Raw genomic sequence first — 115343 nt, forward strand, 5'->3', positions numbered from 1 at the left:
AGAGCGTCAATCTCTGCTTGAGCAACTCAAACTGGCTTTCGACCGCCAGTTCGCAAAACGCTCGGAGGCGTTAAAGCCCTACGATGAATCTCAAGGTGACCTCTTCAACGAAGCGGAATGTGAAGCCGCTAAGGAAGAAGAGGTTGAGGTTACGACGACCACCACAACCACAACGAAGAAACGCGGTAAGCGTAAGCCTCTTCCAAAGACCTTACCTCGTGAAGTTATCGAACTTGATTTAGACGACCATGAAAAGCAGTGTGCATGCTGCAATCATGACCTGCATAAAATCGGTGAAGACAGCAGTGAAAAGCTGGAGTTTTCGCCAGCCGTACTCAAAGTGCTGGAATATGTTCGCCCTAAATATGCTTGCCGCCAGTGCGAGCAAACTGAAGACAGCAATCACATCGTTCAAAAGCCAGCACCGCAAAGCATTATCCCGAAGAGCTTTGCCACAGAAAGCTTGCTTGCCAACATCATTCTTGGCAAATACCAGTACGCGATGCCACTTTACCGCCAAGAGTCGCTGTTTACCCAGTCGGGAATCGAGCTATCACGAACCACTATGGCCAGATGGGTTATCCAAGTTAGTGAGAAGTTCAAACCACTCTATGCCGCTCTAAAAGAGCACCTACTTCAACAAGTGGTGTTCCAGGCGGATGAAACGCCACTCAATGTTCTCAAGGAAGAAAAACAGTGTTACATGTGGCTCTACTGCTCGGGCGCAGACTCGCCAGAAGCCGCACTCCCCAATGTGAAGAATATTGCCTTGTACGACTATCAAAACAGTCGCGCGAGGGCATGCCCTGTTGCCTTCTTGGGGGATTACAGTGGTTATCTACAAACCGATGGCTATGGTGCCTATGATGGTCTTTATCACGTCACCAATGTTGGCTGCATGGCACATGCACGGCGAAAGTTCATGGAGGCTAAGAAGCTTCAAGGTAAAGGTAAGTCAGGCAAAGCAGATAAAGCGCTGGCCAAAATCCAGAAGCTCTATGGGATAGAATCGCGCTTAAAAGGTGCGACTGTCGAAACACGAAAAGCAGAACGTCAACTGCATAGCAAACCGATACTGGACGAGTTGTACGAGTGGATGACATCTCAACAAGTGATAGCGTCTAGCCCGCTGGGTAAAGCGATAAAATACACGCTCGGCCAATGGCCGAAGGTGATCCGCTATATCGATGACGGTCACTTATCGATAGACAATAACCGCGCTGAACGCGCAATTAAACCGCTGGTCATTGGCAGAAAGAACTGGTTGTTCTCGAACACGCCAAATGGTGCTGATGCGAGTGCGATGCTTTACAGCATCGTCGAGACTGCGAAAGCCAACGGCCTTATCCTCTACGACTACATGGTCAAGTGCATGAAAGAGCTCGCGAAAGCTGAGCCCGATATCGATGCACTCCTACCTTGGAACCTCAAACACTAACAAATATCGCCCCGTGGGTTCATGGGGCGTTTACGTTGCAACATAAGGCACTTTTGGATAATCATTCGGATCATTAAATGAGATCCCTACTCCAACAATTGGAACATCAACCTGACTCACTAATGTCCGAATATTATCGTCATCCATATCAGCAATGATGCCATCACAAACCATAGAATCTAACTTCTTAGCACAATAAGTAAAGTCTTCTTCCATGAGTAAATCCCAATCACAGTGATATTTATCAAGGTAGTTACCGATCCCTTCTATCACTTGGCGGTCATACGCTTTATTTGCATTAAAAAGCAATGTTATTCGATAATTCTTGGGCATGTATGCAGTTATCTTCTTATTGTTCGGATAATTATTCATATACTAACACGACATATAATTCTCCAGTGTGACGTATTACTCAAATATAAAATCCATAAATAAGCCTACTAAAAAACATAATTGCGTCTTTTATTTAACCTGACAACATAGTTCAAGTATCGAGTAATTTCTTATAGGAAGTGAATATGTATTTAGGTATAGATCTAGGGACATCGAGTGTTAAAGTTATTGTTACTAATGAGTGTGGTGATATTTTAGCTAGCGCATCTTCACCATTAAACGTATCTCGACCTCACCCTTTATGGTCAGAACAAGAACCAACTGAATGGTTTTCTGCAACTACAAAAGCAGTTAGAGAAATTGCAAATATTCATGATTTAAGTTTGGTTAAAGCAATTGGACTTTCAGGACAAATGCATGGTGCCACACTATTAGATAAAAAAGGTAATTGCATTAGGCCTGCGATACTGTGGAATGATGGGCGGAGCCAATCAGAGTGCGAATTACTCGAGAAAGAAGTTCCAAATAGTCGTCAAATAACAGGCAATATCATGTGTAGTGGCATAGTGAATTTGGTCACTTAGTTAGAGGTGATATCATCACTTCATACGTTAACAGGTGACACTATGACAAATCGTACAAGACGACTATTCAGCGCAGAATTCAAGCTCGAGGCTTCACAGTTAGTGATTGATCAAAATTACTCAGTGGCAGAAGCCGCCCAAGCCATGAATGTGGGTAAATCCACGATGGATAAATGGGTTCGTCAGCTTAAACAAGAACGACAAGGCAAAACGCCAAAAGCTTCGCCTATGACCCCTGAGCAAATAGAAATTCGGGAATTAAAAAAGAAGTTAGCTCGTCTTGAAGAGCATAATGAAATATTAAAAAAAGCCACGGCTCTGTTGATGTCGGACTCACTGAACAATTCTTGATGATCAAGAAACTCAAGCAGAGCTATAGCGTAAAAACATTATGCGAAGTCTTCAATGTTCATCGAAGTAGTTATAACTATTGGCTAAAGCGTCCAACAGCGATTAGGGCGGAAACAGTCAAACTTCGCAGCTTAGTTAGTGAGGCCCACGCAGCAAGCAACGCCTCTGCGGGAGCGAGGACTATTGCAGATATAGTCACAAATCAGGGTTTAAAACTGAGCCGATACCGAGCAACAAAACTCATGAGAGAGCTTGGTTTAGTCAGTTGCCAACAGCCAAAGCATCGATACAGAAAGGCTTCTCAAGAACATGTTGAGGTTCCAAATCACTTGGGCCGACAGTTTGCTGTTACCGCCCCAAATGAAGTTTGGGTTGGTGATGTTACGTATATTTGGACAGGAAATCGCTGGATGTATTTAGCGGTTGTTATTGATCTTTTTGCCCGCAAAGTGATTGGTTGGTCGATGTCTTTATCACCTGATTCCAGTCTGACAGGCAAAGCTCTTTCAATGGCTTATGAGTCGCGTGGTAAGCCGAAAGGCGTCATGTTCCACAGCGATCAAGGTAGCCACTATACAAGTCGAAAGTACCGTCAATTACTGTGGCGTTTTAAGATAAAACAGAGTTTATCTCGCCGAGGAAATTGCTGGGATAATGCACCAATGGAGCGTTTCTTTAGAAGCTTAAAGACCGAATGGGTGCCAACAGTGGGTTATCGTAGTTTTGCTGAAGCTCAACAAGAGATCATCCGCTACATTATCGGGTATTACTGTCAACTCAGGCCGCATCAATATAATGGCGGCCTAACTCCCAACGAATCAGAACGATTATATTGGGAAAACTCTAAAACCGTGGCCAATTTTAGTTGACCACTACAATGATGCCTGGTTTTACAGCCCCTAAAGTCAAATGGGTACAACAAAATGAACCAGAGGTATTTGCACAAATAGACAAAGTTTTATTACCTAAAGACTACCTTCGCTTCTGTCTCACAGGAAATTTTGGAACGGATATGTCAGACGCTGCAGGTACAATGTGGCTTGACGTTGGAAAAAGACAGTGGAATCAAGAGCTATTAGCAGCTACCGGGTTAAATCTCTCCCACATGCCAAAACTGTATGAAGGTAATCAAATTACAGGGTATTTGAATGATAATTTAGCCCTAAAATGGGGAATGCATAACGTTCCAGTAGTAGCAGGTGGTGGCGATAATGCGGCTGGTGCTATTGGTGCTGGCATCATAAAGCCAGGCCAATCAATGTTGTCGCTCGGAACTTCTGGCGTTTATTTTGCTGTCAGCGATAGATTTACTATTAACCCAGAGTCTGCACTACATAGTTTTTGCCATGCATTACCAAATACATGGCATACGATGTCAGTGATTTTAAGTGCTGCATCATGTTTAGATTGGGTTGTAAAACTGGTTAATTATGAATCAGTATCTGAAATGCTAAATGATGTAGAAACTACTGCAAATCCAGAGTCAAATCTGCTATTTCTTCCCTATTTATCCGGAGAAAGAACCCCTCATAATGACCCACTTGCCTGTGGCGTATTTTACGGACTGAATCATAATACAACACGAAGCGATATGGCTCAGGCCGTTCTTCAAGGAGTTGGGTTTGCATTAGCAGATGGCTTAGATGCACTTCACGTTACGGGGCAGCAGCCCGATGAAATCACATTAATTGGTGGCGGTACTCAAAGTCATTATTGGCGTCAAATGTTATGTGATATTTTCGCAAAACCGCTTACGCTTCGTGAGGGAGGTAATGTGGGCCCCGCATTGGGCGCAGCAAGATTAGCTCAACTTGCTATTACCGATAATAAAACTCTCGAAGAGGTATGTCCAACTCCCCGCTTAATAGAAGTACACCAACCCAACATGATACGTCACCACCACTATTCAAAATTACGTGAGAAATTCACACAGCTTTATCAGGCAACAAAACACATACATTAAGTTTTATAATAAAACTTCATCTTCAAGGCTACTTAACCAGTAGCCTTTTTTAGTTATGGGTCTTCATCACAATAATAAAATAGCGTAATCCAATTACCGTTTATCGTAATTTATCCCATTGCCTCTAGGTATAAGAATGGTTTCACAACTATAACATTCCCCTACGGAGCACAAAGTATGAAACATCCTAATGTTTTACAAATAACCCTAGTGGTCGCACTTGGCGGTCTCCTCTTCGGTTATGATACTGCTGTCATTTCAGGAGCAACAGAATCTCTACAAACATTCTTTAACCTTAATCCAGCAGAACTTGGCTTTGCCGCTGCATCGGCACTAATAGGCTGTGTAATTGGTGCAATCGCCGCAGGTTATACCAGTACAAAATACGGACGCCGTGGTGCGTTACTTATTGCTGCATTATTATTCTTCATTTCGGCGTTAGGCTCAGCTATCCCAGACCAATATTGGACCTTTATTTTCTATCGCATTATTGGTGGTATTGGTGTGGGTATCGCTTCAATGGTTTCACCTATGTATATTGCTGAAATAGCACCGCCACAAAAACGGGGCGCGCTTGTATCATGTAATCAGTTTGCGATTATTTTTGGTATGTTAGTGGTATATTTTGTCAATTATGGTATTGCCTTAATGGGCTCTGAATCTTGGCTAAATGAGATGGGCTGGCGTTATATGTTTGGTTCAGAAATGATCCCTGCAGGTCTATTTTTCTGCTTATTATTTAGCGTTCCAGAAACACCTCGATGGCTTGCAATGCGCGGACGTGATGAACAAGCAAAAGAATTATTATCTAAAATTAGTAAAGGAAAAGACTTTGATAACCAATGGAAAGAGATAAAGGATTCATTGGTTGAAGTTGGTACCGCAAGTGTCACCTCTCGAAAAATTTTACCTATTTTAGTGATCGGAATAATGTTGAGCGTTTTACAACAAGTCACTGGTATTAATGTTTTTCTTTACTATGCTCCAGTAATTTTGAAAAGCTTTAGTTCATCAAGTACTGATCTAGCACTTCTCCAAACAATATTAGTTGGTGCGGTAAATCTTACCTTTACTGTTATTGCGATTATCACTGTTGATAAATACGGTCGAAAGCCACTCATGATGTTAGGATCTGGCTTGATGGCTGTTAGTATGATAGCGATCGGTACAGCTGCTTATTTGAACGCAATTGGTGGATACCTACTCTTCTTTGTTCTCACTTATATTGCTGCATTTGCATTATCGTTAGGTCCAGTTACTTGGGTACTTCTTTCTGAGATATTCCCGAATAATGTTCGTTCAAAAGCCTTGTCAATCGCCGTTTTTGCGCAATGGGTCGCTAACTATGCTGTATCTCAAACATTCCCAATGATGAATGATCAAAATAGTTGGCTATTTAAAGAATTTAACGGTGGTTTTCCATTCTGGTTCTATGGTGTTATGGGCTTAGTGACAATTTATTTTGTTCATCGCTTTGTTCCAGAAACAAAAGGAAAGTCGTTAGAAGAATTAGAAGAATTATGGGAAAAGCCTGATGAGTTAGAGACAGTCACTCACAATTAATTAATTTTTTACTATGTTTAAAAAATAGTTAACTAAAAATAAATTTGTTTCAAATAAGTATGATTATTTGCTAAAAAATGCCTGACTTGTCTCAGGCATTTTATTTATTACACTTCATCATTATCAGGTAGCAACTAAATGTATTAACAACAAAATTGCGCAAGTAAGAAACATTGAATCCACCGTTCTACTCTTATATTCAGCTTGAAATCCTCCTTTGATTTATTCCAAATAGGTATTTATATTTATATGAAAATCTATTAAGATTGTTCTCATAAAAGCCCACATATCTTACAAGGGTGACTAGAGCTCTTTTAGTCCGTAAGCGCTGACGTTATTGAGCGCGCTACAAATCATTTTATTAATGGTTCGATAGCGTGCGGAAAATCCCTATGCTATCGAATCTATAGGGAAAATTATGACTAATTTTAAATTAATACAAACAATGGAAAAAGGGGGGATTTTATAATGAATACTTCCCTTTCATCTAATCGATTAACAGGCCTTACGCTACTAATAGCTATTGCATTCTTTATGGAACAGCTTGATAGTACTATTGCAGTTACTGCAATCAACAATATTGCAAACGATTTATCTGTTCATTCAACTACGATAACGATGGCAATAGCTGTTTATATTATGACGCTTGCTATTTTCTTACCAATCGGTGGCTGGTCAGCTAAAAACTTTGGATGTAAAAACACTTTTTTATTTGCCATTATATTATTTACTATTGGTTCTTTTGGTTGTGGCTTTAGTAATAATATATATTTATTTCTTAGTTCTGAAGTAGTTCAAGGGATTGGTGCGGCCTTAATGGTACCTGTCGGTCGTCTATTTGTTATTCAAAATAGTAAAAAAAGCGAGCTTGCTAAGAGGATATCGATATTAGTTTGGCCAGGCTTAATTGCGCCAATATTTGGCCCATCGTTAGGTGCATACATCACAACTTATTACTCTTGGCACTGGATATTCTTTATTAATATTCCAATTGCAATTATTTTATTTTTCTTAGCTTGGTACTTTTTACCTACAGAAAATATTAATAAACAATCACGAATTAAGTTAGATTCTCTCGGCTTTTTACTATCATCGCTTATGCTGGTAATGGGTCTTGGTAGCTTAGACTGGCTGAGTAACTTTGGTATTAATCGCATAATACCTTGGGCGTTACTCACAAGTAGTATTATTTTTGGTACGCTATTAAACAATCATATTAGTAAATCTGAATCCCCTATCTTTTCCTTAGCCCCATGGAAAAATGATAAAAACTTTAAACACACATTAATTTCAGGAAGTATTTGTCGCGCAGCACTTAGTGGATTACCTATTTTAATCCCTTTATTCCTTCAATCTGAACTTGGACTTTCAATGATTGAATCCGGTAATATTATTTTAACGATGTTTGCTGGGAATCTTTTGATGAAAACATTTACAACCTCGATAATAACTAAATGCGGATTTAAAAAGCCACTTATCATATCATCATTAATAAGTACATTGTCAATTCTAGGATGTTGGTATGGTCAGCATAATATTTTGTTTATTTGTGTGATGCTATTTTTAATAGGTTGTATGAGATCATTACAGTTTAGTTTATACAACACACTAGCATTTTCAGAACTACCAAAACCATTTTTAAATTCAGCAAATGTATTAAATAATCTGTTTACTCAGATCTCATTCGCTATAGGAATCACCTTGGTTTCAATATTTATACGACTTGGAAGCAATAGTAATGTAGTATCATCATCTCATATATCAATATTGCCATTCTTGGGCTTTGCTTTGTTGGCATTATTACCATTAATGTTTTTATGCTTTATACATAAAGACTATGGTAATAGTGTTAGATAATAATTTTCAGTTCATATAACTTAAATACCTCAGCCTTATTAAGGACTTTTCATAAGGCTGAATTCATTTCAAAGTTAAAGTTATTATGAAAACATCTTCGACGCAAACATTCGCATAAGGAAACCATATTGATTGGCGTAGTGTAGATATTCTATATCACCATATCGAGTTTTCACCGAATGGCAAGATATAGAAAATTTAGTTTAATATGATTTATAAAAATACAAAATTAGATACTTATACTATTCAAAAGAGAGTAATTAAAATAATAACTACAAAGAGGATTGTTTTCCTTTTATGTTTTCCTTGTCAAAGCTCTAAAACCACACCATATAGTATGATTATATAATCTTACTATATTTGTTATCTATTCGGCAAAGGACACAAACGTAAAAATAGAAATATTATAAAAGACTATCATGCAGTCTTTTATAATAAAAAAGGCCAGTCTTAGACTTAATGCCGATCGTTTAAGGTACTTGAACGATCCTAAGATCGCGTGATAATCCCTACCAACTTTTGTTGGTAGGGATTTTTATATGTTATTTGATGAGTTAAACCAAGCGCATGAAACGATAGAAAATAGTAGTAACTATGAGTCTGTTGTCAATGCTATTGAGATGGAATGGATTGAACAGGCTCTTCATAATACTAACAAAGCAAGTATTCGGCGTCGCCGATTACCAGCTCAACAAGCCGTATGGCTCGTCATTTGGATGGGTTTGCAACGCAACAAATCTATCAAGGAAGTATGCAGCTCTCTAGACTTAGCTCTTCAACCTCAACCAGAGAATAGTTGGTCTAGAGTTGCGCCTAGTGTTCTCACGGACAGTCGACGTCGATTGGATGAGGCTCCCTTAGCCGCACTTTTTAAGACAGCTATTTCGGCATGGAAAGCCGATGCACTTCAGCTAAACAGCGTCCTAAAACTCAATGTTCTTGCTGTCGACGGTACGACTTTTCGATGTCCTGACTCAGAAGAAAATGCTGAATCATTTGGCTTCATTTCTAAGAGCTACAAACCTTACCCTCAGCTTCGATTAGTTGGACTGATGGCTGCTGAAACTCGCATGATGCTGGGCGCATCGTTTGATGCGTGCAATGTTGGTGAAGCGACATTAGCGCATCGCCTGCTAACAGATGTTCCCTGTAATTCACTAACCTTATTCGACCGTTGCTATTTCTCTGCAGATTTACTAATTAACTGGCAAAAAGCGGCAACTAACAGTCACTGGTTAACACCAATAAAGCGTAAGCTTCGTTATGAAGTTCTTGAGGAATACGCTCACAACGACATGCTCATCGAGATGCCAATATCGCCGCAGGCGAGAAAGAAGAACTCTGAGCTGCCTGACACCTGGCAAGCAAGGCTTATACTGTACAAAGATCCTGCGGGTGAAATTGAAGGTTTTATTACCTCTTTGGTAGACCCAAATCAATACCCACTCGAAGAGCTACTGCGTATCTACTGGCAGCGTTGGGAGATAGAAGAAGGCTTTGGTGAGATAAAACAAACTCAGTTGCAAAGCGAAGTTACCCTGAGGAGTCGGTTCCCATCTGGAGTAAAACAAGAACTCTGGGGGGTGTTGCTAGCATATAACTTAGTGCGACTAGAAATGGTACAGATAGCCGCAGATGCAGATGTGAAGCCGACTCGAGTGAGTTTTACGGCAGCAATTAACCTCATTGACAACCAGCTTAGGTGGTTAGCATTAAGTCCAGATGGAACACTCCCAGCGAAGCTCAAGCAAATGCGTGAGGCCGTGAGCCACTTTATTCTTCCAGATAAAAGAAAGGACCGAACGTTTCCACGTTCAGTCCTGTTTGTGCCATCCAAGTATCCGTTTAGGTATAAACGATGATGCTTATCCGAACGGCATTAAGTCTTAGACTGGCCTTTTTGTTTAATGCATATCACTATTTATAAATATAACGATTAACTACATTTTCTAATGTTTCTTGTTGACCAGAAATTGGTTTAGGTTGGAAATTATTTGTAATGGCTTTATCTGTTAATGCAGCTAATGATAAATTACCAGATAAAATTTCCTGACCCAATGGTTGGCTCCAGCCTTTATAGCGCTCAGCAACATGTTGAGAAAGTTTATCATCCTTAAGCAGGTCAGCTGCATTTAGTAATGATTTAGCCATTACATCCATTGCACCAATATGACCCGTGAACAAGTCTTTGTTATCAATAGATTGGCGACGTACATGCGCATCAAAATTAAGTCCACCAGTTGTAAAGCCACCAGCCTTTAGAATTTCATACATAACTAATGTATTTTCTTCAACACTTACTGGGAATTGATCAGTATCCCAGCCTAGTTGTGGGTCACCTCTGTTTGCATCAACAGAGCCAAAGAGACCTAGTGAAATGGCTGTTGCGATTTCATGATGGAAACTATGACCAGCTAAAGTTGCATGGTTCGCTTCAATGTTTACTTTAACTTCATTTTCCAAACCAAACTGCTTTAAAAATCCATACACAGTCGCAACATCATAATCATACTGATGTTTAGTTGGCTCTTGTGGTTTAGGTTCAATTAGAATTGCCCCTTTAAAGCCAATTTTATGCTTATGCTCTACAACCATTTGAAGCATACGCCCCAACTGTTGGCGCTCTTGGCGTAAATCAGTATTTAATAGTGTTTCATAACCTTCTCGACCACCCCATAAAACGTAGTTCTCTCCACCAAGTCGTTTAGTCGCTTCCATTGCGTGAGAAATTTGACTCGCTGCATACGCAAATACTTCTGGATTAGGGTTTGTCGCAGCACCACTCATATAACGAGGGTTTGAAAAAGCATTCGCTGTACCCCAAAGTAATTTCAAACCGGTTTCTTCTTGCTTCTGCTCAAGAATATCAACCATTTCAGAGAAATTATTACGGTACTCAAAAAGAGAGTTTCCTTCAGGCGCAACATCAGTATCATGAAAACAATAGTAAGGTACGCCAAGTTTAGAGAAAAATTCAAAAGCTGCATTTGCTTTTGCTTTTGCCATCTCTAATGGATTTGATGGTTGCTGCCAGCGGCGATCAAATGTTGGTGATCCAAAAACATCAGCACCAGGCCAACAAAAATTATGCCAATAACAAGCCGCAAATCGTAAATGCTCTTTCATCGTTTTACCAAGTACCACTTGATCTGGCTGGTAGAAACGAAAGGCTAATGGGTTGTCACTCTCTGGTCCTTCAAACTCAATTTTTGTAATACCTTGGAAATATTCAGTCATTGTTTTACGTCCTGATTTGTTTTTGAAAGTGAGACTATCTTGACTGATTTACCCTTATTCACTCAATTATGTTATTTCACACCATTATTCATGAATTTTGTATCTGTGTTCTTGCTCTCATATTTACTAATTATACAACTTGCTTAATTAAATAAATTTAAATACATCGTAAAAAAATCTATTATTTGTTATTTATTAATGATTTATCCAAAATTTCAATAAAGCATTTCACTTTTGCAGAGAGGTGCTTACGGGTAGGATATAACGCGTACACGTCCAGTTGAGGGGGTATATAATCATCAAATAATAACACTAACTCACCTGATTGTAGTTGTGTCTCAATATAAAATTCAGGTATACGGATAATACCCAATCCATTATTAACCAGTGCTAGTGACATTTCCGTATTATTGCTCGATACGCGTTGATGTACGTCGACAAGTGTTTTGTTACCTACTCTATCTCGGTATCCCCACACATTAAATTTTTTCAAATTAGAGTAACAAAAGCAGCTATGATCGGATAATTCTGAAGGGTGTTGAAGGTAGCCATAATCTTTTAAATACTGTTTTGATGCCACTGTGCAAATTCTGCTGCTATAAATACGCTTACAAATTAAACTCGAATCATCTAATTTAGCGGTAGCACGGATAACTAAATCATAACCATCGGCAATCACATCAATAGACTTATCACTCATATCTAGATCGAGCGTGGCTTCAGGGTATCGAGATAAATATGTTGTGAAAACATCAGCTAAATAATATTTGCCAAACCATACAGGGCAACTAACTTTTAGCGTTCCTTTGGGCTCAATAGTACTTTTTGTTATTTCCGCAACAGATTGTTCTGCATCATTAATAAGTTGAACACACTCTTGATAATAAGTCTTCCCTTCTGGAGTTAAAGCAATACTCCTTGTAGTACGATTAAGTAGTCGAACCCCTAAACGACTTTCAAGCTTGGCGATTTCTTTACTTACATAAGAACTAGAGTGTCCTGTGACTTCTGCTGCTGCACCAAAACCACCACATTTCACTACTTGAACAAAAACAGTGATACCATCAAATAATTTATTATTAGCCATATGGAATTTATCTAAACACTTTTAGCCTATTAATTACATCTAAACTCTAATATACACTCAGCACAAAGGTTAACAACGGCATGTTGTTAAAAATACTTTTGGATTTGAGGGTTTAAAAATGAAACTACTTGCTTTTTCGGCATCTAACAGCCAACACTCTATAAACCGTGCATTAGTGACTTATGCAGCATCACAATCTAATAGCGATGACGTAGAAGTTTTAGATCTTAATGATTTTGAAATGGCTATTTATAGTATCGATCGTGAAAATAATTCAGGTATTCCAGAACAAGCAAAACTATTATTCGACAAAATTGGTCAAGCAGACGCTATCTTAATTTCATTTGCAGAATATAACGGGTCATTTACATCGGCTTATAAGAATATTTTCGATTGGACCTCACGTATAGATCAGAAAGTATTCCAAAATAAACCTGTACTCATGCTAGCGACTTCTCCGGGCCCTGGTGGTGCTGCAAACGTATTAGATAGTGCTGTTACCTCTGCACCTTATTTTGCTGCCGAGGTTGTAGGATCATTATCTATACCTAGCTTCTATCAGAACTTTGATCTAGAAAAAAACAAATTCATGAATGATGATTTAAATGAGCGATTATTAGCACTAGTTAATAAATTAGAATGTTAACAGCTTACAAAAATCACGATTAATCGCTCTTATCAACTACATAATCAAATTATAAGGTTGCTGTATCTAATCGCTAAATATAGTAATCTTATTTTCGCATCTAATTTTTAGTTACCATCACACTTGAAGTTTTAATCATAAGGACGGCCCCTTTTTCAGCAGTCACTTCAGCATACACCGTACAGACCTCAATACTGGTGATAATCCCCTTTAGCTGATTTTTGCACTTAGTATGATTTTTCATCCACGGTTAATTAAATACTCACAAAGCTGAAAGCCCTTCATATAAATCCTTTTGTAGTGTAGAAAAACGATTAAAGAATACGGCAGATTTTGAGTAAATTATAATGCCACCCAAAATGCATAATAAAAACAGGTATTTATTCCTAGTGAAAATGTCGTAATTCGCTATTTTCTTCATAAAAACAAGCATTAACGGCAATATTAGTCACATTTAAACGTTTAAAACGTGAAATTCGTATAATTTTGTATCATGCTTAAAGAGTAATAGCGTTAAAGGAGTACGCTTATGAGCACAAGGTTATGTGAAACTGCCAGCCTAGAACTCGAAGTTCAAAGTGCTGTACAGCAAATCCTAACCACTATGGCATTGAATCAGTCATCTAACAGCCATAGTGCAAAGAAAAGTGCGTGTATCTTTCAAAATAAGATCACTTACACGCTCTATCTACTTCTACAATCATTTCAAGGGGAATCTCTCAATACCATTAGCAAGCAATGCTATTATGGGTCTAATGTCAGCTTTCAGGATTTAGATCAAATAAGTCAGAAACTAACTGAGGTTGTTCGTCAATCACAACACGACTTTGCTATTAGAGCGGCCAATAGGCGTGGAACACTTACCCATATCACTCAGAAAGAAACAACTGAATTGGTTGAAAATACATTTAATACTGAATGTGAAATGGTCATATCTGCTTTATCTATTCAACAAATCACATCACTCATTAACGCATTTACAACGCAAGAAGATATCGCCAAAAGTCTCGATCTTGTATTTAGTCGAGTAATCGTTAACCAAGATATTGATGAAGGTTTTCAACTATCAAAGCAAGCGACATATAAACTTGTTGAACAAGTTTCTCATTCGATTACTGGTGAACTATGCCAACTTATTTTGACGCAGCATATCAGCCAACAACATCAAGAGGATTTTGAACAATACTTACACACAGTAAAAACGCTTGCTGAGCATTTTGTCAGTCAATCTTATTTACTCAATACCCCTTTTCTAATAGATAAAACTGATTTCGACAATTTGGAATAACTATAAGTAGCAGGAATTAAGTTCCTGCTACTCGTTTTGTGAAATAATAACCATACTAAATTTCTAGGTATCACCCTAACTTTTCAAAATCATCTAACTCTTTAAAGCATATTTGTTTTTTATTGAATGATACAAATCCAACAAAACCTATTACAACACACATGATACAAACAGATAACCAACCATGATTAACATATAAAAAAGATGAAATTTTAGAACCAAAAATCCCACCTAATATAAATGAAGTCATATAACAACTTGCTGCCTGAGATTCATTCCCATTACAATTTTTATATATATTAGATTGATTATTAACGTGTATAAGCTGAATCATAGCATCAATTACGATTGAGCCAATAGCAAGAACAATTATATTATTTTGACTTTCATACAATATAACAAATGTTATAACTAATATAAGAAAAAGGGGTTTACCATTATATCTTATTTTTTTAATATACTATTTGAAAAAATAGAAACGGAAACTCCAGCTACGCCAGTTAAAGAGAACAAACCAATATAAATTTGATTTAATGAGAAGTTATCTGATAGATATATTGATATATTATTCCAAAAAGAAGAAAATACAGCCATTACCATAAATCCATATATACTATAAATTCTTACATTCTTATCTTTAAACAAAAAAGAAAAACTATTTACAACAATATTAATATATTTAAATCCTTCTTTACTGTTTCGTTTACACTCTTGTGGAAGTATTTTTTGAATTGCAAATAATGAAACGATCATCATTATAGATGAGAATAAATAAATACTTCTCCAGTTCCAAATTGAGGTAAATAAACTCGATAAAAAACGCGATGATAGAGCACCTAGCAATACACCTGACATTATTTTACCAATATACTTTATTCCAAAATCCACATGAGTACTAATATATGCGATAGTGATTGGAATAATACAAACACCAATACCGAGAAAAAATGAACAAATATAAATCTCATAAATATTAGTAGAAAAAAACAAGAACAGACAGGAAAGGGATAATATTAAAAATAATATACTAATTATATATTTCCTATCAAAAAAATCACCTAAAGGGGTTATAAATATGAGTGATAATACATTACCAGTTAAAGATATAGTATAAATCATAGATATCATATAATATGATATATGTAAATCATTCATAACGATAGGTACAATCGATTGAATATAATATATATTAGCAACGGTAAAGCCACATATTACAGATAATAAAAATGAGACCCATTTTTCTTTTGACACCAAAATATACCTCATTATTTTTAAATAAATGGCGAAATAAAACAAAAAAATATTAAATTTTGAATTTACAAAACTAATAAAATTTTATTTTATAAATATATTAATATCAAACAACTTTTAGTTATCACACTATGACTAAAAGTAATCTTACTAAAACAGTCGGTAATATCACCAAAACATAACTCACATTTATCAATATAAAAAAACAATATCAACACAAGCTTACAACAACTTGAAACCATAATTTAACCACCAAGCATTAAAAATCAATAAATTATTGTTTAAATTCACAAAAATATGAACGCATGTAGCTAGTTAGTAAATAGGAATAGTGTATGTTAAATTACTGTGAGAATCCCTCTGAGGTATATAATTTTAATTGTTTTTCAATTAGTATATATTTTTAAGAAATATCGTAAGATTAAAGAACAAGAATGATTTATAATATTGGTAGAGCATCTTTCTACCCTAAATTAAACTTAATTAAAATAGATAACAAAGAAATCACACTCGACTTCAATGAAAGCATAATTATCAATCACTTAATTGAAAATGCTAATAAATTTACAACAATAAATAAGATAAAACGTACTTGTCTTCCTGGTAATTGTAATACCGTTTACACTGTAAAAAAAACAATAAATAATATAAAAAAGCTAATTAATAGTTATAATAATAACACTGTTTTAATTTCTTTTTTTGGAATCGTTTATTTAAAGTCATCTGGTTCTGATTCAGGTGATGGAAGATTAGCAAAAAATTGTTGCTTGATTTTATCACTAATTTTTATGTTTTTTTCTCTTAGTTTTATTTATTATGCTCCAAAACGTGAGTATGTAGATAAGAGTATAGATATATATAAAATTAAATCTAATCATCATGTCATTAATATTTTTAATAATGTTCACAACAAAATTAACATGTCTTTTATAGAGCATCTCAAATCAATTAACGAAGATTTAAAGGTTTTTTATTTTGAAAGCTCTCAAGGTATTACATTTTCAATTATTAACAAAAACAAAAGTAAGAGTTATGTTATTAATAAGTCAGATGAAAAATTACTCTGCAAAGAATTAGATAGAGTATTGAAATCATGAAACGCTATTTTACACTCATGACAAGTTCATTTTTTTTATTAATAATTTCAATTGGTTATTATATAAACCTTAAAGATTTAACAAGTATGAATGGCTTCTGGCACTCGTATAAAATTCAGAAAAGTGAGAATACAAAACCAAACATAACCGAAAGAAATTTAAAAATAGAGAACTATTTATTTAAAAGTACAATAACAAATAAAGGAGGTAATGATAATCACATCATGGTTTATGAGTACAGTGGGAAGTTAAATTCTGCTGTTGATAATCATTACTATTTTTCGCCAAATCGATTTTCAATACATTTTTCATCAAGCAATTGGTATAGTAATGACCTGTCAGAGCTATATCGACGAATGCATAAAATTAATGATCCCCAAGTGGGAAGAGTAATCTATTATGACGATAATGCTAGTGTCATCGAACTGAAAAAGCAGCAATCTATTATCATTTATACTAGGCTTACTTGATGAAAAATTATTGAATAATCATTTAAATGATGAATAGTAAGAGATAACTAACCTTTCTCATGTTTACTATAAAATCAGAGATTTTTTAGCGATAGCTCAAGATGTATAACTATATAATTTTACTTATTACATACCAAACATTCCTAACTTATAAATGAATATTAGCTATTAAATACTAATCATTTCACAAATGCCTCCTAAAAAAGCAATGAATTTCAGATTAAAACATTAACTTTTAATCTGTTAGTACATACAAGGAGTACTCTTGACTAACAGTCAGTCTTTTAAGGCCAATAATAGGTTTTATATTTACTTTCCTCTAAGTTATATAATAAATTTAAAGGTAAACATTCAAACCATTGATAATAATTAAAATTCTGCTAACAATTAAAAATGATTGTTTTTAATTGTGTCAGAATATTGAAAAGAATTGTGCCTATGATATGATTTATTGCTCATTTTAACTAATACCATTCGGCAAAATACAAAGATGTAATGAAATACACTATTGGCAAAGCAACGTTTTATCCTAAATTAAATCTTATTCGAATAGATAACCGTGAAGTAACTCTTGATTTTAATGAAGTTAAAATTCTTCAATATCTACTAAAAAATAAAAACAAATTTATTAATGTTAATAAAATTAAAGGGAGATGTTACCTAGATAAAATGCACATTGAAGATGTCGTTAAAAAAAATATTAAAAAAATACAGAAGTTAATTAATAGTAACAAAAATGACGCCACAATTTTGCTATCTTTTAGTAATATTGTATATTTCAAGTATAGAGAGAACGACAGGTGTGATTATGGAATTTTTAAGAAACTTTTCGTTACTTTATCTGTTTTTTTAATTATCACTTCTGTTTATATATTATCTCATACTCCTAAGCGTGAATATATCGATAAAAATTTAGATATTTATAGCATCAATAATAATGGTCACACAATTAAGATAATTAATAATATTCATAATCATATTACTAGTAATATTTTAGCCCATTTAAAGAAAATAAATAGTCAAGATATCACTCTGTTTTATTTTGAAAATGAAAATGATGTTACTTTTTCTGTACTAAAAGATGAAAACGTTAGTATAAAGAGCCATGTTGTTAACAAATTATCATCAAAGCTTTTACTTTCAGAGTTGGATAGAGTGTTAAAATTGTGAATAAATACTACTTATTATTGATAACTTCATTTTTTATTTTTGCTTTCTCTGTAGGGCATTATATTAATTATAAATACTCCACTCTTATCGATGGCTTTTGGTCTGCCTACGAAATAAAAAAAAGCTTGGATAATAGCCCAGTTATTACTGAGAGAAATTTAAAAATTGATGGCTACTCATTCAAAAGTACAATCGTGAATAAGGGAGGAAATGACCACCATGTTATTGTGTATGAATATAGCGGAATGTTGAATCCTATAAATGAAACAAGTTACGACTTCATTTCAGACAATTTTACTTTGCAATTTCCCAAAAACACATGGAATAGGGATTTATTATCAGAGACCTACCATCGAAAAGAGCAAGCTCACGAACATGGGACTGGTAAAGTGCTCTATTACCATAATAAAACATGTGTTGTTGTTCACGAAAAACAACAGAAGATCGTTATTTACAATAGGCTTACCTAAACAAATTTTCTCCAATCGCTGACTGTAAGAGCTTATAGTTACTCATAAACTTTCAATTTTATGAAATTTGTACTAAAAATAAGATTACTTTATTTGAAAGTCATCTCAGAACCATGAAAAAAATAGCTTTAAATCATAACCTTACATAAAAATAATGTAATTTTTATGAGATAAGAAAATTCATGTGAGTATTTTCAACTTGTATTACAAAAAAAATCCTAGCAGTATTCACGGTCTCTCTTTGAGATTGGAAATATGTAATGACTGTAAAGTTAAAGAAATTTGATAAAAATGGAATTTTCATTTACCTGCATAATCATTACAATATTTTAATAAAATGTATTTTGAATCAACCGCAAGACAATTAAAACGCTACACTAAAACAGTTTGGGGAAAAACAATGAATCCTGAAGATAAACAATTTGCCGTTATTGGTCTTGGCAGATTTGGCATGTCACTTTGTCAAGAACTTAGCGAACGCGGTGCTCAAGTACTTGCTATCGATCTTGATGAAACCTGTGTGCGTAAAGCGGCTGATGTCGCAACTCAAGCTGTTGTTGCAGATTGTTCAAATGAAGCCACCATTTCTGAACTGAAATTGGATGATTATGATCTTGTTATGGTGGCAATAGGTGAAGATGTTAATGCCAGTATTCTTACCACCCTTCTTTTAAAAGAGGCTGGAGTAAAAACTGTGTGGGTAAAAGCAAAAGATATATCCCATAGCAAGATCTTATCAAAAATTGGAGCTGATAAGATCATACGCCCAGAACGCGATATGGGTATTCGTATAGCTCGCAATATGTTAGATAAACGAATTTTTGAGTTCTCTGAACTCGGCAGTGGTATTTCACTCGCTGAAGTAGTCGTTACGGCAAAAAATATGGGACGTAAAATTTCTGAACACCCATGTGGCTCTCATAGTGCAACCCAAATATTAGCACTAAAACGAGGTCCTGAAGTACGTAAAGATCCTGATCCAAGCACTGAATTACAAGTTGGTGATATTTTAATTATCACAGGCCCTGAAAAAATATTAAATGAGACTTTAAGAAAGCTATGAGTTTCATTCCAAACAGGGGCATGTATGTCCCTATCAAAACTGACAACCGTAAGAAAAGATGGTCTGAACCTAAGATCATCATTCTTAGTTTTTTAGCCATTTTAATACCAGCAGCAATCCTACTTACATTACCGGCATTTTCAGTTTCAGGGCTGAGTTTTGTTGATGCCCTATTTACTGCGACCTCTGCAATCAGTGTAACTGGTTTAGGTGTAGTTGATACAGGCTCACATTTTTCTATTAGTGGTAAAGTATTATTAATGCTACTCATGCAAATTGGCGGTTTAGGACAAATGACATTGTCTGCCGTTTTACTTTACATGTTTGGCTTGCGGTTAAGTCTTCGTCAACAAGCATTAACGAAAGAACAATTAGGACAAGATAAATTCACAAATATTCGCCGCCTTGTAAAACACATCATTATTTTTGTGCTTATTTGTGAATTGATCGGTATATTTTTTCTGTCGCTACGATGGGTACCTCAGATGGGTTGGGAGCAAGGTTTATTCTTTGCTGTTTTCCATTCAATTTCAGCCTTTAACAATGCTGGTTTTTCTTTATTCTCTGATAGCTTAACGCGTTATGTTGATGATCCACTCGTTATCATTACGATTTCATCACTATTCATATTGGGTGGTTTAGGCTTTACTGTTATCTCTGACATTAGACGAAATGCTCATCGAGGGTTCCACTTTTTATCTTTGCATTCAAAAATAATGATAATTGCAACCCCGATCCTATTATTTGTCGGTACCATAATGATTTGGCTTTTAGAGCACCATAATAGCCATACTTTAGGGCCACTTAATCAGTCAGGACAATGGCTAGCAGCCTTTTTCCAATCTGCTACGGCACGTACAGCCGGTTTCAACAGTATAGATATTAGTCAGTTTACTGAACCAACTATGTTAGTCATGATGTTATTAATGCTTGTAGGTGCAGGTTCAACATCTACAGGTGGTGGGATTAAGGTATCAACCTTTGTCGTAGCCGTTTTGGCAACATGGTCATTCTTAAAACAACGTGATCGTGTAGTGCTATTTAAGCGCACAATTTCAAACCAAACGGTGACAAAATCATTAGCTATCATTGTTGTTAGTGGCATTGTACTTACCATTGCAATGTTTGCCTTAATGATCACTGAAAAAGCGCCGTTCTATGAGGTAATGTTTGAAACCATTTCAGCATTTGCAACCGTAGGCGTTACTGCTGGTTTAACTGCAACCTTATCTGAACCCGGTAAATACATCATGATAGTAGTCATGATTATCGGTCGTTTAGGCCCACTAACCTTGGCATACATGTTAGCTCGTCCTAAACCAACCTTGCTTAGATACCCTGAAGACAACGTCGCTGCAGGCTAAATCTTTTAAAAGTATAAACAAATAAAGGCTTGTTCTTAAAAACTCATTAGAACAAGCCTTTTTCTTATTTACTCTATGTATCAAGCCTTATCCGCTTTACCAGCTGCATTAGCAAATTTTGCTAATTGCTTATCTAACCAAAAAGGCGATTTACCATTATCTTCGGCGCACTCCTTTCGACGAATTGCGTTACGCACCATCATCGCACCACACCATCGAATAGGTTCTGGCGGAAAACTACCTTTAGGCCCTGAAGTAAGACCACTTTGGCTCCACTCATTCTGCTGTTCGAGTACCAATGAAGATAATATTTGCCCACCAATCCAAGTTTGTGCCACTCCATTTCCCGAATAGCCTAAACCATAAACAATATCTTTATTGCCATCCAATTGACCGAAGAATGGTAAGCCCGTAGTTGAACGATCCGATGCGCCAGTCCATGTCGCAGCAAATTTTTCTTCTTTAAGGTTTGGAAAAAGCTTGTTAAATGATCGTCGTAACAGCTTGCTATAACGACTTGGTGAATCGAATACTTTTCTGATTTTATTACCATAGGAGAAATAATTTCCTCCTTTACCCAACATTAAACGCCCTTCGGACGTAGAGCGATAATAATGAACAAAGATACGTGAGTCGATAACGGTTTTACCATCTTTTAGCCCCATATCATTAAGCTTTTCAGGAATTGGCTGAGTAATCGCCATATCAGAGCTAACCAAAACAACATTTCGTTTAAATTGCGGAAATTGCTCAAGCATCCATGCATTTAACGCAAGTACAACTTTCTTGGTAAAAATATCGGCTTCTGGAGTCGTGATTGTAACTGGAACCTCTGTGCTGATATTTTCCATGGGGGTATTTTCATAAATCTTAATCCCCATGTTTTCAGCAACACGTTTAAGCCCACGCGCTAATAACGCAGGTTGTACGCTTGCAGCTGCTGGTGAATAAAACCCTTCACAATGTAGTTTAGAGCCAGCTTCTTGCTGTACCCTATCATGTTGCCACTCTTGCCAACTATTCACTTCATGTTTAGATAGTTGTTCAAGTACACCTTCCATAGCACCTTGCTGTGCTTTATTTGTTGCTGTATATAAAGTGCCATTAAGACGTAGGTCAGCATCAATATTATTTTCTTCACAAAAATCAGCGATTTCATAAACAGCACGTTCAGATGCCTGTACAAGTTTTACCGCTTCCTCTTCACCGTATAGTTTCTTCATAGAGGAATATTTAGTTGACCATGTCAGCATACACCCCCCATTTCGACCAGATGCACCACTACCACATAACCCTTTATCTATAATCACAATGTCGAGATTCGGCTGCTGTTTCTTTAGTTGAATAGCGGTCCATAATCCAGTGTAACCTCCTCCAACAATACATACATCCGTTTGAATATCGTGTTTAAGTGAAGTAACTGTATTATCTGATTTTTTCTTTAATGCTTCTGAAAACCAAAATGGTTGGAAATGACTACTATTATGCATACCCTACAACTTCCTTAATTGGTATATACCATTAAAGAAACAATAAAATATTTGTATGACGTTTTAATAACAATAAAGAATTGAAATATAAATTTAATATAATAAAAAGCCACGCTATAACGTGGCTTCTTGTTTAATTAAAATTATTTATTATTAACAATTTTAAACTTCGTTACTACTGCGCTGTGATCTGAAACCCAGGTAACAGGGTGATAATGCGTCACATAACTGTTAATTGGTTTTAATTTATATTTTAAATTTTTATTGTTACGATACATAATATGATCAATTCTACCACCTTTTTGCTTATCTTGTTGATAAAACCAAGAATACGTGTACCCAGGAATTTCTTTTACATTTGGATGAACTTCTCTATATGAATCTTTAAAATCCATATCATCCATTAACTTACTAGACATTAAAAATTTTTGTCCTGCATAGGTTCTGATAGTTTCAAATTCAGAGTCTTTAATAAACTCTCCACTCATTACTGTATTAAAATCACCAACAATAAGATCTGATGTTTTATCATCTTTATTTATAAATAATTTATCCACTACAACATTCAACACTTTTAATTTTGATTCTTTTTCTTCATTTTGAATGTTAGTCCATAATTCATTATTAAATGCTTGAGTAACAGCCGCATCCCAAGAGTTATAGTTTGCTGATGAACTAGGGTGTATCACACCTAAGCTATAATGGCGATTAAAATTTTTATCATGAAGCTTTAATGATAAAGTGCGCGAGTTAGTTGTATCAATTGATTCAATTTTAAATCGAGATACTACTCCTGGAGCATATTTGCTAAAATCATCATGCTCAACATAATACCATCCTAACTCTTCAGCAACTGCTTTAGCATTTAATCTACCTTCAGTTAATACAGCAACATCAGCTCCAGCGTTTTCAATTACTTCCGCGACATATTTAGAACCATATTTAGGAGCAGCATTTGTTCCTCGATCATCAATCCCCCAAATATTAAACTCCATAAGAGTTAAAGAGTTTTTTTGCATATGATATAATTTATTTCCGTCTTTACGAGTTGTAAATTCAAAAGTATCACTAACTTGATTGTCATAACTAACCCTCCAGTAATAGGTTGTATTCGATTCTAAACCTTTATGGACTTTAACATGCTTATCATCCGTATCCTTCTGAAATACAACATTTTTAAAGTTTTTATTTTTTGAAACTTCAATATGGTATGTAATGTTTTCAGGCTGTAGAGCCTCATGCGTAGACCAACTTAGAACTGGTTTTAATTCTACATTTTTGATTTGCCTTGAAGGTAATGGATGAAAAACAGGAGTTTCATTTGTTGAGCTTCTTAGATCATATTCTGATATGGCTTTTGCTTGATTTGAAGTAATATGACCATTAAATAATCTAAACTTACTTATTGATAATGAAACTTTGTTTTCTCCAGAACCTATTATTGTATATCCACCATTTTGGTAACTCACTTCGTTGCTATAGATTAACTTACCATCTAAATAAGCTTGTAAATTATTATCTGTACGGGTTATAATAATATTTTTCCATACATTATTTTCTACCCCTTGGTATATTATCTCTTTTTTAAACTCACCATTTTCTAAAATTAAATTATTATTTTTATCTATATATAATGTTCTAATTCCATTATATAGTTTTACTGATCCTTCTGAATCTTGATTATTTACCTTAAATCCAAATGAAACTGTAACCTTGCCAGGAATATCATGTGAATAAAATTTAACATAGTTCTTTTCAGGTAAAATAAAATTACCCTCTTTATCAAATGTTACACTTCCTTCACTGTCATCGTATTTGTATATACCAACATCCTGATACATGGTAATTTCATCATGAGTATTTTTTAAATTATTATTACCATCTTTTACTATTTTTACTAACTCTACTGGGTCACCATTTTTTGATACTGGATGTAGTTTACATATAATTTTTCCATTATTATTAGTAATAGATATTTTATGTTTATCGGTTAAAACAAATTTTTCACACTGAATAAATTCATTATTTGACTGATTATAAATGGATACATTACCAAAATCGTATTCCTTTAAAAATCTTTTAAACAAGGCGTAGTATCACTATAATTTTGTTTACTATGTGCTTTTATTCCGCCATATGTGCTGTCTGGTACTTGATTAATATATGGGATTAGTGTGTTGTTATCAGTATCATTATGAATATCAATTTCAAATGAATTTGCGTTAGCAGAACATAGTGCCCCTACGAATAAAGCTAAATATTTCATTATTCCTTCCTTTTTTGGTATATACCAAGTGATGGTAATAATGAAACATTACAATTTAACCTTATTTTTATTAAGGTAATCCGTCCTTTTCGTAATTACATTATCTTTAATTTAAAAAGGGATGCTAAATGCATCCCTTTTTATTTATTCATCATATTAAATTATTGTCTGCTATGGCTTTTCACCTTGTGCAAGACGAAGGTTAATATCAGCCACTACTCTAGGTAAATCTGCTATGGTATCAATTTGATAGTGGGCACCAGAATGACTAAACGCTTTCTGCGCTTTTTCACGTGCCGCATTTAAAGTGTCAGTATTGGCAGATTCAAATTGCTCTTGAGTTAGACCAGCCTCGTTACCAGATAATAATAAGGCTACAGTCCACATTCCTGCATTTAACCCTTCACTAATACCTGGTACTGAGTCATCCACTTTAATACAAGTTGAAACATCACCAAGTCCTAGTTCTAGCATGTTTTTTAGTGCCATAAAGGCTGCTGGACGACCACCGACAGCTAGGTCGTCTGTTGCGACAACACAGTCAGGTACAAAGCCATTAGCATTTAAAGCAGGTAGTAATGCGTCAAGAACTGCGCGAGGATAGCCAGTGCACGCACCTATTTTAATACCTTGCTCACGTAACATAGACACAACACTTTCTGTACTTGGAATTAAATCAGCATGCTCACCAACTTTTGCAATTTGTAATGGCATAAACGTTTCATAAATCGTATCAATGTCTGATTCTTCCATTTTACGACCAAACTGTGCGTACCAGCGCTCTGCAACTGCTGGTAATTCACCGACTGACTTAATGTGATCCCACTTCCCTAGCCCCATTGGTACACGGGCTTCTTGCAATGAAATATCAAAGTCAAAACCACGTCGAAATGCCTCTACAAAGATAGTGGTTGGTGCAAATGAACCAAAATCAACCACTGTTCCAGCTAAATCAAAAATTACACCCTTAATCTGTTTCATTTTCTATCCTTTTAATTTTTCACATCAATTTAGTTAATAATGACTTCACTAATAGCTTGTTCCACAATATCTAATGCACGGGCAAGATCTTTACGCTTGATAATCAGTGGGGGGCTTAATTGCAACACGTTACCTTGCGAGACTTTAAAACTAAGACCTAACTCTAAGCATCGGTATAGCACTTGTTCAGCGGCATCATGGGCACGGGTTTTAGTAAGGCGATTGGTGACAAGCTCAATCCCCCATAACAATCCTATACCTCTTATATCGCCAATGACGGAATAAGATTTTTTCATTTGAAATAAACGTTCAGATACATAATCTTGATCTTGCTTTACTTTAGCTAATAGCTTTTCAGATTCGATGACATCAATGGTCGCAAGCGCAGCGGCACAACCTATCGGACTTTTCTCATGGGTATAGTGACCCAATGAAATATCAGCAGCTTGGTTATATTTATCTTTAGTAATTAAAGCGGCAAATGGCACAACACCACCACCTAAACCTTTACCAATGCATAGAATATCAGGTTCTATTCCAAAAGCTTGATAGCTAAACCAGTGACCAGTTCTTCCCATACCATTTGGAATATCATCAATGATCAGCAAGACATTGTGTTTGTCACATATTTCACGTATACGTTGCCAGTAGGCTTTTGAAGGCACTTGCACATCAGTATTACGTATCCCTTCTGCGATAAACGCTCCAACACCACCCTCTTTTTCAATGACATATTCAAGGTAATCGGCGTATTGTAAATCGCTATTATCTTCACGTGGAAAAGCGCCACGATAGGTAATCGGTGGTGGAATACGCTCAACGCCAGCCATTAATGGCCCCATCCCCTGACGAAAACACGCTTCACCACCTACTGATATGGCATCTAAGGACGCGCCATGAAATGAATCCCACAACGAAATCACTTTCGCATTACCTGTAATAATACGGGCTAATTTTAGTGCCATACCAACCACAGATGTTCCACCTGGAGCAAACAGCACGCGCTCTAGTTCTCCACCAGCGATTTCTGTTAATTTCTTTGCACAATCTATCGCAGATTGATGAGTAAAACGGCGAGGAGCAAAAGGCAATTCAGTCAATTGTTGTTGAATTCTTTCCACCACTTTAGGATGGCCATAGCCCAGCTGGTGAACGTTATTGCCATGAAAGTCCATGTAACGTTTACCATTGATATCTTCGATATAAATACCGTCGGCCGCCGCTAACGCATTCATACAAGGTGTAGACATGGATTGATGTAAAAAGTACTGGCTGTCTTGTTCTAACATTGCTTCAGTTTGCGGTGAGTTTAAGTTTCGATACCACTGTTTTCGAGCCTCAGTAGTATTGGTATCGCCCTCACAACGAAGATGCAGGTTTTGTTCAGCATTAATACTCATTACGATATAGCCTTCTGCCAAAACATGGTTTGGGCAATTGCATCTAATAAACGGCTAATATCATCGTTATGAACGTCACCAATATTACCAATACGGAAACAATCAGCGTTTGAAACTTTCCCCGGATAAATAACAAAACCATAAGATTTCAACTGAGTATAAAACTCTTTAAAATCGTAATTTGGTGATGCTGGTGAGTAAAATGAAGTGATAATTGGTGAATGAAGAGATTGAGGTAGTAAACACGTGAACCCTAATGATTCCATGCCATCCACAAGCAAACGTTGATTCGATTGATAACGTTGATAACGTGCTTCAACACCACCTTCTTCTTCTAGCTCTAACATGGCTTGATAGAAAGCACGTACGGTATGCGTTGGAGAGGTAAAACGCCACTTACCATGGTTTTTCTCCATGCAATCCCATTGATCATATAGATCTAGCGATAATGATCGTGCTCGTCCTTGGCATTGTTTTAATTCTGAAGTTTTCGCAATAACAAAGCCAAACCCTGGCACGCCTTGAATACATTTATTGGCAGAACTAATCATAAAATCAACACCAAGTTCACCAATATCCATTGGAATACCACCAAAACTCGACATTGCATCTAAGATCATGATCTTATTACGCGATTTAATTAGATCACAAACCGCTTCAATCGGGTTCAACATACCTGTGGTGGTTTCACAATGCACCATAGCAACATGTGTTATATCTGTATCAGCATCCAACAAATTCGCAATATGCTCAAGATCTGGCTGTTCAACTTCACTTAACTCAATAACATGATGAGCGATGTTTAAGTACTCAGAAATTTGAGTAATACGCTTGCCATAAGCGCCATTATTAATGACTAATAATTTACCATCAGCAGGTATGGCTGTGCCGATTGTAGCTTCTACTGAGGCGCTCCCACTCCCTTGCATAAGTACTGATGTGTAGCCGTTATATTGTGTAGCCAATTCCACCAGTTTAGTGCGAATCACTTCAACAATATCCTTGTTGTAATCATCATCCCATGTACACCAATCTTTTAACATTGCCTCACGGACAGATGGTGTTGTTGTCAAAGGGCCAGGTGTTAACAGCAAGTATTGATTCGTCGAGTTTTCCATATTGAATTCCATTTGGACTATACCAGTTAAAAAACTATAACGAGTTAAAAACCAAGCTGTAAATGGTCAACCTAAAGAGTTAATAAAAGATTCATATTAGAAAACTCCTATCTCTGTTTAGTCATATAAGCCACATAAAACCGCCTTAAAATTGAAATAAAGTAATCATCCAAGCGTCATAAATCCCCCTTAGCATCGTAATGGCTCGGAACTGGTACATACCAAAATTACAACATTGAGTTAGATTTTATCAATCATGGAGATACAACAATGAAGAACCGTTGGATACTAGCCCCTCTTGCTGCTATTTCAGTACTTTCAGCTACACATGCTTTTGCCGCAGAGGAACTGACGGTATACAGTGCATTTGAAACCGATATGTTAGCGAAATTCAAAAATGGTTTTGAAAAAGCTAACCCAGATATCGAAATCAAATGGGTACGTGATTCAACAGGGATCATGACTGCAAAATTACTTGCTGAAAAAGACGCACCACGCGCTGATGTTGTTTGGGGCTTGGCTGGATCTTCAATGGCATTACTTAAAGAAAACGGGATCTTAAAACCGTATTCTCCAAAAGGTTTAGATCAAGTTCGTCCTTCTCTTATTGACCCGCAAGCAAATAAAGCATGGTTTGGTAACGATGCATTTTTTAACGCGGTTTGTTACAACGAAGTGGTTGGAAAGAAACTCGGTTTAACTAAACCTGAATCTTGGCAAGATTTACTAAAACCTGAATACAAAGGACATATTGCAATGCCTAACCCGGCTTCTTCGGGGACTGGTTACATGCAGGTTTCAGCATGGCTACAAACAATGGGTGATAAAGCTGGTTGGGAGTACATGGCAAACCTTGATAAAAATATCGATCATTACACTCACTCTGGCTCTAAGCCATGTGTTCAAGCGGCACAAGGTGAAGTGGCTATCGGTATATCTATGGCAATTCGTGGTGCAACATTAAAATCACAAGGTGCTCCTATCGATGTGATCATGCCTAAAGGTGGTGTTGGTTGGGAAGCGGAAGCTGTAGGCCTTGTTAATGCTAAATCTGATGCTGCAAAACGCTTAGTCGATTGGTCGATTTCAGCGGATGCAAACAAATTATACAACGAGTTCTATCCGGTCGTAGGTCGTAAAGCAGAGTCTAAACCTGTACCAAACTATCCTGATGTTGAAAAAGCGATGGTTAAAATGGACTTCTCAAAAATGGCATCATCTCGAAAAGATGTACTAAGAACATGGTCTGAAAAGTTTGATTCGAAATCTGAGCCAAAATCTTAATTAATCTAAGTTTAAAAAGCCGAACCTATCATAGGCTCGGCTTTTTAAGCGAATAACGCATTAATTTTAACTAATAGAGATTGAAGAAATATAGCAACTAATTATGCATTCTTTACAAAGCGTGCATTTTTCATGATCAACGACAGGCTTACTCTCAGCTAACCAAGTAATCGCTTGCTGCTGACAAGTGTCACTGCAACTTTCACAATATCCATAAATATTATCGCAAGTATTACTTATCACGATTTTTTCTTGAATCAGCTGAGGTTGTGTTCTGGCAAATCGGGTAAATAACTCTCGGCGACTATATTGCTTAGCTTCACGCATTAAAATAAATCTTGCAAGGAATTGCTTCAGCATCAAATTCTTCAGCAAGCACCTCAAGAAACTCTTGCCCTAATAATGCTAACTGATGGTAAGCGCCTTCTGGTGCCGCTTGTTCTAATAACGTTAAATAATGACTTGCCCATGGCAATATATGAACAGAGAGCAACTCTTTAACAGCTTCAAACTCTTTTGCATCTATCAAGCTTGAAACAACCATCAACATCAATCCAAATTGATCTTCTGGTTCATTATGACAAGCTTCAAATTCAATGTCATATTGCTTTAAAAAAGCACGAAAAGATAAAGTCGATTCACCAAACACAACAGACTCTCGATCTAAATAAACCGAGCCCCAAGGCGGTGCTTTCATTTCACCGACTCCGGTGAAGAGCTCATCGTGCCAAACAGCTAACACATCTGAATCAGTGTTTAAAAAGGCATTAGTTGTGACATCAAATTGTGTATACCCCGTATTTTCTAATGTAAGTACGGTTTTTACACCAGAAACGTCATATTGGCTTGGATGGTAATAAAATAACCCTCCAATAACACGACTAAATACTTTTATATTATTCAGATCAGCACTGCTATACATTACAACTCACAATTTGTTAATTCTACCGTCAGCATAACAATACTTTGTAATCATTTTATATATATTGACTCAAAACAATAAACGATCATTTCAAATAGGCATAATTGCGCTTCAAATAAGCAATGTCCCAAGGAAAAATCGTGTCTAACTTAAAAAAGTCATTGAGCATTACTCGACGTAATGTATTGAAAAGTGGCTCTTTATTAGCTGCGAGTGTTGGCGGAATGTCCCTACCATTCACCAGCGTAAAAGCACTAGCAAAAGAAACACCTACTCAGCCTAATGAAAAAATAATCTGGTCATCTTGTACTGTAAACTGTGGTTCTCGATGCCCCTTACGAATGCATGTTGTTGATGGTGAAATAAAATATGTTGAAACAGATAATACTGGCGACGACATTTTCAACCATTCACATCAAGTCAGAGCTTGTTTACGTGGACGTTCAATGCGCCAACGCGTGTATAATCCCGACCGCTTAAAATATCCATTAAAACGTATTGGTAAACGCGGTGAAGGTAAGTTCCAACGTATTAGCTGGGATGAAGCTTTTGATATTATTGGTAATAGTCTTAAACATACCATTAACGAGTATGGAAATGACGCTGTTTACCTAAATTACGGTACAGGTACCCTTGGTGGCACTGTTACTAAAAGTTGGGATCCTTCAAGTACGTTAATTGCTCGAATGATGAACCTATGTGGTGGTTACCTTAACCATTACGGTGATTATTCTGCCGCAAATATTGAACGTATGAGTGAATTCTTCTACGGCTCATTTGTTGATAACAACAGTATTGATGACGTTCAAAATGCCGACTTATGTATCATGTTTGGTAATAATCCAGCTGAAACACGTATGTCTGGTGGTGGTCAGGTTCATAGTTTCGTTGATGGACAAAAGATCAATCATACTCGCACTATTTGTATTGACCCTCGTTACACAGACACCGCAGGTGGTCGAGAAGATCAATGGATTCCGATTAAACATGGAACTGATACAGCATTGTGCGCTGCCATTGCTCATGTATTGATCACCGAAAACAAAGTCGACCAAGATTTCCTTGATAAATATTGTGTTGGTTATGATGCGAAAACCCTTCCAGCATCAGCACCTAAAAATGGTAGCTATAAAGATTATATCCTGGGTAATGGCAACGATAATACAGCTAAAACACCAGAGTGGGCTGCTCCTATTACAGGTATTCCAAGCGATATAATCATTAAATTAGCCCGTGAAATTGGCAATTCTAATCGTATTTATATTACTCAAGGTTGGGGTTTACAACGCTCTGCTAATGGTGAGCAAGCATGTAAAGCGATCATGATGTTATCTCTACTTAGGGGGCAAGTAGGCCTTCAAGGTGGTGGTACCGGTGCTCGTGAAGGAAACCATAGTTATCCTTTTGTTCGTTTTCCTAAAGTAGAGAACCCAATCAAAACAGCCATTCCAATGTTCCTTTGGACGGACGCTATTTTCCGTGCTGATGAAATGACAGATAAAACGGATGGGCTTTTAGGTGCTGAAAAGCTTAATAATCCAATTAAGTTTATTTGGAATTATGCGGGTAACTGTTTAATCAACCAGCATTCTGATATCAATCGTACCCATGACATCCTACAAGATGAAAAAGCGTGCGAGATGATTGTTGTTATCGATAATCACATGACATCATCTGCAAAATATGCCGATATTGTGCTGCCTGATTGTACAACCTCTGAACAATCTGACTTCTGTATGGATGGTGCAGCCGCATCAATGCCATACTTTATTTTCGCCAGCCAAGCGATTAAACCACGCTTTGAATGTAAACCTATTTACGACATCATGACGGGTGTAGCGAAGCGTATGGGTGTTGAAAAAGCCTTTACTGAAGGTCGTACGCAAGAAGAATGGTTACAATGGATGTATGCCGAAACCGTTAAACAAAACAACGATCCGCATCTTCCAGATTACGACACAATGCGTAAGCAAGGGATCTACAAAAAACAATTTGAACGTCCACATGTTCCTTATGAAGATTTCCGAGCAAACCCTGAAGCGAATCCATTGCCGACACCGTCAGGTAAAATTGAAATATATTCAGAGCAATTAGCGACCATTGCTAAAGAATGGGAATTAGACAGTGATGAGCATATTACGCCTATCCCTGAATACCATTCCACCTTTAATGGTTGGGATTCAAAAGATCGTAAAGAATACCCACTGCAACTTACTGGCTTCCACTATAAAGCTCGTGCCCACTCCACTTATGGCAACGTTGCTTTGTTAAAAGCAGCAGCACCACAAGAGCTATGGATGAACCCTATTGATGCACAAGTTCGCGGCATTAAAAATGGTGATCTTGTCAATGTGAGAAGCAAACAAGGTGAATTGAATGTTCGTGTGAAAGTAACACCGCGTATTATGCCGCATGTTACAGCACTAGGCGAAGGTGCTTGGTACTCTCCGAACAGTAAAGGTGTGGATCAAGCTGGTTCAATTAACGTATTGACCACCAGCCGACCTAGCCCACTGGCAAAGTCGAATCCATCTCATACCAACCTTGTTGAAGTTAAACTAGTGAAAAGCATGGGAGCTTCATAATGACACCTAAGAAACAATATGGCTTTTACATCGATTCCAGTAAGTGTACTGGTTGTAAAACCTGTCAGCTTTCATGTAAAGATAATAAAGATCTAGGTATAGACCGTAACTTCCGCCGTATTTATGAATATGTTGGTGGTAACTGGAGTGAAAATAACGGCGTTTTTCGCCAAGATGTTTTCTCTTACTATCTTTCAATTTCATGTAATCACTGTTCTGATCCTGCATGTACAAAAGTTTGCCCATCCGGTGCAATGCATAAGCGTGAAGAAGATGGTCTAGTTGTTGTTAACGAAGATGTCTGCATTGGTTGTAAATACTGTCATATGGCTTGTCCATACGGTGCACCACAATACAGTGAAGAAAAAGGTCACATGACGAAGTGTGACGGCTGTTTTGAACGTGTTGCTGAAGGGCTAATGCCTATTTGTGTTGATAGTTGTCCACTGCGTGCCATCGAATTTGGTGAGATTAGTGAACTGCGTAAAAAATATGGTAGTAACGCAAATTGTGCACCGTTACCAGATTCAAGCATTACGCACCCGAATTTGATCATTAAGTTAAATCCTAATGGTAAACCTGTTGGTGATACTAGCGGATTTTTACAAAACCCTAGAGAGGTTAAATCATGATTTATCCTGAATTACCCTTAGTCATCTTTACCGTTCTAGCACAGACAGCTGTTGGTAGTTATATCATCATGGCTTCACGTCTATCTGCGATGGGAGCAACATTTAAACAACGTCGCCCTCTTGTTCTGAGCATGTTTATCTTATGGGCATTTATGGCCGTTGGTTTTGCAGCTTCAACGATGCACTTGGGCAGCCCATTACGTGCATTCAATGCATTAAACCGTGTTGGACATTCAGGTCTTTCAAATGAGATTTTAACGGGAAGTCTATTTTTTGCTCTTGGTGGAATTTACTGGCTTGCCGATCTGTTTAAAGTCGCCAATGAGTCTATTTTAAAGCTTGCTCGTATTATTGTTTCAATTGCTGGTATTGACTTTATGGCAGCAATGGTGAAAGTTTATTTGATAAATACAGTGCCAGTTTGGAACAGTAGTTTTACTTATGTTGAATTTATTGGCACCGTATTAATGTCAGGAATACTATTAGCATATGTATTACTTAACTTCACAAACTCATCAAGCCGTGAGCTAAATGTAAAATTGGCCATCTTAGGCGTAATCATAATCGCTCTACACCTCATTGTTACAGCGTGGCAATTAGTTGATATAGCTGAAATAACGACATCAATTCAAACAGGTGCTAGCCATTTAGCAAATTATTCAGGCTCAATAATTACGCGTTTAACTTTATTGGTTATTGCGGCTGGATTATGGCTAACATCAGCCTTTAAAGCTTCACTTACAACCAAACTCGGTGTACTCGCATTTATCGTTATGTTTATTGCTGAGTTAATTGGCCGTGGTGTTTTTTACGGATTACATTTTACCGTCGGTCTTGTGTGATTCGTTGAATAAAACTCGATAATATTAAAGGGTGTTGATAGATTAAATAGGTATCTATTTGTAATCTGTCAGCATCCTTTTTTATATTTTTTGCAATAACATACTGACCTTTCCCTTATATTTCGTAAATATAAACTGTCTTATTTGCGTAAAACTTACGTCATTGAAGTGTAACTCTTGAAGACTAAATTTGGTATATACCAATTAGAATGAGTTATCACCATGAGTACATATCTCCAAATTGACAAGCTTTGTAAGCATTTTGGCCAATTCACTGCCTTAAAGAATATCTCCCTCACTATCAATAAGGGGGAATTTATTTGTTTTCTAGGTCCCTCTGGTTGCGGTAAGACAACTTTACTCCGTGCCATTGCTGGCATGGATATCGCGAGCTCAGGTCATATCATTCAAGATGGCAAAGACACGACTTTCCTTGCGCCTGAAAAACGTGATTTCGGTATAGTATTTCAATCTTATGCTCTATTCCCAAACCTAACGGTATCAGAAAATATTGCATTAGGCTTACGTAACCAAGGTAAATCTCACCAAGCAGCAAGTAACATTGTCACATATTGGTTAGAACTTATTGGATTGCCAGATTCTGGAGAAAAGTACCCAAGCCAATTATCGGGTGGTCAACAACAACGTATTGCACTGGCTCGCGCACTCGCCTTATCACCGGGGTTACTATTACTCGATGAACCTCTATCCGCATTAGATGCAAAAGTACGAACACACCTTCGTGATGAAATTTGCCAACTTCAACGTAAACTTGGTATTACCACAATCATGGTGACTCACGATCAAGAAGAAGCTCTATCAATGGCTGACAGAATTGTTGTCATGAATCACGGTGTCATTGAGCAAGTTGGTACACCTGAAGAAATCTATCAAAATCCCGCTTCACGCTTTGTCGCAGAGTTCGTTGGTAGCATGAACTTTATTGATGCATCTGTTGTGAGTGAAGATAAAATCCGAATTGGTGAAACGTTGTGACCTTCACCGAACGAACACCTTAATCGGGGGCAACGTATTGAATTAGGGCTGCGCCCAGAAGATATTCATTTCACCGAAAATAATCAACAATCAGCATCCTCGATCCCTGTTCAAGTTGAAGATTTAGAATTTCAAGGTACTTACGTTCGCGCAAATTGTCGAATGCAAGGCTATAACCCCGCTAAAAATATTAAAGTCGATGTACCAATTAGAGAGCTACGACGTCTTGCCATTAAGGAAGGTCATTTCCTCTTCGTGAATATCACTCAGCAATATACCCACATTTTTAAAGCTCAGTGATTTAACAATTTTAAAGGATTAATGATTATGGCTTCTCTACTTTCAGCTAAAACAATTCCAAATAGTCGTCATCAAATAACATCACTACCACTTAATGTGCGTTTGGCAATTTTAAAAAATGCTTTTACCAAGAACAACGTTATTATCGCGCTCATACTCATTTTACTTTTGGTAATGATGGGGATTTTTGTTATTGCTCCACTCTTTTCTATGCTTCAAAAGAGTATGCAAAACGACGCTGGACAATTTGTTGGTTTAGCCAACTTTGTGGAGTATTTTTCATATTCTTCAGTATGGCAATCAATCAGAAACACTCTCTTTATTGGTGTTACTGTAACTTCTCTCGTTGGTCTATTTGCTTTTTGTTACGCATATGCTTTAACCCGTAGTTGTATGCCACTCAAAGGACTATTTAGTATATTAGGTACAGCCCCAATCCTCGCACCTTCTCTGTTACCAGCACTCAGCTTAATCTATATATTAGGTAATCAAGGGATTGCTAAAGATCTTCTAATGGGGCACTCAGTTTATGGCCCTATCGGCATAACTATTGGTTTAACCTTCTGGTGTTTTCCTCATGCTTTGATGATCATCAAAACGTCTCTTCGTACCTCAGATGCAAGACTATACGAAGCAGCAAAAGCTCTTAATACTTCGCCATTAAAAACCTTTTTTATCGTTACGCTACCAGGAGCAAAATACGGCGTGATAAGTGCATTGATTGTGGTATTTACACTTGTTGTATGTGATTTCTCAGTACCTAAAGTTATCGGCGGTAGCTATAACATTCTGGCAACCGATATCTTTAAACAAGTAGTTGGCCAACAAAACTTTGCGATGGGTGCGGTAACCAGTGTTGCGTTACTGGTTCCAGCGATTCTTGCTTTTACGGCTGATCGTTGGGTACAGAAAAAACAAAAAGGGTTATTTGATTCTCGATCTATCGCTTATGTACCTCAAGCTAACTTTATCCGAGATGGGTTATGCTTTATTTTTTGTAGCGCTATTTGCTTGGTTATTATAGCGATTATTGGTATGGCGATTTACGGCTCACTCGTCACATTTTGGCCTTGGAATACCACCCTTAGCCTTCATAATTACAACTTTTCACAATTTAGTGCATCAGGTTGGGAGCCATATTTTAATTCGATTAAGTTAGGCGTGTGGGTTGCCGTTTTCGGAACAATAACCATTTTCATTGGTGCATACTGTATAGAAAAAGGGCGCTGCCTAGGCCCGCTTCGTCAATTACTACAGATGTTTGCAATTATTCCAATGGCAGTTCCAGGAATGGTACTTGGTTTAGGTTATATTTTCTTTTTCAATAATAGCGCGAATCCGCTAACTATTATTTACGGCACACTTACTATTCTGGTCATTAACACTGTAATGCATTATTACACCGTAGGTCATATGACCGCAGTTACTGCATTAAAACAATTACCAGCAGAGATCGAAGCTATCTCGGCATCATTAAAACTGCCACAATATAAAGCATTCTTTAAAGTTACTTTACCTGTGTGTGCTCCAGCAATTCTTGATATTTTTGTTTATTTGTTCGTGAATGCAATGACAACAACCTCTGCAATTATATTTTTATATTCAACAGATACTATGCCTGCGTCAGTTTCTGTACTGAATATGGATGAAGCAGGGCAAACAGGACCTGCCGCAGCAATGGCCGTGATGCTATTAATCACAACGGCAATGGTGAAAATAAGTTATATCGGCGTCGGTAAATTACTTGAAAGAACAACACAAGCATGGCGAAAACGCTAAATAATATAAGGGCAAGCGAACGCTTGCCCTCTTGTATATTAATACTTTTATTATTTTATTTTATATTCATATAATGCTGTTTAATGGATAGAAAAATTAAATTCGACGCTAGTAAAAAGAGAGTAATTTAGTGCAATATTTAAAGATCAAGGATGCTATCTTTGAACAAATTGAATCAGGTCAATTAGGACACAAGTTGCCATCAGAAAGAAAATTGGCAGAGTCATTTAGTACAACTCGTATTACCTTGAGAGAAGCACTTTCGCTACTAGAGTCGGAGGGAAAACTCTTTAGAGAGGATCGTCGTGGATGGTTTATATCACCACAACCATTAATTTACGATCCAACAAACACCACAGAGTTTCCTGCAATGGCGATGGCACAAGGTCGCACTCCCCGCTCGGAGTTACTCTCAGCAGAATTAGTCAAACCCAACAAGCTAGTAGCACAATTACTACACACTACCACTGAAGATGAGTTATATCGAATCAAGCGTTTACGCTTTCTCGATAATCGCCCTGTCGTTGTGGTAACCAACTACATTTTACCGTCATTCTTTCCAAACTTATTGGAAACCGATTTTACTCACTCTCTCAGTATTATTTACCGCGAGCAATTCAACCGTATATATTCAAAAACGCGCTATCGTGTGAGCACTACATCATTAACAGGCTCTACAGCGACAGCGCTACGTGCTACAGCAGGTAGCCCTGCTATGTTTGTAGAACGTTTAAATTATGACCAATATAATAATCTTATTGACTGTGACTTGGAATATTGGCGCCATGACGCAATATGTATCCAATCCCTTGCCACTTTAAAGAATACTTAGTGAACGATAGAAACTGCGTCTAACTTTTCTTTCAACTCTTGATCATATTCATCTAACCACGCATAACGTTCGCGGTACATTTTACGCTTTGGTCGTTTAATATCTTCCATTGCGCGGCGCTCTGTATGTAATGGTAATGAATAGAAGGTATCATTGTATTCTTCACCATTATGCTCTTGCCATAATTGATCATAGTTAAGGTTGATCGTTGACGCTTTTTTACCATAACGATTAGCGGTATATACATGTGCACTATTTTTAACTGCGTAAATATGCTCAATATTCATATTATTTGCAAATAAACGCAAGGTTTCAACCATAAATGACTTTGGTCGTAAACCATAAAAAGCTTTCGTAAATAAACGGCTAAATCCATTATCGTTAGAACCGCCTTGCATACAGCCAACATAAATATCGTTATCGATAACGGTAAATGCGATAGCATAATAACGGTGATTATTGCTATCTGTCAGTATTAACGCTAACTCACCCTCACGGCGATAAGTATTATCAAAACTTAGCTTTATCTGATAGGATTTTTCGTCAATATCAAAGCTATAAAGCTCTAATTCATCAGTATAAATAGTATGTCTAGCTGATTTCGAAAAATGGTTTTCCATCCAGTTATAATGTTTTTTTAAAACCTCAACAATTTGATTTTTAGAAAAACACGTAGCCAAATAGGGTTTTGTAAAGCGCATTAAAAATTCAGGTTGTTGCTCAATGACTTCTTTTCGCTGATCATTTGAAAAGAAATGAGCAAGTTCTTTATATTGGCGTGAATACACCATTGCCCTGAGCGCATATTTAGCGATAGACAATGTTTTACCGTGATTTTTATGCTTATATGCCTGTTTTGCAGAATTCAATATACTCATGTGATATCTTTGTCTTTTTTGTGTTAATTTTTCTTGAGTTTATACCAAATAAGAATGAAAAGATAAATATAGTGTTTTATTTTTTTGGATATTGAATTTTCTTCACTAACACGAAGATGGGAGGTAATATCTGTTGTTCAGAACGATAAACAGAGAAATATCATGGAAAGATTAATGCCATACCTTGCTAAATTCGCCTTTACTGTCTCTATGATTATGTTTGTAGTTGGCGGAGGTATGGCACTATATGCAATGTTTTATGGTTGATTAACGTTATAAACGCATACCACCATCAATTTCAAGAATACGCCCAGTGAAGTAGTCATTCTCAATAATATATTTCACTGTATGAGCAATATCTTCAGGTTCACCAACACGCTCTAACGGTGCTGATGCCTTCATATTTTCAATTACTTCGGGCTTCAATTGGTCTGCTAAAGGAGTATCGATCAAACCGGGAGCAATTGCAGCAACACGAATACCGTATTTTGCTAACTCTTTCGACCACCCCACAGCCATAGTTGCAATTGCAGCTTTTGACGCTGCGTAGTTAGTTTGGCCTAATGTGCCTGCTCTAGCGACACTTGAAATGTTAATAATAACGCCCTGAGATTCAGTTTTGATCATCTTTTCAGCCGCTTCTCGTCCACACAAAAATGAACCAGTAACATTAACATCCATCACTGTTTGAAATTGTTCTAGTGGCATTTTCGTTAGTACGTCATTATTTTCACAAACCAGTAAGCCATCATCAAGGATACCTGCATTATTAATTAAGACATTAATATGACCGAAATCTTCAATAATATGAGCAAATGCTTGAACAACTTCATCTTCGCTTGTTACGTCAGCCTCATAGATCATAGCTTTACTGTTTAGCATATGGCACTGATCTTGCGTTTGACGTAGCCCTGCTGAGTTGATATCAATTAAAGCCAATTCAGCGCCCATATGAGCTAGTGTTACAGCCATCATCTGGCCTAGACCTTGACTAGCACCGGTAATGACAACAACGCTATTCTCAATATTCATTTATTGCTCCTGAATTAAAACAAAAATTTTGACTCTGCTACTTTAACGTATGTTTAGCCATTACAACAATTCTATTCATAAAAACTAAGTTATTATAAATAGTTAGCTAATATCGACCTGATTAAGTGGATTTTCATGCTCAGACCAGATAGGTGTAAATATTTGCTCAATTACTTTTTTATCAACATCATCTACTGATGAATAAATCCAGTTAGGCATATAATCTTTATCAATCAAATGTGCACGGACACCTTCTTTGAACTCACCTAACAAACCACAATTGACAGAAAGACCCAATTCCATTTTTATACATTCTAGTAAAGATACATCTTTATAGTCTTGTATTTGTTTAAAGCAGATATGTGCGGTAATAGGGCTGCCTGCATTCATTGCCTTTTTTGCTGTCTCAATCCAGAGCCCCAAACCATCAATGGCATTAATTTGGTCGTAAATAGTGGGTAATGATTGGGCAAAACAAGCCGCCTGTATTTGTGCGAAGTATGGCAATAATTGATTTGCTGGTAGCACGGGGGGCTCTTCTACAGCACAGTTATTTAATACAGTTGAGATTACCTCTGATACCAATGACTGACTTTGTGTATCAGTCAATACTGTAGACCATGGGAAATGTTTTAACTGTTTGACTACATTATCATAAGCTCTATTTGGAACAATATGATCAACCATAGCTAAATCACGAGCATCACAAACGTTGACATGTGCGCCTGTTAATCCCAAAAACAAACCGATACCGGCAGGAAGTTGGTTTAAAAACCATGTCGCGCCAACATCAGGGTATAGGCCAATGGTTATTTCTGGCATAGCTAATACTGTATTCAGTAAAGCAACACGGTGGCTTGCGCCAATATATAACCCTAACCCTCCCCCCATGATAAAACCATGTCCCCACGCAATAACGGGTTTGTTATAGTGATGAATGAGCAAATTACAACTATATTCAACGGAGAAATATTCCGTTAAAAATGGCTTAGCTACGTGGCTTTCAATCTGATTTAAAGGTATTTTTGGTGGCTTATGTTGATGATTTAAAGCTGGATCACTTTCTATTGCATAATACATACTACGCACATCCCCACCCGCACAAAAAGCGCGATCACCCACCGATTTAAACATTACAGCAACAATGCTTTCATCTTCACGCCAAAGCTGTAAATACTGGTAAATCGTTTTATGCATATTTAACGTAAGTGCATTAAGCGATGATGGATTATCCAGCTCTAGTACACCAATACTATGTCCATCAGTACAACGGATATAGGAAACATTAACCATTCCTGTCATCACTTACTCCTTTAATTATTTCCAATCTTCAGCGTCATACTATTTAACATCAACTTCAATCGCAATTGCCAAAGCTTCCCCTCCACCAACACATACAGCAGCAACACCTTTTAGCGTTTTCGTTTTCGTTCCACTCAACATTTGTGCTTTTTGTCGTAATGCATGGGTTAATGTCACTACGACTCTTGTCCCTGTAGCGCCTATTGGGTGACCTAAAGCACAAGCTCCGCCGTTAACATTCACTTTGCCAGCATCAATACCCAACTCCTCTATCGCGACAATAGTCACCACAGCAAAAGCTTCGTTAATTTCCCACAAGTCGACATCATCAGTAGACCAATTAAGATCATCTAATAATTGGCTAATGGCATGAATAGGTGCAATTGTAAACTCATCAGGAGATCGACTATGACTAGCATAACCTTTAATTGATGCCAGTGGATATAAGCCTTGTCGTCGAACTTGCTCAGCTTCCATTAACACTATAGCTGCTGCACCGTCTCCAATAGCGCTTGATGAAGCCGCAGTGATCGTGCCATGCTCACCGTGTTGCGAAAATATAGGCGGGAGGTTTGGAATTTTCTTAGGATTCACTTCATTTGGATGCTGATCTTTTTCAACCGTCACTAATGCTTTTTTACTCTGGGCGGTAATAGGGACGATTTCAGCGTGAAATGCCTGACTATTATCCGCTTTGCGAGCTTTATTAACTGACCCAATAGCCCATTCATCCATTATTTCACGTGAAATGTCATACTTAGTCGCCGTTTGCTGACCATAAACGCCCATTAAATGCCCATCAAATGCGTCTTGTAGTCCATCTAGATATAAATGATCCAGTACCGCATTATGGCCTATGCGCATACCACTTCTGCTGTCTGTCAATAAATAGGGTGCATTGGTCATGCTCTCCATTCCTCCAGCTACAGCCGTTCTAATCGCCCCAGCTTTAATCATATCGCAAGCCAATAAAATTGATTTTAACCCAGAGCCACAAACTTTGTTTATCGTAGTGCAGGATACGGATACGGGAATTTTTGCCATCAAGGCTGCTTGTCTTGCAGGTGCTTGCCCAACACCTGCCGTTAATACACAGCCCATAAATACTTCATCAATTAATTGTGCAATGTGCTCATATTCCATCGCACTACTATGTTCTAGAGTCGTATCAGTTGGCTGAGCACGTTTAACATCTCGTAAAGCTGCTTCAATAACAATACTGCCAAGCTGAGATGCTGAGAAGTTTCGTAAGTCGCCTTGAAAACTCCCAATTGGCGTTCTTTTTGCAGCAACGATCAGAATATCCTTACTCATACCAATCACCTCTTTACGTCTATTTAGAAAACATTAACTTGCAGGAATATTAGGGGATTTCTTGACGCTTTTGTAAGCATAGCACTAACATTTACGTAAACGTTAAGAAACATTTGCTGGGATTTTAATACTCAAAATCACTGCTCTGCTTAACCGATAGGAAAAAATTTTTTACCTATCTAACGTTGCAGGAGACTCAATGTGATGACTTTCAAAATTAGCGAACTTGCAAACGAATTTAAAATAACACCACGCAGTATTCGCTTTTATGAAGATATAGGCTTGCTGTCACCTAAACGAAACGGCGTAAACCGTGTCTATGGACGGAGAGATAAAATTCGGCTCAGTTTAATACTTCGCGGTAAGCGTTTAGGCTTTTCTTTACAAGAAATCGGGGAACTCTTCAGTTTATACGATGACAATAAAAGTCATGCTCAGCTTCTTTCCATGATCAACATCATCGAACAAAAACAACGACAACTGACTAATCAGCGCGCTGATATTGATATCACTCTGATTGAACTTGAGCGTGCAAAAAAACGCTGCAAGCATACCCTTATAAAATCAGAACCATACAAAGACAAGTAGCTCAAACAAGTTCCGCAAAGGAGGCTTTACAATGCATAGCCAATACTCACCGCTCAACTTTGATTTAGGTGATACTGCCAATATGCTGCGCGAACAAGTTAACTTATATGCCGCTGAACATATTGCCCCTATCGCTAACGAAATAGATCAAGACAATCAATTTCCCCATTATCTCTGGCAATCATTGGGTCAAATGGGCTTGCTTGGCGTCACCATTGCTGAACAATACGGTGGGGCTAATATGGGCTATTTAGAGCATGTTATCGTGATGGAAGAGATTAGCCGCGCTTCAGCCTCAATAGGATTAAGCTACGGTGCCCATTCCAACTTATGTGCAAATCAAATTTTCAGAAATGGCAATGATGCTCAGAGAAAACAATACCTGCCGGCATTAATCACAGGAGAACACATTGGTGCACTTGCAATGAGTGAAGTCAATGCTGGGTCTGATGTTATGAGTATGCAGTTAAAAGCAGAAGATCACGGTGATCATTTTGTACTAAACGGCAATAAAATGTGGATCACTAACGGACCTGAAGCCAATACGCTTGTGGTTTATGCCCGCACCTCTGTCAACGCAATCACCGCCTTTATTATTGAATCACAATTTGATGGTTTTTCTACTGCGCAAAAGCTCAACAAATTAGGCATGCGCGGTTCAAATACTTGCGAGTTAGTTTTTATTAACTGCATAGTACCGAAGAAAAATGTATTGGGTGACGTCGACCACGGCGCAAAAGTCTTAATGAGTGGATTAGACTTCGAGCGCGTAGTACTTGCCGCAGGTCCGCTCGGTATAGCGCAATCATGCTTGGATGTCGTGATCCCTTACATCCATGAACGAAAACAATTTGGTAAAGCGATTGGTGAATTTGAACTCATCCAAGCCAAAATTGCAGACATGTATACCCAACTCAATGCTGCTCGCAGTTATGTTTACACCGTAGCAAAAGCCTGTGACCGCGGTGAAGTCACCCGTAAAGATGCAGCTGGAGTCATTTTGCTAAGTGCTGAATTAGCCACGAAAATGGCGTTAGAAACGATTCAAATACTAGGTGGTAATGGCTATATCAATGATTACCCTGCCGGACGTTTATTACGAGATGCCAAACTCTATGAAATTGGTGCAGGAACTTCAGAGATAAGACGTATGCTTATTGGTCGTGAATTATTCTCAGAATCAGCTCGCTAAGGAGTAAGCCATGACTCAACTTACCTCAAAAGTAGATACAACCAGCCAATGGTTCAAAAACAATAATCATGAGATGCAATTGTTGGTTGACGACTTAAACACCCATTTAGAAATAATCCACCAAGGTGGCGGAGAAACGGCATTAGCACATCAAAAAAAACAAGGTAAACAACCAGTAAGACAAAGAATTGATCAGTTACTTGATAAACACAGTCCATGGTTAGAAATAGCACCTTTTGCAGCACTAAATGTTTATAGCGAAGCCGTACCTTGTGCTGGCATTATTGCTGGTATCGGCTATATCCACCAGCATGCATGTATGATTATTGCCAATGATCCTTCAGTTAAAGGCGGAACATATTTCCCACTAACGGTGAAAAAACACCTTCGAGCCCAAGAAATCGCAGAAAAATGTCATCTACCCTGTATTTATATTGTTGATTCTGGCGGTGCTAACCTACCACACCAAGCCGAAGTCTTTGCCGATAAAGATCATTTTGGTCGTATCTTTTTCAACCAAGCTCAAATGTCAGCGAAAGGGATCCCTCAAATAGCCGTTGTTATGGGGCTTTGCACTGCAGGTGGCGCATACATTCCAGCCATGGCTGATGTATCTATCATGGTAAAAGATCAGGCAACGATCTATTTAGCTGGCCCCCCTTTAGTAAAAGCAGCAACAGGTGAAGAAGTAACAGCACAAGAATTAGGCGGTGCCGACGTCCATTGTAAAAAATCAGGTCTCGCTGATTATTATGCCAATGATGAATCACATGCATTGCATCTTGCTCGTGATGCTATTTGTAGTTGCAATATATCAAGTACTAACACTCATCATGATTCCACTGCTTCCCCACCTAAATACAGCATGGATGACATCTACGGCATAGTGGGTACCAATATCCGTATTCCATTTGATATTAGAGAACTCATCGCACGTCTAGTCGATAACTCTGAATTTGACGAATTTAAAGCCATGTATGGCAATACCCTCGTTTGTGGCTTTGGAGCCATTGAAGGCAACCCTGTTGGTATTATTGCTAATAATGGCATTCTATTTTCAGAATCGGCACAAAAAGGCGCTCATTTTATTGAGCTATGTTGTAAACGGAAAATCCCTCTCTTGTTTTTACAAAACATAACCGGATTTATGGTTGGCAAACGCGTTGAAGCTGAAGGTATTGCAAAACATGGCGCAAAAATGGTGATGGCTGTTGCCTGTGCTAATGTGCCGAAATTTACCGTCATCATCGGAGGCTCTTACGGTGCAGGGAATTATGGCATGTGTGGAAGAGCTTATGATCCAACCCTATTATGGATGTGGCCTAATGCGCGTATATCCGTTATGGGTGGTGAGCAAGCCGCTGAAGTCTTATCACAAATCACACAAGCTATCCGCCAGCGAGAAAATAAACCTTGGACAGAGCAAGACGAACAACAAATCAAACAGCCTATTTTAGAACTCTATGACAAACAAGGTCATCCCTACTACGCCAGTGCGCGACTGTGGGATGACGGCATTATTGATCCTAAATCTACACGTATTGTATTAGCTCAGGCGCTTTCAATTACACAGCATGTACCAATAAAAGATACCCGATTTGGTATTTTCCGCATGTAACGCTTTAGGTCACATTATGAAAACACAACCAAATATCTTAGTTTCTATTTCATCTAATAACATCGCGACCATTACATTAAACCGTGTCGATAAATCGAATGCTTTTAATGCTGATATTATCGGTGATCTACTCACCGCCCTTAATCAACTTAAAACAAACCAACAGATACGCGGTCTGCTACTTGAAGCCAATGGAAAACACTTTTCATCTGGTGCCGATCTGCATTGGATGAAAAGCATGGCTTTAGAAACAGAACAAAATAACCAACAAGATGCATCTCAACTGGCTGAACTTCTAAATCAACTCAACCACTTTCCTGTTCCCACCATTGCCGTCGTTCAAGGTGCTGCTTTTGGCGGCGCATTAGGGTTAATTTGCTGCTGTGATATTGCTATTGCAAGTATCAACGCGAAATTCTGTTTAAGCGAAGTAAAGTTAGGGTTAGTGCCTGCGACAATTGCACCTTATGTTTGTCGTGCTATTGGTATCCGCCAAGCAAAACGTTTTATGTTAACCGCAGAAATAATCACTGTAGAACAAGCACTCAAATTTGGCTTAATTCATCATATGTCCGATGATATTCAGCAAAAAAAACAAGTAATAATTCAGCAAATCTTATCCAATAGCCCTGCAGCCCTAGCAACAGTCAAAACCTTATGTCATCAATGTGAAGTCGCAACGATTGATCAAAATTTAATTCGTTATACCAGTGAATTAATCACCCGTGTTCGATGCTCACCACAAGCACAAGAAGGCATACAAGCTTTTTTCGATAAAGTCCCACCAAACTGGAGTAAAGCCGATGACATTAACGAATAAGCTTCAATTATCGCTACCCGATGCTATTACAGTCTTTGAAGTTGGCCCCCGTGATGGATTACAAAACGAACCTCACCTTTCAACATTAGGTGGTAAAGCAACAGCGCTTAAAATAGCGCTGATTAATGAACTGGGTCAGACAGGGTTAACACATATCGAATCAGGAGCGTTTGTTTCGCCAAAGATGATCCCAACAATGGCTGATTCAGATATTGTATTTTCGCACATTCAGCGTCATCCCAATATATTCTACTCAGCTCTTACTCCTAATCTACAAGGTCTAGAAGCGGCCATTAACGTTAATGCCAATGAAGTCGCTATATTTACATCCTGCTCTGAAACCTTCACTCAAAAAAATATACATGCCAGTATCGATGAAAGCCTTCAACGGTTTGAATCTGTTATTGCGATAGCCCATCAACACTTAATACCTGTACGTGCGTATTTGTCCTGTGTGATAGATTGTCCGTACGAAGGAAAAACACTACCACAGCAAGTCGCAGAAATTGCAAAGACTCTCATCGACATGGGCTGCTATCAAGTATCACTGGGGGATACGATAGGAACAGGAACGCCACTACGAGTTGCTAATATGTTGGAATATGTAAATAAGCACATTCAATCAAAGGCTATCGCCGTCCATTTCCATGATAGTTACGGACAAGCATTAGCAAATATTTATCAAGCAATACAAATGGGAATAACAACAATAGATAGTAGCATTGCTGGGTTAGGTGGTTGCCCATACGCACCAGGTTCAAGTGGTAATGTAGCAACAGAAGATGTTATTTACTTATGCCAAGGACTGAACATCAAAACCGGTATAGATTTAGAAAAACTCACCTTGATTAGTCAAAAATTTTGCCAACAATTGGGGATACGCCCACAGTCTAAAGTTGCATTAGCTATGGCGCATCGCCCATAAACCTTATTCTGCGTCTCTACGAACTCGTTCTTCAGATTCAAGCTCGTTTACAGCATCCCATAACTGTTGTTCACGGATACGTTGACGCTCTAAGTTAGCATTAATACCATCCACAATTTGCTTATCTAATGGGCCTAAATAGTTATCAGCACAATCATGAAAGATACTTCGAAACTCTTCCATCGTTGGTAAGCGATTATTATGTTCTTCAAAGTTATCAAAAATATCATGAACTTTAACTGACATATCCCGCTTCATGCTTTCTATCTCTGAACTATCCATATACTCCCTCGAGTGCACTTAGTTTCACATGATTGGTAACAGAAATATCTAAAACCGTCATTAAGTTCTAGAACAAACCATTAATATTTACACTTTATGTCACAAAAACTTTGTGACTATCAGCCACAATGTTCAAAATCGATTGATAAATACTGTGTATCAATAATATCCTAGCTATGAGGACGTAATCATAAAATTTACTAACAGTATAGTTTGATTACACATCATTAAGATGATGGTTTAGTGATGAATATATAACAACTTAGACAACTAAATTTTGTTAGCACACGATTATCGCAATTTAAGTGCCTCTATTCTCAGTAAAAATAACATCTGAATTCTGATGTTTTTTTAGATCTTTAGTGTCGAATTCAGAAAGGAAGTTTGAAGAAATTGAAACCGTTAGCCTCATTTAAAAATCGCTATAAACAGCTTTGTTTACCGGTTTTTTTATTCTCAATAATACCCAATATTAGTCACGCTGAATCCGTTGCCAATACGAATACAGATCCGGATAATCAATCAAGCATCGCAGATTGGGTTGACGACTCACACCGCTCACTCACCGACACTGTTCATGATATTGGTGAGTACCTTGACGAAAGCTTAGCTAAAGACGATGACGAAGGTTCACTCACCAACCGAAGCTATTTACGTATTCGTAATCGCATGGCCTACTCATACCGCGGCAAACTTGATAATGACTTCAAAGTTTATTTTAAGCTTGATCTACCTCATGTGAAACGAGACTGGAAACTGATCATTGATTCAGAGCCCGGAGACTTCGATAGCCTTGAAAACAAGCAACGTGGTATTGCCACAGGCAACAAAACTACATCTGGCGATACCGTTGGTGCATTTCGCCTTCAGGATACCCACTTTGGCAACTGGAATTCTGATTTTGATATAGGTATTAAATTAAAGCTTCCGCTTGATCCTTTCACTAAAATGCGATTTACACGCGTTGATCCTATTAGTGAAAACTGGACAACCCAACTTGAACAGCAAGTCTTTTATTACCACTCAAAAGGGTTAGGTTATCTGAGTGCACTCAGTGGATATTACGCAATAAACCCTGAACACTCGAAAATATTTAAAACCACGACGAGTGCACAGTACTTAAAAGAAGACGATAAATGGGAACTGTTGCAGCAATTTGAATTATTCCATCGCTACGACGATAAAAACCTATTCGAATACTCAACAGGGATCAGTGCCGATACTGGAGAAAATAAAGAAGTCACAAATTATTGGGTATCTGCAACGTGGAATAAACGTATTTACAAACATTGGCTATATTTAGGTGTTCGTCCGCAGCTAGAATTTCCTCGAGAATACAACTATCACGCAAATCCTGGCGTTATGATTGAGTTGGAAATGTTCTTCTCTAAAAACAGAAAAATTGATCGTTTAGGCCGATACATTCCCAAGCCAACCCAACCAGAGCCACAAGACTAATATGGTATGGCTATAACGATGAAGCATAAACATTGCTTCATCGTTACCATCAAACTATGAACAACGGCACAAAACCTTATCACCGCACTTCACTCTCTTCACTAACTAGAATAATTTAAAAACTAGGCAACAATTTCGCTTAGGAGTACCATATGTTTCATTTAAAGAAAGTGATCTTCTCTGTATTGTTCCATTTCTATCAGTTTTTTAGGCTTAGTTATCCGCTATGGCTAATGATTTCATCTCTTGGTGTCAGCCTAGGATTAATATTACTCCTTTCTGGCGACAATCATTTTCAACAAGGTATTAGTGCTATAACCAGTTTCAGTCTCATTTGTATGTATCTGATAGTGCTGAAACACTTCTATTCCAAATTATTAAACTGGAGTGATACTCGCTCTTCGAAAGATATCATTGTATCGCTTAAGTAATAATTAATTTAGTTTATCGTTTAAAATATTCACAATATCAGTCACCATGGCATTGATTACGGTTTGATTAAGGATATCGCTATAATATACCCAAAAGGAATTATAAAAATTTTGCTTGTAGCTTTGTAAATCACAGCAAAATTAAACATATAACTGAGTATATTATGAATAAATATTTACCACTCATTGGCTTAACTTTATTAATTTCAGGTTGCGCGACACAAACTGTACCGCAACCTGAACCACAAGTGATCACAAAAATCGTAAAACAAGATACGGTGCCAGCGGAAAAAAAAGGATTTGACGATGGTTGCAAAAATGCTGTGGAAGCGCAGTTTTTACCATCCAAATATATAGTAAATAGCTACGACACTGTAAATAAAGAGGCATACCTAAAAGGCTGGAAAAAAGGTTATAAGCAGTGTGTCATTGGTTTAGGTCCAGTCAGAATTAACAGTTCTATGCCTGCGGGTCAAACAAAGTAATATTTGCATTCACAGGGGCTATCTTTAATTAGCCCCTTGCATTAAAAGAGTTAAATCAATCACGGTATAACAATTGCTTGTTCTTCTATTCGTTGAACTAAGCCCACAGGTAATTTTAATGCTTCAGCCAATGCGTCGAGATAAGCACGCTCTAAGAAATGATCGACATCAATAGCCAATAATGTAACTAAATAAACCTCAGATGCTTGCTCTAAACCACTCACTTGCGCTGCAATTACTTGAGGATCTAACGGTGCATTTAGCCAGCGAACAATCACCGTTTCAATATCATGGGTGATCCCATTTTCAATCATCCATTGTGCTATCGCTGTTTTTTCTTGCTCGTCAATATGACCATCAGCTTTTGCTGCAAAAATCATTGCTTGAACTAATAAGTCTTGGTTTGTTCTTAGCTGAGAATTTTGGTTAATCGCTGGCTGCGAGTCCATTGCCGTATTTGAAGCATGTGATGACTCTTGCGACCACTTTTTATAAGCCTGATAAGCAACAGTTCCAATCACAGCTGTACCACCAATTAAGGCTGCTTTACCACCATATTTCTTTGCTAATTTACGGCTTTTTTTATTACCTAATAATGCACCAACTACCCCACCAGCCGTCGCTCCTTTTAATAAATCAGAGGTGCTTGAGCTCGATGTGGTTTTTCCCTTATCCATATAATTACTAGCTTGATTTATTAGCTGATCGAATAAACCTTTCATCGTCATTCTCCATAAAAAAGCCATATATTAATACTATGGAAAAAGTGATTAATTATACAGCTTTAAAGCGTAAATCAATGTAAATTGACCACTTTATTCACACCGGCAATTTATTAGAAGCGACCAATAGATATAATCAATAACATTTTTATATCTCTAAATAATCACAAAAACGCTCTAGAATAAGATCCTTAATATAAATTCAGGCTGATTCTATATATACATTAAACGGTATAAAGAACTTTAATAATATGCCAACCAAATTTAGTTTTTACAGGTTCTGGAATTAATCCACGTAAGTTATTATTTTTCTTTTTTAACGCTTCACTGGTACTGATTGCTTTACCTGAAAAGACCGCTTTATCAAACTGCGGTACCATTGCACCTTTACGAAACTCACCAAGATCTCCCCCTTTTTTACCTGAAGGGCACGTTGAGTGTTTCTTAGCAAGCTCTTGAAATTTAGCCCCCTTTTTCAGCTGCTCCAGAATATCATCAGCCAATTCTTTGTGTTTCACTAAAATATGAAGTGCGTGTGCGCTAGAAGCCATGGTGAGTTACCTATTTCATTACTTTTTATTGCGCAATTTTGCGATAAATGCCGTAAACTAGCAAGCTATTCAATAAATTTGAATAAAATATAAACACACCATTAATGCAGTATTAGTTCAACTATAACGGGATCATAACTTTCGAATAAAACCGCAATAATTTAAAGACTTATGGTCATAATAAACGTTATTATAGCCGCTCATTCACTTTCCATTCATGGTTGTTACGTTACAATTATAAATATGAAAATACGTCCTAGATATTTATATATAGTCGGGCTTCTCGGATCGTTGACTTTCGGTGCGTTAGCTGCGCCGGTAACCCACGATAAAGAGCATCACGATGATGTAATGACAGCTGTAGAAAAAGGATTAATCAAGCCTTATTCAGCCCTTCAACATAAAGTCTCTCAACAGTTATCAGCACGTATAATTAAAGTAGAGCTCAACGAAGATAGTGGTGAGTGGATCTATGAACTAAAGCTTATTGATACTAAAAACAATATAATAAAAGTTGAATATCAAGCTCAATCTTTACAAATGTTAAATATTAAAGGACGACATTTATAAAATGTCATCAGGGCTCCAAAATGAAAATTCTTGTTGTAGAAGACGAAGTAACTTTAGGCGAACAAATTATCGCTGGTTTAGAACACAGCGGTTGGGTAGCAGAACTTTCTTGTGATGGTATTGATGCCCTCTATCGTGCAACATCAGAACCCTGGGATGCTATTGTTTTAGATTTGGGTCTTCCTAAACTTGATGGTATTACCGTGTTAAAAGGTATTCGTGAAGAAAATGTAAACTGCCCTGTCGTTATTTTAAGTGCACGTAATGAACTCACACAACGTGTCGACGGTTTAAATGCTGGTGCTGATGATTATCTAACCAAACCTTTTCAAATGGTGGAATTAGTCGCTCGTGTTAGAGCTCAACTTCGTCGTTCAACAGGTAATGCCTCTCCTGTTATTCAAGCAGGTAATTTAAGCCTTGATACGCGTACTTCCAAGGTAACTTGGGAAGGTCAAATCATTGATCTTACAGCACTTGAATTCAAAGTATTATCTTATCTTATGCATAACACTGACAAGGTTATTTCACGCACAGAATTAGTTGAACATATCTATAAACAAGATTTTGATCGTGATTCAAATACAATTGAAGTATTCATTGGTCGTATTCGACGAAAAATTGGCAATGATGTAATAAAAACAGTTCGCGGTCTTGGATATCGGATTAATGCGAGTTAATAAACGAAAAAAAGGCCAGCCGAGTATTCGTAATCGCCTATTAAGCGCAGCTGCAATATGGCTACTAGCGATCACACTAACGGCTGGTTATCTTGTACCTAGCTTTATTAAAAGCTATCTCATTGACCAAGAAAAGACCCAGCTTTATTTATACCTTGATCAAATTACGGCGCTCGTCGATATTGATGAGCATGGTCGTGTATTTCTTGATGGTCGATTATCAAACCCACGATTTAACTCCCCTTATAGCGGTTTGTATTGGTCACTCAACCTCAACAACCAACATTTACGTTCACGCTCGTTATGGGACACCACCATTTCAGGGAGCAATGAAGATGGTTTTGAAGGTCCTAATAAACAATCCTTAATCGTGGTTAAACGTAAATTCTTACTGCCTGATAGTGATTATCCAGTAGAACTCTCTGTTGCCATCAATCAGGATCGATTACTCAAAACCTTGCAACAACTAACACGAGGTTTATGGTTAATTCTAACCATTATGGCTATTGGTATTCTCACACTTACCACGCTACAAGTCAGCTGGTCACTGTGGCCTCTACGTAAATTGCGTCGTAATTTAAAGCTAGTGCGAGAAGGACATTCTACAGAGCTAACAGGATTATATCCTGTTGAGATACAACCCGTTATTGATGACCTAAATGCCTTACTCTTCCACTATCAAGAGCTATTATTGCGTGCACGTAATCATTCAGGGAATTTATCTCACGCACTTAAAACACCCATCGCTATTTTGAATAATGAAGTCGCGTTACTCGATGAACCAACAAAAGACAAACTAGTACCAGCTCTCCAACAGTTACAACAGCACATCGATTATCATTTAGGGCGTGCTCGCATGGCTGGCGCTGTTAATATTTTAGCTGCAAAAACTGCTGTTTCTAGTCGAGTGGATGCGATCTCCCTAGCAATGGATAAAGTCTATGCAAATCGAAAGCTGATCTTAGTTAACGAGCTTGATAGCAATGTGATGGTTGCAGTAGAGAGTAGTGATCTTGATGAAATGATCGGTAATTTAATCGAAAACAGCTATAAATGGGCTAACTCTTTGATTCGCGTTTACCAAGAATCCAGCCAATCTGGTCAAATTACTCTTGTCATAGAAGATGACGGTATTGGTATTGCAGAAGAAAAATGTAAACAAGTACTTAACCGTGGAGTACGACTCGATGAAAGTACACCTGGAACAGGGCTTGGATTAAACATTGTGAATGAACTAGCGCATAGTTATCGTGGTGATTTAATTTTAAGCAAAAGCCAGCGCGGCGGTTTGAAAGCAAGCCTCATTTTACCTATACCTAGAAAATGAAAAAACCCTGCTAGTTACTGGCAGGGTTAAACACACTCATATCGCAAAATCACAAATTGACCCACCAAATCATTCAACAAGATTGATGATAGATTATAAATCTCGCATTAAGATTTCATAATCTTCTTGCGCCGATTCAATAAGGTGTTCGAGCTCTTTCGCGTCTTGGTTTCTAAGATCTAGTTGCCAATTGACTTTTGATTCATCTCGGCAGACTAATAATGTTTTTGTTCCGGTCTTACTAAACCATAATTGTGAGAATTCAGCCTCTTGCTCTGCATTATCCTCAAGAATATTAACGCGCAATTGACCTGTTGGGATTACGCTAATATGAGCATGCCGCTGATTTTTACCTAGTAAGGTAAAATCTCGTTGTTCCACTAACATCACATCATCCTCCTAGTGTGGCCGTACTCAGAACCTCTTCAATAACTGCACAATAAATAATCAACTTTTTAAGTGTAGATGCTTTACAAAAAATATTTTATAAGAATCCAATATTAATATAATTGTCACATAATCCGTTTTAAACATTGTACCATCATATACTTAGTAACAAGAATCTACGACTATAGAAACCAAAGAGTACACAGTGATATAGTAAATAAAACAGAATAGGAAGCTGATAATAAATGATAGATTTTCGTTCAGATACGGTAACTCGCCCTTCTCCCTCAATGCGTCAAGCTATGGCCCATGCAGTTGTTGGTGACGATGTTTATAGTGACGATCCAACCGTTAATGATTTAGAGCTTTTTGCAGCTGAACGCCATGGATTTGAAGCTGCACTTTTTTGTAGTTCTGGCACTCAAGCTAATTTACTGGCATTAATGGCGCATTGTGAGCGTGGAGATGAATATTTATGTGGTCAACAGGCACATAATTATAAATTCGAAGGCGGTGGTGCAGCTGTATTAGGTTCGATCCAACCTCAACCGATAGAAAATACCGCTGACGGCACACTTCCCTTTGAAAAATTGACGGCCGCAATTAAACCTGACGATCCTCATTTTGCCAGGACAACACTTTTAAGCCTCGAGAACACAATCAATGGTAAAGTGTTACCGCTAACCTACCTTCAACAAGCGCGTAAATTTGTTGATCAGCATAACCTAAAACTTCACCTTGATGGTGCGCGTGTTTATAACGCAGCCACCGCACTCAATGTCGATATCACAGAAATTGTTAAATACTTTGATTCTTTCACCATTTGTTTATCAAAAGGTTTAGGTGCACCAATTGGGTCGCTATTACTTGGTGATAAAGCACTAATAGCCAGAGCGCGTCGATGGCGTAAGGTTCTTGGTGGCGGCATGCGCCAAGCAGGAATCATTGCAGCTGCTGGTAAAATTGCACTGACTGAAAATACAGGCCGTTTAGTTGATGACCATTCCAATGCTAAGTACTTAGCTGAACAATTAAATACAGTGAATGGTTTTGAAGTAAACACGAGTCACGTACAAACAAATATCTTATTCGCAAAAGTCGATAGCAAAATAGATCAAACCCAATTAGCGACAACATTAAAAGCACAAAATATTTTGGTCTCAACAGGAAACCCATTGCGATTTGTCACTCATTTAGACATTACAAAAGACGATATTGATTTTTTCATAACCGCATTAAAAGCCGCAGTCTGATCTTTCATATCTCCCCCACACAATATTGCAATGTGATCTTGTGTGGGCTTTCCTTCTTTATCTTTATATTGCCTTTATCAAAAACCTTTTTACAAATAACGATTATCTTTGCGGGATATATTTTTCGATACTCAATTTTTACATGATTTTTTGATACCTGCCTCACTTTCTTTAACTTGAACCTTTGCAACCCTATTCCTACTCATTTAGCTTATGTAAACATTAATGATAATTAGTTTCATTATCATGTGGTTTTATATTTGCAGGGAGAGCATCATGGAACAAGCGTTTCATTCAGATCCAATACTGAAAGTACGTGATCTCGAAGTCACCTACATTACAGACAATGGCGACTTTAAAGCCGTAAAATCAGTGAGTTTTGATATCGGTAAAAGTGAAATATTCGGCTTGGCGGGTGAGTCGGGCTGTGGTAAAAGTACTATCGCTTTTGCTATTAATCGCTTACATAAACCGCCTGCACTCATCACAAAAGGAAGTATTGAATACGACGGTACAAACCTTATCGCATTGACTGAACAACAAATGGGGGTTATTCGCTGGAAAGACATTGCGATGGTATTCCAAAGTGCAATGAACTCCCTAAATCCCGTACTCCCTATTCAAGAACAATTTGCTGACGTAATGCGCCACCACCTTGGTTATACCAATGACCAAGCGAAAGAGCGGGCAGAAAAGCTGCTAGATCTGGTTAATATTCCTCGCGAGCGTTTATCTGAATACCCTCACCAATTTAGTGGTGGTATGCGTCAAAGACTCGTTATTGCGATAGCGCTATGTCTCAAAACAAAACTTATCGTTATGGACGAACCAACTACGGCGCTTGATGTTGTTGTTCAACGTGAGATTTTGCAGCAAATTTATCAACTACGTAAAGAATTCGATTTCTCTGTTTTATTTATTACTCATGATCTTGCCCTTATGAGTCAACTTTGCGATCGCATTGCTGTTATGCGATACGGTGAAATTGTTGAAGTCAATCAAGCACGTGAAATACGTAACAACCCTCAACACCCATATACCCAAAAATTATGGGCATCATTCCCTAACATTCATGAAGACGCCCCACACGTTTCTATCTCAGCAGAGGAAATATCGTAATGGAACAACCAATTATTGAATTAAATAATGTGGTGAAAGAGTTCACTGCTGGCGGTGGTTTTGGTTCAACTGAAATCTTTCGTGCTCTTGATAATATTAGCTTTAAGCTCTATAAGGGGCGTACTCTAGCACTCGTTGGTGAATCTGGCTGTGGTAAAAGTACCTGTGCAAAGCTCATTACAAAAGTTCACGGCGTAACGGAAGGAGAAATTTTATTTAAAGGCGAAAATGTCGATACTATTCGTAAACGTAAAGATGTATTGAATTATCGTGGTAAAGTCCAAATGGTATTCCAAGACCCATTTGGATCGTTAAATCCCACTCATACTATTCGCCACCACCTCACTCGTCCACTGTTAATTCATAATCAAGTAAAAGGTAAAGAAGCTGTAGAACAGCGTTTGAATGAATTAATGGAATTGGTTGAGTTACCCATTGAAGATCTCAAAAAATATCCCCACCAGCTCAGTGGTGGTCAACGTCAACGTGTGAATCTAGCACGTGCGATTGGTGTTGGTGCTGAAATCATCCTAGCGGATGAGCCCACTTCAATGCTTGATGTTTCTATTCGATTAGGCGTGTTAAACCTAATGAAAGAAATGAAAGATAAAATTGGTATTGGCTTTTTATACATTACTCATGACTTAGCCACTGCGCATTATATCGCAGAAGAAACCGCCGTAATGTACCGTGGTCGTATTGTTGAATGGGGAGACACTCGCTCTATTTTACGTAGCCCACAGCACCCTTATACCAAACTATTAATCTCTGCAGTGCCCGATCCTGATCTACCCTTTAATAAACTCGTAGATTCAGAACCAGATTACTCACAGAGCGCCGATAAGATCCGTGCAATAAGTTTGAAATCTGTTTCAGGCCACCGCCAAGTTGCTGATAATCACTTTGTTGCAAACTGGGATGAAGCGCAAGTGGCCGCACTTAAAGAGGAAAAAATCGCATGATGACACTTCACTGCTGGTTAGAATCAGTTAAAACGTGGTATCAACCCAATCATAGCCATGATTTTTCAGCGTTGGTTTCTCTCATTCAACAAACGCCTCTCGGCATGATGGATGAATTAGACAATGAGACTGGCAGTGAAGCTTTAGCCTATTGGCTAGATGCGTGTTTTCGGTTAACTAAATATTATCAACATCAAGGCTATAACGAGCAGGCATTTGGTTACATTCAACTTTCTTATGCCAAGCTTCAAGCCATTGTATGTGATGCAAATTATAGTTCAGAACTAAAGCGCTGGAGCTTAAAAAAGCTAGATCGAATCATTGTTGCAATGGTCGAGTTTTGCCAACATCAAACAGATCCTCAATGGCAGCAAGAAAGTATCCAGCTCATAAATTTACATGTCGCTTTTATGGAATCACAGCAGCATTTGAATTTAAGCTATTCAGCAAATAATTAAATCCTATTCTGAACATCAAAACGAGTACATATTCACTTTCAACCTAGAGAAATGAATATTACTCGTTTTTTATTTATCATAATTTTACAATATATAATATTTTTAAGGGTGATTTACACAATAAAAATATATCGTTTAACAATAATTAAATTGCATATTTACAATTTAATCCTTATTCTTGCCTCATCAATTTGAGAGGTAACACATGTCTAATATCCAAAAACAAAGTAAAAGAGCTCGCATACTATTTCAACTATTTCTTGTTTTAACTCCTGTATTAGTTTGCTACTTTTGGTTAACAATAGACACGCCATATGATTATTTAACGAACACTGGAATAATACAAACATCGTTTGATGATTTACATAACATTACTCAAGTTCCACTAACACTAACAACCAGACTCATAGCAACTTTAACTAGCCTAATTTATTGCTCAATTATAATGTATGCTTTAACAAAGTTAATTCGACTCTTTCGTAACTATGAAAATAACAATATCTTTACTTTAGAAAATGCAACAATTTATCAGAAACTTGGTTATAGCATATTTTATTGGGTCGGCGGTTCAGTATTTTATCAAGCAATTATGACTCTCGTACTCAGTTTCAATAACCCACCAGGACAGAGAATGATTGCTTTTAGTTTTGTTGGTGTAGACTTTATAACCATTATTATGGGACTAATCGTGCTGATAATCTCATGGGTGATGAAAGAAGCCTATATTCTTGCAGACGAACAACATTTAACTATTTAAGAGCCAACGATGACAATACGTATTAACTTAGATGTCATGATGGCTAAGCGGAAAATGCGATTAAAAGCATTAGCACTGGCTATGGAAATGACAGAAGCAAACTTGTCTATTCTTAAAAACGGTAAAGCGAAGGCAGTACGCTTTTCAACCTTAGATAAGTTATGTGAAATACTTGAATGCCAACCTGGTGATATTCTCGAATTTGAAGAAAATCACAACGATAATTAAATAAAAAAGTAGGCGTTATTTAACGCCTACTTTTGACTTTTTCTTCAAACCTTAATGATTGACTTAGTGTCTTGGTTTTACCCACACCGATTTAAAATCAAACCAACCTAATTGATTAGACGCCATCCCTTCCAACTCACCATTACCATCAACACCTAACCACACATGGAATAATGGTAATACTTGGCCTGAATTAACCAATAAGTTCTGAATCTCTTCTAATGGAAATTCAGGCGTAATATTCATCCGCCAATTATCAATAAGAATCTCAAGTTGAGTAAATGCTTGAGATGGCATCGCTCGTTCAATTTGTTCAAAATTAAATAGCCACGGTAATATCGCATCGGCTCTATCGCTCCCAAGGCTCATACCATTTAACCAGAGATCTATTTTATCGGCCTGTTTGCCTTGCATGATATCTTCGAAGGCAATTTCAACCACTTTAAGCGTAATACCGTCTTTCGCTAATATTTCAGCGATTAATTCAGCCATATAAGGATAAATAGGATGTTCTTGTTGATAGGCCAGTGTCACAGAGCGTTTAGTCGTTGGTACAACAATATCGTGTGGATATTCCGTTGCACAAATCCATCCTGGTAATAGACCATAAGCATTAATCATCTTAAAATTAGAGACTTTATTAAGATCAAAATGACGCATAATACTCAAACTGTTTAAACGAGATTGAAAATAATCTAGCCAAACTTTTTGTTGAGCTAAGCCTTTATTTCTATTTAATAATAAATAATTACAGCCTTGATCTAAACTTAACTTATTAGATACCGTTGCACTTTGTGTCTGCGCTAATTCTAGTGATGGCTTTAAATAACAAGCAGAAAAACCCGTTAAAATCCAAATTTCTACCACGTCTGTTAATGCACGAAAACCAAAATACATATCAAAAGCTTCAAGTTTTAAACGCTGCTTATCATTAATCGTGACTTTATAAGGCCCCGTACCAACCGGAAATGTGGTTGCATCAGAACGACGATGATGACTTGCAGGCTGAATAACAGCACTAATATTCGCTAGTAAAGCTGGAAGGTGGAGATCATCCCGTTTCAAATACACATCTATCGTATTAGCAAAGGGAGAAATAACATCATCAATATGCTTAAACAACGCTTGCTGTTTCACTTCCTTAAACGTTTGTATAATATCATCGCTTTCAAGTAACCGCCCATCATGAAAACGGATTGCTGGGCGAATATGGAAACGCCAATGCCTTACCGAAATCATTTCCCAAGCATGAGCGATATCAGCTTCAACTTCCCCTTTTTCCTCATTAAATTGGGTTAATCCACTGAATATTTGTCTAACAAGGTGTTGTTCAGAGCGACGAAGCGGCTTGAGAGGATTAAGATTACCAAAGCTACGGTAATAAGGTAGTCGAACAATTTGCCTGCCATGAACATGCGAAATACCCAGTTGTTCATGAATCAATTGCACCAGTTTTTCAGCATTATTATCTAACACCGATAGTGCTGTTTCTAATTTGCCATCAGTCACTAACTTACGCGCTTGTATAAATTGTAACTCACTGTCAGTGCTATTAAATATTAAGCGCGATTGCTTTCCACGCCCAACGGCAGGTTGCCAATCAATCCAGCCTTTATCGACCATCTTATTTATGACCATACGCACATTACGACGCGTACAAAATAAAACTTCTGAAATATCATGGAGATTTGTCTCAGTATTCCTACCTGAGAAATGATTGTACAAACGCTGGAATTGCAATTTTAATCGTTGTCCGCTCATAAAGAGGAAACCTTTTTCTCTATATTGTTCTCTTTTAACTTCCTCATTTTAGCGTAAAAATATAACAGTCGATATGAAAATAGGTTTTGCTCTACTTACAGTGTGATTTCTATATAAATATTGATAAGTCTACAAAGCCATTTGTAGCTTAATGAACATTAACTTAGGCTCTTTCCCCCAAAAGAGTTTATTTACCCTGAGTGCTCATTAATTTAAGTCCGACCTAAGACTAAGCGTGTTAGGTTGGACTTTCCCTGTATTCTTTTATTGTCATTAGATTGATAAATACCGTGTTTATGCTGGTGATAAGTAAACTCAAACAAGAATACGATGAAAAAACTCAAACGCTATCAATATGAACAATATGCGATTTTATGTCATCTTGCTTATCCTGATGATTTTGATCATACCCAATATGGTTTTTTACCTGAGGGCAGAGAAGAAATTATCGATCGCTGGGGCCGCCCTATTATTCGTATTTTATGGGGCGAGAGTAATGAAGTCGTTTTGGTCTTTAAAGGTTCGCAAAACATATGGGATTGGCTACTCAACCTTGCGTGTTTCCCGAAAAAAATCGAATCACAACCTAAGCCATATCATGTTCATTGGGGTTATCATTATCTAATACATCAAAAAAGCATAAGACGGAACTATGCCTTTCATCAATGCCATCCAGATTTAAGCGACAGCCAAAAGCTAGATATATTTCAAGCATCACATTTAACCTCATACCGCAATCAATCGAACTACAACGAAATCATTAAGCAGATCCAAACCGTAATAAAACCCTTAATTGAATCAGGGAAGCATATTAGCTTAACTGGTCACTCGTCTGGTGGTGCAATGGCGATACTCAGTGCTGACTATTTACACCAATATTATCCAAATGCAATTAAGCGTGTGGTCACTTTTGGACAGCCAGCAACAGGGTTTTGGAGTTTTAAAAAACACTACCCATTACGTCAACAAACCTACCGTATCTGTTGCGATCTAGATATTGTCACCTTTCTGCCCGCTATTCCTTTTATGCATTGGCATGTTGGGCAGATGCTCTGGTTACACAACGGTAAAATTTATCAAAACATTCCCACCATAATACGCTTATCACGATCTATAATAAGTTGGATTATGCGGCCTTTCAGCTATCACTTCATGCAGAAGTATATTCGTAATAAAGACTTTTTTGATAAGCACTGATCAAACTCCAACTTATTGAATAAAAAGATAAATACGACGTGCTAAGTATTTTGCAGTATTTATATCTTTAGCGTTAGGTTTACCATCCTCAGATGTAGCAACGACGCCCGCCTGACAACCTAAACGATTCACTCCCAATGCGTTGTAATTTGAAGGGTTATCTATTCCCATCCAAATCATGCCATGCTGTGATGCTAATATTTGAAAATACCGCAGCGTTTCCGTTTGATCGCCATTCGGTGAGCCACCAGAAGTTATCCCTGCTGCTATTTTTCCTGATAATATCTGATCGCACCATTTATCACTTGTCGCATCAGCAAAAGCTTTGAATTGTGCCGCTACAGATCCCATATAAGTTGGAGAGGCAAAAATAATCGCTTGGCATTGCTGAAGTTTTTCCATTATTTCATGATTAACAAATCGCCCTTCTATAATTTCTGCTCCCGTAATCTTGTGCGTAATCACTTCTACAGGCTCTGATACTAACTCGTTACAACAGCCCTCTACTAAAGCTTCTGTAATACCTGTATTCGAGAAATAAACAATACCTATCGCTTTCATTAAAACATCCTTATTAAGTGTGTAAATATCAACACAAGATAAAACCTCAAGTTAACCTGAGGTCAACCGTTAATGAGATTTTTTAAATCAATACATATGAATAATCATATATGTCATAATTGCAGTGTATAACTGTTTAGAAATGGAAAAGACGATAAGGAAATACCGCATGACACATCCAACATGGGAATTACCAATAAACAACTCAGCAGGATTGGTACTAACCCCTTGTCCTGGAACAAAAGGCACACAATTAGTTGAAAGCATTGAACAACTGAAGGCACAAGGTGTCACAATTGTTGTTACAGCATTAAGCATGAAGGAAATGGAAGCAAAGAACGTTGGTGTTTTACCACTGGTTGTTCAACAAGTCGGGCTTCAATGGTTCAATACCCCAATAGAAGATGATTGTGCCCCAGATACAAGCTTTCAGCCTCATTGGGATGCAATCTCCCCGGCATTACACCAAGCATTAGATAACGGTGAAAAAGTCGCACTACATTGTATGGGTGGCTCAGGACGGACTGGTTTACTTGCAGCCCACCTATTATTGGAAAAGAACTGGCAATTAGAAGACATAATTAGCCAAGTTCAAGCATTAAGACCCAATGCCTTTACTAAAGAAGTGCAAGCTGAATATATTCGTAATATTGCTCTTATTAATGAGTAAAGACACCTTTAATCTTACTATGGCGGAAGCAGAGGCTCTCCTCTGTTTTCGTTTACTCGATGTTTAATGCATTTCATTATCAATAAATTTATTTCGCTTATAAAACAGTCAGCTGTTAATAACTTCTCATATTCTCAAACAGCTTATCTAACTATATTTAAAATTTTATATTTGTCTTCTAATTAATACTTTTTGTCCCTTTCTTGATAGTTGCCTAATTATATTAAACCCTACAATAGCAGCACTTATTGTACGGTTATTAGAGATGTAACATGGGAAGAATAAAAAGGAAAACTATCCTCTTTGTTATTATTATTTTCATCCTTTCTTTTGGAATAGTAAAAGCGACTGATTTTGCATTGCACAAATCATCTGAAACTGAATTTTGTATTTCATGTCACTCAATGACAATTCCATATGATGATTATATAAAAAGCCCACACTATGCCAACCAACATGGTGTTTCTGCGCAATGTAAAGATTGCCATATTAATGAGAAAAGTAATATCGAATACTTAACTGCCAAATTAGGTGGAATAAAAGATATTTGGTTTGAGACAACGGGTAAAATAGATTCTAAAGAAAAATATGAAGAACATAGAATGGAAATGGCTCAAACTGTTTGGAAACAAATGGAAGCCAATAATTCCGCTACGTGTCGTAATTGTCACTCTTACGACAAAATGAATTTCGACGAGATGTCTGCAAAAGCTAAACAGCAAATGCAGATTGCCGCTAGTAAGAATCAAAGCTGTATAGACTGCCACAAAGGTATTGCGCATAGCCTACCTAAGGTCAAGTCATATACATTTGATATCAATGAGTTAAAAAGTGGTTCAACGGCTTATACAACAACAATTTCACCGCTTTATAACGACCAAGACTTTGCTTCAATTAAAGCAAAAATTCTACCTTATACCCAGTTTACTGTTTTAGATAAAGCAAATGGTGCCACCAAAATCAAACTCAGCGGATGGCAAGAAGCACATAAGAATTTGCTCTACGCGATGGAAGGTAAACGAATTACTGACGCTGTAATAAGAGGTTTAGATAATATTAAAGAGACCGGTAAAACTTATTATAACGATACCACTAAAAAGTCTTGGAAAGAGCTAAGTATAATTGCTTGGGTAAAGAACACACCTGTTACTTCCAATATTAATCAGCAATGGGAAAAGAATACATTCGAATACGAATCTAAATGTGCGCAATGCCACCAGAAGGTACAAGAACATCATTTTAGTAGTAATGATTGGCCAGCTCAATTTAAAGGTATGGCACGTCAAGCTAAATTAACGAAAAATGAAACGCAAGGGATCTTAAAATACCTTCAATATCATTCATCAGATCTATCAAATAACTTGGAAAACTAAAATGGTATTAACACGGCGTGATTTTCTAAAAAAAACTTGCTCAGTAAGTACTAAAGCTGCACTTGCCATCCAATTAACTCCACTAGCATTTGCATCACAAGCAGATCCTAATTTACGACGAGTTTTAACTGGTTCTAAGTTTGGTACATTTGAAGCTGAATTAAATGGTAATACCATCAAAGAAATTACCGTGGATAATATCCACTCTAAGATGATTTACCATGCTTATAAAACAATTAATAACCCATCGCGAATTAAAACACCTATGGTTCGTAAAGGTTATCTCTCTGGTGACAACAGCGATCGTGGTAGCAATGAATTTGTTCCAATTAGTTGGGAAAAGGCTATTGATATTCTTTTCAAAGAAATAGAAAACGCACAATCACAGCATGGGCCTTCTTCAATTTTCCCACTTTCGCTTTGGGGCATGTTTGGTCAGTTTGGTAATTGCGGAACAGCGATGCAGCGTGCTATTAACCTTCATGGTAAAACGATGAGTTCAACAGGGTTTTACTCATTTGCTGCTGCTGAATCTATTTTGCCTGAGATTGTTGGTGATATTGAAGTAACATCTGAACAGACAACCTTAAACTATGTTGCAGAACACACAGAACTGCTCATTTTATGGGGTTGTGATCCAATCAAAAACTTAAAGATAGGATTTAGTGTTCCAGATTTCTCACCTTATAAATACTGGCAACAAATAAAACAAAAGATCGATCAGGGTAAAATCGAGGTGATCTCTATTGATCCCGTTACGACAGATACCCAAAATTACCTAAATGCTAAAAATATCGCCATCAAGCCGCATACAGATACCGCTTTAATGCTGGGACTTTGTTACGAGCTATTGGAACAAGAAACTTATAATAAGCGCTTCATCGAAGATTACACAGATGGGCACGAAGAATTTTTTTCCTACCTTTTAGGTGAAAAAGATGGCGTGAAAAAAACAGCTGAATGGGCATCAGCAATTTGTGGACTGCCTGTTACTACTATTAAGTCACTTGCTAAAAAGTTCACCACTAAACGTACCCTACTTTCTAGTGGTTGGTCTGCACAACGCGCTGAGCATGGCGAACATTACTGTTGGTCTTTAGTGGCATTAGCGTCAATGATTGGCGAGATTGGTTTACCCGGTGGCGGTTTCTCGTTTGGATATAATGCAAATGATGCAGGTGCAGCAACCTCAAACGGTTCAAGACTTGGCGTAATGAGCGCAACAGTAAAAGATGCATCACCGAAGTATGATAAGCCGTACACGAGTACTCCGTACTTCCCGACATCACGTATGGTGGATGTCATCAACAACCCTGGAAAAGTCGTACCGTTTAAAGGTAAAGATATTACTTACCCTGACTTAAAGGTCTTTGTTGTTGCTGGTGCTAACCCATTATCGACTCATCAAGACGTAAACCAACTCAAACAAGCATTAAATAAACTCGATTTTATCGCAACGATTGACTGTCAATGGACTGCAACCTGCCGTTTCTCAGATTTAGTGTTACCAACAACGACAGTTTGGGAGCGCGATGAATTAATACCATACGGTAATGCAACTAACCGTGGTGTTATTGGTATGAAAAAACTGGTAGAGCCGATGTATGAGTCAAAAGACGACTATGAAATATGGCGTTTATTTGCAGCTAAGTTCGACCGTGAAAACAGTTTACTGAAGGGAAAACCCAAATTCAGTGGCTAAAAGAGTTTTACGATAAGGCATACACTGATAATCAAAACCGAGGCATCAACATGCCTGTATTTGAGAAGTTCTGGACGCAAGATAGCGCTATTTTTGAATATCCAGGTCAAAATGATTTTGTACGTTATGCCGACTTTAAAGAAGATCCAGACCTTGATGGATTAGCGACTGATTCTGGTTTAATACAGCTATTTTCACAAAAAATCGCCAATGCAAACCTTAAAGATTGCCCGCCCTATCCAAGTTGGATGGAGACGTCAGATTGGAAAGAGCGTTCATCAGGTGAGTTTTTCCACCTAATATCGCTACATCCAACAAATAGGCTTCACTCACAGCTTTGTGGCGTGAAAGAATTACGAGATCTTGTTAACGCCAATCAGCATGAACCACTATGGATTAACCCTGCTGATGCGAAAGAATTTAACCTTGTCACGGGGGATATTGTCGAAACATATAACGCGAAAGGTAAGGTTTTATTAGGCGCTATTGTTTCAGATAAAGTGAACCAAGGTGTATTGGCTACACAAGAAGGTGGTTGGTATAGCCCTGACGGAGATACCTGTTTGTATGGCAATGTAAACATATTAACAACGGATCGGGGTGCATCATCTTGGTCTCAAGGACCATCAGCACAGACCTGCTTAGTCAAAATTAAAAAATATCAAGGTTCAACACCCAATATTGATTGTTTTGATGGCCCCAAAATTGTGAAAGCATAAACCGCTTAAAAAGGCTGAGTCATATCATTGGCTCAGCCTTTTATTTTAACTTTTTATGCTTAGTTTAACGCTCACCTTGCACTTCAAAGCAATCTGATACTAATTTTGCACTACCGTCACTTTGCATAGCCCAATGTTCTTTGTGAACCACACCAAAGGCTTTATTCATGGTCCATTTCGCTGTCAAAATATAGCCATCATCACCTTCAGGCTCCCATAACACATCAGTGTAATTCACATCATTAAAGCCTTGCTCAATAATGCCTTGCCAGAAGTTTTCAATCGCATCTTTGCCTTCAAACACACCAAACGGGCGCGCTTCCATCACACATTCTTTAGTGTATTGAGCTGCACATCCTTTCGCATCCTGACCATTAAATGCGTGTTGCCATGCCGTTAGTGCTGCTTTACATGCCTCAAGTACCTTGTTATCTAACATGATTGACTCCGTTTATTTCGTGATTTGATAACAAGATTACCTATATCCGTTCACCTGAAAAACAGAGATAATAGAAATGACTGTTTAATAAAAGAGAACAATTATGAACAAACTAAGACAAATGTCGATTTTTGCTCACATCGTAGAAGAAGGCTCAGTCTCAGCAGCTGCAAACAAACTTGATTTATCTAAATCCGTCGTAAGCCAACACCTAAAAGTATTAGAGCAAGGACTGGGGATAACCCTTCTTAAGCGAACGACTCGTCGCCATACACTAACTCAAGCAGGCGAAGCGTTTTATCAAAGCTGCCGCGAAATCAATACCATTGCTGATATTGCGTGGGATCAAGCCCAAGAAATGCAAACAGATCCACAAGGCAGGCTTTGTATTACCGCACCCAATGCCTTAATGGACACCTTAGTGTCTCCTGCCATTGCCGATTTAATGAAGCAATACCCAAAGTTGAATCCCGAGCTTATCAGCGACGATCAGCACGTTAACCTAATGAAATATGATATTGATTTAGCGATCCGCGTAGGACAATCACAAGACAGTAACCTTAAGCAAAAACGACTCGGTGAATTTAAAGACGTGCTATGTGGCTCAACTCAATTAAACACAACCGATATTCACCAACTGCCCTATATTGCTAATCAATGGCAAGGCAAACAGATTGAACATACATTCACTGCAACGAACGGCGAATCTCAGGTTTATAAAGCAGAAGCCCACTGCACAACCAATTCCTTTCACAGTTGTGTGGCATTAATCAAAGCAGGTGCAGGGATCGGAATTATTCCAGACTTTTATCTATCTCAACTTCTCTCACATAACGACAATACAATTACATCACTATTGCCAAATATGAGTCTAGCCACTAACCCAATTTATGCGTTAAGCCCTTTTGATAAAGCTCCGCCATTGGCAGTCACACTGTGTATCACAGCACTAGAAAAGCAATTAACCAAACATGTCAGCCATAATAATAGTCTTAGACGTTAATTCATTAACCGCCATTTAGCGCTTGCCGGCTTTACAAATATTGGTTGTAACCTGACCACTTATAGCCACGCCCGTCATCCACTTTTAATGGATTACCAATACAACAACAATAAAGAATGGATGAAGATCGGACTGGTCATTACCATTGGTGGTGCCATTACATTTATGACCATAGGCTTAATTTGGTGATCGATACTGAGGTTGATGTGATTGAACTATTACCGATCACCGACTACTAATAAATAACAACACAAAAATGGCTACCATTTGGGTAGCCATTTTTTTCAAATAATTTGATCTATGGCTCACCATTAATACGCCATATAACTTAATAACGTCGCGGCTTTCAAACTAGCGAAAAGGAATACATTGTGAGATCGATATTATTAGCAACATTACTTTTATTTTCTATCCCGTCATGGAGTGCTAGTTACTGTTTAAAAACAACTTTAGGTGACTATGTATGCCCACCGCCTTTTGGTCATATTTACGCAGATAAACTCGGAAATCCATTGTGTGGTAAAGGACAATGTATCAAAGACCGACAAGATAACTACCAGTGTTCAAAGCAAGATGGTGGCTTTGCGATAAAAAACGACCTTGGTGATATTCTATGTACTGGTGGTTGCGAGCCCGCCTTAGAAAACAATTGCCAAATACCTAAGCCTTAACGGTACTCTCTCCAACGCGCATTCAAAACGGATCAGATACAAAAAAGGCTACCGCTCTTTCAAAGTCGGTAGCCATTTTATTAGTAATATTTGTCGCTAAAACAATTTACATAGATGCGAGTTTATTTGCGCGTGCTCTACGCTTTAACACACGGAATTCATGTTTTGCTAAGTGGCTATCCATTGAAGAACGTAGCAGCTTATATAGCAGAATCGAACCATCGATTTCTTCTTTACGGTTAGTTAAGCTTTCAATGTTTAAACCTAGTGGTAAGTCATACTCCACTACCGCATCTAAGATCTGATTTAAGCTGTTACAACACATCTTAATTGACTCATGCAGTGGGTTTTCTGCATTTAGAATACGTAAGCTTGTTGCTTCTGGAACGCTTACCCCTAGCCACTCAATAAACTCTAACGTTTTCGCACTACCACAAGGTGAGAAAGTTAAGATAATACGCTGTGGTTTTAATCCCAGTTCTTTACACTCGATCGCATAGCGGGTCAAAATATCAATCGTCGCTTGAGTATCGTAAATCGCTTGAGAAATAAAGAAGTTACAACCTTGCTTATACTTTTCAATTAAACGTTCATGCTCATTACCTTTCTTAGCATGACGCTCAGCAATCATAATACCGCCAGTAAAGAAGTCATTACGGTTTTCAGCCAGCGTTTGATATGCTGTCGATAATGGCAGTGAAACATCATTTTTCGCCGATGGGCTACCCACTAATACCATGTCACGTACACGGTACTCATCCCACGCTTCATTTAGCCACTCATCAAACGCTTCTGTTTCCGACTGCACCACACTCTTATAAGTGATAACAGGACGATCTGTTTTCTTATTCAATAATGATGAGTAATGACGAGGATCATGGGTCGATTTAAAAGGGAACGGACGCGGCTTATTGGTACGTGATGCTTCATCTTGAATATCGTAAACAATCAAACCATCAATCGCGAGATCACGAATACGCTCAACTAAACGATCAGCGATGTCTTCAACATCTTCAATCGCCGTACTGGTTTTTGGTGGTGTTGTACCGATGAAATAAACACCGCGTGTAATGTCGTTATAACGGACACGCAGTTCAGATTCAGGGGTGGGTTGATATTGATCCGACATAAATGCTCACTTCCATGTTGTCACAGCGCATTACCCCCAATAGATAACACCTGCTTAATTTTTATAAAACCGCAGCAATGTCTTTTGCCACGGTTTATCACATCCTTGTGTGTTGCCTTACCTTTCCGTTCGCTTTTAAGATAAAAATTTATGTTATTTATCAAATTAGCAACACAATATATGCTTTAGTTTTACCTAAACATAATAGATAAATCAAAGGAAAGTCACTGTTTTTAACTTACCGGGTTAAATTAGCGACATTCTTTGTCTATCCATGAAAGATAATCACCGAAACCATTTGTAATGGGTAATTGAATGATCTCAGGGGGTTCATAATCATGAAGTGCAAGAATCGTGGCTTTAACTTCTTCAAACCGTGTTGTTTTGGTTTTAATGAGCACCTGCTGCTCTTGATCGCAATTCACTTCACCTTGCCAATGATAATAAGATTGAATAGGCATAACCTGTACACACGCCGCTAAACGCTGGCTAATCAGTTCATTAATAATAGTTTTACCTACATTTGGATCTGAAAACGTTGTTAAAACAACACAATATTGACCAGTCATGCTTACTTCCCCCTTCTCACTATTTTTATCTTAATAGTCCAAATTATTCAGAATAAAAATTTTAAAGCAGAGTCTCATTCTTTAAATCAATAACAGAAGCATCATATAACTCTGACACAACGCTTACATTCGCCCCCTATTATCGCGCGGTTTCTCCCCTACAGAGAAATTATCTTTATATTCGCTAAGGAACCGAATAGTGAGCAATTTTAAAATTCTAACGTTAAGCCTAGCTGTCTCTATTGCCCTTGTTGGCTGTAATGATGATCACCACCACCATGATGACAACAATAAAGTTATTGATGGACAAACACTAACCCACACCCAAGAAGTGGTAAGTAAAGGTGATCAGCAAGTAAACAAACAAACCATCACATTAGCTGCAACGTCTGATTTACACGGTCGCCTACGCGGCTATGACTACGCCATTGATGCTGAAGACAAACACGCAGGTTTAACCCGTATTGCTACTATCTTAGAGCAACAACGCCTTTTAGATCCTAACCTTATTCTGTTAGATATCGGTGATACGGTACAAGGCAACTCAGCACAGCTATTTAATGATATGGAAACGCATCCAATGATCGACGCGTTACAATATCTTAATTACGACTTATGGGTGCCAGGTAACCACGAATTTAACTTCGATCGCTCATTCCTTGACCGTAACTTAGAAAGCTTTGATGGCGCAGTAATTTCTAGCAACATCAAATGGGAATCAAATGACGCAAACTATCTGCGTGGCTTCCAAATTTATAACGTTAACGGCTGTAAAGTAGCGGTTATTGGTTTAACCCCTTCTTATGTACCTAACTGGGAAGCGTCAGCACCAGAGCATTTCAAAGGCTTAAAGTTTGAAGACGAGCTAAATGCAACACGTGCCGTAGTGGACGATGTTATCGCTCGCCACCAGCCTGATATTATTGTCGGTGCGCTACACTTAGGTAGAACCGATCAAGGTGTTGGTGTATACAACATTGCCGCTGAGCTGGCTGACAAGTTTGATGTGATCATGGCAGGACACGAACACGCAACTTACATTGAAACCGTGAAAAAAGGCGATCCAAACGGTAACGATATTAGTGTGAAAAGTGGCTTAGTTGAAGACAAAGCAAAATCAGGTAAGTACGACGACAGTAATCGTCAAGGATCGGTAAAAATCATTGAACCGGGTAAATGGGGTTCAGATTTAGCAATGGCTAAAATTGACGTTGAAAAAGATGCGTCAGGTAAATGGAAAATCGTTGATACCACCCTTTCTAACCTTGATACCAAAGAGATCCCTGAAGAACAGAACATGGTTGATGAATACCAAGATATTCATGATCGTTCTGTCGATGATGCTAGAGAAACTCTGGGCAAAGTAGTAGGTGATTTCGTAAATGGCGGCGGAGCCGATGAAGCAACAAACGAAGACTACTTTGTTGATGACTTAGGTACGCGTCTATACAGCACTATTCACAAAGCAAAAGTACAAGATAGCGCACTGATTGACTTAATTCAGTTCATTGAGCGTGAAAAATCAGGGGCAACGATTTCTGCTGCGGCGTTATTCAGCGACACCTCTAATCTACGTGATGGTCAAGACTACCAGCGTAAAGACTCCGCAAACCTGTACAAATATGATAACGCATTAATTGGCGTAAACATCACAGGTGCCCATCTGAAAGAGTACATGGAGTGGTCATACAACTACTTCAATACTTACAAAGAAGGTGATTTAACCGTTTCATTTAACCCAGAGGTTCAAGCGTATAATTACGACTTATTCGATGGTGCCATTGAATACACTGTTGATTTATCAAAAGACAACGGTAATCGTGTAGATATAACCCTCGTTGACGGTAAAGCGTTTGATCCAAATGCAAAATACAAACTTGCCCTAAACTCATACCGCTTTGGTACCCAAGGTGTAACTGAGGGTTGGTTCACTAAAGATGATGTGTTCTACGACTCAAGTGATGCAACTGTACCTGCAATCCGAGATATGATTACCGCTTACGTGACAGAAAATGATGGTATTAGCACAAGCGACGAACACCTAAACACGACGAATAACTGGCATATATTGCAGTTAGCGCCAAACGGTGAAATCACAAAGAACCGTGCTGATAGCGAAGTTTGGACGAAGTTTACTAATAAACAACTGTGTATTCACATCAACCCAGATAACGTGAAATACCCAAGTATTAGTCAAGCGTTAAACAAGAAAGATACAACCAGTTATTTCGAGAACAAAGCCTACAAAGAAGACGGCAGTGCGACGAAAAAAGCACTCAACCTAGGTTGTAGCTGGACTGTTGATCCAAATAACAATGGCTAATCGTTTTAGCTTTTAACACCCAAGCGGTAGACATTCTCTACCGCTTTTTTTCTCTGACTATCTCTGTGGGCCACATGTTTCAAAAATACGTTTTCCCGATCATTATTTTTGCGCTCTCAACTGCCATTTTTCTTTACTCCCCTTTGTTGAACCAATCTTTCCATCCAAATAAAACACAATCTCAGCATTTCGTTTCTGCAAAAGTAGAAAACATCATAGATGAAAATGTATTTGAAGATGATTTAGCGCCTGGGATTTATCGCGGTACACAACGCTTAAAAATCAAAGTGCTTGAAGGTGAACATGCCAATGAAACCGTCGAAATCAATAACCCATTGAGTCGTCAACATAACGTATTATTAGATAAAGGATCAGAATTCATATTGATGATCCGCGAAACCATTCATGGTAGCCATTTTTGGGCGTTTAACCACCAGCGAACTACTCCCATCTACACCATGGCAGCTGTCTTTATTGGGTTGATTTTATTTTTTGGTGGACGCGCAGGCTTAAACGCTGTGATTTCACTGTATTTTACCGCCGCACTGATCATTGGCGTATTAATTCCAGCAATATTTGACGGAATAAACCCAGCCTTGGTCACTATCGAATTAATGGCAATAAAAATTGTCGTTAATTTCATCCTAGTTTCAGGTTATAACAAGAAAAGTCTGTGTGCGATATTAGGAACATTGGTTGGCGTTATAATGGCGGGTATTTTTGCTCAAACCTTTGGCGAATGGGCACACCTATCAGGTATTTACTTAGATAAAGGTGAAGATGTCATTTACCTTGCCACCGAAAATCCTATTCAAGTGCGTTGGCTGATGTTTGTCACCATTATGATTGCCGCGCTGGGCGCCGTGATGGACGTTGCTATTTCTATTGCTTCATCGTATCAAGAGCTACAACAAGCCAATCCCAAACTCACTCCTAAGCAATTGATGCTTGCCAGCATGAATATTGGCAAAGACATCATGGGAACCATGACAAATACGTTAATTTTAGCGTTTGCTGGTAGCTCACTCACAACCATCATGATGGTCTGGGGACTTTCAATGCCTGTTGAACAATTTATGAACACCCCAGTGATCGCTTTAAGCATTATTCATGGTTTAGCAGGCAGTATCGGTATTGTACTTACCATTCCATTTACTGCCTTTATTGCCAGTAAAATCTTTGACCATCATAGTAATGAAGAGCCAGCAATACATGCTTGCGTTAGCAATGCTTTAGATAAGTAAAAAACTCAGTGTCTTTTTCGTAGTGATTTTTTTCATATAAGTTCTGCGCTTTTAAGTTATCGACAGCAGTACTTAGCATAATGAAAGAGGCCTGAGTTTCTTTCGCTAACTGATCAGCGCGATCAAGCAGCAACTGCGCAACCCTATGTTGGCGAGCAGATTCGGTTACAAACAGATCGTAAAGCAACCAAGTACGATTCATTTCAAGCGAGCAAAACAGCGGATATAACTGAGTAAAGCCAACATATTGCCCTTTTTCATCAACCACAAAGTAGATAACCGACTCTTTATTTCCTAAGCGTTGCTGCAGGTATTGAAGTGGAGTTTTCTCTCTATAATCAAAGTTATAAAACGTCAGATATGCCTCATACAACGGCGTAACTAGGGTTAAGTCATCAAGGGTCGCTTCTTTAACAGTAAACATGACATGCACCTTTTTTTGCTTAGATTGTTCTCCCCATTAATACCAATCATAGCCGCCAACTGACAAACAAACTGAGATTAAATTTTTAATACCCATCGCTCACCTCTTGCTAGAAGTTAGCTCATCAAGCAGCAACAAATCGTCTGGCGTAAAACGGGATTTAAATGAAAAGGCATAAGGGGTTTCGCCATGTTCACGTAAATGCTCAAGTCGCGATACTACGTGTTGTGGCGTGGGGATCTCATCATCTTGAATCCACCATAAAACATAATTAACTTCAGTTAAGCAATAGAACTATTCACTTTTACGGCAAATAAAGTATTTATGATGCGTGCGGAACATAAAGTTTTTAAGATCACCCATCGAGTGCCAAATCGACATGTTGACGATAATAGAAGGATCATCAAATAACTGAATATTCATCGCATCACCAGATTCACCTTTTAAGCGCCACACAAAGCCATCACTGTTTTCAGCTATCGCATTCACGCTATCCAAATTATCAACAAACTCTTTAATCTCAGGTATATCTAATGGGTATTTTGCCTTTGCGATATTGAGTTGTGCCATCGTCATCCCTCTAATTACACACTAAACCGCTTCTTCCATATCAACACTGGCATGAAACTGCGCCACCGCTTTCAACCAACGCTTAATGTGTGGGTAACCACGTAAATCATAACCGCCGTCATCAGCAACATGGGTATAAGCATATAAAGCAAAATCCGCTATCGTGACAGCGTCACCTACCAAGAAATTTGATTTCGACAATTGCAGCTCCATCACATCTAGGGCTTTATACCCTTTTGCATGTAACGCTTCATACTGTTCAACTCTGTCTGCTGGCATACCCAAATAGACTTGAATGTAACGTGCTACCGCAATATAAGGTTCATGCGAATACTGCTCGAAGAACAACCATTGATAGACTTTAGCTTTAAGAAAATTGTCTTGGGATAAATACTCAGAGCCTTCTGCGAAATAGCTCAAAATTGCATTCGACTCAGACAGCACCCGACCATCATCAAACACTACAACAGGGATTTTGCCATTAGGGTTCAGCGCTAAAAATTCAGGCGTATGGGTTTCGTTCTCCAAAATATTAATGTGCTGCCACTGATGCTCAATCCCTAGCAGTGACAAAATCAATTTCACTTTCAAACAATTTCCCGACTGTAAATCGCCATACACAACCATAACCACTCCTTGTATTGTCTGGATTCATACCAAAAGGATTTTCTTACACTCATTGATAAAGTTAACTGTAATCAGCAAAGCACCATTCGACTACCGTAAAATACGAATACCAACTATCAATAATATTGAAGTATTTATCACTTGTTATAGAGGCAATTTAACGCTATGTTTTTTATTGCTAAATAGAGAGGTAAATATGGATATTGAAGCATTAAGAAGCTTTTTAGCTTTCGTTGAAACAGGCAGTTTCACTCGCGCGGCAAAGCAAAGTTTTCGATCTCAATCTGCCATTAGCATGCAGATGAAAAAGCTCGAAGATGAGCTCAATACTCAGCTATTTACTAAAGATGGTCGAATGCTGGTATTAACAGAAGATGGGCAACGCTTAGCGACTCATGCTACCCAAATTATCGCAACTCACGATGATGCCTTACTAGAGCTTAAAAACAAGTTACCACAACAAACCATACACCTTGGTTGTCCTGATGATTATGCTGAATCTATCTTGCCCTATATTGTGGCTTTGCTCCGTGAAGAACACCCACACATTAGCCTGCAAATCACCTGTGCACCAAGCGTACATTTAAAAGGTTTACTTGACAGTAATCGGCTTGATCTCGCTATTGTTACGCGTTCGCCAACCTCGCAAGAAGGCTATTTTCTCCAAACCGACAAAGGCATATGGGTTGGCTCGCCACATCACGACATTGTTAATCAACAACCCTTACCGATTGTGCTATTCCAACGCGACTGTAAATTCCACAGTGCAGCCATTGAAGGCTTAATAAAACGTAACCGACATTATCAGCTTGTCAGTTGTTGTATCAGTGCAACGGCCAATAAAGGTTTAGTTCGGCAAGGCTTGGCAATTTCTGCCATGGCGAAATGCAGCATGCCGAATGATTTAATCGAGCTTATCGCCCCTCACCTGCCTAGCTTACCTGTGGTTGACATTGTGTTATCACTGCCGAGTAAGCCACACCTCTTACTTTCACCTGAAAGTATCAACCGCATGATTGATCGCTACCATTGTGAACAATTTGCGACAGAAAAGAGCTAAACACTTAGCACCTATTAAATAAGAAGCGATTATCTTTAATTGAATAACAGTATTACTTTCAAGACACTTAAATAAAAAAGCTTTAGCTAATCTCAAAAGAACGATTACTTAGATACTAACTTTTTTGTTGGGATCTTTCATACATAAACAATGGGAATATGCTATGAAAAAATGGAGTCTTTTAGCTTTGGCATCGGCTTTATTGCTGGGGTGTGGTTCAAATGATGCTGAAGATGCGATTGTAGATACCGTTGGGTTAAATATTGATAGCTTATCGAGCCAACAAAAACAAGATTATGCCCAGATCTCAACCGACATTAATACATTGATTCTTTTCATTGCTGGTCAATGTTTTGAAGCTGAATCAGAAAGAAATCCTAATATGGAGATCACAGGCTTTACCTGTAACATCGCCGATCATAAAGAAGCAGTAAGCCAAACTCAGTTTTCAAGCATTACGCTGAACAGCGGCATGCTTGATGTTAACCGTTCTAGCCAAACCGAATTCAAAATTCAAACAAAAGACAACGTCAAGTTTCATGCTGCTAGCATTAGCGATGGCACATTAAATTATCGCCTTGTTGATGATAACGCTATTCAGTTTATTATAAATGAAACAGGCACAGATGAAACAGGCACAGATAGCGCATCATTCAGAGGCTTCTTCCGTGACGATAAAACCTCAGATGTTACCTATTGGACAGTTGAATCATTAGGTACTACCCCATTTAGTTATTATGAAGATACCAATAATCAACATAGCTGGCTGGCAAACGGCACAGCGAAGATTACAGGGAAAGACGATAAAACCTTTGACTGGATAACCACTGCCATTGGTGAGGTAGAGTTACCGCTAACAGAATAATATTGACGGCTAAGCTTGAAGGTTAAAACGCCCTGTTAGAAAATGAAGAGAGTTAAGTATACATACTAATCACCCTCGTTGAAAAAAAGCGAGTATATTAATCAAAGCGTTGCCAGCACCGATATGGCAGCGCTTTTTCTTTGGCATAATCATTTAAAGCTGGCAAATAACGAGCAGATAATAAACCAAATTGATTACTCTGCCATTATAATAATGCAAACTATTATCATAACTGTCATTTGAGATGGATTTTTACATAATGAATATTGCAATTTGGGGTGCTTCAAGTGGTTTAGGCGCTGCAATGGTAGATTACTTTTATGCCCAAGGTATAAATGTTATCGCCATTGCACGTAACCCTAATAAAAATACCAAGCTTGCCGAGCACAACATAACGTCCATTTGTTGTGACGCAACAGATAAAGAACAAGTTGAAGCTGCTATAGCAGCACTGCCCGAAAACACCTTTAATATCTCGACAATGGGCAGTTTTCGCTCTGATACTCCTGTCGATTACATTAGCCACCGCTATTTAATAAATGCACTTGAACAAAGCACTTCACAACACTTATTGTTAATTACTTCACTGGGTTGTAGTGATAGTTGGCAATACCTTTCAGAACGTGCAAAAGCAGGGTTTGGCAGCACAGTACGTGAAAAAACACTCGCTGAAGCTTGGCTACAACCATTGGGTAATAAAACCGTTTTTCATAATACTTCCTTATTCACCCCCATCACAAATCACAAACCACAACACTAACCAACTGAATAGTAATAGATTTGTTCCAAAAACATTGCTGACTACATGTCTGGTGCGAGTAATATTTAGCTAACAAGACTAAACCCTGTAACGTAGGTTTTCATGGTTAACAGTTAAAATATGCAGGTATAGTAATAATCAATAACTAAAGCTCAAATACAATAGATCAATCACAATAACAAATACTATTAAAACTAAAGAATACAAAGCGGGATATTTCTAACAGTATATATTCTTAATAAAAATATAATAAAAATCACTTCTATAACAATAAATAGCAATAAACTCTGGATATATCGATGAAAAATAACCTACTTGCCCTAGCCCTTAGTAGTGTATTAACACTTACGGCTGCGCCATATTCTTTTGCTGCTAACGACGCAACAATTCAATCTTCTACCGATTACTCACAATTAGTCACCAAGCGTCAAGTTGTCGATCAACTATTAAATGATGCAGTTACAGCGTTTAAATCTCCGGCTCGAGTTTCCCATGCTGGCTTTACAGCCAAAATGCCAAGTAATATGGAAATCGTAACGAACCGATTACTTGAAGCTTACCAATTAGAGCCATACCGTACAGACTTATTGATTTCTGCTGCTAATGCACAGATCTACAACAAGAATGCAGACCGAGCCATTTCACTTTTCCAACAAGCTCTTTCGGTTGCACCTGATGATGCCGATTTACATGCCTACCTTGCTATTTGGCAGCGTTTTAAAGGCAACCAAGCTGAATCTGCCAAACACATGGCAATATTAACCAAATTAAATCCGGGCAAAGCGACTGATATTGATCGTATTTTCACAACTGTCGATCGCATCGAGGCAACACCACTGAAAGAGAAAGCAGCTAAAGGTAAGTTAGACGACAAAGGCGCAATCATCACCTTAGGTTATGCACTCAACCCGGATGGTTCGATGCATCCGATCTTAGTAGAACGTCTTGAAACGACCCTTGCGATGGCAAAAGCCAATCCTGATGCGTTAATCGTATTAACAGGGGGAGTGCCAATGAATCATAAAACCGAAGGTAAGCTAATGGCAGATTGGCTTATTGAAAAAGGCATTAATAAAAATCGTATCATTGAAGAGAACTACGCCACCAGCACCGTTGATAATGCCCTATTCAGTAGCTATGCGTTAGCTCGTCATCATATTAAACATGCCACTATTATTAGCTCTGCAAGTCATGTTCGCCGTGGTCAAACACTATTTGAGATCGCAAGTTGGCAAACTGGCCCACAAAACATCACCTTTGATACGGTAAGTTACCCAGACAAACCACTTAAAGAATTAACAACACCGAACGATGATGAATTGTTAGGTATTTACCGTGATGCACTACGTACTTATGGCATGTGGAGTTACCGTTCATATCCTTTGGAGTCACGATAAAGTTTAAACCCCGCTTTATTTGAATAGAAAAGATAATAAAAAAGCGATACCGTAGAAAAACAGTGTCGCTTTTATTTGAGTGTCATATTTTACCTCGTTTTCTATGTTTTCGGCGGTATAAATCAAACTCATGAATACCTATAATTGATAATTGAAATATCCAATCTAGAACACTCACATATTATATATATCCTCATATTTTATCCCTCCTATGAATAGGTATCAATCGACTTCTATAATCACAACACTCACCTATATAAAATCTATTTATCATTTTGAGCATAATGAATATTAAATGACACAATGTAACAATCATAACCTATTGTAAGCTACCGTTACATATGTTACATTTCAGTATTAATAATAAAAAAGTCCTAACATAAATTAATAATTAAACTCTGATATATATCAACCAACCATTTAAAATATCCAAAAATAACAAGTCACAATTGATTAATATCCTTCCATAAATGAAACAAACAATTTAAAAACAGATACTTGCATTACATTTTCATTCTTAATCGGAATGAAAACCTCAAAACCCATATAAAAAAATAATATTAATGAATCAATCACACAAAATTATAATTAGCTAGGAGAAATTAAATTAAAAAAATAATTAATATTGTATCGCTAGGTATAAACAGATAAATATTAATAGGTACAATATGAAGCAAAAAATTTCTTTATTAAGCGCAGCTATTCTAAGTGTCTTAGTTATGGGTTGTAATCACGATAATTCAGTCACCCCCGACCCAACACCAAAAACTAAACTTCCTTATTATAAAGAATGGCCATCAATAAAAAGCGCAATTCCTAAAAACCAAAATATTGAAGATGAAGTTGCTAATATTGTTTCGCAAATGACCTTAGAAGAAAAAATAGGTCAAATGATTCAGCCGGATCTACGTGAAATAACGCCACAAGAAGCGGCTGTATATAAAATTGGTTCAATCCTAAATGGCGGTGGTGCTTGGCCGAACAACAATAAACATGCTTCAGCGGAAGATTGGGCGAAAGAAGCTGATAAATACTGGCTAGCAGTAAAAGGAGCATACGAAGACCGACCTTTTAACATTCCATTTATGTGGGCAACAGATACAGTACATGGAGACAATAACGTCTTTAGAGCAACCGTCTTTCCTCATAATATAGGACTAGGAGCAGCCCACGATCCTGAACTTATTGAACAAATTGGTGCAGCTACTGCTGAAGAAATTACAGCAACAGGCTTAGACTGGACATTCGCCCCTACCGTTACAACGCCACGTGATTATCGTTGGGGCCGTGTATATGAAGGTTATTCAGAAGATCCTGAGATCGTCTGGAAATATGCAGGCAAAATGGTTAAAGGCTTGCAAGGCGATGTTGAAGGTCTGAAATCAGACAAACACGTTCTGTCCAATGTAAAACACTGGGTTGGTGACGGCGGCACTACAGATGGTGTTGATCGAGGTGAAAATCATTACACCGAAGAATACTTACGTAATATTCATGCAACAGGCTATTTCTCAGGTTTAAAGGCGGGTGCACAAGTAGTAATGAGTTCATTTAACTCATGGCACAACGAGGCCAACTACGATATGGATGAAAATGACAACATCACTTACAACAAAAAAATCCACGGTAGTAAATACCTCATCACCGATGTATTGAAAAACCAATTAGGGTTCGATGGTTTAGTAGTTACCGATTGGAATGGTCAAGGTGAAGTCAGCGGTTGTACAGCCAGTGATTGTCCTGCTGCAGTAAATGCCGGTAATGATATATTCATGGTAACGTCAAGAGCTGATTGGCAAAGCTTTTACAACAATACCATCGAAGAAGTTAACAAAGGCATTATTCCAATGGAAAGAATTGATGATGCTGTTACCCGTATTTTGAGAGTGAAAATGAGAGCAGGCTTATGGAATAAGCCAATGCCATCAGAACGAAGCAATGCAGGCAACGAAGGTATTCTTGGATCAGAGGCACACCGAAGTATTGCCCGTAAAGCGGTTAGCGAATCTTTAACTTTATTAAAGAATGACGAGAATACCCTACCGCTGGCAAATGATGCCCAATACCTGATCACAGGCTCTGCAATGGATAATATCCAAAAACAAACGGGTGGTTGGAGTATCACATGGCAAGGTGGTGAAAACACTATGGATGACTTCCCTGGTGCACAAACCATGCTAATGACACTGAAACAACAAGTAGGTGAAGAAAACGTAACGACCGATGTCAACATGGCAGATACAGAAAAAACCACAGCTATTGTCGTTATTGGTGAAGACCCTTATGCAGAAATGATGGGAGATATTAAATCTTCACAAACGTTAGATTTTTCAACCATCAAGCCAAGTTACAAAGAAGATTTAGAAACCATTTTAGATCTTAAATCTCGCGGTTTTAAAGTTGTCACTGTATTCTATTCAGGTCGCCCACTATACGTAAACGAGATCATTAATAACTCAGATGCATTTATTGCAGCATGGTTACCGGGTACAGAAGCAGGAGGTATTACGGACGTGTTATTCGCTAAAGGTGGAGCTGATTTCAACGGCAGATTGTCTTACTCATGGCCTAACACTAAGTGTTCAACCACCATTAACCGTCACGCACCAAATATCGTTGACTATGCGACGCCAGAAATGGAACAAGATATTGACGGTGAGCATGCACCGCTATTCCCATACGGCTACGGCTTAAGCTATAACGGTGGTAGCGATGTTAAACCACTAACAGACGATCTTGATAACTTAGATCTAGATCCAAGAAATTGGGGTTGTGGTCAAGATAAACCTGATGACGGAAAAGCGACTGATCCTCTCGAGCTATTTGGTAAGAGTTCAACCCAAGAATATATTGCCAAAATTGATGGACAAGCCAATGGTTGGAATGCCATAAATGTATCTATTAATGGAGAAACTTCAATTGGCTCCATTACCACCAAGCCGATCACACGAGAGTTCCAGCAAGACACATTAAATGTCAACTTTTCAGGTGAAACGGATGAATTCATTGATAATAGTGCTGCAGAGCTATTCTTAGAAGCGCCTGACGGTAGCAAAACCGACCGCAATGCTTATTTAAATGCAGAATCTACCTTACAATTTGATGTTGCGATGATAGAAAAAGCACCAGAAGATTTTAAATTGTCGATGCATTGTGAGTGGCCATGTCACGGTGAAGTAAATATCAGTAAAGTGATGCCTCAACCTGTTACAAACCCAGGTAAAAATGACTATACCACCATTAAGATACCATTGAAGTGTTTTGAAGATTCGGGTGAAAATTTTGCTAATTTAAACCGTCCGTTCTTGATTTACTCAACACAAAAAGCAAACTTTAATATTGGTAATATTCGCTATGTACCAAAAGTGGTTGATGCCGCAGAAGATGCTATTCCATGTGATCAGTTAAAAGATGTATTAGCTCAGCAATAATTTATATAAGCCCTGCTCTCGCAGGGCTTTATTTTCTCAAATCAATACTCAATACTCAATACTCAATACTCAATACTCAATACTCAATAACAGGTTAATTAACCCTATCAGCGACAGCAATAAAAACACCACCATAAAGACAGCATTGAACACTAAAAGTCTTTATTCCTTTTTACTGATTGCGTCATGGCAAAATTCAGCCTATTTCTAAGTTCTATTTTCTTTTTTTCTTTACGCTTTTTACCTCTAAAGCTAAACCACCTTCCAAAACTAGCCATATAGGAAGCCCACCGACAAATTATGGATAAGGTATATAAGAGCCAAACGAATTTTTACCTATCATGTCACCAAAGGAAGTAAAAACACTTAATGAGAATAAGGCGACAAGATAAAAAACAAGCATTACGTTTGTCATATTAAATATCCTTATCGAAATTAATAATTAAAATCGTCTTTTTGTCTCATTAATATACCTATAGCTATCAAGCTGAAAAGGAAGTATTAACTTGTTATAAAAATGTTATCTTTAGCCATAAAAAATAATGCTGTGCAAACTTATGTGTCGAATTCGCAATAAAAAGACAAGCAGTCTTAAATTCTTTTCTATAGACTCTCATCAATTATAATATCGGCTAAGGGGGAATAACCTCTTAAAGACATATCAATAAGTGCCTCATTTTAAATAAAATTACATATATACAAATCATTTTAAAACTTTGGTTTACTGTAGTATGGAACACCTATCAATAGTTAAAAAATTTGATAATCCGCTTCTTTGCACTAGTCGTATAAAGTTAAAAATAAATTTCAATAACACCCTACTTTGAACTTGTTTGAAATGGAAAGCTCAGATTTAAAAGGCTGCACCTAGCGACAAAGAATGCAGCCTTTTGACTTTTAACCTACTTAAAATAGATGCTGAACTTAAATGTTAAAATGGACAGTACTGAGCCTCTTCTTTATACTTTGTTGTTAGAGATTCTTGATACCACTTTTTCATATTGGCTTTATTTGAATCAATAAAATTATTCATCGCTAGAATTATTTCTTCGCCTGACTCTGTTTTATTTGCCATATAAACTTTATATGTCTCTGGGTTATTAATTAAAGCGATACCTAACCCCTTATTACTTAATACTGAATCTGGCAATTTAGAGCGATATTGAATTTCAATTGAATCAGTAAACATCACATATGGTGATAATTGATACTTTTTAAAGCAATCAAAAACAGCAAGGTTACTTTCTAGAACATTTATCGTTGCTTTTGAAATGATTTCATTTGCAAACTTTTCATTAGTCCCCCCCTTGTTTTCTAATATCGTATTTTCTTTTTTATCAATATCTTTAAAGCTGTTGAATAATTCATCATTATCTTTAGTAAAAACAGCTGCTTTTTGATTTTTTGCCACTGATTTTGATAAATAGAAGTCTTTACTGCGATCTTTAGTATATGTAATCCCACCCATTGCTATATCACACTTGCCTGATTTTAAATCATCACTCAAATCTTTCCATGTAGTTCTTGTAAATGCCAAGTTCAGATTTAAATGCTTAGCAAAATTGGCCGCGACGATTGGTGCAAACCCCTCAAACGTATTTTTCTCGGAATTAAAAGATGTTAATGGCGGGTAATCTCCAGTTGTACAAACAGTAAGCGTGTTATCCGTAATGGTGTTAAATTGAATATTATTGGATTCAGTTGAAGCATTAGACACCATTGGTGTCGCAATTAGAGATAATAAGAATAATTTTTTGATACTCGCACTTACATCGTTCACTCAATTGTCCTTAGCAAAAATGCAGTTATAGAATTATAACTGTCAGTCTCCCACTATACATCACCTTTGATATGGTATGTTCCCTAGGCAAACCACTTAAAGAATTAGCAACACCGAATGATGGTGAATTGTTAGGTATTTACCGTGATGCCCTACGTACTTATATCATATGGAGTTACCGTTTATATCCGTTGGATTCACGTTAAGGTTTAACACCCAATTCATTTGAATAGAAAAAATAATAAAAAAGCGATGCTGTATAGGTAAAGCGTTGCTTTTATTTGAGCCTCATACCTTACCTCGTTTTCTGTGTTTCAAGGCGGTATAAATCAAACTCACCAATGCCAATAACTGAAACAGCCAAAACAGAGGAATAAAACCAAACGATTCAATTAACACACCATTGTCATCGACATAAGAACCTTTATAGGCGTATACAGCCAGACATCCCCATCCGATAAGGCTCAGAAGGATAGTTATTCTGTATTTACTAATTAATTTCATCTGAGTCTACCTTTACATACTCACTCAAGCGAAACTCAATTTGGATTATGTATACCTTATCCAATCTACTTTAAAAAGTATGCTAACTCAGTCCCGAAAGAATCGCGTAGTGATCACACAGTTTATGTAGATGACTAACTCGCTTTTGGACAGAAATGAGTTAGACAGTTTACTATATTAAGACTGCACGAAATTAGGAAAGCAAAGTAACCCCCTGTTAATATATGAGCAACGCAACATCGAAGCTCCCGCAACCACCACCTTAAACACCTAAACCAAAGACAAACCTACAACGCCGAATGTAATAAACCATGTTGATTACTTTGTTATAAACAACTGATTATACGGCAATATTTCTTTATCTTTTTAGATTTAATAATAATAGGTTGAATATTATCCTTAGTAGATAACCAAATACTTCTCACCTCTTTTTGGTAAGAATATTCGTTTTCTTTAATCAATGCTGGATGTACTCCGGAATCAAAGTCATGTGGCATTCGGCGAGACTGATACTTGCACTTATAACTACCTTGATACAAACCTTTATGCTTTAGTGATTTACTGATACATTTTAAAAAGTTTTCAGGCTGTTCAATGGCCACACATGAATCATATCCAAAGTCTCTCATTGCAGACTCATCAAACTCGTAAGTTGTACAGTAAATATAGAAATCAGGACTAGTTTGAGGTTTTTCTAACGTAAGCCCTGATATATTTAATGTTGCGTCTTCCTCTAACTTGAAAAAAGACTTAGTAAACTCTGGCTGATTAGCAGTAGACCAACAAGCTTGATCTACGCCCATGTATGTTGATTTAGTTCCTTCTTTATTATCACCAATTTCTTGTCCATGCTTTTCTTCATCTCGAAATTCATACAAAGTACCAATCCTCAATGAACCCTGCTCTACTAGCAGCTTCGCATGCTCTTTTTTCATATATTTATATAGAACACCCATATTTCACCTTTTAGCTTATAACAATTTATTAGTAGGATAATTGCCCGATTTTATCACTCGAATATATTCATAATAACAAATTTTTTCATTTAATATCAACAAGTTAAATTGTCAATCAAAGATAAAAATGGGCACTATTCCGTATAAATCACACTAAGTGACTCATAATGGAGTGGATGATTTATTAAGTGATGAAAGAGAGCAAATCGAAAATTGTCAGCAAGTGTAATATTTCGAGGCACTGATTAGTTTCTATATAAGAAGTATGGGATACGCTTCTAACACGTTTTGGGGCAAATACGAGTTAGCAAGAAAGCTAACCCATTGAATAGTTAACTCATCGTGATCATCGACTTGCTTCACAACCCAATAACAGGTAGAAATACGCACAGCGATTTTCATCTTATATAGGTTGTTTACAACATGATCGATACACCTGAAAAAGAACGCACTGGGTCTAGTTCACCAGCGTCTTTACCATTAACAACATCGTCCAAAGCCGAACAATATGCCGAATTGGTGCATAGCCGTCGTTCGGTACGTAAATATGATGCATACAGTGCTTTCGATCATGAAGCGGTAACCCGTGCACTTAATCTCGCCACCTTGTCCCCTAACAGTTCAAACATGCAATTGTGGCAATTTCATCGTGTTGTCAGTGATGATAAACGCGAACAACTGGCAAAGCTGTGTATGGGGCAAAATGCGGCAAAAACGGCACGCGAGTTAATTGTTATCACCACTACGCCTTATAAGTGGAAACAGCGTGCGAAAATGAATGCGGCACAAATTCGAGATGCCTTTAATGGCCGTGAAGATGCTACGTCTAAACGCGCTGTTAAATATTATGAAAAGCTGATCCCGTTTTTATACCGTAACGATCGCTTTGGTATCATGGGCGCTATTCGTAAGGTAATTGTGGCGTATTTAGGGCGTAAAAAGCCGATGGTACGTGAAGTGAGTAAGGCGGATTTACGTGTGTGCCTACATAAAAGCACATCCCTTGCGGCGATGACCTTTATGACGGCAATGCGCGCGGAAGGTTACGATACCTGCCCAATGGAAGGTTTTGATTCTAAGCGTGTTAAGCAACTGCTTGGTTTAAACCCTAAAGATGAAATCACTATGATTATTGGTTGTGGCCCTCGCGCTGAAGACGGCATTTATGGCGACCGCCATCGTGTAGACAACAGCGAAGTAATTATTAAGCACTGATCCCTTGCCTAGCAATGTGGCGGAATGAATTAGTCTTCCGCCATTTTTTCTCACCTTTTGCTCTTCCTCATCACAATAATTACTTGCTATACACCACAAAGAATCACGCCTACCGGTAAGGGCATACACTTAGGCGATGTTTTATCTGGGGTTAAGCTACAAGCCGACAGAAATAAGCAAGATATGAGTAGTAGTAGTTTCATGGTTAATGCGCGCTTTTTGTAATTGAATGGTGTTTTATCTAAAACGACTTCATTTAAAAAGCACTTGAATATAGCGCATAAATATCTTGTTACAGTTACCTATTAGTTCTGCATGCTGTTCATCTTAGATACAGAAAACTCACAAGTAATTATATTATAAGTAAGGTTTTTATTACTTTGAGCCAATTTTGGAACTCATTAATAACTGTTATGCGTTACTTTCTAATACCTTTTATTCACGCTAACAAGGTTATGTGTTGATGTTACGATTATTAGCTGTTGCTTCATCACTGTTCATTACATTAGTGTAAATGAAACTCCTCTAGTTCAGATTGCTCCTTAGGGTATGAAATATAATAACCCTGTAACTTAACATTATGATTTTTTATGAGCTGATAAATGTATTGGCTCTCAATCCCCTCAAGAACAACGTCGGTGTTCTGGTTAGCAAGTTGCTTAACAAAATGTGATAAATGGCTACTTTCGTAATCTGCATGTATGTATGATTTATCCATTTTCACCACATCCCAATTTATCAGCCCTAACCAGAATAGATGTTTGCTGCAGTTGTGGTAGAAGTCATCAAACCAGAGCTTCATCCCTTTATCCTGCAAACGTGAAATGTTTTCAGATATCGTTAACAACTTTGATACTTGATTAACTTCAATATCAAACTCCGTTATTTCAAGAGCAATGGGCATTTGAGATTTTGATAATAATTTACCAACGAAGTATTTATCTAATAAACATGAGATAGGCATATTATAAGAGATTAAAGGTACATTATCAGAGTACAGAGATTTAAAATGTCCTATTTGCTGCAAACAAATATCTTTAATAATTGATATTGAGTGAGAACAAAAGAAAACCTCATTATCAATAGTAATATCTGAGTGTATTTTTACCGTTGATAAACATTCAAAAGCATATATTTTAGATTTACATGTTTCAGTTATTGGCTGAAGCTTAAAGTCTAAACATGCTAATATATTTTCTTTATCATCTATTACCAAACAACCTTTTTTATTTTTTTTTACTCTCATGGTGAGCCTTAATAAAGTTTTGATGTAAATTTATAAATTAAACTTATATATCATCATGATTATTAACCTTTGTTTAATTTACATACCTTTCCACTAAAACACCTAATATTGAGCAAACAACCACAACACAATCGTAACACATCATACAAAAAAACATAAAAAATACATAAAAAACACATAGAAACAAAACCAACAAAAACATTTAAAACAATAACTTAATGATAAAGTTAATTTTTTACTTTTAAATGTTAGATAATTATCTATTTAAAACCCCTTATCTTCTAAAGAAAGTAACAGGTATTCTACCTCTTATTAGTTTTCACTTTAATTCTATAAAAAAATCATACCAGTTTAATATTAATTGCTTTTTCGTTGTTATTAATAATTATAGATTTATTATTTTTATTGTTGTAACATGCTTTCCCACTAAAATTACGCCTTATTTATCTCGTCATTATTATATAATTACAATGAGAGAGTTTTTCATGGATAAAAAAATTTACCAAATACACAACTTAACTTATGATCCTGTAGTTCGACGTCTATCATCTAATGATGGTAAAAATGCATTTTTGACACCTAAGGAAGCTTGTGTACTAACAATATTACTTGAAGCAAAAGATCAATGTATAAATAAAGAAGTGCTTTTTTGTGGTTGCTGGGGAGAAACTATTGTAACAGAGCAATCTTTAACCAATATTATTTCTAAATTAAGAAAAATATTAAAATCAGTTTGTGGTGATCTCATTACTATTAGTACAGTTATTAAGGAGGGTTACATACTAGAAATCCTTCCTGAAACTAAAATAGAAGATGTTTCCGATGAAAATTTAGTAAAAGAACAATGTTGCAAGCCAGCAACACATACTATGTCTACAGATAAAAAAAGATACATTATTTGCTCTATATTTTTCGCTTCCTTTTTAATGATAATAAGTATCTATACATACTATGCTCGTAAATCCCCTTTTTTTTTAGATAAGCAAGAATACAATATCACTAAAAATATAAATAAAAGTCGCTTTTATCTACAGTCAATGACAAAGAAACGTAATGCTTCCGATCCATTATTCGATGCGCTTGCGGCGACTATTCCTACTGATTGTAATTTAGATTTATTCGTAAGGATCTATCAATCAATAGACGCTCCAGAAAAAGAAGGAATGAGTATTTTTCTCGTAAATAGCGACAATCAATATGCAAATTTTTATTTATCTGACTATAAAATGGAAGAGAAATTTGTATCTCTAAAGGCATATTTAACCGAAGGTCATGGGCTGTGCATTTAATCATCACACTGTTAATTCCCTTGATACTGTCGATAGCCATTTTATCTAATAATTTCATAATATTATGAGCATTAAAACTGGCACTGTGACTCAATCAAAACAAGTTTTATGTCTGAGTCATTTAAACAATATCTATCTATTGCTAAACATATGCCCATTTCATTTTACTCAGATGATCATTTTACAATTAGAGAGATGAGCGGCGTAACGACAAAAGTAGGTACTGTTGAAAATATAAAAGTGACTTATACAAGAACATACGAAAAATCATTCAGCAACCTGATACTGAATATCGAAGAGGTTATTTTCAATAAACCTCACTCAGACAATATCATTAACAACGATTAGGCTAGTTATAACAATATGAGAATTAGTTACAAAATTAGACTAAAAGATAATACGTTATTTTTTCTCAACAAAAATAAAAGTGAAATCCATAACTTTGTATGTTTTAAAGTGTAAATTTAGTCAGTCATGTCTCATAGTTTCTCGCTCTATAAGGAAGTTTACCTCTACTATCATCTTCCAAAATAAACCATACAAGGGAAAATGCTTGTAATCTGCCCTATATTATCGATTCGCAATAACAAAATGCTCAAGTTTTAAAATATGATGCTCTGGCAGCGTTCTACCTACGGGTGTGAAATAAACGGTATTTAAGTCTGCCAGCGTCATATTTTCTTCAAGTGAAAAGCCATGTTGTGACAGTAAGTTATCAATCTCTTGTGCAGTAAACAGTGATACCCAAGGTTCGCCAACTTTCGCTGATAGCGATTTAATCATTTCCGCCCTTTTACTTGCCTTCGGATACCCTTTGCCAAAACAGGCTGAAGGATCATCATCTAGGTTTTTATCAACATACGATAAAAAGAAAGTTGAATGATTATTGGTCGTTAGTTCTGCAGCTTGCGCTATCGTTAGCGAAAGTGCAGCTTTCGAAATGTATTGTGATACCCCTTCAAGGGTAAACAGCGTTGCTTTAGTTCGATCAAAGCCTGCTAACAATAGTCGCTCTGAGATTAACTGATGATTAAAATCGACACTAACATATGTCACATTTTCTATATTTGGAACTGCTTGAGTTAGCTTAGTACGCTTTCTCTCTTGAACATCAGGTTGGTCGACTTCAAATACTTTAACCTGAGTGGGTAAATCTAACCGGTGTGCTCGAGTATCGTACCCTGCCCCTAAAATAACATATTGCTCTATGCCATTCGCCACGGACTTTTTAACTAAATCATCAATGAATCGAGTACGAGAGATAAGGTGTTCATGAAAGCCTGGCATAAACTGTTCGGTTAACCAAACAGCGAATGGATGCCCCATTAGTTTGATTAATCCCGCACCGAAAACAAACCGCTCAGCATAGGGATCAGAAATAATACGCTTATTTGGTGGCGCTAATGTTTCTATTAGGCGCTGTTTAGCAACACCTTGCGCTGTCCCGTCTTTTTTAAACATAGTCTGACTCATTGCCTCATCCAAACACTCGATTTAATAACTTATGTGTGATTAAACAATTAAGATCACTACTTCTCACTCCGGTAACCATACTTAAACTACCACAAAGGCTTTTCAGCAGAGAAAGAAAGAAAACCTAATTCGTTATTTATAACCCGTGAGATCAATCGCATTTCTGCGTATCTGTCATAAACATAAAACCTTGATTGCATATCATTAAAGAGCATTTATCAATTAAAAGGAGACTGGATAATGTCTTGTTTACACACTCATTCACACGAATCTCATACCCATGGTCCTGATTGTGGTCATACTGCAATACGCCATAATGGTCATGTCGATTATTTAGTTGATGGTAAATTACACCACCCGCATGGCGATCATTGTGATGAACATGTCATCGAGTTTGACGATGCTCATCCTAATGAATGTAACCATAACCATGCATGTGGCGATCATGTTCACGGCCCTGATTGTGGTCATGAGGCTATCCAACATGGTGATCATATTGATTATATTGTTAATGGTAGGCTACACCATCAACACGGCGATCACTGTGATGATCACGGCCCTGTTGAATTAGTATAAGGTTCGATATTTTAGGCTAGAAAGTTGCCAACAATATCTGATACAGGTTGGCAACTGTTTCAAGATTGCACGATGAATAAACTACTGTTGTGAAACAATACGTTGATTTTAAAATACGTTTAAAACTCTTTATTCATCTTTTCAATACACGAAATCAATATCTCTTCATGCTCAGGCTCTATGTGCATAGTTAAATCATTCACTAAATCAAGGTGCAATTGATTGTGCTTAACATGAATGGCTTGCCCTGCTTCTGTCAAAGTCACCACAATCGCGCGGCGATCAGTTGGGTGAGCACAACGTTCAATCAAGTTTGCTTTCACTAATTTCTCAATTTGAACAGTTAACGTACCCGTTGTGATCCCCAATTTATCGGCAAGCTCTTTCATTCTAAGAGGGCCTTGAACGCCTAAAACTTCAATCGTATGAACTTGCGCCAAGGTGTAACCTGTTTCTTTAACAACAGATTGCTCCCATGATGACATTTTGTCATAAAATTCAGTCAGTAATTGGTTTAGGCGTTCTATGTTTTTCATGATTATTATTAGTGTACTTCGAGAGTAAGATGACTAATCTTATCAAATTTTGACAAAATTTGTTTATAATCATCAATGATGAAGTCTCTAGTTGATTGCAGTGTTATCGCTGCAGAGTAGTGATTACCACTAATTTTCCAGATATGTAAATCCATAACCTTGGCATAAGGTGACAACGCATCATGGATAGATTTTCTATAGTCTGAATCAATGTTCTCATCTAACAAGATCGGGGTTGTTTGCTTCATTAAGTTCATTGTCCATTTAATGATCACACACCCACCAACAATGCCCATAACTGCATCCATCCAATCCCAGCCATAATATTTCCCGAACAATAGCGCAACAATGGCAAGTAATGAGGTCAAGGTATCAGCAAGCACGTGTAGATAAGCGGCTCTTAAATTGTGGTCGTGATGATGATGCCCATGGCTGTGATCATGATGATCGTGTGCATGACTATGATTGTGGTCGTGATCGTGGCTATGACCGTGAGAATGACCATGCCCATTAAGTAAAAATATGCTGGCTAAATTTACGGTTAAGCCAATACACGCAACCACTATCGCTTCATTAAATTGAATAGCGTGTGGGTTAAATAAACGATGAATGGATTCCGCAATCATTAATACTGCAACAATGCCTAATACAATCGCACTGGTATATCCGCCCAGCACGCTAACCTTACCTGTACCAAAGGAAAAACGGTCATTATTACTGTGTTTTCTTGCGTAACGGTAAGCAAATAGCGTGATACAAAATGCGGCAGCATGGGTACCCATATGCCACCCATCCGCTAATAGGGCCATAGAGCCATAAACTGTCCCCGCTATAATTTCGATAAGCATGGTTGTCAGCGTCAGTAAGAGCACATAAAACGTCCCTTTTTCTCCCTGCTGATCATGAGATGAAAAATCATGACCGTGTTGTAGTTCCAACTTCATAAATCGCCCATTTAGTTTGATAGTCAAATTATTTGAATATTAATCTAGTTTGATCATCAAACAATGTCAATGGCGGTTCCAATAAAACTCAGGCATAAAAAAACGTGCCGTTACTATCACGGCACGTTTCTTGTATTTATAACAATAATTGCTTAGGTTTATTTCCAATTAGGATTTTGTAGCAACGCTTGTTGCAGTAACCCTTTCATATTGTCATCAGGGTTACCAATAAATTGGTAATTCGCGTATTCACTGGGTTTGGTAATAGCACCATTGGTATCTTTAACGTGCACTACCATCGAATATTCTTTGTTATCTTTACCCGTTAACCTGATCATAAAATCACCCGCACAATTATGCGGTTTACAATAAGAAACGGCTTTGTAAGTTTCATCACCATCAACAATATTATCTAGTGGCGCTGTCACTTTATTTTCTGATACCCACTTAGGGATTTTTTGTATTTCAGGCGCTACAGACTGGGTTTGCTCAACAACAACGGTTTCAGTTTCCGCGACGTTTTGCGTTTGATCGTTTGGCGATTGCTCTTTAGGTGCTTTGTCATTACAACCTGCAAGTAACAAAACAGTTGATGTTGCTAATAATAGCTTTTTCATTTTATTCATTCCTAAATTTGCGCACCGCTCAAATCACTTTACGCCTGCGGCACGAATACTTATTACAAAATAATGCTTTTCTGGCTCTAACACTATCGAATATAAGAGCAAAAAGTATCTATAATTTGGCAAACATTATTACAGAAGTGAAATACTGAGGTTCCAATTACATATGTGTGTATTTTTCACTCAATCACTTGAATTAACATACCTTCTTTACCGTAATTAAGTTAAGGTATAAGCAATTAAATAAAAGAAGCGAACATATGCAGGTTACTACAGAAAAACTAATTACTTTAAAAAACGCTTGGATGGCAAGCCATATTACCGATGCTGAGTTTCCAACACCGCTAAGTGAAAAGGGATTAGAACTGTATCAACTGTCTCAAACAGCTTTAACTACGCATTCCATTGACTCTTCTTTATCAGCACTCGATGCTTCTTTATCTTTCTACCCTGTTGATTGCCACCCTCTTACTATTCGTTATTCTTTAGTTCGTGCATCCCAATGGGAAAATGAACAAGAAAAAGAAGCGGTTATTGAGTATTTAACTCAAATTATGTTTGAGCCGAATGCAGAAGCGACACTTTATGTCGGCTTTTTCAAAGGTAAACCCGCCGCTTGTGGCATGATTTATACTCATGCAGAAGATGTTGAGAAATATAGCCTTGTTTCCGATGTGTATGCATTACCGTTACCAAACCAGCAGCAATTAATAACGGATATGGAAAATTACCTTATCCATTCTGCGCAACAATTCTCGCAAGCTGTCGTGATCCAAAAGTAAAAATAGTCACGAAGCTAATAATTAGCTTCGTGATTTAGCCCTTTCTTCAGCAATTAACCTGTTGTTTTTGACGAACCTTCAATCTCTGCCATACTAAGTTACGGAGTTAATTGAATTAATTTCCTTACAAAGTATGTGTATTGATAAGATCGGAGAAAATTATGAAAGGGATTATTTTTACAGAATTTATCGATATAGTTGAAAATACTTTCGACCTTCAAGTATGCCAATCAATGCTAGATATGGCTGACGATCCAGGTGTTTATACCTCTGTCGGTAGCTATGAGCACCAACGATTAGTCAATCTGATTATTTGTTTGCATAAGGTAACTGGTGTTTCCCCCGAAAGCCTTCAGCAAACTTTCGGTCGCGCTGTTTTCCCGCGTTTACTTACTTTATTACCTGACCATCATTTTTCCGATTCCAACACCTTTGATTTTATTCGCAGTGTGGAGTTATACATCCACCAAGAAGTAAAAAAGCTTTATCCTGATACAACGCCCCCTCGCTTTGAATTTTCCAATCAAACAGAAACAACTCTGACTATGGATTATCATTCAGCTCGATGCATGGGTTATGTTTGTTTGGGGTTATTGGAGGGATGTGCCGATCATTTTGAGCAACATATTGATATCGCACTTGAACCAACAACAAGCAAAAAATGTGTCCGCTTTCATTTGTCATTGAGTGATAATTAATGATCGATCCTGAAAAACATATTGCTTTATTAAAACTAAAACTCAATCGCGAACATGCATCAAGATTAGCCGCTGAAAAGTTATTAGAAGCGAAAAGTCATGAGCTTTATAATGCAAATCAATTACTTAATGATTCTTACGAAAAGTTACAAATGCAGGCGAAATTTGATTCTGAGCTTTTAACCTATCAGAACAAAATGGAAAACTTGTTACTTCGCTACGCGCGATTATTTTTAAAGCACAGTGCGACACGGGAAAGTATTCAACAATTATTAGACAGCCTCGTTGATGGTATTTACATATCAGGCTGTCATATCAGCATTTATCCTGCCGATAATATTAATATATCAGGCAGCTACTCCAGCGGCCGTTTACAACAATGGATTCCTCCAGCAGATCTAGACTCGACCAACTCATTATGGGATATAGGCGAACATACCCTTTGGATAAATATTATTAATAACAGGGGGAAAATAGGTGTTTTGGCAGTCAGGATAGCCTGCAAGGATGACCGTCTCCCTGCTATTCAAAAACATATGGCGCTATTTTGTGAATTGTTTCGTTCTGCAATTGGCAGGCAAATAACATTTAACCAAGCTATAGATGCCAAAAAACGCGCAGAAGATTCAGAACAATCCACCCGTGATTTTCTTGCTATGATCAATCATGAATTACGGACACCGCTTAATGGCTTACTTGGCTCTGCGGAATTACTGCAAGATACACCGCTTGATAACGACCAACAAAAACTCTTAACTACACTTAATCACTCGGGTGAATTACTACGAGCGATCATTAATGACTTACTCGATTACAGCAAGATAAATGCAGGCATGTTGGAGCTCATTGAAAAACCATTTGATTGCCATTTATTAGCGGTAAAACTGGAAGATATTTTTACCCATCGTTCCCACGAAAAAAGATTAGATTTTAATATTTACTACTCCCACGACTTACCCAAAGTATTCATTGGTGATGAAGATAGAATTAAGCAAATTTTTGTTAATTTGATCTCTAACGCGATTAAATTCACCCCAGCAGGATTTGTTCACGCTAAGCTCTGGTGGCACAACAAGCAGCTACAATTTACGGTAAAAGACAGTGGTTGTGGTATTGATCACTCTGACCAACACAAATTATTCAAACCTTTTAGCCAAGTGGATATTACCAGTAAACGAAGCCACGAAGGCACAGGGCTTGGCTTGGTGATCTGTAAACAACTATGTGAACAAATGGGCGGTTCGATCCGGGTTGAAAGCTCGCTCGGTCGTGGTGCATGCTTTAATGTTTCCTTACCCCTTCCTATTAGTGATCATACCCATTTTAATGCCACAGTGAGACAACCTGATAAAACGCCAATTAAGCATTTAAAAGTCTTAGTAGTTGAAGATTTAAAGACCAATCAAATGATCATTAAGTTGATGCTAAATAAAGTCCAAATTGAACCGACGATTGTTGATAACGGGCAAAAGGCATTAGATTTATTAAATGTCGAATCATTTGATGTGGTGTTTATGGATTGCAGAATGCCGATTATGGATGGCTACACCGCAACGAAAGAGTTACGAAAAAAAGACTATTCCAAACCGATTATTGCCCTAACAGCAGGCACAACGAGCGCTGAACGTGAAGCCTGTATTCAAGCGGGTATGAATGACATTTTATGCAAACCTTATTTGGCTTCCGAACTTCATGATATTTTAACGATTTGGGGCAGTGCGATTGAATAACAATTACGCCTTAAACAATCAAATGTCTAAAAAGCAAAAAAGGCCAACGAAGTGACCTTTTCTCTTATTTAATCAACGTGCGTTTATATCCACTAACTCGCTTTTATATCAGCTGTTTTCGACACGTCCACAGGCGTATCCAAGTTCGTTTCACCACTCTTATCTTGATCCTGCACTTCAGGATCTAGCGTCGGTTTTACTAACACATAATCCATGATCTTACGAGCAAGAGGTGCTGCGTTACGCCCCCATCCACCGTGTTCTAAAATAACGGATACCAATACTTTCGGATCATGTAACGGTGCAAATCCAGTAAACAAGGCATGGTCACGTAAATTCTCGGCAACCTCACTAGCATCATAGTTTTCGTTATCTGACATGGTATAAACCTGACTGGTACCTGTTTTACCTGCCGCTTCATAGCCTAAGTTTTTAAACTCTTTACGTGCCGTACCCTTAGTGGTAACTAAGTGCATGCCTTCTTGCGCAATTTGCCAATCTTTTAATGGCACAGGCTCGACCTTTGGAAAGTCTTTAAACTTAACAATATTTTCTTTGTCATCATCGATTATTGCATATAGCAAGTGGGGACGATGAACGACACCAGACTCTGCCACAACCGAGGTTGCTTTGGCTATCTGCATCGGCGTTGCTGTCCAGTAGCCCTGTCCAATACCTATAGGGATAGTGTCACCTTGGTACCAAGGTTGTTTGGTATGTAGGCGCTTCCATTGACGTGTTGGCATATTACCGGATGTTTCTTCTTTAATATCAATACCAGTGGGTTCACCGTAACCAAATTTGTTCATCCACATCGATAGTCGATCAATCCCCATATCGTAAGCAACTTGATAGAAGAAGGTATCTACTGATTGCTCAATAGCTTTATATACATCAACATTACCGTGCCCCCAACGGACATCATCACGAAATTTACGACTTTTGGAATTAGGAATTCGCCACCAGCCGGGGTTATTACGTACTGTATTGGGTGTGATCACCCCTGTTGCTAATGCCGCAACCGCAATCTGTGGTTTAACCGTTGAACCCGGTGGGTATACACCCAGTGTGGTTCGGTTTACCAACGGGTGCGCAGGGCTGTTCAATAATTTGCTGTACTCACTGGAACTAATACCATGCACAAACAAGTTAGGATCATAACTAGGGCTTGATACCATCGCTAATATGCCATCGTCCTGCGGGTTTAATACCACAATTGCGCCACGACGAGTTTTAGTCTCCATTTTGCCTGTTTTTGGATCTTTCACATCTTCAGTTAATAGCTTGTTGGTGAACAACTGTAAGTTAAGATCAATCGTTAACTTAATATCTTTACCTGAAATAGGCGGAACATACTCTAAGGTACGGATAATACGACCACGGTTGTTTACTTCTACTTTTTCATAGCCTGATTGGCCATGAAGTAAATCTTCATAGTAGCGTTCAACACCGAGCTTTCCGATCGTGCGTGTGGCTTTATAGTTACTATAAATACCCTGCTCTTTTAATGATTTAATATCTCGATCATTGATTTTAGCCACATAACCTAACGTATGTGTTAATGCTGAGCCATAAGGGTAATAGCGCTCTAAATGTGCATCAACATCAACACCAGGGTAATGAAATTCATTAACTGAAAACTCAGCAACTTGCTTTTCCGTCATCTGATCAATTAATGTCACCGGCATAAACGGGCGGGTGTGTTTCTTATCCTTCATAAATGAGGCTATTTCATCATCCGTTACACCCAGTAAGGTTTTTAAACTGTCGAGTGTTTCGGTGAGGTGTGCGACTTTTTCTGGAATAATTTCTAAAGAATAAACAGGTATATTTTCTGCGAGAAGCATACCATTTCGATCGTAAATACGGCCTCGATTAGGTGCAACTGGGATAATTTTAATGCGGTTATCATTCGAACGAGCGGTATATTCGCTGTAATCTTGCACTTCTAAATGATACAAATTACCGATTAATACAAACGATAAAATGATAATCCCAATAAACCCAGCAATCGCTCGACGCTTAAATAGCGATACTTCAGCTTGGTGATCACGAAATTGATTTCTTTCTTTCTTCATAGAATGCTTATGAGATCTCAATGGCCATATGTGCCGTCGTTAACAGAGAATTGCGTTATACCCAATCCGTATAATGCGTGATCTCTCGGTAGAATGTAATAACTGGTTGCTTGTTTGACGATAATTTAACCTCAGTTGTCGCGATATAATGTGTTGGAGGAGTTTACAAGCCCTCAACGACCATTAAAATGACCATCTTCTTTCTTTATAGGTTATACCATGACCCTTTCTCACTCCGCTGACAGCGTGGTTGTTCTCGATTTCGAAACGACTGGTTTATCTCCCAATCAAGGCGATCGTGCTATCGAAATTGGTGCTGTTAAATTAGTTAATGGCGAAATTGTTGACCAATTCCAACAGCTCATGAATCCTGGTTTTCGTGTAAGTAGCTTTATTGAAGGTTACACGGGGATCAGCAATAACATGTTACGTACAGCGCCACCTTGTCATGAGGTAATGGATGCCTTTGCTGATTTCATTGGTGATGCTAACCTTGTGGCCCATAATGCCTCTTTCGATCAACGCTTTTTAGACGCAGAGCTTGCGGATATTGGCAGGTACTATACAGGTACGTTTACCTGTTCAATGCTGATTGCGCGACGTTTATATCAGCATGCGCCAAATCATAAATTAGGCACATTAGTGGATTTCAAACACATTAAACACAATGGCGTATTTCACCGCGCGTTAGCCGATTCTGAAATGACTGCTCGCTTATGGTTAGTCATGCTCGAAGATATTAAACGACAGTATAATCTTCACACCATCTCTTTTGAATTGATGATAAAACTAGCAAAAACACCAAAAGCTAAAATCGATACCTTATTTCACCGTTACGCTTAAGAATAAGTCGTATATTCAGCGTAACAAGTATGCTAAAACAGCTATACCGTTTTTAATAACTTCACTGAGAATTGGATTTTGAAACTGCTAGATACTGAACATTTCCCCCTAGTACCTATCGCTCAGTCGGAGATAAAAATCGCAAGTTTTAATTTATTAAATTATCTTGCTCCCCCTAATGCTTATTATGATTTTGAAAATATTTATAGCTACGAACAGTGGCATAAAAAACAGCATTGGCTAACCTCGATTTTAGATGCGCAACAACCTGATATTATTGGCTTTCAAGAAGTGTTTAGTGCAGATGAACTGAAAGCATTATTACGCGATATTGGCTACCCCCATTTTGCGGTCGTTGATAAACCTAAGGTTGAAGGCGATTTTATTTATCGCAGCCCCGTAGTCGCTATCGCTTCCAAATTTCCCATCACAGAAGTTATCGCGGTGGAAGCTGATAATGAAGCTGCACAATTAATGGGCTGGGCTGAGTTTTCATTTAGTCGCAAGCCACTGCGAGCTACGGTTGATATTCCTCATATTGGCGCAACAGATTGCTATGTCACTCATTTAAAATCCAAGCGTTCATTATTTGATGACCCACTTCCTGAGACGATAGCGAAAACAGGCAGTGCACTTTCTTCTTTTCTTGGACAACGTTTAGGGAGTTGGGGCTCATCCATGCTACGGGGTACTGAAGCGGCTTTACTGCAACTTGCAATGGTGAAGCGACGCGAGCAGACCAGTAACCCTATGGTGCTGTGTGGCGATTATAACGATGTTATTTCAAGTAGTTGTTTAGAAGAGTTAACGGCAAGTCGTGTTTACGGGATGTCAGAAAGTGACACTGAGCGCTTAATTAACTTCTATTGCCTTTACGATGGTTGGCAGCTTTATACTCAAATCAATCCACAAGATGAGGAAACTCGCCCTGCCACACATTACTACAATGGTAAAGGATCAGTATTAGACTACATTCTGCTGTCACAAGAGTTCAATGCGCGTTATTTAGGCTCATTATTTGAAGTTAGCCATTATCACACTGAAGATAAGCATTTGGTCAATTCAAGCTTTGATATTGACGGCTACAGTACTGATCACGCTATTCCTATTGTGACCTTATCACTGAGATCCTAGTACACTTGTACCTCTCGTTTCGCTGATAACCGCTGTTTGCTAAAATAAGCACATAAAAAAACGACTGATATACCCTTTTAGTAAAAGATATTTATCAGTCGTTTTTATTTAACGTGTTAGACGTTATTACGCCGTCGCTTTTGGTGCACGGCTACGCTGTGGAGAGCGACGACGACCATCTGATTTCGGCTTTTCATCGTTGAAACGACGACGAGGCTGATCACCATTTGATTGTGGTTTCGCATCCGTATTGCGTGGCTTACGCGCAGGTCTTGCACCTTGCTCTGAACGCTTCTCGTTGTTTGCAGCATCAGCAGACTGACCCTGTGGACGACGAGATGCTGGTTTACGCTTTGCGCCAGTATTATTGTTTGCGCTTCGCTTTTCACCTGTCGCACCACCATCACGCGCCACAAATGTTTTCTGCTTTTTAGGCTTCTTCGGTTTAATTGGGCGTGTATCTAGCTTAGATTGAGGCAATGCGTTAGTCGGTTTAAAACCTTCAATAATTTCACGCTCAAATACTTGCTGTGTTAAACGCTCGATCGCAGCAAGATCTTTCGCTTCTTCTGCCGACACTAATGAAATCGCTTCACCAACACACCCAGCACGACCGGTACGACCAATACGGTGTACATAGTCTTCTGCTACATGTGGTAAATCAAAGTTCACAACTTGTGGTAGCTGTTCGATATCTAAGCCACGTGCTGCAATGTCTGTCGCAACGAGTACGCGAATATCACCAGACTTAAAGTTAGCGAGTGCCTTAGTACGCGCGCCTTGGCTCTTATTACCATGAATAGCGGCCGCAGAAATTCCACGACTTTCTAAATGGGTAGCAAGCTTATTAGCACCGTGCTTAGTTTTAGTGAAAACAAGCACTTGTTTCCAGTTACGCTTATTAAGTAACTTAGTTAATAAGTTCGGCTTCTTCTTTTGATCAACAGGGCAAATCCACTGCTTTACAGTACGTGCGGTTTGGTTACGCGGGTTAACATCAATCTCTACTGGATTACTCACTAATCCTTTTGCAAGCTCACGAATTTCATCAGAAAACGTTGCAGAGAATAGTAAGTTTTGACGCTCTTTTGGTAATAACGCTAAAATTTTACGGATATCACGGATAAAGCCCATATCTAGCATACGGTCAGCTTCATCAAGAACCAAAATTTCAACATCACGGAATTTCACAGCATTCTGACTATGAAGATCCATTAAACGCCCTGGTGTTGCCACCAATACGTCAGCACCTTTACGCATACGCAGCATCTGTGGGTTTACTTTAACGCCACCAAAAACAACGGCAGAGCTTAGACGTAAGTTTTTGCTGTAAGTCGCAACACTCTCCCCTACTTGAGCGGCTAGCTCACGCGTTGGGGTTAATACAAGTGCGCGTACGTGATTTGAACGAGCAGGTCGACCATTCGCTAAACGTTCTAGCAATGGTAAGGTAAAGCCTGCTGTTTTGCCTGTACCAGTTTGGGCCGCCGCCATTACATCTTTACCCGCAAGAATAGCAGGGATCGCTTGTTCTTGGATTGGTGATGGTTTTTCGTAGCCTTGCTTTGCAACAGCTTCAAGAATTGGGGCAGATAGGCCTAAAGAGGCAAAACTCATAGCATCTCTCTTTTATATAAAACGCCAATTTGGCGATATGTAGTGGCTAATTTAAGCCAGCTATTGAACAAACGAGCTGTTCAATGAGAATAAAACAGGGAAGGTAATGCTTACCTTCCCCGTTGAAATTTACTGATATGTACCTAACTATGAAGCCGTTGTTTCTGTACTCATAGTTTCAGTTTCTGATGGTGAAATGTTTTCTTCTGCAGACTCTTGTTCTGCCGCTTCAGCGTCTAACTTGGCACGTTCCGCTTTAGAGATGTAACGAGGCTTATTACTTTTATGTAATTTAGCATTTGCCTTTTTCATTCTCTTTTTAAGCGTTTCGTTAATTTTCTTTTTTCTGTTCATAATCGCGCCAGCTGATATTTTCATCATTTTTAAACAAGGCGCTGATTGTAATGGTTCAGCGCTGAATAACAAGCTTTATCCGTCAACAGGCAGCGAAAACCATCTCAATATCGGACAAATGGTTTTAAAATCTTAGCTATGCTAATCGTTAAAAGACATACGATAGGTGATAACAATGAAAAAACCACAAACAGTCACACTTTTTTTGTTTGATGATTTTCAACTGCTTGATGCTTTTGGGCCGTTACAAATGTTTGGCTTGTTACCGGACATTTATCACACTCAAACAATATCTGTTGATGGAAAAGCCATCTTAAGCCAACAACATATATCTATTTCACCACAATTAAGTTTTAACGATACGTTTAGCTCTGATATTTTGCTCATTCCCGTTGGTAGCGGGATTAAATCCGTAATTAACGATCCCAAGGTGTTATTCTGGTTAAAACGCATTGCACCCAAGCAAAAGTTGATCTGCTCTGTTTGTACAGGTTCAGCATTATTAGCAAATGCGGGATTACTCAACTATTGCCAAGCAACAACAAATAAAAAACAATTTCATTGGGTTAAAGAACTTGGGCATCATGTAGATTGGCAATCGTCAGCTCGATGGGTACGAGACAGCAATATATTTACTGCCTCAGGCTGTTCATCAGGTTTAGATATGGCATTAGCGATTATTGCCTACCAATTTGGTGATAATGTTGCACGAAAAGTCGCTGTTGATGCAGAGTATTTGTGGCAAAATGACCCTGACGATGACCCTTTTGCTCCGCTACATATTGTTCAATAGTTTCCTATTCCCACATGACATAACTTTTTTCATTTATTGCTGACTCTAACAATGAAATCAACGGCATAGCACGCACTGATAAAGAAATTTCAGGCTCAAATTCATCATCATCTATATCGGCATCAAGCGGATTTGTCTCTATTGCTGAATCAGCAAAAATACCACTTTGCTTATTCTTTTGTTTAGCTTTATTGATATCATTTTTTAGGTTTGTTAACGCTTGTGCGATATCTTCTTCACGAATAGCACCTGGGACTGTTTCGCAAAACCCCATCATATGAATCAATTGCTGTGCGATATCACCAAACATTGTAATATCGTTACTTCCTTTACTTTGAAATGTAATTAGCATAAATCACCTATCCTTCTCTTATTCATATAGCTATTAGACCATTATATTCTGTTAGGGTTTCTGATCGTAATGGCAATTTAATTTTTCACGGTCTTTTTTTCCAAGAAAGTAACCAATAAAGCCACCAGCTATAGCACCAAATAAATGGCTTTCAAAGCTCACCAAATAATTAAATGGGAAGACCCCCCAAATCATCGAGCTAAAATAAACCAGCACTAAAAATGTAATAATTAATGACATGATACTTCTTAAGACTAAACCATAGATAAGCAAGTAGCCCCAAATGCCATAAATGATCCCACTTAATCCCACATGGTAACTGATACGTCCAAACAACCAGACACTGATACTGCCAAATAACCAGCACAACAAAATGACATTGATTAAACGAGCAACACCATTAACCCCGACCCCAAGAGCCAGTAGTGTAAAAGAAGTAAGATTAAAAATTAAATGAGACCAAGTGCCGTGGATAAAAGGATAAAACGCAATGTTGCTAAGATGACTAACATGTCGAGGTAATAAACCATAGCTATTTAATGCACCATTAGAAATATGATTAATGACAAAAGCTGTAAACGAAAGACCCCAGAACAATAGAATTACCAAGAAAATATCTCGCCATTCTTTTTTTAAGTCAAACATAACAAACTCACCACACATTAAAAACATTACTATAACGCAACACCTCCCTACTATTATAGCTAACTATATTATTTCTGATTTATAGCTAAAATAACACGAACCTCGCTTACTCCCTTTGAGTATAAAGTATAACAATGTAGAATAGTGCACACTTAAAAATTAACACTGAAGCATCATGAAGAAAATTCGTTATTTTTTTATAATATCGATGATTGCCATCACCTCTGCGTGTGATGTTGAAAGAAAAATTGATTTTGAATCATTTTCAATCTTACATAATGAGAATCTATCTCGTGATATTCATGGCTTTATTATTACTGAAAACAGTAATCCACTTAAAATCCCATCATCATTTAATACTATTAGTCAGCTTTCCAATACTTTAATTCATAGCGATTGGCTATCTTCTAAGGATTATCTATCTAATATCAACGAACTTATATACGCACTTGAAGAAACTCAATTAAAAGAAGCTCAAGTATTCATTAACGCTCTCAAACAAGCCAAAAAAAATTACGCACAAAATATCTTACGTGTTAATGCCTATGCACAAACCCTACAATACTCTTACGATAAAACTTTAGATCGCTATACTGTAGAGGCTAGTGATTATCGAAAAAAAATCACATTACTTGAGAAATCTAATGACTACTATTTGACGAATATCGCACGAGTAGAAAAAGAACTTGAGATCCAACGAGAGAAATATTTTAAGGCTAAAAAATCATTTATTAACAGACTAAATGTAGCTCTTAAAGATCCAATAACAACTTTTAATATCAATGATAACTTGAACTTTAAAATTAGACAGAAAACTAAGCCAAAATGCGAAAAATTTTGGGGAGATTACGAAAGTATCAACACTAAAAATAATAATAATTGTGTTTATATCAATATTGATTATTTAGTGAGTAATGTAAGTAAAAACAATAAAGAATCAGTTCATCAAATCATTAAAAATAACGCATTGAATTTATGGAGTGAGTTAATTACTTTAAATGGTTTTTATGATACAAAGACAAATAAGACTTATTTTAAAAATAACTTACGTAGTCAATTAGCTAAACTTAAAAATGATTATTTAAAACGCAAACAATTGTGTGCTCATACCTGTCCTTCTGTGCCAATGTTAAAGCAACAGTTAGCATCCTTAAAGGATGAAAAAAATAAGATAATAGAACCCTATATTTTAGATAAAAATAACAAAATAGATATTCACTCCACCGGTTTTAACAAAATATTAAATCGCAGTTTTCAATCCAATAATTTAGAGATAACAAATCCACTTAATACTTTTATTGCATTATATGATAACCCAAAAGCTGTCGATGCTTTTACATCTGAGTACGCTCATAAAATAATTATTAATTATCCTAAAGAGTTTACTATTTCGATTAATCGTAACGGGCATTTTATTAAACCTAAAATTCCAACAAAAAACTATAGCTTGTTTGTTAATGTTGGTTCAACATGCAGTATTATTTATCAACCTAATCGTCAAGGTTTACTGCCCAAAGTTATATCGGCTGACTCTTTAAATGTAAAAACGAAGAATTGTGGTTTAGAAGAGCTAATCAAACATAATTTGGAACAAAAATGGTTCCTCTATGCGTAAAAATATATCAATTCAAGTAGATAATTATAAAGAATGTTTATCTTCTTAACATTCTTTATAATTTTAAGAATTAATAAGTCAACTTGTCCTACCTAATAATATCCAAAAGCAGTAGCGACTTGTAACCAATTCTGTTGTGTTTGCTGATCGTGTTCTACAGAAGGTAAAAACTCAAGAACATGGATTATTGATGCATTTCCACCTGAACGACAATTCATACTATGCTGGTTTAATTCTGCGCTAAACAGCGGCATATTATTTTGTTTATCCACACACCAATTATCTACAACTTTACCACGGTGCTGTAAGCAGTAACTTGACACTAAGTGTAGAAATTGTCGTTGATGATTATCTTTAGAATCACAAACGATATTTTCATAATTGGCATAGCCCAATACAGGATGATAAACCGTAATACCCTGCTGCGGTGTTTGTGATAATTTGTAACTATCAATCGTCTCAATAAAACTTGTTGTTGACCCTAATGGTTTTGAAACGATTTCAGCTTGTATCATCAATGGACTAAATAAAAATGCACCGTACAGAACACTTAATATCAAACTCTTCATACACACCGACCTATCGCTAATTGGTATACACAGTTTAAATCAACAACTACCATATCACTGTATAGTGTTATAGCAGATATATTTATAAGCGTTTAAATTTAATAATATTTTTCATTTTTAAATAGTGGCAACTTTGTCAACAAATCTGTACATTACAAAAGCCGCCATAATTACAATATTCATTTTAGATATATTTCTTACTATTAAGACAATTAATTCTCACTTAATAAGATACGGTATCCATATGTAGCTTTCACTTATATTTGTCTGGAGACGATATATGGAAGATAAAACACTCATTGCGGATACTCATAGCATTCTTGAAGCCTTCATCGAAAATGGATTACACCGAAGATACCCTATTTATTGCCAATTTCCTCATTGCGAAACCTTGATAGAAAAGCACCAATACGATGAAAGCTATGATATTGAATTTAATGATGGTTATCGCCATTATAATGAAAAATGATTTTAATTCTGGTTTGTATGAGTACAGGTTGGTCATAAAACAGATATAAAAAAACCGATGTTTATAAACATCGGTTTTATCAACTTACTATTTGTTACGCTTGACGGCGCTTTTGTACATCTGCTGCTAATTGACGAAGTACTTTTTCTGTATCTTCCCAACCAATACATGCATCTGTAATACTTTGACCGTAAGTCGGTTCAACACCATCAACAATATCTTGACGACCTTCAACAAGGTGACTCTCAATCATTACACCAAAGATAGATTTGTTACCACTCGCAATTTGTTCACCAACATCTTGTGATACTAGTGGCTGACGCTCAAATTTTTTCAAGCTATTTGCATGACTAAAATCGATCATCACTTTTGAGCGGTGGCCAGCACCTTCAAGTTGATCTGTCACTGCTTTAACATGCTCAGCACTATAATTTGGCTCTTTACCACCGCGAAGGATAATATGGCAATCTTCATTACCTGCCGTTGATACAATCGCAGAGTGACCGTATTTAGTCACAGATAAAAAGTGGTGAGGCGCACTTGCCGAACCTACAGCATCTGTTGCGATTTTAATATTACCATCTGTGCCGTTTTTAAAGCCTACAGGGCATGATAAACCTGACGCAAGTTCACGGTGAACCTGAGACTCTGTCGTACGTGCACCAATGGCGCCCCAACTGATCAAATCTCCCATGTATTGAGGTGTGATCATATCAAGGAATTCGCCTGCTGTTGGTAGGCCTGATTCAGTTAAATCAAGAAGCAGTTTACGACCTATACGTAAACCATCATTTAGTTGGAAACTGTTATCCATGTAAGGGTCATTAATCAACCCTTTCCAACCAACTGTTGTACGTGGCTTTTCAAAATAAACACGCATAACAATTTCTAAATCAGCGTTAAGCTCATCTCGAAGTGTTTTAACTTTTTACCGTACTCTATTGCCGCATCAGTATCATGTATAGAACAAGGTCCAACAATCACAAGAAGACGGTCATCTTCTTCATTTAAGATATTGTGAATGGATTTTCGCGCTTGATATACTGTTTCTGAAGCTGCTTCTGAAGCTGAAAATTTTTCCAGTATTGCAACTGGTGGTAATAGTTCTTTGATCTCGCTAATGCGGACATCATCTGTTTTATGCATGCTTATACTTCCCGTATCGCTACACTACGTCTATGTCGGTCAATCGATGTAGTGTACTTATCTCCAAATAGTCGTATCTTAACTTATCGCCTTAACCCTTTTTGTGCAATGGGTTATTGACAGTAAAGTCGACATTTTTTTACTCAGTAACAACTTGGATGTATCCATCCTACCCAAGATAATTTACTAAAACTCTTAATATGCAGCCGGGTACATATTAAAAAGCATGTGTGGTATATTCCAAGATTGTTGAAGAATTACAACTGAACACTAAATGTCCATTCAAACATGGGATATTGATCTAAATAATCAGTTGTTTCGTTTATAGTTCGTTGTTATATAATATTGAAATATAGTGTTAATTTTAATTTACGATGGCGTAACATAAAACCATTACTATTTACCGCTTACTATTGCAAACAACAATTTTATTAGTCGAGGTACGTCTTGTTAGCTAAAGACGAGTTAATTACATTTAAAGAAGTAGACAAGTGGTATGGCGATTTTCATGCGCTAAAATCGATCAATTTGAGCATTCATAAAGGTGAGCGATTAGTTATCTGTGGCCCATCTGGATCAGGTAAGTCGACTCTTATTCGTTGTATAAATGGACTTGAACAATATGATTCGGGACAAATTACAGTAAATGGACATTTGTTAGATCCAAAGAATTTAAAAGCTGTACGTGGCAAAGTTGGTATGGTTTTCCAACATTTTAACCTTTTTCCTCATATGACAGTTTTAGATAACTTAACCCTTGCTCCTCGTCGAACATTAGGAATGACAAAGGCAGAGGCAGAAACACTAGCAATTCAATATCTAGAACGTGTCCATATTGCTCACCAAGCCAATAAATTCCCAGGACAACTATCTGGTGGACAACAACAACGTGTCGCAATTGCTCGCTCCCTTTGCATGAAACCCGATATTCTTTTGTTTGATGAGCCCACCTCTGCATTAGATCCTGAAATGATTCATGAAGTACTTGATGTAATGAAGGAATTAGCAGGTGAAGGGATAACTATGGTATGTGTGACTCACGAGATGGGATTTGCCCGAAAAGTAGCAGATCGTGTGGTTTTTATGGATGAAGGTGAAATCGTCGAAATTGCTCCTCCTGCACTTTTATTCGACCAACCGCAAAATACTAGAACCCAGTCTTTTCTTAGAAAAATTCTAAGTTACTGAGGTAAAAATGATAACTAAACCTCAGACAACATCAGCTTTCATCAAAATACTTAAGCCCGTTATTAGTGGTTTATTGCAAATTACCGTTATTATTTTGGCCATTGCATGGTTACTAAATAGCGGTGCCGATGCGATGAATTATAACTGGCAATGGTACCGTGTTCCTCAGTATCTATTTTTTAAAGAAGACGGTGAGTGGTTTTCTGCCGAGCTTATTGATGGTTTACTCATCACCATTAAAATATCTGCCATTAGCCTTATTTTTACGGTTATTTTTGGCTTAGTAACAGCGCTTTTACGTTTATCTCACTCGATTGTTGGTCGCTCTCTCGCACGTGGGTATATTGAAGTTATTCGTAATACCCCACTACTTGTTCAAATTTATCTGCTGTATTTTGTATTTGGTCCGGTATTAGGATTAGAACGTTTTACTACAGCCGTATTGGGACTTTCATTATTTCAAGGAGCCTATACCGCAGAAATATTTCGTTCTGGTCTAATGAACATTCCTAAAGGGCAATTTGAAGCGGCTGAAAGTCTTGGGTTAAGTAAAGTTGATAGCTATCGGTATATAATCTTACCTCAAATGTTACGTCGTATCTTACCAGCACTAACAAACGAAGCTGTCTCGTTAGTAAAAAATTCTTCTATTGTCAGTATCATGGCTATATTTGATTTAACGACACAAGGACGCGATATAGTCGCTGATACAGCGATGCCCTTTGAGATCTGGTTCACAATCGCAGCAATGTACTTATGCATAACGTTGCTTTTATCAGCATTTGCAACATTGTTAGAACACAAACTTGCGACACCTACTCATTAATTGATCATTTTTAACGATATGGAGACGGAAAAATGAAACGTTTTTTTGCGGTACTGATCACCGCATTAACCCTTTTACTGAGTGCTAGCCATGCATTAGCGGCAGAAAAAAGCACATTAGAACAAGTTAAAGAGCGCGGTACATTACGTGTTGGTTTATCAACATTCGTGCCTTGGGCAATGCGTGATAAGCAAGGAGAGCTGATTGGTTTTGAAGTTGATGTTGCTAAACGACTCGCTAAAGATGCCGGTGTAAAAATTGAATTTATTCCTACTGCATGGGACGGAATTATTCCTGCACTTCTAGCTGGCAAATTTGATGTGATCATAGGCGGTATGTCAATAACACCACAACGTAACTTGAGTGTTCTTTTCACAACTCCTTATTCTCATTCAGGTGTACAACTTGCTGCAAGTAAAGAGCTAGCAGGCGATAAGCTCTCTATTGCTGATTATAACAAGCGTAGTGTGACTTTAGCTGTACGTCGTGGTGCAGTAACAGTTCAAACAGCAAAGAAATACTTTCCAAAAGCGAAACTTCGTCAATTTGACGATGAATCACAAGCATTCCAAGAAGTCTTAAACGGCAATGCGCAAGCGGTATTGGCATCAACGCCAAAACCAGAACAAATGACATTACAATACAAAGATAAGCTATTTCTACCTTTTAAAGAACGTTTAAGCCAGGGTTCTGAAGGTTTCGCCATTCGACAAGGTGACTTCAACCTACTGAACTTCTTCAATAACTGGATCTTACTGCGCACTCAGGATGGCTGGTTAAAAGAGCGTTATGACTATTGGTTTACAACTGTCGATTGGCAGAACCAGGTGAAAGAAGGTCAATAAATTAATGTCTTCCTGCTCAACTGCAAAGGAAGCCACATCGCAGCCGAATAAACGTTCGGCTGCTAGCTTTACTTTGCCCCAACTTAAACTTCTCGATTACATCTTGCTTTTAGTGGTAGGATGTTTTCTTGGCTGGCTATATTACCGCTCATCAATTGGTATTCATTATCACTGGCAGTGGCAAGAAGCCTTTGATTTGATTTTTTCATCAAGCCAAAACAATGAGATGCCTTATTTTTTTCAAGGCGTCTTCAGTACAATTCGTATCAGCTTATGGGGAATGTTATTTGCTGCTATTTTTGGCTTGCTATTAGCACTCGCTCGTCGCTCTCCACTTCTTTTTTTACGACTACCCGCCAATGCATATATCCAATTAGTACGTAACATACCGCCTTTAGTCTTTGTTTTTATCTTTTACTTTTTTATTTCAAGCCAACTAGTACCACTACTTGGCTTGAATGATTTGTTTCGTTTTTACAATGGACAAGAGAACGTTCTCCAGTCTTTTCTTTTTGGTAGTAGCCGATTATGGGAAAACCTATTTTCAGGAATTTTATGTGTCGGCCTGATTGCTGCCGCTTATATCGCTGAAGTCATTCGTGCTGGTCTCGATTCAATCGATAAAGGGCAATGGGAAGCGGCGGATTCTCTAGGCCTATCTAAATTAGATCGTTTTCGCTTTGTCATCTTTCCACAAGCCATTGCAGGCATTGTGCCTGCACTTGCAGGTCAATTTATCTCAATCGTGAAAGATTCATCAATTATCTCATTGATCTCGATACAGGAGATAACCTTCGTCGGCAGTGAAATGGCAAACTCATCGGGGTTAATTTTTGAAATTTGGTTACTTGTTGGCGCTGTTTACTTAATTTTATGTCTATCTTTATCTCTTTTATTCAACAAATTAGAGAAACGTAGCTTACGCCATCTTCAGCGTTAGGTATGCAAAAAAAGCCCTGAGTGCATATTGATTGAAAATATCGTTGTATTCAGGCTTATTTTACTCAAAACTTCATCTATTAAGAAAAATCTAACATTAACGTTCACGCTTTTGTTTGTTAAACGCAAATCTTGGTCTCTATTTAATTAAATATTACCTAGTAATAACTATAAATCGCTATCATGACTGCAGAACAATTAATTAAAACAAAAATATAATTATAAATACAATCGGTAATCATAAACTTCTTATGCAATTAAATCATATCGCTAAGGTACAATGCTGTTTGGTTTTTTATAGTGACTTCTCAATATCAAAAGTAATACTCTACACGTGATCATTATTACTCACTGGTAATAATTATTTGTATAAATATCACTTGGCGAATCGTCTTCTTTGACACTAAAATGCGCGTCTCTTATTTAATGATAGATAATCGTTATGTTTAAACTATTAACATCTATGCCCCCTTTTTTAGCTTTATCTATTGCCATTGTGTTTGAAGTGATCGCAACTTCTTTCATTCCTAAAGCGGAGCAATTTACTAAACTGATCCCAAGTGCGGTTGTACTTATCGGTTATGCTGTCGCTTTTTTTCTATTATCTGTCACCGTTAAAACCATGCCCGTTGGTATAGTTTATGCGATTTGGAGTGGTGCAGGGATAGTCCTTGTTGCAACGATTAGCTTTTTTCTTTATGGACAACGCTTAGATTTACCCGCAATTATAGGCATTGGTTTTATTATTATTGGTGTTTTAATTGTTAATCTATTATCGAAAACCGTCGGCCATTAACTAATCACTCCAATAAAAAAGGCAGTAACCATCTCCCGATTACTGCCTTTTTGCATTTTCACTTTAATCTATATCATACAGTGTATGTGCGCAGCCTCGCCATATGGTATACATTAACAAACTCGCCATTACGAAACGCGAAGTTTTTCGCCTCGCCTTCAATTTCAAAACCATGTTTTTGATAAAGCTTCATTGCAGCAATGTTGTCTTTATATACTTCTAACTCGATACGTTGCACATTGAGCCATTTGTCTGACAACATCAAGGCTGACTGTATCAACTGTCCACC

107 protein-coding genes and 6 pseudogenes (1 of these 113 only partly in view) are annotated in these 115343 nt (G+C 37.6%); 68 read left to right on the plus strand and 45 right to left on the minus strand.

All coding sequences use genetic code 11. The features are described 5' to 3' along the window. Positions 1–1438: IS66 family transposase (locus tag SKA34_RS02410; RefSeq protein WP_006643908.1), on the plus strand; the 1438-nt coding region annotated here is incomplete at its 5' end. 30 nt (positions 1439–1468) lie between these two features. Here the strand turns inward: SKA34_RS02410 and SKA34_RS02415 are convergent. Continuing rightward, positions 1469–1771 carry a hypothetical protein gene (locus SKA34_RS02415; RefSeq protein ID WP_006643909.1) on the minus strand — a complete coding sequence of 101 codons (303 nt, stop codon included), beginning with the start codon at positions 1769–1771 and terminating at the stop codon, positions 1469–1471. A gap of 185 nt (positions 1772–1956) precedes the next feature. On the opposite strand from SKA34_RS02415, the gene SKA34_RS02420 reads away from it, so the two are divergent. From SKA34_RS02420 to SKA34_RS02450, 6 genes are all read left to right on the plus strand, one after another. Beyond that, positions 1957–2355 (plus strand): FGGY family carbohydrate kinase, encoded by a 399-nt coding sequence (locus tag SKA34_RS02420; RefSeq protein WP_006643910.1) that lies wholly within the window; start codon positions 1957–1959, stop codon positions 2353–2355. Positions 2356–2397: 42 nt separating this feature from the next. Beyond that, positions 2398–3575 (plus strand): IS3 family transposase gene (locus tag SKA34_RS02430; RefSeq protein WP_086004105.1). Its coding sequence is split into 2 segments (ribosomal slippage): positions 2398–2656 and positions 2656–3575, totalling 1179 coding nucleotides; the frame shifts between segments, so codons are not numbered across the junction. Next, on the plus strand, positions 3572–4669 hold the full coding sequence (gene xylB / locus SKA34_RS02435; protein ID WP_232284200.1) for a xylulokinase: 1098 nt from the start codon (positions 3572–3574) through the stop codon (positions 4667–4669). The genes SKA34_RS02430 and xylB overlap by 4 nt, the downstream gene beginning before the upstream one ends. A 177-nt stretch (positions 4670–4846) precedes the next feature. Further along, the gene (xylE, locus tag SKA34_RS02440) at positions 4847–6232 is read left to right on the plus strand and encodes a D-xylose transporter XylE (RefSeq protein WP_006643912.1); all 1386 of its coding nucleotides are present in this window, start codon (positions 4847–4849) and stop codon (positions 6230–6232) included. Positions 6233–6700: 468 nt separating this feature from the next. Further along, positions 6701–8089, plus strand: coding sequence for an MFS transporter (locus tag SKA34_RS02445; protein WP_006643913.1), 1389 nt, complete (start codon positions 6701–6703; stop codon positions 8087–8089). A 539-nt stretch (positions 8090–8628) separates the two neighbouring features. Continuing rightward, a complete protein-coding gene (locus SKA34_RS02450) occupies positions 8629–9951 on the plus strand; it encodes an IS4-like element ISPhsp1 family transposase (RefSeq protein WP_006643914.1) in 1323 nt (440 codons plus the stop codon). A 55-nt stretch (positions 9952–10006) separates the two neighbouring features. Here the strand turns inward: SKA34_RS02450 and xylA are convergent, their stop codons facing one another. After that, positions 10007–11326: a xylose isomerase gene (gene xylA / locus SKA34_RS02455; RefSeq protein ID WP_006643915.1), complete on the minus strand. Its 1320-nt coding sequence runs from the start codon at positions 11324–11326 to the stop codon at positions 10007–10009. A 181-nt stretch (positions 11327–11507) separates the two neighbouring features. Further along, on the minus strand, positions 11508–12413 hold the full coding sequence (locus SKA34_RS02460) for a LysR family transcriptional regulator (protein WP_006643916.1): 906 nt from the start codon (positions 12411–12413) through the stop codon (positions 11508–11510). 118 nt (positions 12414–12531) lie between these two features. Here SKA34_RS02460 and SKA34_RS02465 point away from each other — a divergent pair, with 118 nt between their 5' ends. Further along, complete coding sequence (locus tag SKA34_RS02465) at positions 12532–13059, plus strand: NADPH-dependent FMN reductase (RefSeq protein WP_006643917.1); 528 nt, start codon at positions 12532–12534, stop codon at positions 13057–13059. 529 nt (positions 13060–13588) lie between these two features. Then, positions 13589–14347 (plus strand): hypothetical protein, encoded by a 759-nt coding sequence (locus SKA34_RS02470; RefSeq protein ID WP_006643919.1) that lies wholly within the window; start codon positions 13589–13591, stop codon positions 14345–14347. Positions 14348–14417: 70 nt separating this feature from the next. Here the strand turns inward: SKA34_RS02470 and SKA34_RS02475 are convergent, their stop codons facing one another. Next, positions 14418–14741 (minus strand): hypothetical protein, encoded by a 324-nt coding sequence (locus tag SKA34_RS02475; protein ID WP_006643920.1) that lies wholly within the window; start codon positions 14739–14741, stop codon positions 14418–14420. A gap of 50 nt (positions 14742–14791) precedes the next feature. Continuing rightward, a complete protein-coding gene (locus SKA34_RS02480; protein ID WP_006643921.1) occupies positions 14792–15598 on the minus strand; it encodes an MFS transporter in 807 nt (268 codons plus the stop codon). A 434-nt stretch (positions 15599–16032) separates the two neighbouring features. Here SKA34_RS02480 and SKA34_RS02485 point away from each other — a divergent pair, with 434 nt between their 5' ends. From SKA34_RS02485 to SKA34_RS02510, 5 genes are all read left to right on the plus strand, one after another. Next, positions 16033–16695, plus strand: coding sequence for a hypothetical protein (locus SKA34_RS02485; protein WP_006643922.1), 663 nt, complete (start codon positions 16033–16035; stop codon positions 16693–16695). Between the two features lie 965 nt (positions 16696–17660). Beyond that, positions 17661–18335: a hypothetical protein gene (locus tag SKA34_RS02495; protein WP_006643924.1), complete on the plus strand. Its 675-nt coding sequence runs from the start codon at positions 17661–17663 to the stop codon at positions 18333–18335. Continuing rightward, the gene (locus SKA34_RS02500; protein ID WP_006643925.1) at positions 18332–18805 is read left to right on the plus strand and encodes a hypothetical protein; all 474 of its coding nucleotides are present in this window, start codon (positions 18332–18334) and stop codon (positions 18803–18805) included. The genes SKA34_RS02495 and SKA34_RS02500 overlap by 4 nt, the downstream gene beginning before the upstream one ends. A gap of 400 nt (positions 18806–19205) precedes the next feature. Continuing rightward, complete coding sequence (locus tag SKA34_RS02505) at positions 19206–19868, plus strand: TrkA family potassium uptake protein (protein ID WP_039859609.1); 663 nt, start codon at positions 19206–19208, stop codon at positions 19866–19868. Positions 19869–19888: 20 nt separating this feature from the next. After that, the gene (locus SKA34_RS02510) at positions 19889–21232 is read left to right on the plus strand and encodes a TrkH family potassium uptake protein (RefSeq protein ID WP_232284252.1); all 1344 of its coding nucleotides are present in this window, start codon (positions 19889–19891) and stop codon (positions 21230–21232) included. Positions 21233–21312: 80 nt separating this feature from the next. On the opposite strand, the gene SKA34_RS02515 is transcribed toward SKA34_RS02510, so the two are convergent. From SKA34_RS02515 to phnW, 6 genes are all read right to left on the minus strand, one after another. Next, positions 21313–22722: an FAD-dependent oxidoreductase gene (locus SKA34_RS02515; RefSeq protein ID WP_006643928.1), complete on the minus strand. Its 1410-nt coding sequence runs from the start codon at positions 22720–22722 to the stop codon at positions 21313–21315. A 143-nt stretch (positions 22723–22865) separates the two neighbouring features. Beyond that, positions 22866–24809 (minus strand): endonuclease/exonuclease/phosphatase family protein, encoded by a 1944-nt coding sequence (locus tag SKA34_RS02520; protein ID WP_006643929.1) that lies wholly within the window; start codon positions 24807–24809, stop codon positions 22866–22868. Beyond that, positions 24791–24988: a hypothetical protein gene (locus tag SKA34_RS02525; protein ID WP_006643930.1), complete on the minus strand. Its 198-nt coding sequence runs from the start codon at positions 24986–24988 to the stop codon at positions 24791–24793. Before SKA34_RS02525 ends, SKA34_RS02520 begins: the two co-directional genes overlap by 19 nt. 171 nt (positions 24989–25159) lie before the next feature. Continuing rightward, positions 25160–25969 (minus strand): phosphonoacetaldehyde hydrolase, encoded by an 810-nt coding sequence (gene phnX / locus SKA34_RS02530; protein WP_006643931.1) that lies wholly within the window; start codon positions 25967–25969, stop codon positions 25160–25162. 29 nt (positions 25970–25998) lie between these two features. Beyond that, positions 25999–27369 (minus strand): aspartate aminotransferase family protein, encoded by a 1371-nt coding sequence (locus SKA34_RS02535; RefSeq protein WP_006643932.1) that lies wholly within the window; start codon positions 27367–27369, stop codon positions 25999–26001. Next, on the minus strand, positions 27369–28499 hold the full coding sequence (gene phnW / locus SKA34_RS02540; protein WP_039859610.1) for a 2-aminoethylphosphonate--pyruvate transaminase: 1131 nt from the start codon (positions 28497–28499) through the stop codon (positions 27369–27371). Before phnW ends, SKA34_RS02535 begins: the two co-directional genes overlap by 1 nt. Before the next feature lie 258 nt (positions 28500–28757). Here phnW and SKA34_RS02545 point away from each other — a divergent pair, with 258 nt between their 5' ends. Further along, positions 28758–29771 (plus strand): putative 2-aminoethylphosphonate ABC transporter substrate-binding protein, encoded by a 1014-nt coding sequence (locus tag SKA34_RS02545; RefSeq protein WP_006643934.1) that lies wholly within the window; start codon positions 28758–28760, stop codon positions 29769–29771. A gap of 66 nt (positions 29772–29837) precedes the next feature. Here SKA34_RS02545 and SKA34_RS02550 read toward each other — a convergent pair whose 3' ends face one another. Then, entirely contained in the window at positions 29838–30131 is a 294-nt protein-coding gene (locus SKA34_RS02550) for a ferredoxin (protein ID WP_232284201.1), read from the minus strand. Then, positions 30091–30693: a molecular chaperone TorD family protein gene (locus tag SKA34_RS02555; protein ID WP_006643936.1), complete on the minus strand. Its 603-nt coding sequence runs from the start codon at positions 30691–30693 to the stop codon at positions 30091–30093. The genes SKA34_RS02550 and SKA34_RS02555 overlap by 41 nt, the downstream gene beginning before the upstream one ends. A 122-nt stretch (positions 30694–30815) precedes the next feature. On the opposite strand from SKA34_RS02555, the gene SKA34_RS02560 reads away from it, so the two are divergent. The 6 genes and pseudogenes from SKA34_RS02560 to phnR all read left to right on the plus strand — a co-directional run bounded on the left by SKA34_RS02560 (position 30816) and on the right by phnR (position 38659). After that, on the plus strand, positions 30816–33278 hold the full coding sequence (locus SKA34_RS02560; protein WP_050764773.1) for a DmsA/YnfE/YnfF family dimethyl sulfoxide reductase: 2463 nt from the start codon (positions 30816–30818) through the stop codon (positions 33276–33278). Continuing rightward, entirely contained in the window at positions 33278–33910 is a 633-nt protein-coding gene (locus SKA34_RS02565) for a DMSO/selenate family reductase complex B subunit (RefSeq protein WP_006643938.1), read from the plus strand. Before SKA34_RS02560 ends, SKA34_RS02565 begins: the two co-directional genes overlap by 1 nt. Next, entirely contained in the window at positions 33907–34752 is an 846-nt protein-coding gene (locus SKA34_RS02570; protein WP_006643939.1) for a DmsC/YnfH family molybdoenzyme membrane anchor subunit, read from the plus strand. The genes SKA34_RS02565 and SKA34_RS02570 overlap by 4 nt, the downstream gene beginning before the upstream one ends. Positions 34753–34968: 216 nt before the next feature. Beyond that, positions 34969–36048: pseudogene (locus tag SKA34_RS02575) on the plus strand (putative 2-aminoethylphosphonate ABC transporter ATP-binding protein). A gap of 27 nt (positions 36049–36075) precedes the next feature. Then, positions 36076–37827, plus strand: coding sequence for a putative 2-aminoethylphosphonate ABC transporter permease subunit (locus SKA34_RS02580; protein WP_006643942.1), 1752 nt, complete (start codon positions 36076–36078; stop codon positions 37825–37827). A gap of 130 nt (positions 37828–37957) precedes the next feature. Beyond that, the gene (gene phnR / locus SKA34_RS02585) at positions 37958–38659 is read left to right on the plus strand and encodes a phosphonate utilization transcriptional regulator PhnR (protein ID WP_006643943.1); all 702 of its coding nucleotides are present in this window, start codon (positions 37958–37960) and stop codon (positions 38657–38659) included. Here phnR and SKA34_RS02590 read toward each other — a convergent pair. From SKA34_RS02590 to SKA34_RS02610, 4 genes are all read right to left on the minus strand, one after another. Beyond that, positions 38656–39537 (minus strand): VirK/YbjX family protein, encoded by an 882-nt coding sequence (locus tag SKA34_RS02590; RefSeq protein ID WP_006643944.1) that lies wholly within the window; start codon positions 39535–39537, stop codon positions 38656–38658. The genes phnR and SKA34_RS02590 overlap by 4 nt on opposite strands. A 273-nt stretch (positions 39538–39810) precedes the next feature. Further along, on the minus strand, positions 39811–40569 hold the full coding sequence (locus SKA34_RS02600) for an SDR family oxidoreductase (RefSeq protein ID WP_006643946.1): 759 nt from the start codon (positions 40567–40569) through the stop codon (positions 39811–39813). Between the two features lie 102 nt (positions 40570–40671). Continuing rightward, positions 40672–41871 carry an enoyl-CoA hydratase/isomerase family protein gene (locus SKA34_RS02605; protein ID WP_006643947.1) on the minus strand — a complete coding sequence of 400 codons (1200 nt, stop codon included), beginning with the start codon at positions 41869–41871 and terminating at the stop codon, positions 40672–40674. 39 nt (positions 41872–41910) lie between these two features. Then, complete coding sequence (locus SKA34_RS02610) at positions 41911–43185, minus strand: thiolase family protein (RefSeq protein ID WP_006643948.1); 1275 nt, start codon at positions 43183–43185, stop codon at positions 41911–41913. A 204-nt stretch (positions 43186–43389) separates the two neighbouring features. Between SKA34_RS02610 and SKA34_RS02615 the strand changes: the two genes are divergently transcribed. From SKA34_RS02615 to SKA34_RS02635, 5 genes are read left to right on the plus strand one after another with little or no spacing between them, the layout of a single operon-like run. Continuing rightward, the gene (locus tag SKA34_RS02615; protein WP_006643949.1) at positions 43390–43773 is read left to right on the plus strand and encodes a MerR family DNA-binding transcriptional regulator; all 384 of its coding nucleotides are present in this window, start codon (positions 43390–43392) and stop codon (positions 43771–43773) included. A gap of 31 nt (positions 43774–43804) precedes the next feature. Next, positions 43805–44965 carry an isovaleryl-CoA dehydrogenase gene (locus SKA34_RS02620; protein WP_006643950.1) on the plus strand — a complete coding sequence of 387 codons (1161 nt, stop codon included), beginning with the start codon at positions 43805–43807 and terminating at the stop codon, positions 44963–44965. 10 nt (positions 44966–44975) lie between these two features. Beyond that, entirely contained in the window at positions 44976–46583 is a 1608-nt protein-coding gene (locus SKA34_RS02625) for a carboxyl transferase domain-containing protein (RefSeq protein ID WP_006643951.1), read from the plus strand. Between the two features lie 16 nt (positions 46584–46599). Next, positions 46600–47403 carry an enoyl-CoA hydratase-related protein gene (locus tag SKA34_RS02630; RefSeq protein ID WP_050764775.1) on the plus strand — a complete coding sequence of 268 codons (804 nt, stop codon included), beginning with the start codon at positions 46600–46602 and terminating at the stop codon, positions 47401–47403. Continuing rightward, complete coding sequence (locus tag SKA34_RS02635) at positions 47387–48328, plus strand: hydroxymethylglutaryl-CoA lyase (protein WP_006643953.1); 942 nt, start codon at positions 47387–47389, stop codon at positions 48326–48328. Before SKA34_RS02630 ends, SKA34_RS02635 begins: the two co-directional genes overlap by 17 nt. Before the next feature lie 3 nt (positions 48329–48331). Here the strand turns inward: SKA34_RS02635 and SKA34_RS02640 are convergent, their stop codons facing one another. After that, a complete protein-coding gene (locus SKA34_RS02640; RefSeq protein ID WP_005364766.1) occupies positions 48332–48610 on the minus strand; it encodes a hypothetical protein in 279 nt (92 codons plus the stop codon). Positions 48611–48994: 384 nt separating this feature from the next. On the opposite strand from SKA34_RS02640, the gene SKA34_RS02645 reads away from it, so the two are divergent. Together SKA34_RS02645 and SKA34_RS02655 are read left to right on the plus strand one after the other, a co-directional pair. Then, entirely contained in the window at positions 48995–50068 is a 1074-nt protein-coding gene (locus SKA34_RS02645; protein ID WP_232284202.1) for a hypothetical protein, read from the plus strand. Between the two features lie 595 nt (positions 50069–50663). Beyond that, positions 50664–50984 (plus strand): hypothetical protein, encoded by a 321-nt coding sequence (locus tag SKA34_RS02655; protein ID WP_006643955.1) that lies wholly within the window; start codon positions 50664–50666, stop codon positions 50982–50984. A 59-nt stretch (positions 50985–51043) separates the two neighbouring features. Here the strand turns inward: SKA34_RS02655 and SKA34_RS02660 are convergent, their stop codons facing one another. Then, complete coding sequence (locus tag SKA34_RS02660; protein ID WP_006643956.1) at positions 51044–51706, minus strand: tellurite resistance TerB family protein; 663 nt, start codon at positions 51704–51706, stop codon at positions 51044–51046. A gap of 224 nt (positions 51707–51930) precedes the next feature. After that, the gene (locus SKA34_RS02665) at positions 51931–52257 is read right to left on the minus strand and encodes a peptidylprolyl isomerase (RefSeq protein ID WP_006643957.1); all 327 of its coding nucleotides are present in this window, start codon (positions 52255–52257) and stop codon (positions 51931–51933) included. Between the two features lie 291 nt (positions 52258–52548). Between SKA34_RS02665 and SKA34_RS02670 the strand changes: the two genes are divergently transcribed. From SKA34_RS02670 to SKA34_RS02680, 3 genes are read left to right on the plus strand one after another with little or no spacing between them, the layout of a single operon-like run. Further along, positions 52549–52827 (plus strand): PepSY domain-containing protein, encoded by a 279-nt coding sequence (locus SKA34_RS02670; RefSeq protein WP_006643958.1) that lies wholly within the window; start codon positions 52549–52551, stop codon positions 52825–52827. 20 nt (positions 52828–52847) lie between these two features. Continuing rightward, the gene (locus SKA34_RS02675; protein WP_006643959.1) at positions 52848–53507 is read left to right on the plus strand and encodes a response regulator transcription factor; all 660 of its coding nucleotides are present in this window, start codon (positions 52848–52850) and stop codon (positions 53505–53507) included. Beyond that, a complete protein-coding gene (locus tag SKA34_RS02680) occupies positions 53497–54834 on the plus strand; it encodes a sensor histidine kinase (protein WP_006643960.1) in 1338 nt (445 codons plus the stop codon). Before SKA34_RS02675 ends, SKA34_RS02680 begins: the two co-directional genes overlap by 11 nt. Positions 54835–54927: 93 nt before the next feature. On the opposite strand, the gene SKA34_RS02685 is transcribed toward SKA34_RS02680, so the two are convergent. Continuing rightward, positions 54928–55221: a hypothetical protein gene (locus SKA34_RS02685; RefSeq protein WP_006643961.1), complete on the minus strand. Its 294-nt coding sequence runs from the start codon at positions 55219–55221 to the stop codon at positions 54928–54930. 245 nt (positions 55222–55466) lie between these two features. On the opposite strand from SKA34_RS02685, the gene ltaE reads away from it, so the two are divergent. The 6 genes from ltaE to SKA34_RS02720 all read left to right on the plus strand — a co-directional run bounded on the left by ltaE (position 55467) and on the right by SKA34_RS02720 (position 59998). Further along, positions 55467–56474: a low-specificity L-threonine aldolase gene (gene ltaE / locus SKA34_RS02690; RefSeq protein ID WP_006643962.1), complete on the plus strand. Its 1008-nt coding sequence runs from the start codon at positions 55467–55469 to the stop codon at positions 56472–56474. 276 nt (positions 56475–56750) lie between these two features. Continuing rightward, the gene (locus SKA34_RS02700; protein WP_006643964.1) at positions 56751–57593 is read left to right on the plus strand and encodes an ABC transporter ATP-binding protein; all 843 of its coding nucleotides are present in this window, start codon (positions 56751–56753) and stop codon (positions 57591–57593) included. Next, the gene (locus SKA34_RS02705) at positions 57593–58555 is read left to right on the plus strand and encodes an ABC transporter ATP-binding protein (RefSeq protein WP_006643965.1); all 963 of its coding nucleotides are present in this window, start codon (positions 57593–57595) and stop codon (positions 58553–58555) included. Before SKA34_RS02700 ends, SKA34_RS02705 begins: the two co-directional genes overlap by 1 nt. Continuing rightward, complete coding sequence (locus tag SKA34_RS02710; RefSeq protein WP_006643966.1) at positions 58552–59013, plus strand: hypothetical protein; 462 nt, start codon at positions 58552–58554, stop codon at positions 59011–59013. Before SKA34_RS02705 ends, SKA34_RS02710 begins: the two co-directional genes overlap by 4 nt. Positions 59014–59218: 205 nt before the next feature. Beyond that, on the plus strand, positions 59219–59770 hold the full coding sequence (locus tag SKA34_RS02715) for a DUF2975 domain-containing protein (protein ID WP_006643967.1): 552 nt from the start codon (positions 59219–59221) through the stop codon (positions 59768–59770). Positions 59771–59779: 9 nt separating this feature from the next. Next, on the plus strand, positions 59780–59998 hold the full coding sequence (locus tag SKA34_RS02720; protein ID WP_006643968.1) for a helix-turn-helix transcriptional regulator: 219 nt from the start codon (positions 59780–59782) through the stop codon (positions 59996–59998). A 63-nt stretch (positions 59999–60061) separates the two neighbouring features. Here the strand turns inward: SKA34_RS02720 and SKA34_RS02725 are convergent, their stop codons facing one another. After that, positions 60062–61759 (minus strand): SgrR family transcriptional regulator, encoded by a 1698-nt coding sequence (locus tag SKA34_RS02725; RefSeq protein WP_006643969.1) that lies wholly within the window; start codon positions 61757–61759, stop codon positions 60062–60064. A 330-nt stretch (positions 61760–62089) separates the two neighbouring features. On the opposite strand from SKA34_RS02725, the gene SKA34_RS02730 reads away from it, so the two are divergent. After that, complete coding sequence (locus SKA34_RS02730; protein WP_006643970.1) at positions 62090–62956, plus strand: lipase; 867 nt, start codon at positions 62090–62092, stop codon at positions 62954–62956. Positions 62957–62968: 12 nt separating this feature from the next. On the opposite strand, the gene SKA34_RS02735 is transcribed toward SKA34_RS02730, so the two are convergent. After that, positions 62969–63517: a flavodoxin family protein gene (locus SKA34_RS02735; RefSeq protein ID WP_006643971.1), complete on the minus strand. Its 549-nt coding sequence runs from the start codon at positions 63515–63517 to the stop codon at positions 62969–62971. A gap of 169 nt (positions 63518–63686) precedes the next feature. On the opposite strand from SKA34_RS02735, the gene SKA34_RS02740 reads away from it, so the two are divergent. From SKA34_RS02740 to SKA34_RS23445, 4 genes are all read left to right on the plus strand, one after another. Then, a complete protein-coding gene (locus SKA34_RS02740) occupies positions 63687–64187 on the plus strand; it encodes a cyclin-dependent kinase inhibitor 3 family protein (protein ID WP_006643972.1) in 501 nt (166 codons plus the stop codon). A 272-nt stretch (positions 64188–64459) separates the two neighbouring features. Continuing rightward, the gene (locus tag SKA34_RS02745) at positions 64460–65560 is read left to right on the plus strand and encodes a NapC/NirT family cytochrome c (RefSeq protein WP_006643973.1); all 1101 of its coding nucleotides are present in this window, start codon (positions 64460–64462) and stop codon (positions 65558–65560) included. 1 nt (position 65561) lies between these two features. Beyond that, a complete protein-coding gene (locus SKA34_RS02750; RefSeq protein WP_006643974.1) occupies positions 65562–67262 on the plus strand; it encodes a molybdopterin-dependent oxidoreductase in 1701 nt (566 codons plus the stop codon). 50 nt (positions 67263–67312) lie between these two features. Further along, the gene (locus SKA34_RS23445) at positions 67313–67981 is read left to right on the plus strand and encodes a molybdopterin dinucleotide binding domain-containing protein (RefSeq protein WP_006643975.1); all 669 of its coding nucleotides are present in this window, start codon (positions 67313–67315) and stop codon (positions 67979–67981) included. A gap of 64 nt (positions 67982–68045) precedes the next feature. Here SKA34_RS23445 and SKA34_RS02755 read toward each other — a convergent pair whose 3' ends face one another. Then, a complete protein-coding gene (locus tag SKA34_RS02755) occupies positions 68046–68420 on the minus strand; it encodes a nuclear transport factor 2 family protein (protein ID WP_006643976.1) in 375 nt (124 codons plus the stop codon). A gap of 103 nt (positions 68421–68523) precedes the next feature. On the opposite strand from SKA34_RS02755, the gene SKA34_RS02760 reads away from it, so the two are divergent. Both SKA34_RS02760 and SKA34_RS02765 read left to right on the plus strand, forming a co-directional pair. Then, the gene (locus SKA34_RS02760) at positions 68524–69423 is read left to right on the plus strand and encodes a LysR family transcriptional regulator (RefSeq protein WP_006643977.1); all 900 of its coding nucleotides are present in this window, start codon (positions 68524–68526) and stop codon (positions 69421–69423) included. Between the two features lie 371 nt (positions 69424–69794). Continuing rightward, positions 69795–70094: a hypothetical protein gene (locus SKA34_RS02765; protein ID WP_006643979.1), complete on the plus strand. Its 300-nt coding sequence runs from the start codon at positions 69795–69797 to the stop codon at positions 70092–70094. 106 nt (positions 70095–70200) lie between these two features. Here the strand turns inward: SKA34_RS02765 and SKA34_RS02770 are convergent, their stop codons facing one another. Together SKA34_RS02770 and cutA are read right to left on the minus strand one after the other, a co-directional pair. Further along, the gene (locus SKA34_RS02770) at positions 70201–71223 is read right to left on the minus strand and encodes a methylenetetrahydrofolate reductase (protein ID WP_006643981.1); all 1023 of its coding nucleotides are present in this window, start codon (positions 71221–71223) and stop codon (positions 70201–70203) included. A 251-nt stretch (positions 71224–71474) separates the two neighbouring features. Continuing rightward, the gene (cutA, locus tag SKA34_RS02775) at positions 71475–71792 is read right to left on the minus strand and encodes a divalent-cation tolerance protein CutA (protein ID WP_006643982.1); all 318 of its coding nucleotides are present in this window, start codon (positions 71790–71792) and stop codon (positions 71475–71477) included. Between the two features lie 199 nt (positions 71793–71991). Here cutA and SKA34_RS02780 point away from each other — a divergent pair, with 199 nt between their 5' ends. Further along, positions 71992–74115, plus strand: a complete 2124-nt coding sequence (locus tag SKA34_RS02780) for a bifunctional UDP-sugar hydrolase/5'-nucleotidase (RefSeq protein ID WP_006643983.1) — start codon at positions 71992–71994, stop codon at positions 74113–74115. A gap of 74 nt (positions 74116–74189) precedes the next feature. Next, on the plus strand, positions 74190–75359 hold the full coding sequence (locus SKA34_RS02785) for a YibE/F family protein (RefSeq protein WP_006643984.1): 1170 nt from the start codon (positions 74190–74192) through the stop codon (positions 75357–75359). On the opposite strand, the gene SKA34_RS02790 is transcribed toward SKA34_RS02785, so the two are convergent. From SKA34_RS02790 to SKA34_RS02800, 3 genes and pseudogenes are all read right to left on the minus strand, one after another. After that, positions 75337–75783, minus strand: a complete 447-nt coding sequence (locus SKA34_RS02790) for a GNAT family N-acetyltransferase (RefSeq protein WP_006643985.1) — start codon at positions 75781–75783, stop codon at positions 75337–75339. The two genes, SKA34_RS02785 and SKA34_RS02790, sit on opposite strands and share 23 nt — an antisense overlap. Positions 75784–75882: 99 nt before the next feature. Next, positions 75883–76359, minus strand: a pseudogene (locus SKA34_RS02795) (DUF3291 domain-containing protein). A 15-nt stretch (positions 76360–76374) separates the two neighbouring features. After that, positions 76375–76980: a glutathione S-transferase family protein gene (locus SKA34_RS02800; protein ID WP_006643987.1), complete on the minus strand. Its 606-nt coding sequence runs from the start codon at positions 76978–76980 to the stop codon at positions 76375–76377. 196 nt (positions 76981–77176) lie between these two features. Between SKA34_RS02800 and SKA34_RS02805 the strand changes: the two genes are divergently transcribed. From SKA34_RS02805 to SKA34_RS02825, 5 genes and pseudogenes are all read left to right on the plus strand, one after another. Next, the gene (locus tag SKA34_RS02805) at positions 77177–78040 is read left to right on the plus strand and encodes a LysR family transcriptional regulator (protein WP_006643988.1); all 864 of its coding nucleotides are present in this window, start codon (positions 77177–77179) and stop codon (positions 78038–78040) included. Positions 78041–78203: 163 nt separating this feature from the next. Then, entirely contained in the window at positions 78204–78905 is a 702-nt protein-coding gene (locus SKA34_RS02810) for a hypothetical protein (protein ID WP_006643989.1), read from the plus strand. A 259-nt stretch (positions 78906–79164) separates the two neighbouring features. Beyond that, positions 79165–79587 (plus strand): annotated as a pseudogene (locus SKA34_RS02815) (NAD(P)-binding oxidoreductase); the annotation flags it as partial. A 377-nt stretch (positions 79588–79964) separates the two neighbouring features. Continuing rightward, positions 79965–81062: a YdcF family protein gene (locus tag SKA34_RS02820; RefSeq protein ID WP_006643991.1), complete on the plus strand. Its 1098-nt coding sequence runs from the start codon at positions 79965–79967 to the stop codon at positions 81060–81062. Between the two features lie 719 nt (positions 81063–81781). Continuing rightward, positions 81782–84493, plus strand: coding sequence for a glycoside hydrolase family 3 protein (locus SKA34_RS02825; RefSeq protein ID WP_083784371.1), 2712 nt, complete (start codon positions 81782–81784; stop codon positions 84491–84493). Between the two features lie 931 nt (positions 84494–85424). Here the strand turns inward: SKA34_RS02825 and SKA34_RS22565 are convergent. Further along, positions 85425–86273 (minus strand): transporter substrate-binding domain-containing protein, encoded by an 849-nt coding sequence (locus SKA34_RS22565; protein WP_006643994.1) that lies wholly within the window; start codon positions 86271–86273, stop codon positions 85425–85427. Between the two features lie 50 nt (positions 86274–86323). On the opposite strand from SKA34_RS22565, the pseudogene SKA34_RS23450 reads away from it, so the two are divergent. Further along, positions 86324–86479: pseudogene (locus SKA34_RS23450) on the plus strand (transporter); the annotation flags it as partial. Positions 86480–86561: 82 nt separating this feature from the next. Here SKA34_RS23450 and SKA34_RS02835 read toward each other — a convergent pair. Next, entirely contained in the window at positions 86562–86777 is a 216-nt protein-coding gene (locus SKA34_RS02835) for a DUF3955 domain-containing protein (RefSeq protein ID WP_006643996.1), read from the minus strand. A gap of 326 nt (positions 86778–87103) precedes the next feature. Continuing rightward, a complete protein-coding gene (locus tag SKA34_RS02840; RefSeq protein WP_006643997.1) occupies positions 87104–87733 on the minus strand; it encodes a hypothetical protein in 630 nt (209 codons plus the stop codon). Positions 87734–88156: 423 nt separating this feature from the next. Between SKA34_RS02840 and SKA34_RS02845 the strand changes: the two genes are divergently transcribed. After that, entirely contained in the window at positions 88157–88948 is a 792-nt protein-coding gene (locus SKA34_RS02845; RefSeq protein ID WP_006643999.1) for a nitroreductase family protein, read from the plus strand. Between the two features lie 505 nt (positions 88949–89453). On the opposite strand, the gene SKA34_RS02850 is transcribed toward SKA34_RS02845, so the two are convergent. Next, positions 89454–90194, minus strand: coding sequence for an EAL domain-containing protein (locus SKA34_RS02850; RefSeq protein ID WP_006644000.1), 741 nt, complete (start codon positions 90192–90194; stop codon positions 89454–89456). A 485-nt stretch (positions 90195–90679) separates the two neighbouring features. Between SKA34_RS02850 and SKA34_RS22570 the strand changes: the two genes are divergently transcribed. After that, entirely contained in the window at positions 90680–91483 is an 804-nt protein-coding gene (locus SKA34_RS22570) for a winged helix-turn-helix domain-containing protein (RefSeq protein ID WP_006644001.1), read from the plus strand. Between the two features lie 570 nt (positions 91484–92053). Here the strand turns inward: SKA34_RS22570 and SKA34_RS02860 are convergent. Beyond that, entirely contained in the window at positions 92054–92956 is a 903-nt protein-coding gene (locus SKA34_RS02860; protein WP_039859630.1) for an SAM-dependent methyltransferase, read from the minus strand. A gap of 240 nt (positions 92957–93196) precedes the next feature. Here SKA34_RS02860 and SKA34_RS02865 point away from each other — a divergent pair, with 240 nt between their 5' ends. Continuing rightward, entirely contained in the window at positions 93197–93532 is a 336-nt protein-coding gene (locus SKA34_RS02865; RefSeq protein WP_006644003.1) for a hypothetical protein, read from the plus strand. Positions 93533–93651: 119 nt separating this feature from the next. Here the strand turns inward: SKA34_RS02865 and SKA34_RS02870 are convergent, their stop codons facing one another. The 3 genes and pseudogenes from SKA34_RS02870 to SKA34_RS02880 all read right to left on the minus strand — a co-directional run bounded on the left by SKA34_RS02870 (position 93652) and on the right by SKA34_RS02880 (position 95629). Beyond that, the gene (locus SKA34_RS02870) at positions 93652–94068 is read right to left on the minus strand and encodes a MarR family winged helix-turn-helix transcriptional regulator (RefSeq protein WP_006644004.1); all 417 of its coding nucleotides are present in this window, start codon (positions 94066–94068) and stop codon (positions 93652–93654) included. Next, positions 94031–95012: pseudogene (gene dmeF / locus SKA34_RS02875) on the minus strand (CDF family Co(II)/Ni(II) efflux transporter DmeF). Before dmeF ends, SKA34_RS02870 begins: the two are co-directional and overlap by 38 nt. A 158-nt stretch (positions 95013–95170) precedes the next feature. Beyond that, positions 95171–95629, minus strand: a complete 459-nt coding sequence (locus SKA34_RS02880; RefSeq protein ID WP_006644006.1) for an Ivy family c-type lysozyme inhibitor — start codon at positions 95627–95629, stop codon at positions 95171–95173. A gap of 266 nt (positions 95630–95895) precedes the next feature. On the opposite strand from SKA34_RS02880, the gene SKA34_RS02885 reads away from it, so the two are divergent. The 3 genes from SKA34_RS02885 to SKA34_RS02895 all read left to right on the plus strand — a co-directional run bounded on the left by SKA34_RS02885 (position 95896) and on the right by SKA34_RS02895 (position 98845). Then, entirely contained in the window at positions 95896–96417 is a 522-nt protein-coding gene (locus tag SKA34_RS02885; RefSeq protein WP_006644007.1) for a hypothetical protein, read from the plus strand. 161 nt (positions 96418–96578) lie between these two features. Continuing rightward, positions 96579–97115 (plus strand): heme NO-binding domain-containing protein, encoded by a 537-nt coding sequence (locus tag SKA34_RS02890; RefSeq protein ID WP_006644008.1) that lies wholly within the window; start codon positions 96579–96581, stop codon positions 97113–97115. After that, entirely contained in the window at positions 97115–98845 is a 1731-nt protein-coding gene (locus SKA34_RS02895; protein WP_006644009.1) for an ATP-binding protein, read from the plus strand. The genes SKA34_RS02890 and SKA34_RS02895 overlap by 1 nt, the downstream gene beginning before the upstream one ends. 92 nt (positions 98846–98937) lie before the next feature. On the opposite strand, the gene mrdA is transcribed toward SKA34_RS02895, so the two are convergent. Next, positions 98938–100923: a penicillin-binding protein 2 gene (mrdA, locus tag SKA34_RS02900; protein WP_006644010.1), complete on the minus strand. Its 1986-nt coding sequence runs from the start codon at positions 100921–100923 to the stop codon at positions 98938–98940. 219 nt (positions 100924–101142) lie between these two features. On the opposite strand from mrdA, the gene SKA34_RS02905 reads away from it, so the two are divergent. Together SKA34_RS02905 and SKA34_RS02910 are read left to right on the plus strand one after the other, a co-directional pair. Further along, on the plus strand, positions 101143–101766 hold the full coding sequence (locus SKA34_RS02905) for a PolC-type DNA polymerase III (RefSeq protein WP_006644011.1): 624 nt from the start codon (positions 101143–101145) through the stop codon (positions 101764–101766). A 78-nt stretch (positions 101767–101844) separates the two neighbouring features. Next, positions 101845–102900 carry an endonuclease/exonuclease/phosphatase family protein gene (locus SKA34_RS02910; RefSeq protein WP_006644012.1) on the plus strand — a complete coding sequence of 352 codons (1056 nt, stop codon included), beginning with the start codon at positions 101845–101847 and terminating at the stop codon, positions 102898–102900. 126 nt (positions 102901–103026) lie between these two features. Here the strand turns inward: SKA34_RS02910 and SKA34_RS02915 are convergent, their stop codons facing one another. Beyond that, positions 103027–104517, minus strand: a complete 1491-nt coding sequence (locus SKA34_RS02915) for a DEAD/DEAH box helicase (protein ID WP_006644013.1) — start codon at positions 104515–104517, stop codon at positions 103027–103029. A gap of 147 nt (positions 104518–104664) precedes the next feature. Then, the gene (locus tag SKA34_RS02920) at positions 104665–104871 is read right to left on the minus strand and encodes a DUF2986 domain-containing protein (protein WP_039859938.1); all 207 of its coding nucleotides are present in this window, start codon (positions 104869–104871) and stop codon (positions 104665–104667) included. Between the two features lie 175 nt (positions 104872–105046). Between SKA34_RS02920 and SKA34_RS02925 the strand changes: the two genes are divergently transcribed. Continuing rightward, entirely contained in the window at positions 105047–105664 is a 618-nt protein-coding gene (locus SKA34_RS02925; protein ID WP_006644015.1) for a DJ-1/PfpI family protein, read from the plus strand. A gap of 4 nt (positions 105665–105668) precedes the next feature. Here SKA34_RS02925 and SKA34_RS02930 read toward each other — a convergent pair whose 3' ends face one another. Further along, positions 105669–106016, minus strand: a complete 348-nt coding sequence (locus tag SKA34_RS02930) for a DUF1840 domain-containing protein (protein ID WP_006644016.1) — start codon at positions 106014–106016, stop codon at positions 105669–105671. A gap of 51 nt (positions 106017–106067) precedes the next feature. Continuing rightward, positions 106068–106661 carry a rhomboid family intramembrane serine protease gene (locus SKA34_RS02935; RefSeq protein ID WP_039859941.1) on the minus strand — a complete coding sequence of 198 codons (594 nt, stop codon included), beginning with the start codon at positions 106659–106661 and terminating at the stop codon, positions 106068–106070. Between the two features lie 175 nt (positions 106662–106836). Here SKA34_RS02935 and SKA34_RS02940 point away from each other — a divergent pair, with 175 nt between their 5' ends. After that, the gene (locus tag SKA34_RS02940) at positions 106837–108276 is read left to right on the plus strand and encodes a hypothetical protein (protein ID WP_157044441.1); all 1440 of its coding nucleotides are present in this window, start codon (positions 106837–106839) and stop codon (positions 108274–108276) included. A gap of 92 nt (positions 108277–108368) precedes the next feature. On the opposite strand, the gene SKA34_RS02945 is transcribed toward SKA34_RS02940, so the two are convergent. Continuing rightward, complete coding sequence (locus SKA34_RS02945) at positions 108369–108845, minus strand: hypothetical protein (RefSeq protein ID WP_006644019.1); 477 nt, start codon at positions 108843–108845, stop codon at positions 108369–108371. 280 nt (positions 108846–109125) lie between these two features. On the opposite strand from SKA34_RS02945, the gene SKA34_RS02950 reads away from it, so the two are divergent. Next, positions 109126–109314: a hypothetical protein gene (locus SKA34_RS02950; RefSeq protein ID WP_006644020.1), complete on the plus strand. Its 189-nt coding sequence runs from the start codon at positions 109126–109128 to the stop codon at positions 109312–109314. Positions 109315–109408: 94 nt separating this feature from the next. Here SKA34_RS02950 and aroG read toward each other — a convergent pair. Further along, positions 109409–110460: pseudogene (aroG, locus tag SKA34_RS02955) on the minus strand (3-deoxy-7-phosphoheptulonate synthase AroG). Positions 110461–110907: 447 nt separating this feature from the next. On the opposite strand from aroG, the gene SKA34_RS02960 reads away from it, so the two are divergent. The 5 genes from SKA34_RS02960 (at position 110908) to SKA34_RS02980 (ending at position 115054) form a co-directional block, all read left to right on the plus strand. Next, positions 110908–111648 (plus strand): amino acid ABC transporter ATP-binding protein, encoded by a 741-nt coding sequence (locus SKA34_RS02960; protein WP_006644023.1) that lies wholly within the window; start codon positions 110908–110910, stop codon positions 111646–111648. A 7-nt stretch (positions 111649–111655) separates the two neighbouring features. Continuing rightward, positions 111656–112474 carry an amino acid ABC transporter permease gene (locus tag SKA34_RS02965; protein WP_006644024.1) on the plus strand — a complete coding sequence of 273 codons (819 nt, stop codon included), beginning with the start codon at positions 111656–111658 and terminating at the stop codon, positions 112472–112474. 32 nt (positions 112475–112506) lie between these two features. Beyond that, positions 112507–113319, plus strand: coding sequence for a transporter substrate-binding domain-containing protein (locus SKA34_RS02970; protein WP_006644025.1), 813 nt, complete (start codon positions 112507–112509; stop codon positions 113317–113319). Between the two features lie 4 nt (positions 113320–113323). Next, positions 113324–114259, plus strand: coding sequence for an amino acid ABC transporter permease (locus SKA34_RS02975; RefSeq protein ID WP_006644026.1), 936 nt, complete (start codon positions 113324–113326; stop codon positions 114257–114259). Positions 114260–114721: 462 nt separating this feature from the next. Further along, the gene (locus SKA34_RS02980) at positions 114722–115054 is read left to right on the plus strand and encodes an SMR family transporter (protein ID WP_069358465.1); all 333 of its coding nucleotides are present in this window, start codon (positions 114722–114724) and stop codon (positions 115052–115054) included. Between the two features lie 73 nt (positions 115055–115127). On the opposite strand, the gene SKA34_RS02985 is transcribed toward SKA34_RS02980, so the two are convergent. Further along, positions 115128–115343 carry the 3' end of a GNAT family N-acetyltransferase gene (locus tag SKA34_RS02985; protein ID WP_006644028.1) on the minus strand. The gene runs 288 nt beyond the window's last position, so only the last 216 of its 504 coding nucleotides appear in the window; the start codon falls outside the window, past its right edge; its stop codon occupies positions 115128–115130.

Origin of the sequence: Photobacterium sp. SKA34, from assembly GCF_000153325.1 — a bacterium.
Taxonomy (GTDB): Bacteria; Pseudomonadota; Gammaproteobacteria; order Enterobacterales; family Vibrionaceae; genus Photobacterium.

Coding starts and splice junctions, on each gene's coding strand:
- SKA34_RS02905 (WP_006644011.1), top strand. CDS start 101,143: ATGACCCTTTCTCACTCCGCTGACAGCGTGGTTGTTCTCGATTTCGAA.
- SKA34_RS02445 (WP_006643913.1), top strand. CDS start 6,701: ATGAATACTTCCCTTTCATCTAATCGATTAACAGGCCTTACGCTACTA.
- SKA34_RS02570 (WP_006643939.1), top strand. CDS start 33,907: ATGATTTATCCTGAATTACCCTTAGTCATCTTTACCGTTCTAGCACAG.
- SKA34_RS02965 (WP_006644024.1), top strand. CDS start 111,656: ATGATAACTAAACCTCAGACAACATCAGCTTTCATCAAAATACTTAAG.
- xylE (WP_006643912.1), top strand. CDS start 4,847: ATGAAACATCCTAATGTTTTACAAATAACCCTAGTGGTCGCACTTGGC.
- SKA34_RS02525 (WP_006643930.1), bottom strand. CDS start 24,988: ATGAAATATTTAGCTTTATTCGTAGGGGCACTATGTTCTGCTAACGCA.
- SKA34_RS02675 (WP_006643959.1), top strand. CDS start 52,848: ATGAAAATTCTTGTTGTAGAAGACGAAGTAACTTTAGGCGAACAAATT.
- SKA34_RS02970 (WP_006644025.1), top strand. CDS start 112,507: ATGAAACGTTTTTTTGCGGTACTGATCACCGCATTAACCCTTTTACTG.
- SKA34_RS02580 (WP_006643942.1), top strand. CDS start 36,076: ATGGCTTCTCTACTTTCAGCTAAAACAATTCCAAATAGTCGTCATCAA.
- SKA34_RS02930 (WP_006644016.1), bottom strand. CDS start 106,016: ATGCTAATTACATTTCAAAGTAAAGGAAGTAACGATATTACAATGTTT.
- SKA34_RS02755 (WP_006643976.1), bottom strand. CDS start 68,420: ATGTTAGATAACAAGGTACTTGAGGCATGTAAAGCAGCACTAACGGCA.
- SKA34_RS02495 (WP_006643924.1), top strand. CDS start 17,661: ATGAAATACACTATTGGCAAAGCAACGTTTTATCCTAAATTAAATCTT.
- SKA34_RS02870 (WP_006644004.1), bottom strand. CDS start 94,068: ATGAAAAACATAGAACGCCTAAACCAATTACTGACTGAATTTTATGAC.
- SKA34_RS02620 (WP_006643950.1), top strand. CDS start 43,805: ATGCATAGCCAATACTCACCGCTCAACTTTGATTTAGGTGATACTGCC.
- ltaE (WP_006643962.1), top strand. CDS start 55,467: ATGATAGATTTTCGTTCAGATACGGTAACTCGCCCTTCTCCCTCAATG.
- SKA34_RS02820 (WP_006643991.1), top strand. CDS start 79,965: ATGAAAAATAACCTACTTGCCCTAGCCCTTAGTAGTGTATTAACACTT.
- SKA34_RS02725 (WP_006643969.1), bottom strand. CDS start 61,759: ATGAGCGGACAACGATTAAAATTGCAATTCCAGCGTTTGTACAATCAT.
- SKA34_RS02770 (WP_006643981.1), bottom strand. CDS start 71,223: ATGTCGGATCAATATCAACCCACCCCTGAATCTGAACTGCGTGTCCGT.
- SKA34_RS02880 (WP_006644006.1), bottom strand. CDS start 95,629: ATGAAAAAGCTATTATTAGCAACATCAACTGTTTTGTTACTTGCAGGT.
- SKA34_RS02760 (WP_006643977.1), top strand. CDS start 68,524: ATGAACAAACTAAGACAAATGTCGATTTTTGCTCACATCGTAGAAGAA.
- SKA34_RS02915 (WP_006644013.1), bottom strand. CDS start 104,517: ATGAGTTTTGCCTCTTTAGGCCTATCTGCCCCAATTCTTGAAGCTGTT.
- SKA34_RS02975 (WP_006644026.1), top strand. CDS start 113,324: ATGTCTTCCTGCTCAACTGCAAAGGAAGCCACATCGCAGCCGAATAAA.
- SKA34_RS02465 (WP_006643917.1), top strand. CDS start 12,532: ATGAAACTACTTGCTTTTTCGGCATCTAACAGCCAACACTCTATAAAC.
- SKA34_RS02550 (WP_232284201.1), bottom strand. CDS start 30,131: ATGCTGAAGCAATTCCTTGCAAGATTTATTTTAATGCGTGAAGCTAAG.
- SKA34_RS02515 (WP_006643928.1), bottom strand. CDS start 22,722: ATGCATAATAGTAGTCATTTCCAACCATTTTGGTTTTCAGAAGCATTA.
- SKA34_RS02510 (WP_232284252.1), top strand. CDS start 19,889: ATGTATGTCCCTATCAAAACTGACAACCGTAAGAAAAGATGGTCTGAA.
- SKA34_RS02885 (WP_006644007.1), top strand. CDS start 95,896: ATGCAGGTTACTACAGAAAAACTAATTACTTTAAAAAACGCTTGGATG.
- SKA34_RS02800 (WP_006643987.1), bottom strand. CDS start 76,980: ATGGTTGTGTATGGCGATTTACAGTCGGGAAATTGTTTGAAAGTGAAA.
- SKA34_RS02940 (WP_157044441.1), top strand. CDS start 106,837: ATGAAGAAAATTCGTTATTTTTTTATAATATCGATGATTGCCATCACC.
- SKA34_RS02605 (WP_006643947.1), bottom strand. CDS start 41,871: ATGACAGGAATGGTTAATGTTTCCTATATCCGTTGTACTGATGGACAT.
- SKA34_RS23445 (WP_006643975.1), top strand. CDS start 67,313: ATGCCTGTATTTGAGAAGTTCTGGACGCAAGATAGCGCTATTTTTGAA.
- SKA34_RS02705 (WP_006643965.1), top strand. CDS start 57,593: ATGGAACAACCAATTATTGAATTAAATAATGTGGTGAAAGAGTTCACT.
- SKA34_RS02730 (WP_006643970.1), top strand. CDS start 62,090: ATGAAAAAACTCAAACGCTATCAATATGAACAATATGCGATTTTATGT.
- SKA34_RS02460 (WP_006643916.1), bottom strand. CDS start 12,413: ATGGCTAATAATAAATTATTTGATGGTATCACTGTTTTTGTTCAAGTA.
- xylA (WP_006643915.1), bottom strand. CDS start 11,326: ATGACTGAATATTTCCAAGGTATTACAAAAATTGAGTTTGAAGGACCA.
- SKA34_RS02615 (WP_006643949.1), top strand. CDS start 43,390: ATGACTTTCAAAATTAGCGAACTTGCAAACGAATTTAAAATAACACCA.
- SKA34_RS02685 (WP_006643961.1), bottom strand. CDS start 55,221: ATGTTAGTGGAACAACGAGATTTTACCTTACTAGGTAAAAATCAGCGG.
- SKA34_RS02925 (WP_006644015.1), top strand. CDS start 105,047: ATGAAAAAACCACAAACAGTCACACTTTTTTTGTTTGATGATTTTCAA.
- SKA34_RS02920 (WP_039859938.1), bottom strand. CDS start 104,871: ATGAACAGAAAAAAGAAAATTAACGAAACGCTTAAAAAGAGAATGAAA.
- SKA34_RS02740 (WP_006643972.1), top strand. CDS start 63,687: ATGACACATCCAACATGGGAATTACCAATAAACAACTCAGCAGGATTG.
- SKA34_RS02850 (WP_006644000.1), bottom strand. CDS start 90,194: ATGAGAGTAAAAAAAAATAAAAAAGGTTGTTTGGTAATAGATGATAAA.
- SKA34_RS02895 (WP_006644009.1), top strand. CDS start 97,115: ATGATCGATCCTGAAAAACATATTGCTTTATTAAAACTAAAACTCAAT.
- SKA34_RS02505 (WP_039859609.1), top strand. CDS start 19,206: ATGAATCCTGAAGATAAACAATTTGCCGTTATTGGTCTTGGCAGATTT.
- SKA34_RS02735 (WP_006643971.1), bottom strand. CDS start 63,517: ATGAAAGCGATAGGTATTGTTTATTTCTCGAATACAGGTATTACAGAA.
- mrdA (WP_006644010.1), bottom strand. CDS start 100,923: ATGAAGAAAGAAAGAAATCAATTTCGTGATCACCAAGCTGAAGTATCG.
- SKA34_RS02935 (WP_039859941.1), bottom strand. CDS start 106,661: ATGTTTGACTTAAAAAAAGAATGGCGAGATATTTTCTTGGTAATTCTA.
- SKA34_RS02655 (WP_006643955.1), top strand. CDS start 50,664: ATGAATAAATATTTACCACTCATTGGCTTAACTTTATTAATTTCAGGT.
- SKA34_RS02640 (WP_005364766.1), bottom strand. CDS start 48,610: ATGGATAGTTCAGAGATAGAAAGCATGAAGCGGGATATGTCAGTTAAA.
- SKA34_RS02450 (WP_006643914.1), top strand. CDS start 8,629: ATGTTATTTGATGAGTTAAACCAAGCGCATGAAACGATAGAAAATAGT.
- SKA34_RS02710 (WP_006643966.1), top strand. CDS start 58,552: ATGATGACACTTCACTGCTGGTTAGAATCAGTTAAAACGTGGTATCAA.
- SKA34_RS02560 (WP_050764773.1), top strand. CDS start 30,816: ATGTCCCAAGGAAAAATCGTGTCTAACTTAAAAAAGTCATTGAGCATT.
- SKA34_RS02750 (WP_006643974.1), top strand. CDS start 65,562: ATGGTATTAACACGGCGTGATTTTCTAAAAAAAACTTGCTCAGTAAGT.
- SKA34_RS02610 (WP_006643948.1), bottom strand. CDS start 43,185: ATGAGTAAGGATATTCTGATCGTTGCTGCAAAAAGAACGCCAATTGGG.
- SKA34_RS02660 (WP_006643956.1), bottom strand. CDS start 51,706: ATGAAAGGTTTATTCGATCAGCTAATAAATCAAGCTAGTAATTATATG.
- SKA34_RS02565 (WP_006643938.1), top strand. CDS start 33,278: ATGACACCTAAGAAACAATATGGCTTTTACATCGATTCCAGTAAGTGT.
- SKA34_RS02785 (WP_006643984.1), top strand. CDS start 74,190: ATGTTTCAAAAATACGTTTTCCCGATCATTATTTTTGCGCTCTCAACT.
- SKA34_RS02890 (WP_006644008.1), top strand. CDS start 96,579: ATGAAAGGGATTATTTTTACAGAATTTATCGATATAGTTGAAAATACT.
- SKA34_RS02680 (WP_006643960.1), top strand. CDS start 53,497: ATGCGAGTTAATAAACGAAAAAAAGGCCAGCCGAGTATTCGTAATCGC.
- SKA34_RS02720 (WP_006643968.1), top strand. CDS start 59,780: ATGACAATACGTATTAACTTAGATGTCATGATGGCTAAGCGGAAAATG.
- SKA34_RS02555 (WP_006643936.1), bottom strand. CDS start 30,693: ATGTATAGCAGTGCTGATCTGAATAATATAAAAGTATTTAGTCGTGTT.
- SKA34_RS02805 (WP_006643988.1), top strand. CDS start 77,177: ATGGATATTGAAGCATTAAGAAGCTTTTTAGCTTTCGTTGAAACAGGC.
- SKA34_RS02665 (WP_006643957.1), bottom strand. CDS start 52,257: ATGGCTTCTAGCGCACACGCACTTCATATTTTAGTGAAACACAAAGAA.
- cutA (WP_006643982.1), bottom strand. CDS start 71,792: ATGACTGGTCAATATTGTGTTGTTTTAACAACGTTTTCAGATCCAAAT.
- SKA34_RS02865 (WP_006644003.1), top strand. CDS start 93,197: ATGTCTTGTTTACACACTCATTCACACGAATCTCATACCCATGGTCCT.
- SKA34_RS02700 (WP_006643964.1), top strand. CDS start 56,751: ATGGAACAAGCGTTTCATTCAGATCCAATACTGAAAGTACGTGATCTC.
- SKA34_RS02840 (WP_006643997.1), bottom strand. CDS start 87,733: ATGGGTGTTCTATATAAATATATGAAAAAAGAGCATGCGAAGCTGCTA.
- SKA34_RS02810 (WP_006643989.1), top strand. CDS start 78,204: ATGAAAAAATGGAGTCTTTTAGCTTTGGCATCGGCTTTATTGCTGGGG.
- SKA34_RS02415 (WP_006643909.1), bottom strand. CDS start 1,771: ATGCCCAAGAATTATCGAATAACATTGCTTTTTAATGCAAATAAAGCG.
- phnW (WP_039859610.1), bottom strand. CDS start 28,499: ATGGAATTCAATATGGAAAACTCGACGAATCAATACTTGCTGTTAACA.
- SKA34_RS02860 (WP_039859630.1), bottom strand. CDS start 92,956: ATGAGTCAGACTATGTTTAAAAAAGACGGGACAGCGCAAGGTGTTGCT.
- SKA34_RS02420 (WP_006643910.1), top strand. CDS start 1,957: ATGTATTTAGGTATAGATCTAGGGACATCGAGTGTTAAAGTTATTGTT.
- SKA34_RS22570 (WP_006644001.1), top strand. CDS start 90,680: ATGGATAAAAAAATTTACCAAATACACAACTTAACTTATGATCCTGTA.
- phnX (WP_006643931.1), bottom strand. CDS start 25,969: ATGAAACAGATTAAGGGTGTAATTTTTGATTTAGCTGGAACAGTGGTT.
- SKA34_RS02790 (WP_006643985.1), bottom strand. CDS start 75,783: ATGTTTACTGTTAAAGAAGCGACCCTTGATGACTTAACCCTAGTTACG.
- SKA34_RS02980 (WP_069358465.1), top strand. CDS start 114,722: ATGCCCCCTTTTTTAGCTTTATCTATTGCCATTGTGTTTGAAGTGATC.
- SKA34_RS02630 (WP_050764775.1), top strand. CDS start 46,600: ATGAAAACACAACCAAATATCTTAGTTTCTATTTCATCTAATAACATC.
- SKA34_RS02715 (WP_006643967.1), top strand. CDS start 59,219: ATGTCTAATATCCAAAAACAAAGTAAAAGAGCTCGCATACTATTTCAA.
- SKA34_RS02635 (WP_006643953.1), top strand. CDS start 47,387: ATGACATTAACGAATAAGCTTCAATTATCGCTACCCGATGCTATTACA.
- SKA34_RS02835 (WP_006643996.1), bottom strand. CDS start 86,777: ATGAAATTAATTAGTAAATACAGAATAACTATCCTTCTGAGCCTTATC.
- SKA34_RS02545 (WP_006643934.1), top strand. CDS start 28,758: ATGAAGAACCGTTGGATACTAGCCCCTCTTGCTGCTATTTCAGTACTT.
- SKA34_RS02485 (WP_006643922.1), top strand. CDS start 16,033: ATGATTTATAATATTGGTAGAGCATCTTTCTACCCTAAATTAAACTTA.
- SKA34_RS02950 (WP_006644020.1), top strand. CDS start 109,126: ATGGAAGATAAAACACTCATTGCGGATACTCATAGCATTCTTGAAGCC.
- SKA34_RS02590 (WP_006643944.1), bottom strand. CDS start 39,537: ATGAGTATATTGAATTCTGCAAAACAGGCATATAAGCATAAAAATCAC.
- SKA34_RS02825 (WP_083784371.1), top strand. CDS start 81,782: ATGGGTTGTAATCACGATAATTCAGTCACCCCCGACCCAACACCAAAA.
- SKA34_RS02945 (WP_006644019.1), bottom strand. CDS start 108,845: ATGAAGAGTTTGATATTAAGTGTTCTGTACGGTGCATTTTTATTTAGT.
- SKA34_RS02535 (WP_006643932.1), bottom strand. CDS start 27,369: ATGAGTATTAATGCTGAACAAAACCTGCATCTTCGTTGTGAGGGCGAT.
- SKA34_RS02625 (WP_006643951.1), top strand. CDS start 44,976: ATGACTCAACTTACCTCAAAAGTAGATACAACCAGCCAATGGTTCAAA.
- SKA34_RS02600 (WP_006643946.1), bottom strand. CDS start 40,569: ATGAATATTGAGAATAGCGTTGTTGTCATTACCGGTGCTAGTCAAGGT.
- SKA34_RS02745 (WP_006643973.1), top strand. CDS start 64,460: ATGGGAAGAATAAAAAGGAAAACTATCCTCTTTGTTATTATTATTTTC.
- SKA34_RS02845 (WP_006643999.1), top strand. CDS start 88,157: ATGATCGATACACCTGAAAAAGAACGCACTGGGTCTAGTTCACCAGCG.
- SKA34_RS02470 (WP_006643919.1), top strand. CDS start 13,589: ATGAGCACAAGGTTATGTGAAACTGCCAGCCTAGAACTCGAAGTTCAA.